We start from the raw sequence: 115,343 nt of genomic DNA on the forward strand, positions 1-115,343 counted from the left end.
GGTGCGTGAGGACGCCTGCCGCGCCGTGACCGCCCGCAGCGAGAAGGCGCGGGTCCAGTGGGGGCTGGAAGAGGCGCTGGCCCGCTTCGACCGCGAGATCGCCGAAGTGCGGTAATCGGCCCGACTGTTGCTTTCAAGGATGGAAAACAATATTGACACGGATGTCACGGATTTAGACACGGATTACACGAATTTTTTATATCAGTGCTCCAGTCCCGGCGCTTTGGCAAGGTAAAGCCATCCGTGAAATCCGTGTTTTAATCCGTGAAATCCGTGTCGATCTTGCTCGCGACCTACGAACGACTTCGAGAATATTGCACCCCCTACTCCTACCCCTACCCCTCGTCGGCGTTCTCCCAGCCCCAGCGGGCCCAGGCGCCGTCGAGGAAGGCGGTCAGGCGGGGGCCGGCGGGAAGGCCGGGACAGGACAGCAGCGACGGCGCGATCCGGCCGGCGCCGCGGGTCCACCACAGGCTGGCGTCGGCGCGCAACGGACCGGACAGGCGGTCGAGCAGGGCGCGGGTGGCGGGGCTGACCCGCTCCGGCTCCGGCCGGCCGAGGATGGCGAGGCGGGCCGGCAACCCCTCCACATCGGTGCCGGCGCGGCAGGCGTCCGCCGCAAGGGACTCGGCGCGGGACAGCCAGGCGCCGCAGGCGGCGGGCGCGTCGGCGATGTCGAAGCCGGCGGGAAGGCCGGCGGCGATGGTGAAGGGATAGAGGCGGCCGACCCGGTCGGCGCTGGGCATCCAGACCCCGACCAGCGGGGTGGCGCCGCACAGGCCGGCCGACAGGGCGAAGCGCCAGACCGGCGCCTGGACGAACAGGGGCTCCCACTCCGCACCCAGCCGGCGGCCGGCCTCGCCCAGCGCCGCCGACAGCCAGCGGTCCCAGGGGCCGAGGACCGCCGACGGCAGGCCATGGCCGATGAAATCGCCGCGGCCCGGCACCTTGCCGTGGAATCCCACCACCGGATCGGCGCCGATCCCGCCGACCCCGGCCGCCATGGCGCGCGGCGTGGCGAAATAGCCCATCATGGCTGGGCGGCCCGGCCGGATTGGGCGGAAGAGGCCTGGGGCGTCGATTGCGCCAGCACCTCCAGCACGCGGGCGACCAAAAGCTCATCGGGCGGGACGGGGGCGAAGCCGACGGCGAACAGGGCGGCCAGATGGTCGCCCAGGGCACGGCGCAGCACCTCGTTGGCCGGGCCGGGCAGCGTGCGCTGCCAGTCGAGCGCCAGCCATTCCGCCATGGCGCCGGCATCCATCGGCTCCGCTCCCCCGGCCGTTTGCCCGCCAATCATGCGCCCGGTGATCATCCGGTAGACGCGCAGGGTCTGGCGCAGCTGGTCGGGCAAGGCCCAGTCGGCGCGCAGCCGCTCCTCCAGCCGCAGGGCGATGCGGGCCAGGAACTGGCTGCGCAGGGCGCGGCGGTAGGCCTCCTGCGCCGGGGCGGCGATGCGGCCCCCCTGGTAGAGGCCGCCGGCCAGCGCCGGGCCTGCCCACAACTGCCCGGCCCACAACTGTCCCGGCCGATCCTGCGCATCGTCGAACGCCAGCGGCAGGGCGCGCAGGGCATCCAATGCCGGCAGGATCGCCGCGGGGTCGGCATCGTCCACCCGGACCAGGGAGCGCGGCGGGGTGTCGAGCGGGCGCAGCGCCGCCTCCACCGCCGCGGCGCCGGCATCGGCGCGCTCCAGCAGGGCGGCGTTGCCGCGGGCGCTGACCAGCCACCAGCCGACGACGGCCAGGGCGAGCGCCAGCGCGGCCGCGGCGGACAGCAGGGCCCGGCGGCGGCGGGCGCGCTCCACCTGCCGGTCGACCTGGGCGAGGTTGGCCTCCGGGAAGACCACGTCGGGCAGCAGCCGTTCGAGGAAATAGGTGGAGGCCGGGCCGCCGCCCCCGGGGCCGCCCTCGGGATCGAGCAGGGCGAGCGAGGCGTCGGTCTGGGTGGCGCTGGTCAGGTAGAGGCCGCGCAGGCGCGGCGTCTCCTCGCCATGTTCGGAGCCGAAGGCGGTGTCGACGATGTCGGCCAGCGCCGGCTCCAGCTCCGCCACGCGCAGCGGCAGGGCGAAGGCGTCGCTGCGGCGGCGGATGTCCGGCTCCTGGTGCAGCCGGTCGAGCAGCCGCTCGTCCAGCCGCCGCACCAGCCCGGCATAAAGCGCGCGGAAGACGGGAAGCGGTCCGCCGGAGCCGTCGGGCGCCGTCTCGTCCGCCGGCTCGTCCGCCGGCAGGGTCAGGCCCCAGACCTGCCCGCGCGCCTCGCGGTCGAGCGGGTCGAAGAAGGTGGCGAAGCCGTCGAGCAGGTCGGCCTTGGTCAGCAGCAGATAGACCGGCAGCCGCACGCCCAGCTGCACCCGCAGCTCGTTCAGGCGCTGGCGGATCAGGATGGCGTGGTTGCGCCGCTCGGCGTCGGTCCAGCCCGTCAGTTCGGGAATGCTGACGGTGAGGAGGACGCCGTTGGCGGGCTGGCGCGGGCGATGCTCCTTCAGGAGGTCGAGCAGGCCGGACCAGACCCGTCCGTCCACCGCGCGCCGGCTGTCCTGGGTGGTGTAGCGGCCGGCGGTGTCGATCAGCACGGCGCGGTCGGTGAACCACCAGTCGCAGTTGCGGGTGCCGCCCAAGCCTGCGAACGGACCCGCCAGCGATTGAGCGGCCGTCCCGTCGGGCGAGAGGGCGGCGAGGCCGGTGTTGGCCAGCGCCGTGGTCTTGCCCGAACCGGGGGCGCCGATCACCAGATACCAGGGAAGCTGGTAGAGATAGCGCCCGCCCCGGCGCTTGCGCAGCTGGGCCAGCACGCCGTCGAGCCGCTTGCGGACCGTGCCGATCTCCTCCAGCGAGGCCTTCAGCTCGGGATCGCGGGTGGCGGCCAGCGCCTCCAGCAGGCGGGCGTTGGCGGCGCGCTCGCGGGCGTCGATGCGGCGGTTGACGGCGATCCAGCCGGCCAGCGCCAGGACCAGCGGCAGCAGGCGGACGCTCCAGTCCGGCTGGATGGTCGGCAGCAGCTGCGGAGCGAAGGTCGCGGCCAGACGCGGCAGCAGCAGCCAGCCGGCCAGCCCCAGCGCCAGCACCCCCGACAGCGACGTCGCCCAGCGGGTGCGGGCGGAGCGGTGCGGCGAGGGGACGGCCCCGGCGGCAGCCCCAGCGGCAGACCTTGCGGCGGCACGCTTGCGGCCCTTGCCGGGCGTCGTCGCCGTCCGGGCGCCGGCCTTGGGGGAACGGGGTTCGGCCATGGCGGGCGCCCTAATGCGGATAGAGGCGGATGTCGATCCGCCGGTTGGCGTCGCGCCCGGCCTGCGTGTCGTTCAGCGCAATCGGCTCCTGGTCGCCATGGCCCTCGGCCGACAGGCGGGCGGGCGGCAGCGAGCGCTCCAGCAGTTTGCGCACAGCCTCGGCACGGGCATCTGTCAGAGCCTGCGCAGCCGGCAGGCGGCCGCCGGGCGGGGTCTGGTCGTCGGTGTGGGCGACCACCAGCACGCTGCCGGGTTCCGCCGCCAGGGTCTGGCCGACCCGCTCGACGATGGCGCGGTGGCGGGCCTTCACGGCGTCGCTGCCGGTGGCGAACATCGCCGCCGCCGGAACGCGGATGACCAGGGCGCCATCCTCTCCCGCCAGCACCTCCACCGCACCGGTGCGGATTTCCGGGGCGAGCTGGCCGGTGATGCGGGCGATCAGCGCCGGGCCGGCGGTGGGCGGCGGCGGCGGGACCAGCCGGGCGATCTCGATCGGGCGGTCGGGCAGCAAGGCGGCGATGCGGGCGACCACCGGCTCCGCCTGCCGGTCAAGGGTGCCGGCGAGATGGACGTAGAGGCCGGACAGGCCGAGCGCCACCACCGCCCAGACGATCCAGCCCGGCACAGCGCTCACCGGGTTGCCGAACAGGGTGTTGGGCGGCCGGAACGGCTCCGCCACCCCGGTCCAGGCCGGCGACAGCTCCGCCGCCACGTCGCCGCGGGCACGGCGCAGGATGCGGTACAGCTCGTCGCGCAGGCGGGCGAGGTCGTGGCCGCCGCCGGGCCGGTCGCGGAACCGGCCCTCGAAACCCAGCGACAGGCAGGCGTAGAACAGCTCCAGCGCGTGGCGGTGGCGGCGCGGGTCGCCCAGCATGCCGTCGAGCAGGTCGAAGAACCGCAAGCCCGCACCCGGTTCCGCTATGGCGGCCCCGCCATGGCCGGCGGCACGGGCGACGTCGTCCAGAGTGGCGGCCAGCGCAATGCGGGCGGCGCGGACCTCGTCCGGGTCGAGGCCGGAGGCGGAGGCGGCGCGGTCGAAACGCTCCAGCGCCGCGGCGGCGGCGGCGCGGGGCTGATCGGTCAGGCTGCGGTCGCGCAACGCGCCGACCAGCGCCAGCACCGGCGCGGCAATGCCGAGCAGGGGATTGAGGGGGGATGGACCCGGAGCGACCGGCAGGCGGGGGGGCGGATTTGCGGTGCCGGGAGAAGGATCGTCGGATGCCAGGGCGGCAAGAACGGCGGCGAGCGGCCGCTCGTCCGCCTCCGCCATGCCCGGTCCGTCCAATCGCTCTTCCGCCTGCATCTGTCGTCCGCTCTGGAGAAATCCGGGGGGAGGTATAGCAGGGTCGGGGCGGCGGGGGAAACCTGGGGCGCGGCGTCGGCCTCCTACCGCACGCCGCTGTTGCTGTAGTCGTACTGCACCCTGGGCGCGGCGCCGGAGCCGCCGGCGATCTTTTCGATCAGCGAGCCGATGCCGCCGACCGGGACACCGCCGGGCCGCGCGTCGGCCGACGCCACCGGCACCCCGCCCTGCGGCCCGGTGCCCGGCGGCAGGATTGCCGGCATCACGCTTCCGGGGGGCGGGCTCCAGGCCGGGGCGCCGTCCAGGCCGGGAAGCGGGCGGGCGGGCTTGCCGGCATGGGCGTCTGCCATGAACTCGCGCCACAGCTTGGCCGGCAGGGTGCCGCCGGTGACCTTCTTCATCGCCTCGTTGTTGTCGTTGCCCAGCCAGACGCCGGCGACCAGATCGGCGGTGAAGCCGACGAACCAGGCGTCGTGATAATCCTGGGTGGTGCCGGACTTGGCCGCCGCCGGGCGGTTCAGCTTCGCGCTGCGGCCGGTGCCGTAATCGAGCACGCCGGTCATCATGCGGGACAGCTGCACCGCATGGGCGGGATCGACCACCGGGCTGCCGCCGCCGCCCTGGCGCCGGTAGAGGACGACGCCGTCGCGGCTTTTGATCTCGGTGATGGCATAGGCCCAGACGGGGACGCCGCGGTTGGCGATGCCGGCATAGGCGCGCACCAGCTCCAGCGGCGTCACCTCGCTGGTGCCGAGGCCCAGCGACAGGTCGCGGGTGAGCGGCGAGGAGATGCCGAGGTTGGACGCGATGCGCCGCACCCGGTCGGTGCCGACCCGGTCGATCAGCCGCGCCGTCGCGGTGTTGGAGGAATGGGCCAGCGCCGAGGCCAGCGTGATGCTGCCGCGGTACTTGCCGTCATAATTGCCGGGGCTCCAGTTGGCGAGCTGCACGGGAGCGTCGTCGATCAGGCTGTCCGGGGTCCAGCCCGACTCCAAAGCCGCCAGATAGACGAAGGGCTTGAAGGCCGATCCCGGCTGGCGCAGCGCCTGGGTGGCGCGGTTGAACTCGCTGCCGTCGTAATCGCGGCCGCCGACCAGGGCGCGGACGGCGCCGTCGGGGCTCATGGCGACCAGCGCCCCCTGGCGGACGTTGGCGGTGGCGCCGGGACCGGCCAGCAGCGCCTCCAGCCGCTGTTCGGCGGCGCGCTGCATCTTCAAATCCAGCGTGGTGCGGACGATGACGTCGCCATGGTCGGGGCCGGCGAAGCCCGGCACCAGATCGGTCACCCAATCGGCGAAATAGCGGCCGTCGCCGCCGGGCTTGCGCTTGGGCGACGGCTTGGCGGCGCGGGCGGCCTCGTACTGCGGCTGGGTCAGGTAGCCGGCGTCCAGCATCGCCGCCATCACCACCCGCGCCCGCTCCGCCGACTCGTCGGGGTTGGAGCTGGGGGCGTAGCGCGACGGCGCCTTCAACAGGCCGGCCAGCACCGCCGATTCGCGCACGTCGACCTCGGTCGCCGGCTTGCCGAAATAGGTGCGGGCGGCGGCATCCACCCCGAAGGTGCCGGCGCCGAGATAGACGCGGTTCAGATAGGCGGTGAGGATCTGGTCCTTGGTGAAGCGGCTCTCCAGCCACAGCGCCAGCATGGCCTCCTGGATCTTGCGCTTCAGCGATTTCTCGGGCGTCAGGAACAGGTTCTTGGCGAGCTGCTGGGTAATGGTGGAGCCGCCCTGCACCGCCCGGCCGGAGCGCCAGTTGACGTAGACCGCGCGGGCGAGGCCGAGCGGGTCGATGCCGAAATGGCTGTAGAAGCGGCGGTCCTCGATGGCCAGCACGGCGCCAACCAGATGCGGCGGCAGGTCGCGCACGCTGAGCGTCGTGCCGTGCAGGTCGCCGAAGCGGGCGAACTCGCTGCCGTCGGCGGCCAGAACGGTGATCGAGGCGCGGCGTTCGAACTGCGCCACCTTGGAGATGTCCGGCAGGTCGAGCGCGAACCACGCCAGCACCGCACCCAGCCCGATGCCGCACCAGATGGCGGCGACGAGGCCCCACTGGACCAGACGCCTCATCCAGCCGCCGCCGTTCTTCCGGGGCGGCTGCGGCGCCCGGCCGGGGCGGCCGGCGGGCTGGGCCGAGAGCTGCGAGGACGAGAGCTGCGGCGGCTGGCTGCCGCCGGACCGGCGAGCGGATGGGGTCGGCTGCTGCTTCGGTTTCGGCAAGGAGATCCTTGGAAGGGAGAGGGACGGCAGGGTGAAGCCGGGCAGTTTGAAGTTCGGCAGCTTGAAGCCGGGCAGGCCGCGGGACCGGCGGCGGGGCTGCCTGAAGGGTGTCGGCGGCGGGGCGGCCGACGGCGGCGGGGACTTGCGGCGCGGCTTGCCCTTGCCGGCGGCCGCCAGCCGGTCGCGGGCAAGCTCGACCGCCTTGGCGGCGAACAGGCGCGCGAACTCGCCGGCCGTCAGCCGGTCGAGCGGCGACGGGTCTTCGCGGGTGCGGACCGGGCGGGGACCGGCGTAGAGCTGGCTGCTCCGGCGCTGGTCCGTCCCATGGTCCGTCTGGTGGTCCGGTCGGTCGGCGGTCACGGCGCGCTCGCTGGCCCTGTCAGGTCTGGGTGGTGAGTGCGGGAAACGTTCCCGCTTCGATCCTCATACGCTCACAGCCGCTTGGCCGGAAGACCGGTCAGGGACTGACGATTATTTGTCTCCCGACCGTGGCGAAAGGATGACTCTATCCGAAATTTCGGGGGCCTCCCTCTCCCCCCCGGGGAGAGGGCCGGGGTGAGGGGGATGCAAAGCGTGACGTCACTTGGCGCGCAGTAGCTTCCGATCCTTGCCAATCCTCGCCGCGCGTCCCCCTCACCCTAACCCTCTCCCCGGGGGGAGAGGGGATCCGAGGCGGGAGGGGCAGGTCACAGCGGCAGCGTCACCGTGGCGCGCAGGCCGCCCCCACTGCGGTTCGCCAGGGTCACGTCGCCGCCATGGCCGCGGATGACGCTGCGGGCGGTGGACAGGCCGAGACCGACGCCGCCGGTGTCGCGGGACCGCGAGCGCTCCAGCCGGTAGAAGGGGGCGAAGACCTTCTCGAACTCCGCTTCCGGGATGCCGGGACCGTCGTCGTCGATGTGGATCAGGGCATTGGCGTGGGCCTGGGAGTGGGCGCCGTCCGGGCCGGTCTCCAGCCGGACGGTGAAGCCGCCGCCATATTTGATCGCGTTGTCCATCAGGTTGGCCAGCGCCCGGCGCAGCGCCACGGTGCGGCCCTCCGCCACCGCATGGGCGGGGCCTTCATAGACGGCGCGATGGCCGGCGTCGACGCGGTCGTCGCACAGGCTCTGCAGCAGGTCGGCAAGGTCGAAGCGGCCGCGCGGCTCGCGCTGGGCGTCGTCGCGGGCGAAGGCCAGCGTGGCGGAGATCATCGCCTCCATCTCGTCGAGGTCGGCCAGCATCCGGCGCTGCATCTCCGGATCGTCGACCAGCTCGGCACGCAGGCGAAGCCGGGTGATCGGCGTGCGCAGGTCATGGCCGATCGCCGCCAGCATCTGGGTGCGGTCGGCGACGAAGCGGGCGAGGCGCGCCTGCATCCGGTTGAAGGCACGGGTGGCGGCGCGCAGCTCCAGCGGCCCTTCCTCCGGCAGCGGATCGGCCTGCCCGTCGACGCTGAGCCGTTCGGCGGCGGCGGCGAAGCCGGCCAGCGGCGCCGTCACCCGGCGGGCGGCGAGCAGCGACACCAGCAGGATCACCGCGACGATGGCGCCCATCCACAGCACGAAGCGGACGATGCCGAAGGGGCCGGGCAGCGGCTCGCCGCCGGTGAAGCTGAGCCAGGAGCCGTCGCCGAGCCGCACCGACAGCCGGACATGCGGCCCCCAGTGCCGGGGCTCGTCGCCCGCCATGAAGGGCGGCGGCGGCGGGGCGTCTTTACGGGGCGGCCGCTGGATTTCGATCAGGATGTTGCGGTCGGCGGTGTCGAGCTGCTCGCTCAGCCGGCGCTTCAGCCCCTCGAACCGGCCGCCGGCATAGGTGCCGGGCGACAGCGGCGGCGGCCGGTCGGGGCGCAGCTCGACCCGCAGGACGGGGTCGTCGATGGCGCGCACCACCCGCTCGCGCCCCTGCGGCGGCGTGCTCTCAACCAGCTGGACGATGGCGGTGACACGCTGGATCAGCACGTTGGGGCCGTGGATCGGCGGCCCCTCGCTGCGGTCGGTCAGATAGACCAGCGCGCTGATCGCCTGGGTCAGCAGCAGGGCCAGCACCACCGTCAGGGCGATGCGCGCGGCGAGGCTGTCGGGGAAGCGGACGGGCAGCCGGCGGAAGGCGCCGCGGCGGCGGGCGAGCCTGGATTTGGCCGTATCCGGCTGGGCGGTCATGGCGCCACACCGCCGTTACTGACGGTGGGCGTGAAGAGATAGCCACCGCCGCGCACCGTCTTGATCAGCGTCGGGTCGGCCGGATCGGGCTCGATCTTGCGGCGCAGGCGGCTGACCTGCACGTCGATGGAGCGGTCGAAGGGAACCGCCGAGCGGCCGCGCGCCAGATCGAGCAGCTGGTCGCGGGTCAGCACCCGCTGCGGATGCTCGACGAAGGCGACCAGCAGGTCGTATTCGCCGGCCGACAGCTGGACCAGCACGCCGTCGGGCGAGCGCAGCTCGCGCTTGGTGAGGTCGAGCGACCAGCCCTCGAAGCGCAGCACCGTGCCGGCAGCCGCCGGCGCGCCCGCCACCGGCGGGGCGGAGACGCGGCGCAGCACCGCCTTGATGCGGGCCAGCAGCTCGCGCGGGCTGAAGGGCTTCGCCAGGTAATCGTCGGCGCCCATCTCCAGCCCGACGATGCGGTCGGTCTCCTCCCCCATGGCGGTCAGCATGATGACGGGGGTCTGCGCCGTCTGCGGCGTCGCGCGCAGGCGGCGGCACAACGACAGCCCGTCTTCCCCCGGCAGCATCAGGTCGAGGACGATCAGGTCGACGCGGGCGCCGTCGAGCGTGCGCATCATCTCCGCCCCGTCCCGGACCCCGGTGACCCGGAAGCCGTGCTTGGTCAGGAACTGGGCGACGAGGGAGCGGATTTCGCGGTCGTCGTCGACGACGAGGAGGTGGGGCGTGCGGTCCATGGCCCCATGATCGGGCGCCGCGCCGCGGGCGTGAAGGGGAAATGTGTAACGCCCGGTTACGGAGGCGCCCGCGGTTACACTCTGTTACCAAATGACCGGTTTGCGGACATTCGACCGCAACGTTCGGCGCCCATTGTCTGGTCATCGGGACAACGGCGGCGACACAGCCGGCACCGTCCCAACGGAATAAGCCCCCTCCATCCGGGGTTTAGACAGCACCAACACACCGAGGAGTCGACACCATGAAACGCGCCCTTCTGACGTCCGCCCTGCTGGTCGCCGGTCTCGGCGTGGCCGTTCCGGTCTTCGCCCAGGGTGGTCCGGCCGGCGGCCCGCCTCCCGGCGGTCCCGACCGCCACTTCGCCCGCATGTGCGAGGACCAGGAGGCCCGTCTGGCCGGCAAGCTGGCCTATGCGGAGAAGAAGCTGAACATCACCGAGCAGCAGCGCGCCGCCTGGACCAAGTTCGCCGACGCCGCCCGCTCCAGCCTGAAGCCGACGCAGGATCTGTGCGTCAAGTTCAAGGACGCCCCGCCGCCGGCAGCCCTGCCGCAGCGCCTTGAACGCGCCGAGCAGATGATGCAGGCCCACCTGCAGCAGGTCCAGACCGTCCGCCCGGCCCTGACCGACCTCTACGCCCAGCTGACGCCCGACCAGCAGAAGCAGGCCGACCGCATGCTGAACCCGGGACCGGGCGGCATGGGCGGCCACCATATGGGCCCGCACCATGGCGGCCCGGGCGGTTGGGACCATGACGGTCCGCGGCATGGCATGGGTCCGGGCAAGGGCCCCGGGCCGGGCCCGGCGCCGGCACCGCAGGAGCCGCCCAAGGGATAACGTAACACAAAGACTCCCGGCGGCGATCCCAAGCCCCCCAACGCAGCCGCCGTGAGCCCGAGGGCCGCCGAACCCCCATTCGGCGGCCCTTTTCGTCTCCAGACTCTCGTTTCCAGCGTCTTTCGCTTCGCCCCGAAATCCGGGATCACTCCCATGAGCGCGTTCGATCTTTCCCCGCTGTTCTTCAGCCTGTCGGTCATCAAGCAGGATTACCTGCTGATCCTCGGCATTGCCCGGAGCGGGCTCCGTTCGCTCCGCGCCGGCCGAGCATTCTCCCTGCGGCATTAGCCGTCCGGCGGCGACCGGACGTCCAGACCAGCGCAATCGCCATACATCGCCAAGCCGCCGCTTGCATTGCGGCCTCGCGCACCCCAAAGCTTAACCCCATGACGTCGTCCATGGCTTCGGCCACTCACGCTTCGGCGGGCGGCGGTCTCGGGCGGGGGGGCCGTGTGGTCGCCGTGCTGGGGCCGACCAACACCGGCAAGACCTATCTGGCGATCGAGCGCATGCTCGGTCACCGGTCCGGAATGATCGGCTTTCCCCTGCGCCTGCTGGCGCGGGAGAACTATGACCGCATCGTCGGGATCAAGGGGAAGAACGCGGTCGCCCTGGTCACGGGGGAGGAGAAAATCCTGCCCCCCAACCCGTCCTACTGGGTCTGCACCGTCGAATCGATGCCGCTGGACCGTGCGGTCGATTTCCTGGCGGTGGACGAAATCCAGCTCTGCGCCGACCCGGAGCGCGGCCACATCTTCACCGACCGGCTGCTGAACGCCCGCGGCATGGTCGAGACCATGGTGCTGGGATCCGATTCGATGCAGCCGATGATCCGCCGGCTGGTGCCGAAGGCGGAATTCATCAGCCGGCCGCGCTTCTCGCAGCTGACCTATGCTGGCCACAAGAAGCTGACGCGCCTGCCGCCGCGCTCGGCCGTCGTCGCCTTTTCCGCCACCGACGTCTATGCCATCGCCGAGATGATCCGGCGCCAGCGCGGCGGCACCGCCGTGGTGCTGGGCGCGCTCAGCCCGCGCACCCGCAACGCGCAGGTCGGGCTCTATCAGGCGGGCGAGGTCGATTATCTGGTGGCGACCGACGCCATCGGCATGGGGCTGAACATGGACGTCGACCATGTCGCCTTCGCCCGCATCGTCAAGTTCGACGGCTTCGCCCCGCGCCGCCTGCGCCCCGCCGAGGTGGCGCAGATCGCCGGCCGCGCCGGCCGCCACATGCGCGACGGCACCTTCGGCACCACCGACGAGGTGGGGGAGCTGGACGCCGACCTCGTCACCCGCGTCGAGAACCACGAGTTCGAGACGGTCAAGGCCTTGTCCTGGCGCAACAGCGAGCTGCGCTTCGACACGCCGGGCTTCCTGCTGAAATCGCTGGAGGAACGGGCGCCGCTCGCGGAGCTGTCCCGTGTGCGCGAGGCCGACGACCATCTGGCGCTCCAGGCGCTGGTGCGCGATCCCGACATCATGGATCTGGCGCGCGGCCGCGACGCCGTGAAGCTGCTGTGGGAGGTCTGCCAAGTCCCCGACTTCCGCAAGGTGCTGTCGGATGCCCACACCAAGCTGCTCGGCCAGATCTTCCGCAGCCTGCGCACGCCGTTGCGCCGGCTGGACGACGACTGGGTGGCGAAGCAGATCGCCCGGCTCGACCGCACCGAGGGCGACATCGACGCGCTGGTCGCCCGCATCGCCCACATCCGCACCTGGACCTACATCTCCAACCGGCCGACCTGGCTGAAGGACCCGCTGCACTGGCAGGAGCGCACCCGCGCCATCGAGGACCGGCTGTCCGACGCCCTGCACGAGCGGCTGACCCAGCGCTTCATCGACCGCCGGTCCGCCACGCTGGCCCGCACGCTGAAGGACGGGCGCTCGCTGCTGGGCGGCGTGCGCGCCGACGGCGAGGTGGTGGTGGAAGGGCATGTCGTCGGCAAGCTGGAGGGCTTCCGCTTCGTTCCCGACGCGCCCGACCGCTCCGACGAGGCGAAGTCGCTGCTGACCGCCGCCCGGCGGGCCTTGCGCGACGAGCTGGCCAAGCGGCTGCGCGCCTTCGAGGCGGAGCCGGACGACGCCTTCGCGCTGGGGGCCGACGGGGTGCTGAGTGCGGATGGCCTGCCGGTGGCGCGGCTGGCCGCCGGCCAGTCGGTGCTGGCGCCGCTGGTGGTGCCGTTCGACGACGGCATGCTGGACCAGGCCCAGCGCGAGCGGGTGCGGGCACGGCTGGAGCGCTGGCTGAAGGACCACATCGCCGCCCGGCTGAAGCCGCTCTTCGCGCTGTCCGCGGCGAAAGGGCTGTCGGGGGCCGGGCGGGGGCTGGCCTTCCAGCTGGTGGAGGGACTTGGGGTTCTGCCCCGGCAGCCCGTCGCCGACATGGTCGAGCGGCTGGAGCGCGAGGACCGCAAGGCGCTGACCGGGCTGGGCGTCCGGCTCGGGGTGTCGCACCTCTATCTGACCGCGCTGGCCAAGCCGGCGGCGGTGACCTTGCGCGGGATGCTGTGGGCGGTGTCGAAGGGCCATCCGCTGCCGGTGCCGATCCCGCCGCCCGGCCGGGTGTCGGTGGAAGCGCCGCCGGTGAAGGAGGGCGGCGCGCCCGCTGGTTTCTGGGAGGCCATCGGCTATCCGCTGGCCGGCGGGCGGGCGCTGCGCGTCGACATGCTCGACCGGCTGGAGACGGAGCTGCTGACCGCGTCCAGAGCCAATGCACCGATCCGCGAGGTGGCGCTCGGCCAGCGCGTCGGCCTGTCGGCGGAGGAGCTGGGGGCGGTGCTGGCCGGGCTCGGCTATGTGCGGATGGTGGCCGAGGATGGCGCGGTGACCTGGAAGCGGAAGCGGCCCTCCCGCCAGCAGCAGGGGAACCGGCAGCGGCGCGAGAAGCCGACCAACGAGGACCATCCCTTCGCCAAGCTGCGGCAGCTGTCGGGGATGTGAGCCGGTTTTTTTGAGGGGTGGAATGAACGCACAATCGATCAGCGCTTTTTCCCCCTCTCCCCCCCGGGGAGAGGGTCGGGGTGAGGGGGATGCACTGCGTGCCTTCCCGAGAATCCTCGCCGTGCGTCCCCCTCACCCTAACCCTCTCCCCGGGGGGGAGAGGGGATCATCGGCGGAGGGTGCGCGATGAGCAACACCGACAGCGAAGACTCCACCCCCGGCCGGCTGCGGATCGACAAGTGGCTTTGGTATGCGCGCTTCTTCAAGACGCGCAGCCTCGCCGCCAAGCTGTGCAACGACGGGGGCGTGCGGCTGTCGGGGACGGTGGTGACCAAGGCGCATGCGGCGGTGAAGCCGGGCGACGTGCTGACCTTCGCCCAGGGGCGGCACATCCGCGTCATCAAGGTGGTGGCGCTGGGCAGCCGCCGCGGCCCGGCGCCGGAGGCCCAGGCGCTGTACGAGGATCTCGCCCCTCCCGTGCCGGAGGAGCGCCTGCAGGATCCCTACCGCGCGCCGTTCCAGCCGCCGGGCGCCGGGCGGCCGACCAAGCGCGACCGCCGGGCGATCGACGCCCTGCATGGTGACGGCCCGATGGGCGATGGGCCGATGAGCAATGTTTGGCAAAGTGAGACCGATTAGGCGGCGATGCTGATTGTTGCTCGAAAAAAGTGAGACCGCCTCTTAAACGGAGGCGGGACCACCCCCATCTGGGAAGGCTGGATAACCGACCAGATGCGACAAGCGAGCACGATCATGAGCGAGAAGACCCGACCTTCGAGCCTTTCCGCCCCCTCTTCAGCGAAGCGCAGCGCCCGCGCTGCGACCGCCGTGGCGGTTGCGCTGGTGATGGCGCTGGCCGCCGGAACCGCCGACGCCCGCGCCGGCAAGAGCAGCTCGTCCGGCAGCCGCGGCAGCCGCACGACCGAGGCGCCGGCCGCCACCTCCACTGCCCCCAATTCCGTGTCGCCGATGGAGCGTTCGACCGCCCCGGCGGCGTCGCCCGGCATGCAGCGCCCCGGCGCCGCGGCCACCGCCCCGGCGGCGGCCCCCTCGCGCGGCTTCTTCGGCGGCGGCTTCATGTCGGGCCTGATGGGCGGCCTGATCGGCGCCGGCATCGGCGCGATGCTGTTCGGCGGCGGCTTCTTCGAGGGGTTGGGCAGCTTCGCCGGCATCCTGGGCTTCCTGCTGCAGATCCTGCTGGTCGTCTTCCTGGTCCGGCTGGCCATGCGCTTCTTCCGCAACCGTTCGCAGACCGCCAACACCGCGGCGTCCGGCGGTCCGCTCGGTGGAAACCGGCCGGCCTATGCCGGCGGTCCGCAGGGCGACCAGATGAACCGCGAGGCGGCCGACGCCGGCTACAACCCGATGGGCAACCGCGGAATGGGCGGCGGCAATGCCGGCCCGGCCCAGCGCCGTCAGGCGGCCGACGAGATCGGCATCCAGCCGGCCGACTTCGAGTCGTTCGAGCGGCTGCTTGTCACCGTCCAGACCGCCTACGGGCGTGAGGATGCCGAGGCGCTCCGCGCCGCGACGACGCCGGAGATGTTCTCCTACTTCAACGACGATCTGGCGGAGAACCGCAGCCGCGGCGTGGTCAACAAGGTCAGCGACGTCCGCCTGCTCCAGGGCGATCTGGCCGAGGGCTGGCGCGAAGGGGCGCAGGAATACGCCACCGTCGCCATGCGCTTCGCGCTGACCGACGTCACGGTGGACCGCGCCAGCGGCAAGGTGATCGAGGGCAATGCCTCGCAGCCGACCGAGGCGACCGAGCTGTGGACCTTCGTCCGCCCGCGCGGCGGCCAGTGGCAGCTGTCGGCGATCCAGCAGGCCAGCTGAGGCCTCTGTTCCTCTGCAATGCGAAACGCCCCGGCCGATTGGCCGGGGCGTTTTCGTTTGGGGTTTGCCCTCTCCCGCCCCGGGATCCCCTCTCCCCCGCTCACGCGCAAACTTCGTTTGCGCTGCCGCGACAGGCGGACCTCCGGTCCGCCGAAAGCGGGGAGAGGGTTAGGGTGAGGGGGCGCGCAGCGAGGATCTTCGAGAATCGCTCGCGCCCTGCTCCTCCACAAAATCCACCCTGTGTCTCCCCCTCACCCCGACCCTCTCCCCGGGGGGGAGAGGGGGATTCAGGGAGAGGGAGGTTCAATTCGTCGGCAGCACCACCGCGTCCGTTGCGCGGAAGCCCAGCCGCACGGTCTCGCCGGGGACGAAGGCCGGCTCCTGGCCCAGATGCGGCATCTGCACGGTCAGGCCGCCGTCGAGGAAGGCGTTGACGAAGGCGCCCTCGAAGTCGCTGTGGCTGACGCGGGCGCTCAGGCTGTTGTCGCTCTCGCCCGCTCCCGGACGGGCCGGCGCCAGACGTTCCGGCCGGACATAGAGGGTGGCGCGGTCGCCCACCGCCAGCCCGCGCGGGTTGCGCCCGCGCAAGGCCCCGAAGGCGCTGTCGAGCACCGCCCAGCCGTCGGCCGCCTGCGTCACCCGCCCGGCGAAGCGGTTCGCCTCGCCGACGAAGGACGCGACGAAGGCGGTTTCCGGGTGGTCGTAGATGGTCTTGCCGTCGCCCACCTGTTCCAGCACGCCGCGCGACATCACGCCGATGCGGTCGGACATGGTGAGCGCCTCGCCCTGGTCGTGGGTGATGTAGATGAAGGTGACGCCGGTGCGCTTCTGCAACTCGCGCAGTTCGGCGCGCATGTGCTGACGCAGCTTGAGATCCAGCGCCGACAAGGGTTCGTCCAGCAGCAGCACCGCCGGTTCCACCGCGAGCGCGCGGGCGATGGCGATGCGCTGGCGCTGGCCGCCGGACAGGTCGGTCACCCGCTTGTCCGCCGTGTCGGGCAGCGCCACCAGCTCCAGCAGCTCGCGCACGCGGCGCTTGCGGTCGGCCGACGGGACGCCGCGCACCTCCAGCCCGAAGCCGATGTTGTCCGCCACCGTCATCAGCGGGAACAGGGCCAGGTTCTGGAAGATCAGCGCGGTCGGCCGCTTGTTCGGACCGATCCCCTTCATGTCCCGGCCGCCGATGCGGATGGCGCCGTCGGTCGGCTCCATGAAGCCGGAGATCATGCGCAGGATGGTGGTCTTGCCGCAGCCGGAGGGGCCGAGGAAGCTGAAGAACTCCCCGGCCCCGATGGTCAGCGAGACGTCGCGGACGGCGACGGTGTCGCCGAACCGCATGGTGACGTGGTCGAGTTGGACGTCTTGGCTCATGGCCCCTGCTGTGTGCGGATCACGCCGCCAGGAAGCGATCCTGGTACTCGTTGCGGATGGAGACGTACCACGCCTCCTGGATCGGCCACCACCACAGCTTCTGCAGCGCGTCGCCGGGATAGGCGTCGGCAAAGAACTGCTTGTTGAGGTCGGTCAGGTGGGCCTCGGCGCCGACCGCGGTGCTGGAGATGCCGGAATGGTTGGTGTAGAGCGCGCCGGCCTCCGGCGTGTAGAACCAGTTGATCCAGGCATAGGCGTTGTCCAGGTTCTCCGCCTTCTTCGGAATGGCGAAGCCTTCCATCCAGGCGAGCGCACCCTCCTTCGGCGCCACGAAGCGGACCGGCAGCCCTTCCTTGCGGAGCGCCACCGCACTGCTGTCCCAGGTCTGGCCGATGACGCAGCCGTTGGCGCGGAAGGCGCCCTGGGCCTCGTTCTCGTTGGTCCAGAACTGGGCGACCGACTTCTTGTTGGCGGCGGCCACCTTGAGGATGGCGTCGAAGTTGGCGCGCGCCTTCGCCTCGTCCTTGAACTGGTCGCGGACCGGGTGCGGCAGCTTGCCCTGGCTTTCCAGCCACAGCGCGATGCCGATCAGCGAGGAATGGCCGCGCACCGTCACCTTGCCGGCGTTGGCCGGCGCCCACAGGTCGCCGTAGCTGGCGGTGCCGTAGGCGAGCGGCGCCTTCTTCATGTCATAGGCCAGCGCCTCGGTGCCCCAGTCGGCCGGGGCGAAATAGCGCTTGGCCCCGACGACGCCGCCCATCCCGGCGGAGCCCTCGACCGACGATTTCAGGCAGCCGTCCCACTTCACCTTCGCCTCGTCGATCGGCTGCACCAGCTCGAACTCGACATAGTTCGGCACACGGTCGACGGTGGGGTGGATGATGTCGAAGCCGGCGCCGCCGGTCGCCTTCAGCTGGTTCAGCAGCTCGTCGTTGGTGCCGTATTCGGTCAGGGTCGCCTTGACGCCGGTCTTCTTCTCGAAGTCGGCCAGCATGTCCGGGCTGATGTAGCCGGCCCAGGAGAAGATCTTCACGCTACCCGACGCCGCCCGGCCCTCGCGCAGGACGAAGGGACCGACCGAGGCGACACCGGCGGCGGCCGCAGCGCTTTGCAGCAGCAGGCGGCGGGTGAAGCTCTTGGCGGCGCGCTGGGTCTCGGCGCTGGACCGCTGCGACTCGCTCTGGGCGTTCTCGATCTTGGACATGACGTCCGGTCTCCCTGGCTCTTGGATGGCGTTTTGTCAGGTTCCCCTGGCGGCGGCTTCGCGCAGCCCCGCTCAAGACGCGAAGTGTGCCTGAGATAAAAGCCGTCCGTCCATGGGGGAAGATGAAGCTCCGCCAAACTTCATAGAGCCGTCACATGGGAAAAAGGAGAACCCGGCAGGAGGATCGTCACATAACGTAGAAGCTCGCCTTCACCACCACGCCCTCGGCGCCGCGCAGCACGGTGCGGTTGCGGCCGCTGCGCTTGGCGAAATAGAGCGCCTCGTCGGCCTGGGTCATCAGGTCGTTGACCGAGACGGTGCCGCGGTCCAGGCACATGCCGATGCTGACGGTGAAGCCGAAGCCGGCGCCGCTGCCGGTCTCCACCGTCAGCTCGGCTGTGGAGCGGCGGATCGCCTCGACCCGCGCCAGCGCCCCCTCCAGGTCGCCGGAGGGCAGGCACAGGCAGAACTCCTCCCCACCCAGCCGGCCGAGGAAGCCGCCGCCGGGCACCTGGGCGGCGCAATGGTCGGCGAAGCGCTTCAGCGCGAGGTCGCCATTGCCGTGGCCGTGGGTGTCGTTGATCGCCTTGAAATGGTCGATGTCGAACATGGCGACCGCCAGCGGCGCCCCGCCTTCCCTCGCGACACGGTAGGCCTGCTCCAGCCGCTCCATGAAATAGCGGCGGTTCGCCACCCCGGTCAGGTAATCGGTGTTCAGCATCTCCACCATCACCCGGTGCATGCGGGTGATGCGCTCGCCGGCCCGCACGCGGGCGCGCAGCATCGGCAGGTCGATGGGCTTGGCCAGGAACTCGTCGGCGCCGGACTCGAAGGCCTCGACCCGCCGGGCCGTCTCGCTGTCGCCGGTCATCAGGATGGTGAAGGTGCGGTGCTGGTCGTCCGCCGCCCGGACATGCCAGCACAGCTCCAGCCCGGTCATCACCGGCATTTCCAGATCGGTGATGACGATGTGGATGTCGTGGCTGCGATAGAGGGCGAGCGCCTGTCCGCCATCCTTGGCGAGCAGAACGCGGTAGCCGCTGCTTTCCAGCTCTTCCCGGATCAGTTCACGAAAGAAATTGGAATCGTCGGCGACAAGAACAGTCGTTTCCACCAGCACACCCGTGTCGTCGGCGAAGAGTCCGTGCGCGCGGACCTTAACAGACTCCACGGTGCTATGGCATAGTGGCGTGGCAACACACCGTCACCGGTGGATTGAGCGCTCTTCAGCTTTCGAGCATGCGGCGCAGCAGCTCGACATCCTCGGCGAAGGACGGATCGGTGGCGCGCAGCTCGTCCACCTTCTTGACCGCATGCATGACCGTGGTGTGGTCACGGCCCCCGAACTTGCGGCCGATCTCCGGCAGGGAACGGGCGGTCAGCTGCTTGGCCAGATACATGGCGATCTGGCGCGGCCGGGCCACCGCGCGGGCGCGGCGGGCGGAATGCATGTCGGCGACGCGGATGTTGTAATGCTCCGCCACCCGCTTCTGGATCTCGTCGATGGTGACGCGGCGGTCGTTGGCGCGCAGCAGATCGTGCAGCACCTCCTGCGTCGTCTCCAGCGAGATGGACCGCCCGACCAGCTCCGCATGGGCGACGATGCGGTTCAGCGCCCCTTCCAGCTCGCGCACGTTGGACGTGATCTTGTGGGCCAGGAACTCCAGCACCTTCATCGGGATGCTGGCCTGGAGCGCGTCGGCTTTGGCCTGGAGGATGCCGAGGCGCAGCTCGTAGGTGGTCGGGTGGATGTCGGCGACCAGCCCCCAGCCGAGGCGGGAGCGCAGCCGCTCCTCCATGCCTTCCAGGTCGGACGGGCTCTTGTCGGCGGAGATGATGACCTGCCGGTTCTGGTCGACCAGCGCGTTGAAGGTGTGGAAGAACTCCTCCTGCGTCGAGTCCTTGCCGCTGATGAACTGCACGTCGTCGATCATCAGCACGTCGACCGAGCGGAACTGCTGCTTGAAGGCCATCGTGTCCTTGAAGCGCAGCGCCCGGATGAACTGGTACATGAACTTCTCGGCCGACAGGTACAGCACCTTGCGGTTCGGGTCGTTCTTGCGGATCTGCCAGGCCAGCGCGTGCATCAGGTGGGTCTTGCCCAGCCCCACCCCGCCATAGAGGAACAGCGGGTTGAAGGTCACGGTGGTGGCGTCGGCGACGCGCCTTGCGGCGGCGTGGGCCAGCTCGTTCGGCTTGCCGACGACGAAATTCTCGAAGGTGAATCGCGGGTCGAGTGCGGCCGACAGGTCGGACCGGTCCTCCAGAATCGCAGGCACCGCGGTCGGCGATTCGTCCGACGCCCCGCCATAGGAGGCGGATGTGTAGACGGTGGACGGGGCCGGCTCGCCGGAGAATCCGGACGGCGATCCCGAGAACGACCCCTGCGGCGGGGCCGGGCGGGGAGCCGGACGGGAGTCGGCGGCGCGCGAATCGAAGCCGCGCGAATCGAAGCCGCGCGAATCGAAGCCGCGGGGCGGGGATGGGCGGTCGTCGTCGATGTCGTCATTGTCGGCGACGAGCGCCGCCGGCGGATTCGTGGAGGCGACGATGACGTCGATCGACTGCACCTCCGGATTCTCGCCGGACCAGAGGGCGCGGATGCGGTCGGCATAGTGGGTCAGCACCCAGTCGCGCATGAATCGCGTGGGCACGACGATGCACACCTCGCCGCCGATCAGGCTGGCGACGGACAGCGGCTGAAGCCAGCTCCGGTAGGCGATCTCGCCGACCTCTTCCTTCAGGCGTCCGCGAATGCGCGCCCACTGCTGATCCAACGACACGCCGACCGACATGCTCCCTTACCCCCGCTCCTTCCGCCGGCCGGCCAAAACCGGAATGGCCGCCGTCTGGTCCAGCCCGAAGGACTCCGGGCAAGGAAAAACCGAACGGAACACTATATCCAAAAAGCACACGCCGGAGTCGACGGGATTGAAAATCCCGCCCCAGGCGCGACAGCTTGTAAGTAAAAGAAGATCGTGCGAACGACCGGGACTCAACAAGCCCTGATCCGGCGTAAGACCTTCAGTATTTCGCTGCTGTGTTCAGACGGACACAGAGTGTTGCATCACCCTATTTCGCCCGACCGAATGGACCAAAAGTCTAACCATGCCGCGGAAATCTGGCAATGGGACAGATGGCGAACGGCCCAAAAAGATAAAAACGTTCGCATTGACCGCATGACCGATCCCGAATCTCATACACGATCCCAAGAACAATCTAAGACAATTGTCGAGCATCCGCACATTTACTTTAAACGCAAAAAGCCGCGCCCCGAGTCACGGGCGCGGCTTTTTGAAAGCAGCGTATGAAAGCTCTATCAGAGAGCCTTGATCGCAGCCGACAGACGCGACAGCTTGCGCGACACAGTGTTCTTGTGCAGCACGCCCTTCGACACGCCGCGCATCAGCTCCGGCTGAGCGGACTTGAACGCCTCGGCGGCGGCGGACTTGTCGCCGCTCTGGATCGCGCCCTCGACCTTCTTGACGAAGGAACGGATGCGGCTGACGCGGGCACGGTTGACTTCCGTGCGACGCTCGGTCTGACGAATGCGCTTTTCAGCGGACTTATGATTGGCCATGGAAACCCTACTCCGAACGACACGGCTGTCGTGATGCGAGCGCGCCTTATACGCGGCAGCGCACCGCGAGTCAAGGCGTGGACGCCCGATGATTTTGACTAATCGTACTTCAACGACATCTTGATGGGATCTGGACCGTCCCCCGCAAGATGCAGGGGACGGCTCCAGCGGCAGAGTCGAAGCTGGCGCGACGACTCAGCGGTTCTTCCAGCCGGCTTGGCGCTTCTCGGCGAATGCGGCCATGCCTTCCTTCTGGTCTTCGGTGGCGAAGGTCGAATGGAACAGGCGGCGCTCGAAGCGGATGCCCTCGGCCAGCGTCGATTCATAGGCGACGTTGACCGCCTCCTTCGCCATGGCGATGACCGGCTGCGACAGCGAGGCGATCTTGGTGGCGACCTTCACCGCCTCCTCGACCAGCTCGGCGGCCGGGACGATGCGGGAGACGAGGCCGCAGCGCTCGGCCTCGGCGGCGTCGATCATGCGGCCGGTCAGCACCATCTCCATCGCCTTGGACTTGCCGACGAAGCGGGTCAGGCGCTGGGTGCCGCCGGCGCCGGGGATGGTGCCGATGGTGACCTCGGGCTGGCCGAACTTGGCGGTGTCGGCGGCCAGGATGAAGTCGGCCATCATCGCCAGCTCGCAGCCGCCGCCCAGCGCGAAGCCGGCGACCGCGGCGATGGTCGGCTTGCGGCACTTGGCCAGCCGCTCCCACTTCGCGGTGATGAAGTTGGAGTTGTAGACATCCATATAGGAGAAGCCGGCCATCTCCTTGATGTCGGCGCCGGCGGCGAACGCCCGCTCCGACCCGGTGACGACGATGGCGCCGATGGCTTGATCGGCCTCGAAGGCGTCCAGCGCCTGGCCCAGCTCGGTCACCAGCTGGTCGCACAGCGCGTTCAGCGCCTTCGGACGGTTCAGCGTGATCAGCCCGACGGGCCCGCGCGTCTCGACGAGGATGGTTTCATAGGACATGGCTGCAGCACTCTCCCGATGGGGCGAGCCCGGTTGCTTCCGGGACTCGTGGTTGTTGAGGGTGTTCGATGGCGACGAATGGCAAGGGCTGCCGCGAGTATGGCGGGTGTTCCCGCGATCAGCGCGGCGTCAAAGTGAAGCGGACGGCTGTCCCGGTGGCGGTCCCGGTGGCGGCTTTCGCCTTCTGGGCGGCCTGCGGGAACTCCAGCCGCAGCTCCTCGCCGTCGCGGACGAAGACGCGGTCGGCGGTCCGGCGCCAGCCCAGCTGCGGCAGGGTCTGGTCGTAGAAGGCCAGCACCGCCTGTCGCGGCACCTCGCCCGACAGCACGGCCTGGACGATCCGCCCACCCGGCTTGTCGAAGACCAGCGGCTCCGATTCGGCGGACGCCAGCCCGGGCATCACCGGCACATCGGTGGTGCCGGGGACGAAGGGCCCGGACTCGGCTGCGGCAAGCTGGGCCGCCAGTGCCGAAGGAATGGGAATGAGGAAGCTCCCCAGGCCCGCAACTGCGGGGCCGGCAAGGAGGAAAGCGGCGGACGCCGCCCGGAGCATGGCCGGTAGAGCCGTCATGCCCCAGCTATATCACCGTTGGCGCGCCGCACAAAAGAAAGTCGAGCGGCCCGACTGTACAATCCGCTGAACGCCCCCCGTCCGGGCACGGTCGCAGTCGCAGTCGGGGCAACCCTCCCCCTCCCGGTCGTAGACGGCGAACTGGTGCTGGAAATAGCCCAGCTCCCCCGACGCCTGCCGGTAGTCGCGCAGCGACGAGCCGCCGGCGGCAATCGCGCGCTCCAGCACCTCGCGCACCGCGACGGCGAGGCGGTCGACCTCTGCGGGCGTCAGGCTGGCGGCGGTCCGGGTCGGCAGGATGCCGGACTGGTAGAGCGCCTCCGACACATAGATGTTGCCCAAGCCGGCGACGATGCCCTGGTCGAGCAGGGCGGCCTTGATCGGGGTGATCTTGCCGGCCAGACGGCGGGCGAGGTCGGGACCGGAGAATTCGTTGCCGAGCGGCTCCGGCCCCAGGTTGCGCAGCATCGGGTGGTCGCCCAGCGCGTCGGCCACCGTCAGGTCCATCAGCCCGAAGCGGCGGGCGTCGTTGAAGGTGACGATGGTGCCGGCATCGGTCTCGAACACCACATGATCGTGCTTGTCGAAGGCGTCGGGGCGTTCCGGCGCGATGATCATGCGGCCGGACATGCCGAGATGGGCGATCAGCACGCCGCCGTCGTCCAGATGCATCAGGATGTATTTGGCGCGCCGCCGCACCGACGTGACCACACGCCCGGTCAGCCTTTCGCAGAAGCGCGGCGGAAAGGGGGTGCGCAGGTTCGGCCGCCGCTGCTCCACACGGACCAGCCGCCGGCCTTCGAGATGCGGGGCGAGGCCCCGGCACACCGTCTCGACTTCGGGAAGTTCAGGCATCGGCAGAGTGTGGGGTGGGAGGGGGATTGGTGCAAGGGCGGTTGCCTGAAGAGTGCGGGAGCGGCGGGCAAGATCTCCACGGATTTCACGGATTGAAACACGGATTTCACGGATGTGGCGTCCCGAAGCCGCTGCTGCCGGAACAGTCCCAAGCGGCGCCAAGCTCAAAAAAAATCCGTGAAATCCGTGTCTAAATCCGTGAAATCCGTGTCGATCTTGCCCCACCTCAGCGATTCCCCGAAGCTCCCGTCACCGATACTCTTTAAACCGCTCCGTCGCCTGGATCAGCGCGGCGCGGATGCCGGGCTCCATGGCGGAATGGCCGGCGTCGGGGACGATGCGGTAATCGGCTTCCGGCCAGGCGCGGTGCAGCGCGTCGGCGGAGATCACCGGGCAGACGATGTCGTAGCGGCCCTGGACGATCACCGCCGGCAGATGGCGGATGCGGTCGACGTCGCGCAGGAGCTTGTCCTCCGGCGTGAAGCGGTTGGAGCGGAAGTAATGCGCCTCGATCCGCGCCAGCCCCAGGGCGTGGCGGTCCTCGCCGCTGGCCGCGATCAGGTCGGGCGACGGCAGAAGCGAGGAACAGCTTCCCTCATAGATGCTCCACACCCGGGCCGCGGCCATGCGCACCGCCGGGTCGGACGAATCGAGCCGCTTCCAGAACGCCTCCAGCAGGTCGCCGCGCTCGTCCTCCGGGATATGGCCGGCGAAGGCGGCCCAGGCCTCGGGGAAGAGGATGCGCATGGAATAGAGGAACCAGTCGATCTCGCTCTTCCGCATCAGGAAGATGCCGCGCAGGATCAGGCCCAGGCAGCGGTCCGGGTGGGTCTGGGCATAGGAGAGCGCCAGGGTCGAGCCCCAGGAGCCGCCGAACAGGTGCCAGCGCTCGATTCCGAGATGGCGGCGCAGCGTCTCGATGTCCTCGACCAGCCGCTCGGTGGTGTTCTCGCGCGTTTCGCCCAAGGGAGTGGAGCGGCCGGCGCCGCGCTGGTCCATCACGATGATGCGGTAATGGGCGGGATCGAAGAAACGGCGGTGGGTGGGCGAGGCGCCGGCCCCCGGACCGCCATGCAGGAACATCACCGGCACGCCGCGCGGGTTGCCCGCCTGCTCCCAATAAACCGTGTGGATCCCGTCGACGGCAATCGTGCCGGTCTGGAACGGGTCGATGGGCGGATAGAAGTCGCTGCGGGGCATGGCCATGCATCCAGTGGTGCGGGCCCCGAGTGTAGTGGAGCCACCGGGGCTTGCGCCAGCGCGACGAGGCTCATCGGCGAACCCCAAACGACAAAGGCCGCCCGGAGGCGGCCTTGGGTGTCGATCACTGTGCTTTTTGGAGGATGGCGCGCCCGAAGAGATTCGAACTCCTGACCCTCAGATTCGTAGTCTGATGCTCTATCCAGCTGAGCTACGGGCGCCTTATCCAAAGAACTTGTCTGCCAAGCATCTCGCCGTCGAAGTATCCCCCGGCGTCGAGGCGCGCAACCTACTCAAATCCGTCATCGAAGGCAAGCGGTTTTCGCGAAGAAAAGCACCGGCGCCCAGCGGCGGATTTCGACGATGTCCCAGACGACAAAGGCCACCCAGGAGGTGGCCCGTGCGTCGAACGGGAAGGATGGCGCGCCCGAAGAGATTCGAACTCCTGACCCTCAGATTCGTAGTCTGATGCTCTATCCAGCTGAGCTACGGGCGCTTTATCCATCGTCTGTCCCGGCGTCGGCGGCAGGCCGTCGGCGTCGAGGCGCGCAACATACTCAGAAGCCCCCTGCCCCGCAAGCGCTTTTTTCACGAATTTTCGCCCCGCCAGCAAGCCCCCTGCGGCAGCCCCTGCGACCGCGGGTCCCGGACGGCCGAACCGCCCCGGATTGCCGGGCGGCGGCGGCTGGGTTATACAGTCCACTTGCTGTTTTTGGAGAGTCAGTACCGTGGCCGAAGCCCCCTTCAACAAGCATTTCCCGGTGTCCTGGGAAGAGCTCCACCGCAATGCCAAGGCGCTGGCCTGGCGCCTGATCGACCGCGGCCCGTGGAAGGGCATCATCGCGATCACGCGCGGCGGCATGGTTCCCGCGGCGATCATCGCGCGCGAGCTTGAGATCCGCATGATCGACACCGTCTGCGTCTCCAGCTACGACCACCAGCAACAGCGCAACGCGACGATCCTGAAGGGCGTCGAAGGCGCCAAGGCCGGCGACGGCGAGGGCTGGCTGATCATCGACGACCTAGTGGACACCGGCAAGACGGCGGAGATCGTGCGCAAGATGCTGCCGAAGGCGCATTTCGCCACCGTCTACGCCAAGCCGGCCGGCCGGCCGCTGGTCGACACCTTCATCACCGAAGTCAGCCAGGACACCTGGATCCACTTCCCCTGGGACATCGAGCTGCAATTCTCGCAGCCGATCGCCAAGCAGCGGAACGGCTGACCGGCCCCCTGGACCGGCCCCCCGACCGGGGCGCGCCCTTCCCGTCCGGTCCCATCCGGCCGGGGAAGGCGCGCCCGGTTCATTACATAAAAATTTACAGTTTGCGTCCTAAATGACGCGCGGCGGAGCGCCTGCGCCCGCCGACGCCTTCAACATCGCGTGGCGGCCCGCGCATGAGCGACGATTTGACCGGCGACCTCCGCCCGGACGAGCTGCACCCAGACGAACTGCGCCAGGACGAGTTGCGCCAGAAGATCGACGCCCTGGTGACGCGGCTGCCGGCCAGCCTCGTCTACAGCCTGCTGAGCGAGATCGAAGGCATGGACAGCGAGCCGACCGACCGGGTCCAGCTCGTCCGCCAATATGTCATCGAGTATCTGAACCGCCAGCGCACCAACCGCGCCCGCCGCCTGTTCACCAACCTGTTCGAAGCCTTCCTGATCGACGACGACGTGCTGTACCACTCCGGCGTCTCGGTTCCCGGCATGCTGCAACGGGTCGATGTCGGCGCCCTGTGGGAGGCGCTGAGCCGCGACGCCTTCCCCCTGCTGGCGGTCGAGGCACAGGAAACGCTGGACGAGATGGCGCGCGGCGACGTGATCGACCGCATCCTGCGCTCCCCCGTCGCCATGGTGATGAAGGAGCGGATGCGCGTCGCGTCGGTGAAGCATCTCGACGCCGTGCTGGCGAACAAGAAGGCGGTGGACGAGCTGCTGGCCGGCATGTCGCGCAACCGGCCGCGCCGCACCCGCCTGATGTCGGGCTTCCTGGAAAAGACGCCGCACATCGACCTCGCCACGCTGCGGCTGATGCATCTGATCCTGACCAACGCCGAGGGGCCGGTGAAGCCGGTTGCCGACCGGCTGGAGGATTTCCCCGCCAGTTGCAGCGGCGAGACGGAGGCGAACCGGCTGGCCGACCTGCTGCTGGACGCCACCGAATCGCTGCGCGACCGCTGCGGCGACGATCTGGCGGCCATGCTGCCGCTGTCGGTGCTGTCGGTGAAGCGCAACTATCCGGTGGCGGCGCTCTATATCCGGCAGAGCGGCGTCGATCCCGGCCGCGGCGACGCCATGACCGCGGCGCTGACCGGCCATTTCATCGGCGTCACCCGCGCGCTGACCGCGGCGCTGAGCGTCGTCCTGAAGCTGAACGAGCGGGTCCCCGGCTCCGCCATCCGGCCCAGCGCCAAGGAAAAGGCGCGGCTGGAGGCGCTGGTGCAGCGGCTGGACCAGCTGGTCCACGCCGCGACCTCGGCCGGGCTGATGGAGGACCGTCGCAGCGAGCCGGCCTTCCGCAACGCCTGGACCCAGGCGGCGAAGATCATCGGCAGCCGCGTCGCCGCGGTGGCGATGGAACGCTCCGCCCAGGCCGCCGCCGCCCGGCGCCAGCCGGTGATCGACCATGCCGACATCGTCTGGCTGGACCGGCTGCTGTGGCGCTGGCAGGCGATGTCGCGCGACTTCGGCTTCGAGACCTACGATCTGGTGAAGTGGCGCGAAACCCTGCTGGAGGAGCTGCGCGCCAATGTCGAGAAGGCGATGAAGTTCGAGGAAACCGACCCGCTCGACGAGCGGATGGAGCATCTCCTGCGCATCAACGCCATCGCCGGCGTGTTCGGCCAGCGGGTCAGCGCCTGGATCCCGACCTTCAGCCACAACATGACCCGCCTGCTGTCGCACCGTCTGGAGCGCGGCGGCGCGCTTGGCGACGACGAGCAGGCGATCATCGACGACCTCGTCGCCACGGCGCGCACCGAAGTGGGCAAGTCGCGCTATTGGAAGAGCAACGAGCTGATGGACCTGATCGAACTGTCGGAGCGGACGCGGCAGGCGGGGTGAGGGGTCATATCAGCCCGGCTCACATCACTCCCGAAGACCGGTGCCGCGGGTCGAGCCAGTCGCGCAAGCCGTCGCCCAGCATGGTCAGCCCCATGACACTCAGCGCAATCGCGACGCCGGGAAACACCGCCTGCAACGGGGCGGTGAACAGGTAGGTCTGGGCATCGCCCAGCATCTTGCCCCAGCTGGGACTGGGCGGCTGGATGCCAAGGCCGAGATAGCTCAGCGCCGCCTCGTTGACGATGGCGACGGCGAACAGGACGGTGGCCTGGACCACGACGATGCCGGCGATGTTGGGCAGCACATGCACCAGCGTCACCGACAGCGGTCCCCGCCCCAGCGCCAGCGCCGCCCCGACGAAGGGCCGCCGCCACACCGCCAGCGCGGCGCCGCGGGTGACGCGGGCCAGCACCGCGGCGTTGAACAGCGCCAGCGCCACGACGACGTTGACCGCGCCGGCGCCCAGGGCGGCGGTCAGCAGGATCGCCGTCAGCACGGCGGGAAAGGCGAAGACCAGGTCGCCCAGCCGCGCCACAACCTCGTCCCCCCAACGTCCCAGCGCGGCGGCCAACAGCCCCAGCGGCACCCCGGCCAGCAGCCCCAGCCCGACCGCGGCGGCACCGACGGCCAGCGAGTTGCGGGCGCCGACCATGATCATCGACAGCACGTCGCGCCCGAAATGGTCGGTGCCGAGCCAATGGGCGGCGGTGGGCGGCTTCAGCCGGGCGACCACCCGCACCTGCTCCGCCGGGTAGGGCGTCCACAGCAGCGACAGAAGCGCGATGGCGACCAGCAGCAGGGTCAGCCCGGCGCCGAGATGGAGGGAGAGGGGGAGCTTCCGCCTCACGACTCCCCTCCTTTGGGCCGGGGATCGGCCAGTGCGCAGGCGATGTCGACCAGGGCGTTCACCAGAACGACGAACAGCGCCAGCAGCACGACCACCCCCTGCACCACGATCAGGTCGCGCTGGCCGATGGCCTGATAGAGCAGCCGGCCCAGCCCCGGCAGGGTGAAGACATTCTCCACCACCACAGCACCCGCCACCAGGAAGGAGATCTGCAATCCCAGCACCGTCGCCACCGGGATCAGGGCGTTGGGCAGGGCGTGGCGCAGCAGGACGGCCATGCGGCCCACCCCCTTGGCGCGGGCGGTGCGGATATGGTCCTCTCCCAGCGTGTCGAGCACGGCGGTGCGGGTGACGCGGGCGAGGATGGCGGCCTCCGGCACCGCCAGCGCCAATGCCGGCAGCAGCAGGGCGTGCAGCGCCGGGCCGACGCCGCCGCTCCAGCCGGGAAAGCCGCCGGCCGGAAACCAGTGCAGGGTCAGCGAGAACAGCAGGATCAACAGGATGGCGATCCAGAAGCTGGGCATCGACACGCCGAGCTGCGCGAAGCCCAGCACCGCCCAGTCGCTCCCCCTGCCCCGCCGCGCCGCCGCCAGCAGCCCGAGCGGCAGGGCCAGCATTGTGCTGAGGACCAGCGACAGCAGCGACAGCGGCAGGGTGACCGCCAGCCGCTCCGCCACCAGATCGGCCACCGGGCGGGCATAGGTCAGGCTGACGCCGAGGTCGCCGCGCGCCAGCCCGCCGGCCCAGTGGAGGTAGCGGGTAAGGATGGGCTGGTCGAGCCCCATCTGGCTGCGCAGCGCGGCCAGCGTGTCGGGCTGGGCATTGACGCCCAGCATCAGCAGCGCCGGGTCGCCGGGAACCAGTTGCAGCACCGTGAAGACCACGATGCTGGCCAGCCAGACGGTGACGATCAGGCTGGCCAGCCGTCGCAGCAGGAACGCAAGCACGCGGGTCTATCCTTACCTTGGCCTTACTTGCCTTGCGTTATTTCCAGGACACGCCGGTGACGTCGTTGGCCTGGACCGGGCGGTTCACCCACATGCCGGTCAGGCCGGCCTTCTGCACCGTCACCGACGGCAGCATGAAGAGGAAGCCGTTGACCGCATCCTCCGCCAGGACCTTCTGCTGCTCGCCGTAGAGGGCGTTGCGCTTGGCCGGGTCCTGGGTACGGTTCAACTCGTCGTTCAGGGCGTTGAAACGCTCGCTCTTGTAATTGAAGTAGTAGTCGGGCCGGGCGTAGATGTCGATGTCCAGCGGCTCGGTGTGGGCGATCATGGTCAGGTCGTAATCCTTGCCCTTGAACGTCTTTTCCAGCCAGGCCGCCCACTCCACCGGCTCGATCTTCGCCCGGATGCCGACCTCGGCCAGCATGGCGGCGACCAGCTCGCCGCCGCGGCGCGCATAGGGCGGCGGCGGCAGGCGCAGCGTGGTGTCGAAGCCGTTCGGATAGCCGGCTTCGGCCAGCAGAGCCTTCGCCTTGGCCGGGTCGTAGGGATACATCCCGGTCAAATCGACATAGCCCTCGCGGTGCGGCGGGAAATGGCTGCCGATGGCGACGCCGTTGCCGTAGAGCACGCCCTCGATCAGCGTCTGGCGGTCGATGGCATGGGCCATGGCGCGGCGGACGCGGACATCGTCGAAGGGCTTGCGGGCGTTGTTGGTCGACAGCAGCGTCTCGCCCTCCGTCGAGCCGACCATGACCGTGAAGGCCGGGTCGTTGCGGAATTCCGGCAGGGCTTCATAGGTGCTGAACAGGGTGAAGGCGTCGATGTCGCCGGCCTTCAGCGCCGCCACCTGGGCGGCCGGGTCGCTGATGAAGCGGAAGGTGACGCGGTCGATCTTCGGCTTCGCCCCGTCATAGTCGGGGTTGCGCACCAGCACGACGCGGTCGCCGGCGACCCAGCGGTCGAACTTGAAGGGGCCGGTGCCGACGGGCTTCTGCTTGTTGGTCGCCGCCGATTCCGGGGCGACGATGGCGGCGTCGCCGCTCGCCATGTGGAACAGGAACAGGCCGTCGGGGCGCGACAGGGTGACGACCGCCGTCTGCGGATCCGGCGTTTCCACCTTGGCGATGGGGGCGAAATAGGCCTTCTGGGCGTTGACCGACTCGGCGGCGCGGGCGCGGTCGAGCGTGAATTTCACGTCGGCGGAATCGGCGGTGGTGCCGTCGTGGAACTTCGCGTTCGGGCGCAGGGTGAAGCGGTAGGTCAGCCCGTCTTCCGACACGTTCCAGCGCTCCGCCAGTCCGGGCACCAGCTTGCCGTCGGCATCGACGCGCAGCAGCGGCTCGAACAGGTTGGCGTAGGTGACCTCCTTGATCGCCCCGGCCGCACCGGCGGTCGGGTCCAGATGCGGCGGCTCCAGCGCCATGCCGACGACGAGGTCGGTGCGCGGCTGGGCCAGCGCCGCCTGCGATGCGGCGGCCAGCGCCATCATGGCGGCGAAAGCGGCAAGGGTGACGCGCTGCTTGGCGGTCGGCATGGTTGACAAACTCCCCCGTCTCGTCGTTACCGACGTTGTCTTTGCCGCGATGATGCGGTGCGGCGAGGGAGAGCGCAAGGGAAGCCGCCAGCCGTTTTCATTGTCTCTTCCGCTATTCCACCCACCAGCTTTCAATCATCGGGCCATAGAGCGGGGTGATGGCGGGGCGGTGCAGGGTCGCCCAGCGGGCGATGCGGTCGACCGGGCTGTGATAGAGCGGAACCATGTAATGCCCCCACAGCAGAACCCGGTCGAGCGCCCGCACCCGGCCGACCAGGGATTCCCTCGTGGTGGCGGCGGCGATGGAACGGGCCAGCGCATCGACCACCGGGTCGCGGATGCCGGCAAGGTTGCGGCTACCCTCCTGCCCGGCCGCATCGGATCCGTAATAATAGAGCTGCTCGTTGCCCGGCGACAGGCTGGACGCCCACCAGCGCATGGTCATATCGAACTCGAAACGTTCCAGCCGAGCCTGGAACTGGGCGCTGTCCACCGTACGGACGCGGGCCGCGATCCCCAGCGGCTCCAGCGAGCGGGCGAATTCCAGCGCCACCCGCTCCTCCGCTGGGTCCGACAGGAGGATTTCGAACGCGAAAGGATTTCCGGCATCGTCGGTCAGCCGGCCGTCGCGCACCCGCCAGCCGGCCTGCTCCAGCAGCCGCAGCGCCTCGCGCCGGTTGGCGCGCAGGCCGGCCGGCCCGTTGCCACTACCTTTGCCGCTGGCGTTGCCGCTACCGTTGCCGGCTTCCGGCAGGGTGACGGGCTTGGTGAAGAGATCGGGCGGCAGGCGGTCGCGGAAGGGCGCCAGCGCCTGCAACTCCTCGCCCTGAGGCAGTCCCTGGGCGGCAAGCTCGGAATTGGGATAGTAGCTGGCGGTGCGGGTCAGCAGGCCGTGGAACAGGCTGCGGCCGATCCAGTCGAAATCCGGCGCCATCCCCAGCGCCCGGCGGACCCGGACATCGGCGAACAGGGGACGGCGGGTGTTGAAGATCAGGCCGCGCGCCGGTTCGGGGCGGTGGTTGGGCAGTTCCTCCCGGACGATGCGGCCGTCACGCAGGGCGGGACCGTCGTAGCCGGTGGCCCATTTGGCCGGATCGCTTTCGTAACGAACGTCTCCCTGCCCGGCCTTGAAGGCTTCCAGCGCCACCGAATCGTCGCGGTAATAGTCGAACTCCAGCCGGTCGGCATTGAACTGTCCGACACGGACCGGCCGGTCGCGGCCCCAATAATCGCGCACCCGCTCATAGACGATGCGGCGGCCGGGATCGACCGACGCGACGCGGTAGGGGCCGCTGCCCAGGATCGGCTCCAAGGTCGTGCGGCTGAAATCGCGCCCCGCCCAGAAGGCCTTGGAGTGGATCGGCATCAGCCCCATCAGCAAGGGCATCTCGCGGTCGATGGTTCCGTCGGGGTTGGCGGCGAAGGCGAAGCGGACGGTCTGGGGGTCGGGCGCCTCGGCCGCCGTGACCTTGGCGTAGAACAGGCGGCGGTTGGGGGTGCCGTCCCGCCGCTGCGCCTCCAGCGAGAACAGCACGTCGGCGGCGGTCAGCGGCGTGCCGTCCTGCCAGCGCGCCTTCGGGTCGATGTGGAAGGTGACGGCGGAGCGGTCGTCCTCCACCTCGACCCGGTCGGCCAGCAGCCCGTAGAGCGAGAAGGGCTCGTCCCACGAGCGCGTCAGCAGCGTCTCGAAGACGTAGCCCATGCCCAGCGCCGGCACACCCTTGACGATGTGCGGGTGCAGGCTGTCGAAGCTGCCGGTCACCGCCTGCCGGATGGTCCCGCCCTTGGGTGCGGCCGGGTTGACGTAGGGAAGGGCGGTGAAGTCCGCCGGCAAGGCCAGATCGCCATGCATGGCGATGCCGTGATGCGGCGAGTCCGCGGACGCCGGATGAGGCGACAGCAAGGCCAGAAGGGTGAAAAAAAGAAGGATCGGACGGGGCATGACCGGCAGGGTTGCCGCTTTGCCGCACCTGCGCAAGAGCCCGCGCAAGTTCCTTGGACTCAGGGTGCGTTCCGCCTAAACTCCCGCCCCGCGTGGCGCCGGACCGGGCATCGGCGCCAAAACAAGAACGTGCCCTGAATACGCCAGTCGAAGGAACGCGATACATGGATCTGAGCAAGCTCGCCGCGGGCAAGAACGTGCCCTGGGACGTCAACGTCGTCATCGAGATTCCGATCGGCGGCCAGCCGGTGAAGTACGAGGTCGACAAGGACTCGGGCGCCGTGTTCGTCGACCGCTTCCTGCACACCGCGATGTTCTATCCCTGCAACTACGGCTTCATCCCGCACACCCTGTCGGGTGACGGCGACCCGGTCGACGTCTGCGTCGTCGGCCAGCACGGCGTCGTCCCGGGTGCCGTCCTGCGCTCGCGTCCCATCGGCGTCCTGTACATGGAGGACGAGGCCGGCGAGGACGAGAAGCTGCTGGCCGTTCCGGTCGACAAGCTGCACCCGTTCTACACCGACGTGAAGAACTACACCGACCTGCCGGCCATCGTGACCGAGCAGATCGCCCACTTCTTCGAGCACTACAAGGATCTCGAGAAGAACAAGTGGGTGAAGGTCCGCGGCTGGGGCAACGCCGAAGAGGCCGCCAAGAAGATCGAGGAAGGCCTCGCCCGCGCCCTGGAAGCCAACAAGGGCAACCCGGGCCCGGTGGTCTGAGGGTTGATGGTTTGAACCTTGCGGCCTCAGCCTTGTCGGCTTGAGGTCGCAAGGTCGGGTATGCGTCTCCCCGTCTCCGGCATAGCCGCCGGCTGAGCGGGGAGATGCCCCAGCCCTTCGAGGGTCCGGCGCACCGCGAGGTCCAGGGGCGTGTGCGGTTCCCCGCCCAGGAAGGCCAGCAGGCGCCGGTTGTCCAGCCGCACCGGACGTTGCCAGAGATAGCGCATCTCGCCGAGTTCGCGGAACAGCGGCACCGCCACGCCGGCCAGCCGCAGCAGCCACCAGGGCATGCGCCGCACCGGCAGATCCGGCTTGCCAAGGGCATGCGCGATGGCCGCGACCATCCGGCTTCCATCGGCATCCCAATGGCCGTCCATGTGAAACATCGCGTCGTCGCCCAGCTCCGCCTCGCGGTCGAGCAGGCGCATCGCCGTTTCCGCCACGTCGGGCAGATAGGCCCACTGATGGCCGACCCCCGGCCGGCCGGGCTGGTTGATGCGGGTCGGCGGCTTGCCGGGCGTCAGCAGGCCCTGGCTGAACCAGCTGTTGGCGGCCCTGGGCCCGAAGAAGTCGCCGCAGCGTAGGATCAACAGCCGCGCACCCTGTCCCACCGCAAGATGAAGACGGCGCTCCATCTCCACCCGGATGGCGCCCTTGCGGGTCAGCGGGGCCTGCGCCGCGGTTTCCGGGATCAGCGGGAAGACGTCGGGGCCGTAATTGTAGACGGTGCCGGGCAGCAGGATGCGGGCATTGTTGGCGACGGCGGCGGCGATGCTGTTGTCGACCATGGGTAGAACCAACCGATCCCAATCCTTGTAGCCGGGCGGGTTCACCGCATGGACGATCAGCGCCGCCCCCTCGGCCGCCGCCCTCACGTCGGCGGCGTTCATCGCATCGCCGACCACCCATTCGATGCCGTCCGGCTGTGGCTGCCCTTGTTTGGCCGGCTTGCGGCGCAACCCGCGCACGGTCCAGCCGCGCGCCACCAGCGCCCGCGCCAGTTCGCCGCCGATCCCGCCGGTCGCCCCCAAGACCAGAGCGGTCCTGCCTTTACCGGTCATCTGTCCTGCCATCGCTGCCTCCATCGCCTTCCGCTTGGTGATGGAGAAGGATGGACCTGGGGGCGGGCTGAACGGAATTGTCGAACTGCGGCTAACCGCTATACTGAAATCGATGAGCCATCCGCCGCCCAGTTGGGACCTTTACCGCAGTTTCCTGGCCGTGATCCGCGAGGGGTCGCTGTCGGCGGCGGCGCGTGCCCTGGGGTTGACACAACCGACGCTGGCCCGCCATGTCGCGGCGCTGGAGGAGGCGGTCGGCGGCCCGCTGTTCGTGCGCTCGCCACGCGGGCTGGACCCCACCGACGCGGCGCTGGCGCTGAAACCGCAGGCGGAGGCGCTGGACGCGGCGGCGGCCAGCCTGTGGCGCACCGCATCGGGCTATGGCGGGAAAGGCAGTGGGACGACGGGTGGCGGGGCGGAGGTGCGCGGCACGGTGCGGGTCACCGCCAGCGAGGTGGTGGGCGCCCGCATCCTGCCGGCGATCCTGGCAGACCTGCGCGACCGCCATCCAGCATTGGAGATCGAACTGGTGCTGTCGAACGCCGTCGACGACCTGTTGCAACGCAACGCCGATGTGGCTGTGCGGATGGTGGAGCCCGACCAGCAGGCATTGCTGGTGAAGCGGATCGGCGTCATCGCGCTCGGCATGTACGCCCACCGCGACTATCTCGACCGCCACGGCAGTCCGCAGTGTCTGGAGGATCTCGGCCGCCACAGCCTGATCGGCTTCGACCGCGAGACGCCGGACATCCGTTCCATGATGCGGCGGGCGCCGGGCCTCGCCCTGCCCCGCTTCGCCCTGCGGTCCGACAGCCATCTGGCCCAGCTGTCGGCCATCGAGGCCGGGTTCGGCATCGGCATCTGCCAGGTCCCGCTGGCGCGGCGCAATCCCGAACTGGTCAGGCTGCTGGCCGACGCTTTCGACATGCCGATGGGCATGTGGGTCGCCATGCACGAGGATCTGCGCTCCACCCCCCGCTGCCGCGCCGTCTTCGACGGGCTGGCGGCGGATCTACGGGATCATGTATCGACGGATCATGCCGGGTAGCGTCAACCGGCCCAGCCCATCCGGCGTTCGACGCCGTCGGCGGCCTCCTTCAGGATTTCGGCACTGCGGCGGAGCGCCGTCTCCTCCTCCGCCGACAGGTTGGGCAGAACGGTGTCCACCACGCCGCCGGCACCGATGACGCGCGGCAGCGACAGCACGATCTGCGGCACGCCGCAGACGTCGTCGGTCAGCATGGCGCAGGTCGCCACCATCCGTTCGTCGGCGCCGATGGCCGCGACCAGCCGGGCCAGCCCGCCGCCGATCCCGAAGGCGGTGTGGCCCTTGCCGTTGATGATCCGGTAGGCGGCGCGGCGCACGCCCTCGTCGATGGCGGCGCGGTCGTCCGCCGTCAGGCTGCGGCGGAGCTGGGCGGCCGCCTGCTCGACGGGCAGGCCGGCGACGGTGGCGCTCGACCACAGCAGCACCTCCGAGTCGCCATGCTCGCCCACCACATGGGCGTGGACGGAGCGCGGCGTCACCGCCAGCTGTTCGGCCAGCAGGGCGCGGAAGCGCGCGGTGTCCAGCACGGTGCCGGAGCCGATGACCCGGTTGCGCGGCAGGCCGCTGATGCGGGTGGCGATCTGCGTCATCACGTCCACCGGGTTGCTGGCGACCAGCAGCACGGCGTCGGGGGCCGCCTTCAGCACCTCCGGGATGATGGCGCCGAACACCTTGGCGTTGCGTTCCAGCAGCTCCAGCCGGGTTTCGCCCGGCTTCTGGGCGACGCCGGCCGACAGCACGACCACCCCCGCCCCCTCCAGCGCGGCGTAGGAGCCGGCGCGGACGGTGACGGCATGGGTGAAGGGCACGGCATGGGCGATGTCCTGCGCCTGGGCCTGGGCCAGCGCCTCGTTCATGTCGACCAGCACGACCTCGCTGGCCGCTCCGGTGGTCACCATGGCGAAGGCGGCGGTGCTGCCGACGAACCCCGCCCCGACGATTCCGACCTTCATGAACAGGCTCCCTTGCGCAAGTTGGCGTACGGACGATCGACAGCTTGGGGGGTGTCGGCGCCCCTCCGCAAGGCGCAACACGACAACTCCCCCTTGTTTTCACTCCTTTCCCGTTTTCAATAGGCGCGACGAAACGCCCCCTTGCCCAATGGTCATACCAGCCCGTAATGTTGCGCCGCAGCAAATGGCGGGGATGAAAGTCCGGGCCCACGCTGTTCGTCATCAAAACCGTCGGCATCCCGTGGCAGACTGGGGGCCGGCGCCTTATCCCAGCCCCGGATCCGGTCATGACCGTTCGCAACCTCGACAAGCTGTTCAAGCCCGCCTCCATCGCCCTGATCGGCGCCAGCCGCAAGCCCGGCACGGTGGGGGCGGTGGTGGCCCGCAACCTGTTCCAGGCCGGCTTCGACGGGCCGGTGATGCCGGTCAACCCGACAGAGCGCGCGGTGGAAGGGGTGCTGACCTACAAGACGGTGGACAGCCTGCCGATCACCCCGGACCTGGGCGTCATCTGCACCGCCCCGGACACGGTGGCGGCGACCATCGACGCGCTGGGCAAGCGCGGGACCAAGGCCGCCATCGTCATGACCAAGGGCATGTCGGCCGACCAGACCCAGGCGATGCTGGACACCGCCAAGCCCTATCTGATGCGGGTGCTGGGCCCGAACAGCCTGGGCGCCATGGTGCCCGGCCGCGGCATGAACGCCAGCTTCGCGCCGGTGGCGCCGCGCAAGGGCGACGTGGCGCTGGTGGCGCAGAGTTCCATGGTGCTGACCTCGGTCGCCGACTGGGCGACCTCGCGCGGGATCGGCTTTTCGCATCTGGTGTCGCTGGGCGACCGCGGCGACGTCGATTTCGGCGACCTGCTGGACTATCTGGCCTCCGACGTCACCGTGCGCGCCATCCTGCTCTATATCGAGAGCATCACCCAGGCCCGCAAATTCATGTCGGCCGCCCGCTCCGCCTCGCGCCAGAAGCCGGTGATCGTCATCAAGGCCGGCCGGTCGGACGAGGCGCAGGAGGCCGCGGCCAGCCACACAGGCGCCCTGGCGGTGTCGGACGCCGTCTATGACGCGGTGTTCCGCCGGGCCGGCGTGCTGCGGGTCAACGATCTGGCCGAGCTGTTCGACGCCGCCGGCACGCTGGGCACCGGGGTGCCGATCACCGGCGACCGGCTGGCGATCCTGACCAACGGCGGCGGCATGGGGGTGATGGCCACCGACAAGCTGATCCAGGCCGGCGGCCGGCTCGCCGCCATGGCGGATGAGACGCAGGAGGCGCTGGCCAAGGCGCTCGGCCCCCAGCCGGGTGGAGGGCAGCCGGGCGGCACCCCCTTCCGCAACCCGCTGCGCATCGGCGCCGACGCCACGCCCAAGCGCTATGCCGAGGCGCTGAACGCGCTGATGCAGGACACCGGCAACGACGCCGTGCTGGTCCTGCACTGCCCGTCCGCCCTGACCGACAGCGAGGCCATCGCCCAGGCGGTGGCGGAGACGGTGCAGGCCAACAAGGCGCGCCGCCATCCGGTGCTGACCAGCTGGATCGGCGACCAGTCGGCGGTGGAGGCGCGCAAGCTGTTTGCCGAGGCCCGCATCCCGACCTACAGCGGCCCGTCCGACGCGGTGCGCGCCTTCATGCATCTGGTGCGCTACCGCCGCAGCCAGCAGCTGCTGATGGAGACCCCGCCGTCGGTGGCGGAGGATTTCCAGCCCGACGAGATCACCGTGAAGAAGGTGATCTCCCGCGCCATGGCCGAGAAGCGCGAGTGGCTGAGCGAGTATGAGGCCAAGCGCGTGCTGGCCGCCTACGGCATCCCGGTGGTCGACACCCGCGTCGCCCAGACGCCGGAGGAGGCCGCCGCCGCCGCCCGCGTCATCGGCGGGCCGATCGCGCTGAAGATCCTGTCGCACGACATCACCCACAAGTCCGACGTCGGCGGCGTCGCTCTCGGCCTGACCAGCCCGGAGGACGTGAAGGCCGAGGCCGAGGCGATGCTGGCCCGCGTCGCCGAGCTGGCGCCGGAGGCGAAGATCGAGGGCTTCACCGTGCAGGAGATGGCGGTCCGCCCCGACGCCTACGAGCTGATCGTCGGCATGACCGAGAACGAGATGTTCGGCCCGGTCCTGCTGTTCGGCGAGGGCGGCATCGGCGTCGAGGTGGTGGAGGATTACGCGCTGGCCCTGCCGCCGTTGAACATGAAGCTGGCGGCCGAACAGATGAGCCGCACCCGCATCCACCGCCAGCTCCAGGGCTACCGCTCACGCGCGGCGGTCGATCTGGACGCGGTGGCGCTGACGCTGAACAAGGTCAGCCAGCTGGTCGTCGATTTCCCCGAGATCGCGGAGATGGACATCAACCCGCTGCTGGCCGACGCCGACGGCGTGACGGCGCTGGACGCCCGCATCAAGGTCGGCGTGCCGGCCCTGGCCGGGGCGGCGAGGCTGGCGATCCGCCCCTATCCCAAGTCGCTGGAAGACCGCATCACCATCAAGGACGGCCGCCAGTTCTTCGTCCGCCCGATCCTGCCGGAGGACGAGCCGCTGGTGCACCATCTGGTGGAGAACCAGACGGCGGAAGACCTGCGCCTGCGCTTCTTCGCCCCGCTGAAACGGCTGTCGCACCAGGCGGCGGCGCGGCTGACCCAGATCGACTACGACCGCGAGATGGGGCTGATCGCCGTCGGTCCCGACCCGCAGACCGGCGACACCATCATGTATGGCGTGGTGCGCATCACCGCCGACCCCGACAACCGCCGCGCCGAATATGCGGTGATGGTGCGGTCCGACATGAAGGGCCAGGGTCTGGGCTATATCATGATGAACAAGATCCTCGATTACGCCCGCTCGCGCGGCATCAAGGAGGTCTATGGCGAGGTTCTGCGCGAGAACACCAACATGCTGAACATGTGCCGCGCGCTGGGGTTCGTCCGCAAGGAGAACCTGGACGAGCCCGGCGTGGTGGAGGTCCGCATCGAACTGGGCGGCGGGCTGGCAGCGTAGAGGTTTCTATACCGTCGGTTGACTACAGGCACGGATGGGGCAATATCAGGCTTGGCGGGCAGGGGCTGCTATCCCCTGCCCGCCGGCCCGATCCTTACCGGTAGAGGTCAAGCAGCCGCTTGACGATCTCCAGCAGGAGGATCAGGAGCTTGAGGATATGCAACATCCTCTTCACTCCTCGCAAGCGGCGGGGATGGCGGCCGGTCCGCCATCCCGTCCGCGCCGCCACTGTGGCGCACGCATAGGTATTGCGGAAGCGCTTTCACTCGCAAAATCAGGAATTCCGGTGACTGCGACCTGCCGTCGCGGGCTTCGCTTTTACGCCGGCCCCAGCACGACCTTCACGTCGGCGGGCTGGCCGAAGAAGGGGGCCGAGGTGATCAGCAGGCGGCAGCCGGCCGCGGCATAGGCGGCGGCGTTCGCCTCGGTCACCCCGCCGGCCGGGGCCACCACCGGCGGCGGCGTCAGGTGCCTTGTCGCCTCGATCACCGCGCGGGCGGCGGCGGGCGGCAGCTTTTCCAGCTGGATCACGTCGGCGCCGGCCTCTGCGAAGGCCACGGCCTCCTCCATCGACCCGACCTCCACCACGATCTTCTTTTCCGGCGCCTTGCGGCGCAGCGCCGCGATCCAGGCCTCCGGAGCGTCGCTCAGGAAGGCGCGGTGTTCGGGGAAGACCAGCAGCGTTTCCGACAGGCCCAGACGGTGCATCACCGCCCCGCCCGCCTGCACCGCCTTGACGCTGAGATCCTTGGCACCGGGGAAGTTCTTGCGGGTGCAGGCGACGGTCACGCCGGGAGCCGCCTCGACGATGCGGCGGGCCCGGGTGGCGATGCCGGAGGCGTATTCGACCAGGGTCTGCGCCACCTTCCAGGCATGGTGCAGCGCCCCGGCCGGGCCGTCCGCCTCGAGGAAGAGCGCTCCGGCCTCGACGGCGGTGCCGCTGGGCTCGACGCGCAGGACCCGGCCGCCGGCCCTCTCCACCAGACGCGCCGCCTCCTCCGTCCCCGCCAGCACCATGGCGCCGCGGGCGGCGAAGCTCATGCGGGCATGACGGGCGGCGATGCCGAGCGAGCCGGTGGTCAGGTCGCCGTAGGGAACATCCTGCGCCAGAAGCGCGTCGAGGGCGGCGTCGGGCAGGATGGTCGTCATCGGCGGGATTTCCCTGTTGAAGGTGGGTTTACAGCCAGCCGCGCCGGCGGAAATACCAGAGCGGGACCACCGCCGACAGCACCATCAGCAGGATGGCCATCGGGTAGCCGAACTCCCAGTCCAGTTCCGGCATGTGCTTGAAGTTCATGCCATAGGCCGACGCGATCAGCGTCGGCGGCATCAGCGCCACCGAGACGACCGAGAAGATCTTGATGATGGCGTTCTGCTCGATGTTGATCAGGCCCAGCGTGGCGTCGAGCAGGAAGTTCGCCTCGTGCGCCAGGAAGCCGGCATGCTCGGTCAGGGACCGCAAGTCGCGCGTCATCGTCTTCAGCGCGGTCTTCTGGTCCTTGTTCAGCCGCCCGCCGCTGACCGAGGTCATGAACACCACCAGCCGGTCGAGGCCGGCCAAGCTGTCGCGCACCTTGTGGGTCAGGTCGCCGGCCCGGCCGATGCCGCGCAGCACGTCCTGCAGCTCGTCCGGCTTCTTGGCCGCCTTGCCGAAGCCGCCACCGTCCAGCGAATCGTCGAAGACGCGGGCCGACAGCTCGTCGATGCGGCCGCCGACCAGCTCCAGCACGTCGGCGACCCGGTCGATCACCGCGTCCAGCAGGCCGAACAGCGCGCTCTCTCCCGTCGCCAGCAGTTCCGGCTGGCGGACGCAGCGGGCGGCGAAGGTGATGACCGGCAGCGGTTCGGTGTAGCGCAGCGTGATCAGGTGGCGCGGGGTCAGCACGAAGGTCAGCTCGCCCTGCTCGGGATGCGGCGAGGTCGCGCGCGAGATGATGGGAGAGGTCATGTAGATCCCCTCCCCCTCGACATAGAGCTGGCTGGAGGCCTCGATCTCCTTCATCTCCTCGCGCGTCGGCAGGTCGCAGCCGGTCAGCGCGCCGACATGGGCGCGCTCCGCTTCGGTCGGACGCAGAAGGTCGATCCAGACGGCGCCGCCCGGCAAAGGCTCGCCGAGGTCCAGCGGCTGGCGCACCACCCGCCCGTCTTCGGCACGGGCATGGACGGTGATCAAAGGGCAGCCTCTTCCGGCACCGGCGCGCCGGCGGCGCGGCAGGCCGCGGCCAGCGTGTTCAGCATCAGGCAGGCGATGGTCATCGGGCCGACGCCGCCGGGAACCGGCGTGATGGCGCCGGCGACCTTGACCGCCTCGTCGAAGGCGACGTCGCCGACCAGGCGGGTCTTGCCCGGTTCCGCCGCCGGAACGCGGTTGATGCCGACGTCGATCACGGTGGCCCCCGGCTTGATCCAGTCGCCGCGCACCATCTCCGGCCGGCCGACCGCCGCCACCAGGATGTCGGCGCGGCGGCATTCGCCGGCCAGATCGGCCGTGCGGGAATGGGCCAGCGTCACCGTGCAGTCGGCCTGGAGCAGGAGCTGGGCCATCGGCTTGCCGACGATGTTGGAGCGGCCGAGCACCAGCGCCCGCTTGCCCTTCAGGTCGCGGCCCAGCGTGTCGCGGATCAGCAGCAGGCTGCCCAGCGGCGTGCAGGGCACGATGGCGCCCGGCTGGCCGGTGGCGAGCAGGCCGGCATTGACGACGTGGAAGCCGTCGGCGTCCTTTTCCGGGACGATGCGGGCCAGCACCTTCTGGGTGTCGATGTGTTTGGGCAGCGGCAGTTGGACCAGGATGCCGTGCACGGCGGGGTCGGCGTTCAGCCGGTCGATCAGCGCCAGCAGGTCGGCCTCGGCCATGTCGGCCGGCTCGTGATGGTCGAAGCTGTTCATGCCCAACTCGACCAGCGCCCGCTCCTTGGAACGGACATAGACCTGGCTGGCCGCATCCTCACCCACCAGCACGACGGCCAGACCGGGGGTGACGCCGTGGCTGGCCTTCAACGCCGCCACGCCATCCGCCACCCGCGCACGCAGGCCGGCCGCAAAGGCCTTGCCGTCGATGATCTTCGCGTCCGCCATGCTACTCTCCACCCTCGCTGCCCACATCGTCGATCAGGGGCGACAGCCGCGCCAGCAATTCCGCCGGGTCGCCCGCCACATGCAAAATCTTGTTCCGGTCGGTGGCGCCGGCCACCACGGTCAGGCTGGTCTTGGGCAGTTTCCACGCCTTCGACAACAGTTTTATGACGGCCTCGTTGGCCTTGCCGTTTTCCGGCACCGCCGTGACCGCCAGCTTGAGCACCCGTTTCCCCTCCCCCTTCGCATCGACCGCATCGGCCGTGCCGGTCACCGCGTTGCGCGACGCCTTGGGCGTCACCCGAAGCGCCACCCGCAGCCCGTCGGCCACCGCCTCGAAGGGGGAGGAGGATGCCACGATCAGAAGCGCGGCCAGTATTGGGCCATCAGGTTCTGGATGAAGGAGATCGCCAGCAGCACGACGATGGGCGACAGGTCCAGCCCGCCCAGGTTGGGCAGGACGCGGCGGATCGGGCGCAGCACCGGCTCGGTGATGCGGTACAGGAAATCGCCGATCAGGTAGACCGCGCGGTTGCGCGTGTTCACGATGTTGAACGCCACCAGCCAGCTGAGGATCGCCGACAGGATCAGGACCCAGAAGAACAGATCCAGGATGGTGTTGATGAGCAAATACAGCGCGATCATGCCGGGCCAGCTCCAGTGCGGTTTTTGCGACGGCCGCGCGCAGAGGGTTGCGCAGCGGGCGCCAGCCTTTTCCGGGCACCCTAAGCATAAGCGGAGAGGCCTGTCCAGTACGGCGGCCCGCCGATCGGCCGGGCGGCCTGCGGCGGATCGGCCGTCCTATGCCCCGCCCTGCGCTCCATCCCGAGCCCCCTCCGACGTCATCGCACGCACACGTCATTTTTTCTGAATCAAGCGCTTGACAGCACCCCCCGCGATGGACAATATCCGCGCCACGCCGGGGCGACGAAGACGCAACGGTGTGAGTGTGGGGCCGTAGCTCAGCTGGGAGAGCGACGCGTTCGCAATGCGTAGGTCGGGAGTTCGATCCTCCTCGGCTCCACCATTTTCCCCTTCCCTGGAAGGGTGAGACAAGTCGGTAGAAGGTCAGCGGGCGTTGCCGGGAACGGCATCTGGCCCGCTTTTTCGTTTTGGGCCTTGCGCGTTCAGCAGACGTTGCCGACGGACCCGATGGCCCGCCGGCGGTTCCGCCGCGACTGCCATTTGAATACCACTCTCTTGAAGTGCTAAGGATTCCTCGATCCTGTATCCGACCTCATGCCGGATTATGATCTTGGCCAATAGGATGCTGTCGATCAGCACGATGCGGATGCCCAATTGGTCGGCCATCACTCTGGCCGACGCGGTGAAAGCGGAGATGGTCGCGAACAGCCCCTTGGTCGCTTCGATCAGGTTCGGGGATCAGGCTCGGGCTGCCAAAGAAGTCGCGGATCGGCCCCACTCCCCAGCGCGAGACCGCTCCGTCCCCATGCGCAGCGTTAGATGTTACGATATATCTTGACGGACGCACCCGGATTTCACTATATATCTCGCAAATGGTTCGGGCTTTCTCGAACGGCGTTGAGGCTCTGGAGTGATCCAGAGCCTTTTCGCTTTTCAGGCTAGGGGAAGATTTTCAATCCGATCCCCTCATAACCTTTGACGCGGGATGTCGGGCGGTTCAGGCGAGCCATCCCGGTCAGGCCATCGGTCATCAACTTTTTTTCCACGATGCCGAAAGCGCGGTTGAATTGATCGGGCGCCAAGACATGACGGGCGACCGGATGCGCCGCCAGATCGGCCAGTTGCAGCCCCACCGAGTTGCAAGCTTTCGACGCGAAGCGCAACTCGAAATGATGATCCCAGTCTTCATACTCATCGAGAATACGGCGGAACTGTAATTCCAGATCCCTGTCTTCCGCCTTGCCCCGCGATTCGGCGATGATATGGGTGCGCTTTCCCTGCTGCCCCTGAGCGATCAGGAAGGGATAGGTTCGTTCAAGGCAGTATTCCAAAGACAGGTGATAGGGGTTGTATGGGTTCTTGTATTTTTGCTTATGCCTGATCTTGTCGATCGCTGTGACGCAAAGGGTGAAGGGCGCTTCCTCGATTACGGCGGACAGACCATCCAAGAACGCGGTGCGCCTTCCGGCATCGCGCAGCACGGCGAAATCCCCCTGCTGCTTGCGGATGTCGCGGCTGTGCAACACAGTCAGGTCGTGGCCGAACGTGTCGAACTTCAAGCTGTCGAGCGCTGGCGCGACCTTGGTCGCGTAATCCGTTTTTCGCAGGATGCAGAAGGCCAGGGCGAACAGGGGAAATTCTGGGTTGATCGAGGTCAGGTTGTGATCGCCGCTCTCGTCCACGAAGACGATAAAGTCGCTGAAATCGCTATCTGTTTGGCTCAAAATCTCATCCCCGAAGAATGCGATCCGGTTGGCCTTCACCTCGCGCCAGGATCGTTTTCCACTATGAAATCTCCCGCATAAAATGCGGAGAGAATTTCAAAATCATCTTAAAGGGGTTGGTGTGAAGGGGGCAACCACTGGGGTGAATCGAGGCGCCCCCTGTGCAACAGGCAACAGTCAGGGCCTCGGCGGACACCCCAACTTCGCAATTCCAAGAGCTACCGGACCTTTCCGGCCATCTCCAGATCCTCCTCCCCGGTCAGGTGAACAAGGAAACTGATGCGCCGGCAACAGCCATTGCCGGCGGTTCCGGTGGTCCATGGGTGGTTGCGGTCGGAAATCCCGAAATGTCACCCGTTCTCCGCCAGCACCGTGCCGGCAAGGTAGAGCGAGCCGCAGATCAGGACGCGCGCCGGGCTCTGCCGGTTGGCCACCAGATCGGCCAGGGCGGCGTCCACCCCGTCGGCGGCGGCGTGGTCGCGGATGCCGCAGAGATTGGCGGTCTCGCAGGATTCCTCGGCGGTGAAGCTGGCTTCCTCGCCGGGGATCGCCACCGCGCGCAGGGAATGGGTGAAGGGGGCCAGCGGCCCCAGGAACTCGAACGGATCCTTGCTGGACAGCATGCCGTAGATCAGCAGCAGCGGCAGAGGAGAGCCGCCATCCAATCCCTCATCCGCTTGCCCCGCATCCGCTTGCCCGCGCGACCAGTCGACCGCCTGGCGGGCCAGAACCTCGCCCGCCGAATCGTTGTGGCCGCCGTCCAGCCACAGCTCCCACCCCGCGGGCAGGCTCTCGGCCAGCGGGCCGCGGGTCAGCCGTTGCAGGCGGGCCGGCCATTCGACGGCGGCGAGGCCTCGGCGCACCGCCTCGTCGTCCACCGCCAGCGGCAGATGGTCGAGGCAGGCGATGGCGACGCCGGCATTGGTGATCTGGTGGGCGCCGGCCAGTCCGGGCATCGGCAGGTCGAGCCGCCGCTTGGCGCTCTCGAAGCGGAAACCGTCCGGACGCTCCTCGACCGACCAGCTCTGGATCGGCGCGGCGATGGCGTTGGCGCGCAGGTTCAAGGCCTTCAGCGCGTCGGCTTCCGGCTGCGGCGCCAGGACCACGGGGACTCCAGGCTTGAAGATGCCGGCCTTCTCGCTGGCGATCTCCAGCAGCGAGTCGCCCAGGAACTGGCGATGATCGTAGGAGATGCGGGTGATCGCCGTCACCGCCGGCCTGTCCACCACATTGGTGGCGTCGAGCCGCCCGCCCAGGCCGGTCTCCAGCAGCACCACTTCGGCCGGCACGCGGGAGAAGGCGAGGAAGGCGGCGACCGTCGTCACCTCGAAGAAGGTGATCGGGTTGCCGGCGTTGGCGACCTCGCATTCCTCCAGCAGGGCGGCCAGATGATCGTCGTCGATCAGGCGCCCCGCAAGGCGGATGCGCTCGTGGAAGCGGACGAGATGCGGCGAGGTGTAGACATGGACGCGATGGCCGGCCGCCTCCAGCATCGCGCGCAGGAAGGCGACCGTCGATCCCTTGCCGTTGGTGCCGGCGACATGGACCACCGGCGGCAGCTTCCGCTCCGGATGGTCCAGCGCCGCCAGCAGACGGTGCACCCGGTCCAGCGACAGGTCGATGACCTTGGGGTGAAGCCCCTTCAACCGATCCAGCACCGGATCGGAACGGGTCGCCGCCAGCCTTGCGGACGGGTTGGCCAGCGGGGTCGGGGCGTCGCTCATGATCGTCTCTGGTCGGATTGTCGCAGGGGTATGGACGGTCAGTCGCCGGCCTGGACCGGCTCCGCCGTAGAGGCCGGCTGGGCCGCGGTCGCCTGGGTGGCAGGCGGCAGCGGCGTGCCCGGCTGGGACACCGCCCCCTGAGGCAGCTGGACCGGCTCACCGCCGACGCCCTGGGCAACACCCTGGGCGGCGGTCAGGTCGATATCCTCGACCACCGCGTCGATCCGCGGCGTCATCAAGAGGCCGATGGTGCGGACAAGCGTCGGGCGCAGGTCGCGGCGGTGGACGACCATGTCGACCATGCCGTGCTCCAGCAGGTATTCGGACCGCTGGAACCCTTCGGGCAGGGTCTCGCGGATCGTGCTCTCGATCACGCGGGCGCCGGCGAAGCCGATCTGCGCGCCCTTCTCGGCGATGTGGATGTCGCCCAGCATGGCGAAGCTGGCGGTGACGCCGCCGGTGGTCGGGTCGGTCAGCACCACGATGTAGGGCAGGCCGGCTTCCTTGACCATCTCCACCGCGATGGTGGTGCGCGGCATCTGCATCAGCGACAGGATGCCTTCCTGCATGCGGGCGCCGCCCGAGGCCGGAACGACGATCAGCGGGGCGTTCTTCGCCACCGCCAGACGGGCGGCGGTCAGCAGCCCTTCACCGACGGCGATGCCCATCGACCCGCCCATGAAGCCGAAATCGAAGGCGGCGACCACGGCGGCATGGCCGCCGATGCGGCCCTCGCCGACGACGATGGCGTCGGTGCGGCCGGTCTTGGTCTGGGCTTCCTTCAGGCGGTCGGTGTAGCGCTTCTGATCGCGGAACTTCAGCGGGTCGGCGACCGACTTCGGCAGCTCGACGCCCTCATAGGCGCCGTCGTCGAACATCGTCTCCAGCCGCTTGACCGGGTCGAGCCGCATGTGGAAGCCGCAATGCTGGCAGACGTGCAGGTTCTCTTCCAGCTCGCGGTGGAACAGCATCGACTCGCAGCTCGGGCACTTGTGCCAGAGGTTGTCGGGCACTTCCTTGCGGGCATAGAGCGCGCGGATCTTGGGACGGACGTAGTTGGTAAGCCAGTTCATGGAACGCCTTTCAACGACATGGCGGTACGCCGAAGCCCGGCGGCGGCCGGACATCGGGTCCGTGCCGCACCGGGCTCTTCAGCCGGTCGTCGCCATGAGCGATCGTGTTGCAGGTGTCGTAAAGCGGTTTGCCGTCGTTGTAAACCGTCCGTCCCTCAGCCCCGCGCCGCGCGCACGCCCTTGGCAAGCTCGCCGACGAAGCCCAGAACGTCCTCGACCGTGCCCGGCCTGACGCTGCCGGCCCCGTCAACTCCATCGGCCAGCCCATCGGCCAGACGGGTGACGATGGCGGAGCCGACCACGGCGGCGTCGGCAACGCGGGCGACCTCGGCGGCCTGATCCGGCGTCTTGATGCCGAAGCCGACGGCGACCGGCAGGCCGGTGTGGCGCTTCAGCCGGGCGACCGCCGCGTCGATGGCGGTGTTGGACGCGCTGGCGGTGCCGGTGATGCCGGCGATCGACACGTAATAGACGAAGCCCGAAGTGTTGCGCATCACGGCGGGCATGCGCGCCTCGTCGGTGGTCGGCGTCGTCAGGCGGACGAAGCTGACGCCGGCCTTCAGCGCCGGGAGGCACAGCTCCTCGTCCTCTTCCGGCGGCAGGTCGACGACGATCAGGCCATCCACCCCGGCTTCGCGCGCGGCGGCCAGGAAGGGCTCCACCCCATAGGCGTGGATCGGGTTGAAATAGCCCATCAGGATGATCGGGGTGTCGGCATCCAGCTTGCGGAAGCCGCGGACCATCTCCAGCGTCCTGCGCACCGTCATCCCGGCCTTCAACGCGCGCAGCGAGGAGGCCTGGATCGCCGGGCCGTCGGCCATCGGGTCTGTGAAGGGCATGCCCAGCTCGATCAGGTCGGCGCCGGCGGCCGGCAGGCCGTTCAGCACCGCCTGCGACACGGCGGGATCGGGATCGCCGGCGGTGATGAAGGTGACCAGGCCGGCGCGGCCTTCCGCCTTCAGCGCGGCAAAACGGCGGGCGATGCGGCCGTCGGCCAGGACGTCCACGCTCTTCATGACGGCACTCTCCACGGCGCTCACAGTTCCACTCCCAGATGCTTGGCGACGGAGAAGATGTCCTTGTCGCCGCGGCCCGACAGGCACAGCACCATCAGGTGGTCCTTGGGCAGGGTCGGCGCGCGCTTGATCACCTCGGCAAGGCCGTGGGCGGATTCGAGCGCCGGGATGATGCCCTCGGTGCGGGCGCAGAGCTGGAAGGCGTCCAGCGCCTCCTGGTCGGTGGCATAGGCGTAGTCGACGCGGCCGACGTCATGCAGCCAGCTGTGCTCCGGCCCGATGCCGGGATAGTCGAGACCGGCGGAGATCGAGTGGCCTTCGAGGATCTGGCCGTCCTCGTCCTGCAGCAGATAGGTGCGGTTGCCGTGCAGCACGCCGGGACGGCCGCCGTTGATCGAGGCGGCATGGTCGAGCGGACCCTTCTCGATGCCGCGGCCGGCGGCCTCGACGCCGATCATCTGCACCGAGGGATCGTCGAGGAAGGGGTGGAACAGGCCGATGGCGTTGGAGCCGCCGCCGACGCAGGCGACCAGGCTGTCGGGCAGCCGGCCTTCCAGCTCCTGCATCTGGGTGCGCACCTCGTCGCCGATCACCGACTGGAAGTCGCGGACCATGGCGGGATAGGGGTGCGGGCCGGCGGCGGTGCCGATGATGTAGAAGGTGTCGGAAACGTTGGTGACCCAGTCGCGCAGCGCCTCGTTCATCGCGTCCTTCAGCGTGCCGCTGCCGGACGTCACCGGCCGGACCTCGGCGCCGAGCAGCTTCATGCGGAAGACGTTGGGCTGCTGGCGGGCGATGTCGGTCTCGCCCATGTAGATGACGCAGGGCATGTTGTAGAGCGCGCAGACCGTCGCGGTCGCCACGCCATGCTGGCCGGCGCCCGTCTCGGCGATGATGCGGGTCTTGCCCATGCGCCGGGCCAGCAGGATCTGGCCGATGCAGTTGTTGATCTTGTGCGCGCCGGTGTGGTTCAGCTCCTCGCGCTTGAAGTAGATCTTGGCGCCGCCCAGCTGTTCGGTCAGGCGTTCCGCGTAATAGAGCGGGTTGGGCCGGCCGACATACTGCTTCAGCTGCTGGCGCATCTCCCCTTCGAAGGCGGGATCGGCGCGTGCGTCGCGATAGGCCTTCTCGACCTCCAGGATCAGGGGCATCAGCGTCTCGGCGACGAAGCGGCCGCCAAAGATTCCGAAATGCCCGCGCTCGTCGGGACCGGAGCGGTAGGTGTTCAGTTTGGTCATCGTCTGCGGCACTGCCTGAAGTCGAAGGGAAGCTGTTTGTCAGGTGGGCGGCATCGGGTCCGGACACCGGCCAAGCGCGACACCATACCGGCGGGACGCGCCGATTTGAAGCGCCGGACGGCGGGACTCCGTGAATACCACCCGTCCGCATACATGGAGCGGGGCTTTGCAGCGGCAAGGCCGCGCCCTATACACTGGCGCCTTCCTCATTGCGGAGCATGCGTGCGATGACTGAGCGGACGCCGCCGTCGCTTCTCCCCACGGACGGTCAGCCGGCGCCCTGCCGGATTCTGGTGGTGGAGGACAGTCCGCTGAACCAGATGCTGGTCACCGCCATCCTGGCGCAGGCCGGGCACCGCGCCGACACCGCCAACAACGGGCTGGAGGCGGTGATGGCGGCGCAGGCCGGCGGCTACGACCTGATCCTGATGGACCTGTCGATGCCGGAGATGGACGGGCTGACCGCCACCCGCCTGCTGCGCGAGCTGCCGGGGCCGGCCGGCCGGGTGCCGGTGGTGGCCATGACCGCCGACACCGAAGAGGCCGACCGCATCCGCTGCCAGAATGCCGGCATGAACGACCATGTCGCCAAGCCGGTCGACCGGCTGCTGCTGCTGGAGACGGTGGAGAAATGGCTGCGCATCGCGACGGCGCAGGCATCGGCGGACCCGGACATGCCGGCCGGCTTCGGCCTCTGCGCATCGGTCGCGCCGGCGGAGGCGGGGGAGGTGCTGGACCGCGAGGTGCTGGCCCAGCTGGCGCAGGATCTGGATGCGGAACTGCTGACCGACGTGCTGCGGCAGTTCGTGGAGGAGACCCGCGAACGGGTGGCGCGCATCGCCGGGGAGACCGACCGCGCCATCCTGACGCGCGAGGCGCACACGCTGAAAAGCACCGCCGGGACCTTCGGCGCCACCACCCTGTGCAGCGCCGCCCGCGCGCTGGAGATGGCCTGCCGGGCATCGCCGGCGGAGCGGGAGGAGGCCGGAAAAACGGCTGGGGACGGGTCGGCGGACGCGGTGGAGAGGCTGCGCGGCGACATTCCCCGGCTGGCCGGGGACGCCATCGCGGCCTACCGCGCCGCCGGGTATCCGGTCTGATTCAGCGCGGGCCCGTCACTCGACGACGCTGATGTTCACGGCGGAGTCCTTGCCGTTGTCGCCGCGGGCGACCTCGAACTGGACACGCTGGCCCTCCGACAGGGCATGCAGGCCGGAGCGCTGAACCGCGGTGATGTGCACGAACACGTCCTTTGAACCGGCCTCCGGCGCGATGAAGCCGTAACCTTTGGTGGTGTTGAACCATTTTACGGTACCGTTGGTCATGGGCCTCCCCTTTGGTCACTGCAAGACAAGTCTTTGGCAAACGGCTGGGTCCAAGATCGCCGGCATCGGCCGCGCCGTGAGGCCTGCCGGGCAAGCGGAACCAAGACATTGTGCGGGGAGGCTAGCCGCATGCTGTGGTTGCGGGCAATTCCATCTCACGGCATAGGACGAACGACGGCCAAATCCGGAGTGGAATTACGACCAAGGCGACGGAGCTTTGTCGAAGGGTATTAGCCCGTTTCTTGGCGGATTCCAGGCGTGAGGCGGATTTTCTTGCCGAAATAAAGGGTTAGACCAAAGCCGGTCTGATGCGTCGGTCCGGTCGCCGGCCGAGGCTACAGCTTCCCCTCGGCCTGCCAGGCCAGACGCTTGCGGTAGATCGTGGAGGCGCTGATCTGCAGCAGGGCGGCGGCGCGCGGAATGTTGCCGTCACAGGCCGCGATGGCGTCCTCGATGGCGTCCTTCTCGACCTCCCACAGCGGCTTGATGGCGTCGGGGGAGAGCGGGACATGGGGCCGCGGGGCTGCGGCGCCGCCGGCCGGCGCGGCGGCGGCCAGCACCTGCAACGGCTGCGGCGTGCCGAGAGGCGACGGCAGCATCTCGGGCGTCACGGTGTCGCCGTCATGCAGGACCGCGACGATGCGCACGACATTCTGCAATTGGCGGACGTTGCCCGGCCAGTGGTAATGGCGCAGCGCATGTTCGGTCTGGGGCGAGAAGCGGGTGAAGCCCTTCTTCTCCTCCTTGGCGAACTCGGCCAGATAGTGGCGGGCGATCTCCAGCACGTCGTCCTCGCGCTCGCGCAGCGGCGGCAGATGGATGGGGATGACGTGCAGGCGGTAATAGAGATCCTCGCGGAACCGCCCCTCCTCCACCTCGCGCAGGGGATCGCGGTTGGTGGCGCAGACGATGCGCAGGTCGACCTTCTCCAGCTTCGACCCGCCGACGGGGGTGAAGGTGCCGGTCTGGATGAAGCGCAGCAGCTTGGTCTGGAGATCGGGCGCCAGCTCGCAGATCTCGTCCAGGAACAGGGTGCCGCCGTCGGCGCGGGCCGCCGCCCCCTCGCGGTCGGACACCGCCCCGGTGAAGCTGCCCTTCACATGGCCGAAGATCTCGCTTTCCATGAGATCCTTCGGGATGGCGCCGCAGTTGATGGCGATGAAGGGGCGGGCCGCCCGCTGGCTCTGGCGGTGGATCGCCTCGGCGCAGACCTCCTTGCCGGTGCCGGACTCGCCGGTGATGAAGACGGTGGCGCGCGAGGAGGCGGCGCTGTCGACGATGCGGTAGACCGCCTGCATCGCCAGCGACGAGCCGATGAAGCCGTGGTAGCGGGCGCGGTTCAGGTCCTTCTCGAAGGTGTCAACCAGCTGGGCCAGCCGCAGCCGCTCCATCGCGTTGCGGACCGTCACCACCAGCCGGTCGGCGGAGAAGGGCTTCACCAGGAAATCGTAGGCACCGTAGCGCATCGCCTCCACCGCCGCCTTCACCGAGCCGTGGGCGGTGATGACGATAACGGCGCAGGGCAGCGCCTGGGCGTCGATGCGTTTCAGCACCTCCATCCCGTTCATGTCCGGCAGCTGCAAATCCAGCAGAACCACCATCGGCGCGCCGTCGTTCAGCTGCGCCAGCGCGTCGGCCCCGGTTTCCACCGAGATGACGGCGTGGGATTCCTTTTTCAGGTATTCTGCATAGACACGGGCCAGCGAGGGCGTGTCTTCGATCAGCAGGACGGGGATGGAACCTGGCGGCATGCTGTGTGCGACACGCGAAGGTAGGGACGGGACAGCTCCTATTGTCTAACAGATAATTCTGAAAATCCCACCCCTCCGCGCATGCGCACGGTCACGAACGGATCGAAATCGTCGCCGGACCGGAAATGTCGCGGCCCGGCCGCTTGCCGGGGGCGGCGCGATGAACTATCAGCAGCGGGCATGAGGCGTCGGGAAGCGGGTCTTGGGAAACGGGCGCCGGAAAGAGGGGGTTCGCATGGCCGATCACGCCAGTCTGGCCGGCAAGCGCGTTCTGCTGGTCATCGCCGGCGGCATCGCCGCCTACAAGAGCCTGGAGCTGATCCGCCGCCTGCGCGAGCGCGGCGTGACGGTGCGGGCGGTGCTGACCGAGGCCGGCGCCCGCTTCGTCACCCCGTTGTCGGTACAGGCGCTGACCGAGGATACCGTCTACCGCGACCTGTGGTCGCTGACCGACGAGTCGGAGATGGGCCACATCCGGCTGTCGCGCGAGGCCGACCTGCTGGTCGTGGCGCCGGCCACCGCCAACCTGCTGGCGCGGATGGCCGCCGGCATGGCCGACGATCTGGCCGCCACCGTGCTGCTGGCCACCGACAAGCCGGTGCTGGTCGCCCCCGCCATGAATGTGCGCATGTGGCAGCATGCCGCGACCCAGGCCAACATGGCGCTGCTGGAAAGCCGCGGCGTGCTGCGCGTCGGCCCCAACGAGGGCGTGATGGCCTGCAACGAATACGGTCCCGGCCGCATGGCCGAGCCGATGGAGATCGTCGACGCCATCGCCGGTTTCTTCGCGCAAGCCTCCCACCGGCCGCTCGCCGGACGCCGCGCCATCGTCACCAGCGGCCCGACCCACGAGCCGATCGACCCGGTGCGCTACATCGCCAACCGCTCGTCGGGCAAGCAGGGCCATGCCATCGCCGCGGCTCTGGCGACGCTGGGAGCCGAGGTGACGCTGGTCAGCGGCCCGACCCGCCTGCCCGACCCGGCCGGATGCCGCGTCACCCATATCGAGACGGCGCGCGAGATGCTGGCGGCCTGCGAGGCGGCCTTGCCGGCCGACATCGCCGTCTGCGCCGCCGCGGTGGCGGACTGGCGCGTCGACGGTGCCAGCGACCGCAAGCTGAAGAAGGACGGCGGCGGCCCGCCCGCCCTGGCGCTGACCGAGAACCCCGACATCCTCGCCACCCTGTCCCGCCCCGGCGACCGCCGCCCGGCGCTGGTCGTCGGCTTCGCGGCGGAAACCGGCGACGTGCTGGCCTATGCCACCGCCAAGCGCGCCCGCAAGGGCTGCGACTGGATCGTCGCCAACGACGTCTCCCCCGGCACCGGCACCTTCGGCGGCAGCGACAACACCGTCCACCTGATCCGTGCCGACGGCGTCGAGTCCTGGCCCACCATGGCCAAGGACGCCGTCGCCTCCCGGCTGGCCCAGGCGGTGGCGGAGCATTTCACCGAGACCCTCAAGGCGAAGTAGCGTCTACCCGGCGACCGTCCGGCCATCCGACCACAGGAACCGCATCATGTCCCCCGCCCCGACTCCCACCGTCGCCTTCCTCCGCCTGCCCGGCAACGACGACCTGCCGCTGCCCTCCTACGCGACCGAAGGTGCGGCCGGGTTCGACCTGCGCGCCGCGGTGCCGGCGGACGCCCCCGTCACGCTGGAGCCCGGCAAGCGGGTGCTGGTGCCGACCGGCTTCGCCGTCGGGCTGCCGGCGGGGTGGGAGATGCAGATCAGGCCGCGCTCCGGGCTGGCGGTGAAGAACGGCGTCACCGTGCTGAACACGCCGGGCACCGTCGATTGCGACTACCGCGGGCCGGTCGGCGTCTGCCTGGTCAATCTGGGCGAGGAGCCCTTCGCCATCGCCCGCGGCGACCGCATCGCCCAGGCGGTGATCGCCGAGGCGCCCCAGGCGGTGCTGGTCGAGGTCGCCTCGCTGGACGAGACCGCGCGCGGCACCGGCGGCTTCGGGTCCACCGGCGTCGCCTGAAGGCCCGTCCCCCGACTGAAACCCCGCCCGCGACTTCGCCCCACCCCTCCCCCGCTTTCTATGGCATGATCGGCATGCTGATGGGGGTGGATCGGCAACGGGCGAGGGGGTGGGCATGCGAAGTCCCCGGCGGAACCTGGGGCTCAATCTGGGGCGGAGCGTGGCGTTCCGCATCCTGGCGGGGTTGACGGTCATCGGCGGGCTGGCCGCGGCGACCAGCGTCGTCGCCGTCTCGCTGTTCTCCCGCTTCCACCAGGGGTACGAGCAGATCGCCACCGCCAAGGTGCCGGGGCTGGTCGCCGCCGCCCAGCTGGTGCAGCAGAGCGGCGCCGTAGCCGCCATCGCCCCCGCCCTGGTCGCCGCCCAGGACCAGACCGCGCGCGAAGCGGTGATGGCGCGGATGGGCGACCAGATCGTCCGGCTGGAACAGCTGATGGCCCGGCTGATCGCCCATGGCGGCGCCGTGCGCTTCGCCGATCAGCCCGGCGCCAGGACGGACGGCAGGGCCGGCAACAGCCGGGCCGAAAGCAACAGGGCGGAAAACAGTCGGGCGGATCTGGGCGAGCTGGACCGCCGCAAGAACGAGCTGGTCGGCACGCTGCTGACCCTGAACGCCCAGGTCCGGCAGCAGCTGGCCCTGACCGCCGAGACCAGCGCCCGCGCCCAGGCGCTGGCCACCCTGACCGGCCGGCTGGGCGCCGCCGAGTCGCAGGAGGCCGAAGGCGCCTGGACCATGGAGCTGCGGGCCGGGGATCAAGCCTCCTTGCCCGATGCCGAGGCGGCGGAGCGCAGCCGCGCGGCGCTGGAGCGCTGGCGCCGCGAGCTGACCGGCGCGGCGACCACGCTGCTGGCGGCGCTGCGCGCCGACCGCGACAGCCAGCTGGACCGTCTCCAGGCCGACACCCGCACCGCGCTGGACAATGCCGCGGAGGCGCTGGCCCTGCTGCCGGCCGGACAGGCCGCCCGGCTGGAGCCGTTGCAGCGCGAGCTGGTGGACCAGGCGTCCGGCCGCTCGCCGCTGTTCGCCCTGCGCGAGGCGGAGCTGTCGCTGCAACGGGCGATCAAGCGGTCGGCCGCGCGCAACCAGGCGGTCTCCGACCAGCTGGTCGGCATCGTCTCCGACTATTTCCTGGCGGTGGAGCAGGATGTCGCCCACCGGTCCGGTGAGTTCGAGCGGGTGATCCGCGACGGCGAGCGGGCGGTGATCGCCATGGCCGTGCTGTCGATCCTGGGTGCCGCCGCCATCTTCGCCTACATCCACCGCAATGTGGTGGCGCGGCTGCGCCGCCTGCGCAGCGCCATGCAGGCGGTGGAGACGGCCGAGCCGGACAAGATGCCGGGCCTGATGCCCGGCACGATGCCCGATCCGCTGTCCCATCTGGACCTGCCGGCCGCCACCCCGTCCGGCAGCCGGGACGAGATCGGCGAGATGGCCCGCGCGCTGTCCTATTTCGTCACCACCATCCGCGCCCGGGAAAGCGCGCTGGCCGACGGCGAGCGCCGGCTGCGCACCATCCTGGAACAGAGCCCGGTCGGCGTCTCCATCGGCCGCGCCGACGGCAGCGTCGCCTTCGCCAACGCCCGTGCCGCCGAGCTGGCCGGCCGGCCGCCGGAGGATTTCATCGGCAGCCGCCACGCGCTGGCTCTGCCCGGCGCCAGCATCAGCCGGGGCGGAACCGGGCAGGACTGGGAGGCGGAGAGCGGCGGCGTGCTGGTGCGCGATGCCGAGGTTGCGGTCGACCGCCCCGACGGCAGCCGGGTCTGGGCCTTGCAGACGCTCCAGCGCACCAGCTTCGAGGGCGAGCCGGCGGTGCTGGCCTGGAGCACCGACATCACCGCGCGCAAGCAGGCGGAGGAAGCGCTGCGCAGCGCCAAGGAGCAGGCGGAGATCGCCGCCCGGTCCAAGGCCGAATTCCTGGCGACGATGAGCCACGAGATCCGCACGCCGATGAACGGCGTGCTGGGCATGCTGGAGCTGATGGCCCTGACCCCGCTGGACGAGGAGCAGCGCACGCTGGTCTCGACCATGCGCGACAGCGGGGCGGCCCTGCTGCGGATCATCGACGACATCCTGGATCTGTCGAAGATCGAGGCGGGCAAGCTGGAGCTGGAGGAGCTGGAGCTGCGCCCGGCCGATCTGGTCGAGGGGGTGTCGGACCTGCTGGCGCCCCAGGCCCACCAGAAGGGGCTGGCGCTGATCTGCGCCATCGACCGGTCGGTGCCGGACCGGCTGCGCGGCGATTCCGGCCGGCTGCGCCAGATCCTGTTCAACCTGACCGGCAACGCCATCAAGTTCACCGACCGCGGCCGGGTGGTGCTGCGCGTCGGCACCGCAGGCCCCGACGATGCCGACCCAGCAAAGCCGGGCCATGTCCGCCTGCATGTGGCGGTGGAGGACACCGGGATCGGCATCGGGCCGGAGGGGCAGGCCCGGCTGTTCCAGCCCTTCAGCCAGGCCGACAGCTCCACCACCCGCCGGTTCGGCGGCACCGGGCTGGGGCTGGCGATCTGCACCCGGCTGATCGAGCGGATGGGCGGGCGGATCGGCGTCACCTCGGTGCCCGGCGCCGGATCCACCTTCTGGTTCACGGTGGAGCTGCCGCGTGCGCCGGAAGCCCTGCCGGCGCCGTCCTCCACGCCGCTGGACGGCCTGCCGGTCCTCGTCGCCGACGAGGACGAGGTGCAGCGCGCGGTGCTGGCCTGCTATCTCGAGCAGGGCGGGGCGACGGTGACGGTCTCCTCCTCGGTGGCCGACGCGGCATCGAAGCTGGGGCGGGGCGGCTTCGGGCTGCTGGTGACGACGACGGCGCTGGCCGGACGGCTGGACCCGCTGGCCGGCGCCTGCGCTCCGGGATTGCCGCGGCTCCTGCTCGGCGACGGGCGGACGGCAGGCAGTGGGGCGGCAGGCGGCGGGGCGGCAGGCGGCGGGGCGGTCGCCTCTCCCCACACCGCGTCCGGGGTGGCGGCCGGGGCGGCGGCAGGACTGGTGCAGCCGGTCCACCGCGCCGCCCTGATCCGCGCCGCGGCCACGCTGACCGGCCGCACGGCCCCTGATGCCGCCGGCGCGGAGCCGGCCTATCCGCCGCCGGAGCGCAATGCCGGTGCCGCGGCGCCTGGACCGGCGGACTCGGCCGGCCACGGCCCCATCCTGGTGGCGGAGGACCATCCGACCAACCAGCAGGTCGTGCTGCGCCAGCTGCGCCGTCTCGGCTATGCGGCGGAGCTGGCGGCCGACGGCGAGCAGGCGCTGGCGGCCTGGCGCGCCGGCCGGCACCGGCTGATCGTCACCGACTGCCATATGCCGGTGATGGACGGCTACGAGCTTGCCCGCCGCATCCGGGCGGAGGAACGGGACGGGCGCCGGCGCACCCCCATCGTCGCCATGACCGCCAATGCCCTGTCCGGCGAGATGGAGCGCTGTCTGGCCGCCGGGATGGACGACTACCTCGCCAAGCCGGTGACGCTGGCGCAGCTGTCCCAGATGCTGGTCTTCTGGCTGGAGGCCCGCCCCCTGCCCCTCCCCCTGCCGGCGGAGGCGCCGGCACCGGCTCCGATACCCGCTCCGGCGGCCGCGGAGGAGGTGCTCCCGGTTCTCGACCTCGACCATGTGCGGGAAACTTTCGGCGGCATGGATAACGGCGGCCTGGATGACGGCACGCTCGACATGATGGACTTCTTCATCGAGACGACGCGTCCGACGCTGGAGCGGGTGCGCCACGCGCTCGACGCCGGCGACCGCGAGGAGGCGCGGGCCGCCGCCCATTCGGCCGCCGGGGCGGCGCGGACCGCCGGGGCGAAGGCGCTGGCCGCCGCCTGCACCGCGCTCGAACGCGCCGTCGTCGAGGGGCGCGAGACAGACGCGGCCCGCCATGCCCAGACCATGGCTGCGGCCTTTCCCGAGGTCGAAAAGGCGATTTGCGCCCTGCGCCACACGAAAGAGACGGTGCCCAGCCCGGAAGAGAGCATGGCGTGACCGGACGTGTTGGAGCGAAATCTACCTGGGCGGGAACGGCAATCCGAAAAGGCGCAAGGTCGGCGGGTGTCGCTTGTCGGTGGGAAAGGGCTGAACTACTCTGCGCATCTTGAATCATTCTGACAGATTCAGCCGGGCAGTCACCAAGCACCGGCAGTCCCGGGGGTGAAGAGCGTGGTCGGTCTCGCTGGCTTCTTTTGGAACAAGGAACCCCGGCGCCAAGCCGATCACGCCGCCACAGACCGCGACCGCTGGCGGGCGATGCTGGCCGCAGCGCCGCAGCCCTGGTGCGCCTGGACCGACCGGGGCGAAGGCCTTCTGTCCGACGAGGCGGCGGCCCTGCTGGGCATTTCCGATTGCGCTTCATTCGCCGACTCCCTGACGGCCCCCGACCTCGGCCCCGCCCTGGCCCGGCTGCGCCGCGACGGCGAGCCCTTCCGCTGCGAGGCGGCGGCCCCCGACGGCCGGCGGCTGGTGCTGACCGGCCGGCGCGGACGGGCCGGCGACACCCACTGCGACGTGGTGTGGATCGAGGATGTGACCGTCGCCCGCGACGCCGCCAAGGATGCCACCCAGCGCCAGGAGCAGGCGGCCGGGGCGGCGCGCATCCGCCTTGCCGAGTTGCAGGCGATGGCCGACGCGCTGCCGCTGCCGGTGTGGATGCGCGACCGCTCGTTACGGCTGTCCTGGTGCAACCGCGCCTATGCCCGCGCCGTCGACGGCGATCCCGGGACGGTGGTGGCGGAGGGGCGGGAACTGACCGCCACCGGCCGGGCGCTGGCCGAACGGGCGCGCAGCGGCGGCTTCGCCCAGTCGGACCGCGCGCCGGTGGTGATCGGCACCGAGCGCCGGCTGCTGGAGGTGACGGAGGCGCCGCTGCCGCTGACCGACGGCGGCGGCACGCTGGCGGTCGGCTACGCGCTGGACCTCACCCCGCTGGAGGAGCTGCGCGGCGAGTTGGACCGCCACCTGACCGCCCATGCGGAGGTGCTGGAGCGGCTGGGCACCGCCATCGCCATCTTCGGCCCCGACACCCGGCTGACCTTCTTCAACCAGGCCTATGCCCGGCTGTGGGATCTGGACGAGGCGTGGCTGCGCGGCGAGCCGACCAACGCCGAGCTGCTGGAGGAGCTGCGCGCCCGCCGCCGCCTGCCGGAATATGCCGACTACCAGACCTTCAAGCGCGAACGGCTGACCCGCTACACCCATCTGGTCGAGCCGGTGGAGGAGATGCTGCACCTGCCGGACGGCACCACGCTGCGCCATCTGGCGGCCCCGCATCCGCAGGGCGGGCTGATCACCATCCTGGAGGACGTGACCAACACGCTGGCGCTGGAATCCTCCTACAACACCCTGATGGCGGTGCAGCAGGAGACGCTGGACAATCTGGCGGAGGGCATCGCCGTGTTCGGCGGCGACGGCCGGCTGAAGCTGTCCAACCCGGCCTTCGCCCGCATCTGGGATCTGGAGGACGGCGACCTGCATGGCGAGCCGCACATCGCCGACGTCATCGAACGCATGCGCCCGCTGCTGGAAATCGCGGCGGCTGACAGGGGGGCGGACAAGAGCGCCGACCGGCCGGGCGAGGCCGCGACCTGGGAGGCGGTGAAGGAGGAGCTGGTCGGCGCCACGCTGGAGCGCAGCGTCCGCTCCGGCCGGGTGGAGCGCAGCGACGGGTCGGTGGTGGAGTTCTCCACCCTGCCGCTGCCCGACGGGGCGGTGCTGAACAGCTATCTCGACGTCACCGACGGCGCCCGGCTGGAGACGGCGCTGCGCGCCTCCAACGCCGCGCTGGAAGCCGCCGACCAGTTGAAGAGCGAGTTCATCGCCAACGTCTCCCACCATCTGCGCACGCCGCTGAACGGCATCATCGGCTTCGCCGAGGTGCTGGCGAACCAGTATTTCGGCGAGTTGAACGCCCGGCAGATGGAATATGTGCGCAGCATGCTGGCGGCCGGCCAGCGCCTGCTGGAGCTGATCGACGACGTGGTCGACCTGACCAGCCTGGGCGCCGGCGTCACCACGCTGGAACGCGGGTCGATCAGCCTGCCCGACCTGCTCGACTCGGTGGCCGGCCTGACCCGCGACTGGGCGCGGCGCGAAGGGCTGCGGCTGGAGGTGGTGGCGCCGGACGCGCTGGGCGAGATGGAGGGCGACGGCAAGCGGCTGAAGCAGGCACTGTTCACCCTGGTGGTCGGCGCCATCCGCAACCCGCCGCCGGACCGCCGCATCCGCCTTGCCGGCGAACGGCTGAACGGCAGCATCACCCTGTCGGTCAGCGGCGCCGCGGCGCCCGATGCCGACCCGCAGGGTGCGGCGGCGCTGGGCGTGTCGCTGGCCCGCAACGTGGTGGAGCTTCACGGCGGCCGGCTGGAGCTGGACGAGACCGGCAGCGCCGGCTACCGCAGCGCCCATGTCCGCTGCATCATGCCGGTGCGGGCGCCGGCAAACGGAGTAAGGGCGGGGTGAGGGCCGGGTAGGCCCCCGCCACGCCGGCTTTCTTACGCCGCGCCCGGCACGCCCTTCGAGGTGGAATATTCGAAATGCAGCGCCTCCCCCGGATAGACCAGCGGGCGGATGGCGTGGGCGGCCTGGGCCGCTTCGGCGAAGCCGCAGAGGATCAGCTTCAGCTTGCCGGGGTATGTGGCGATGTCGCCGATGGCGAAGACGCCCGGCACGTTGGTGGCGCAGCCGGGCTGGGCCACCGCGATGTGGCTGCGCTCCAGATCCAGCCCCCAGTCGGCGATGGGGCCGAGATTCATCGACAGGCCGAAGAAGGCCAGCAGGGCGTCGGCCGGCAGCGCCTTCTCCTCGCCGTCCAGCGTGGCGACGCGCACGGCGGTCAGCCGGCCGTCCGCGCCGTCCAGGCCGGACAGTTGATAGGGCACCACCATCTCGACCCGCCCCTCGCGCACCAGCGCTTCCATGCGGGCGACGCTTTCGGGGGCGGCGCGGAACTTCGGACGGCGGTGGACGACATAGACGTGCTCCGCCACGTCGGCCAGCGAGATGGCCCAGTCGACGGCGCTGTCGCCGCCGCCGGCGATCACGACCTTCTTGCCGGCGAAGTCCTGGCGGCGGCGCACCATGTAGAAGACCGACTTGCCCTCATAGGCCTCCAGCCCGTCGAGCGGCGGGCGGTTGGGACCGAAGGCGCCGCTGCCGGCGGCGATGACGACGGCCTGGGTGTCGATCCTCGTGCCGATGCTGGTCTCCACCAGCCAGCGCCCGTTGTCCTGGCGGGTCAGCTTTTCCACCTGCTGGCCCAGGTGATAGGTGGGCGAGAAGGGGGCGGCCTGTTCCGCCAGCCGGTCGATCAGGTCGGCCGCCTCGATCGAGGGATGGGCCGGGATGTCGTAGATCGGCTTTTCCGGGTAGAGCGCCGTGCACTGGCCGCCGACCATGTCCAGCGCGTCCACCACATGGCAGCGCATCTTCAGCATGCCGCATTCAAACACGGCGAACAGCCCGACGGGGCCGGCGCCGACGATGACGACATCGGTGGTGAGGACATCGTTGCTGGAAGCGGTCTGCGACATGAAAGCCAATTCCTTGAGACGGGGCGCCGGGGAAAGGAAGCCGGTTGACGGTTGCGGGAGACTGGTCGGCGAACGGTCCTTCCATTGTCCGCATTTGCCATCCGGGTCAACCCCCAGCAAGGGGAAGGCGGTGCTGTGCCGCGCGCGGGGGGCGCGCGACGGACGGTCCCGGCAGCAAATCCCGGCAGCCGATCCCGGCAGTAAAACAATTTCGCTTAAATTCGCTTAAATTTGTCGATTGCACGCGGCAGTGGCGAAGCCGAAAGTACAGCGATGCGGTGGATATCCGGGCCATCCGGTTCGGACATCGGCCCGCATGCCGGTTTGGGTGGAGGCCTGGGATGAAGGAACTTCGCTGTCTGGTCTTCACCGACCAGGAGGTCGTGCGGGCCGTGCTGGATCGCCGGCGCCGGGTGAAGGACACGCTGCCGGTCGGCACCGTCTCCAAGATCGCCTACCACCGTCCCGAAGGGTCGGAGCCGGATGGCATCGAAACCCGCCTGACCATCACCGACGACAACGGTGCGGTGACCGAGCTGGGGTTGCCCGACACCGAGGTGACGGCGGCGCTGGTCGGCTACTGCATGGGCCGGCGCATCCCCCTGCCGGTGGCGTCCGACAAGATGCTGCACCTGATCAACGGCGCGCTGACGCTGATGATCACCATGAACTTCAACAAGGCGCCGCGGCTGGTGGTCACCGCCGGAGCGGACGGCGCCGGATCGGGGCCGGCACCGGGGCCTGGATCGGGAGCGGCCGACCGGCTGTCGCCCAAGCGGCGGATCGGCCGCTGAGCCTGTTGCCAACCCACTCTTCTTTCCGGCTTGCGGGCGGGCGGCGGCTTCGCACAGTATCCGCGCCATGCCGGACACTCCCCTCCACACCGTCACCCTGCCCCTGCCCGACGAGGCCGCCACCGCGGCGCTGGGCCGCCGGCTCGGCGTCCTCCTGCGGCCGGGCGACCTCGTGGCCCTGCGCGGCGACCTCGGCGCCGGCAAGAGCGCGCTGTCGCGGGCACTGATCCGCAGCGTCACCCATGAGGACGCCGAGGTGCCGTCCCCCACCTTCACCCTGGTGCAGACCTACGACACCGCCATCGGCCCGGTCTGGCATTTCGACCTCTACCGTTTGTCGGGACCGGACGAAGTCTATGAGCTGGGCTGGGACGACGCGCGGGCCGAGGCGGTGGCGCTGGTCGAATGGCCGGACCGGCTGGGTCCGCTGCTGCCGCCCGACCGGGTGGAGGTGACGATGGAGCATGACGGCCCCGATGCCCGCCGCGCCACCCTGACCGGCCATGGCACGCTGGCGGCGCGGGTGGCCGCCGCCGACTGGACGCTGCGATGACGGCCGTGTCCCAGGCGCGGCAAGCCGGGATCGCCGCCTTCCTGGCTGCCAACGGCCTGTCCGATGCGGTGCGGGAGCCGCTGGCCGGCGATGCCTCTGCAAGACGGTACGAGCGGCTGCGCAAGGCCGATGGCGGCACGCTGATCCTGGTCGATACGCCGGCCCCGGCCGAGGACCTCGTCCCCTTCATCGCCATCGGCGCCGAACTGGCCGCAATCGGGCTGTCGGTTCCCACCGTGCTGGCGGCGGATGTGGAGCGCGGCCTGGCGATCCAGGATGATTTCGGAATCGAAACATTTACGCGCCTGCTGGCCGCCGGCGCCGATCCGCAGCCGCTCTACACAATGGCGACCGATGCGCTGATCGCCATCCATCGCGGCTGGCCGGAGGGGGCGGCGCAACGCCTCGCCCTGCCGGTCTACGATCCCGACCTGTTCATCGCCCAGACCCGGCTGTTCCTCGACGCCTATGTGCCGGTGGTGCTGGGTCGCCCCCTGAGCGAAGAGGATCGTTCCGATTTCGATACGGCCTGGCGCGCGGTGCTGGAGCCGGTCTGCGCCGGGGCGCCGTCGCTTCTGCTGCGCGACTACCATGTCGACAATTTGATGCGGCTGGACCGGCCGGGGGTGAAGGCGGCCGGGCTGATCGACTTCCAGAGCGCCGGCTGGGGGCCGCGGGCCTACGACCTCGTCTCGCTGCTGGAGGATGCGCGGCGCGACGTGACGCCCGCTCTGGCGGACGCGATGGTCGCCCGCTATCTCGCCGCCTTCCCCGACAGCGATGCCGCCGCCTTCCGCCGCGCCATGGCGGTGCTGGGGGCGGTGCGCCACACGCGGATCGTCGCCATCTTCGTCCGTCTGGCGCTGGGCCAGGGGCGGCGGTCCTACCTTGTCCATCTGCCGCGGGTCTGGCGCCTGCTGGAGGCCCAGCTGGCGAAGCCGGAGTTGGCCCCGGTCGCCGGCTGGTTCGACCGCCATCTGCCGCCCGCCGCCCGTTCCGCCTTCGTCGTTCCGGAGACGCTCTGAGATGACCATTCCCGATACCGCAATGGTCCTGGCCGCCGGCCAGGGCCTGCGCATGCGCCCGCTGACCAACCACCGGCCGAAGCCGCTGATCCCGGTGGTGGGCAAGCCGATGCTGGACCATGCGCTCGACCGGCTGGCCGAGGCCGGCGTCGGTCGGGCGGTGGTCAACAGCCACTATCTGGGCGCGATGATCGGCGAGCATCTGAAGGACCGGACGACGCCGGCCATCACCCTGTCGCCGGAAGAGACATTGCTGGAGACCGGCGGCGGGGTGAAGAAGGCCCTGCCCCATCTCGGCAGCGCGCCGGTCTATACGGTGAACGCCGACATATTCTGGCTCGACGGGCCGGTGCCGGCCCTGCGCCGGCTCGCCGCGCATTGGAACCCAGCGGAGATGGACGCGCTGCTGCTGCTGATGGCGACGACCAAGTCGGTCGGCTATGACGGGCTCGGCGACTATCACATGGACCCGCTGGGCGGGCTGACCCGCCGGGGCGAGCGCGAGCTGGCGCCCTTCGTCTATGCCGGGGTGCAGATCGTCAAGCCGGAGCTGTTCGCGGCGGACACCCCCGACGGCGCCTTTTCCACCAACCTGATCTGGGACCGCGCGCAGGCGGCGGGCCGGCTGTTCGGCCTTGCCCATGACGGGCTGTGGTTCCACATCGGCACGCCCGCCGGGCTGAAAGAGGCCGAGGAACTGCTGGCCATCGGCGGCATGCGGGCGGTGGCGCATTGAGGGCCGGCCCGCGCTATACTCAAGCCGCGCCACACTCAATCGAAAGTGGCTCATCCTTGGATTTGATCGCAGGCTCATGACCCTCCCCAAAGTCTACAGCATCCCCGCAGGCGCGCCCTTCGTCGACATGCTGGCGGCGGGGATCATGGAGCGGGTCGGCGGCGATCCGATGGCCCTTGCCGGCGTCACCGTGCTGCTGCCGACGCGGCGTGCCTGCCGGGCGTTGCAGGCGGCCTTCCTGCGGCGGTCGGGCGGGCAGCCGACGCTGCTGCCGCGGATGGCGCCGCTGGGCGAACTCGACGCCGGCGACCTCAGCCTGACCGAGGAGGAGCTGCCCGACGTCCCGCTCGACCTGCCGGAGGCGATCTCGCCCTTGAACCGGCAGATGACGCTGGCCCGGCTGATCCTGGGGGCCGAGGGGCTGTCGGCGACCACGGCGCAGGCGGTGCGGCTGGGCGCCGATCTCGGCCGGCTGATCGACGCGGTGTGGACCGAGCGCGCCGGCTTCGAGAAGCTGGAGTCGCTGGTGCCGGCGGATTATGCCGAGCACTGGCAGGTCACGCTGAAATTCCTGCGCATCATCACCGAGGTCTGGCCCGCCATCCTCGAGTCGGGCGGCCAGACCGACCCGGCCAAGCGCCGCAATCTGGCGCTGGAGACGCAGGCGGCCCTCTGGCAGGCGGCCCCGCCGCCGGGCATGGTGATCGCCGCCGGCTCCACCGGCTCCATCGTCGCGACGACGGAACTGCTGGCGGTCATCGCCCGGCTGCCGCAGGGGGCGGTGGTGCTGCCCGGCCTCGACACCGGGGCCGACGACACGATCTGGGACGCCATCGCCGAGGATGAATCCCACCCGCAGCACGGGCTGTCGCAGTTGATCCGCCTGCTGGAGGTGGAACGGCACGAGGTGCTGCCCTGGACCGACGCGCCGGAGCCGCGCGGCGCCCGCGCCCGCCTGATCGCCGAGGCGATGCGCCCGGCGGCGACCACCGAGGGCTGGCGCGAACTGTCCGGGGTGGACGCCGCGGCGCTGGACGGGCTGACCCGCATCGACGCAACCACCTCGGAGGAAGAGGCGCAGGTCATCGCGCTGCTGATGCGCCATGCGCTGGAAACCCCGACCAAGACCGCGGCGCTGATCACCCCCGACCGCAACCTGGGACGCCGGGTTGCCATGGCGCTGGCGCGTTGGGGCATCCTGGTCAACGATTCCGGCGGCCAGCCGCTCGCCCACACCGCGGTCGGCACCTATCTGCGGCTGACGGCGGAGCTGGCGGCGAGCCGCGTCCATCCGCTGGCGCTGCTTGCGCTCGCCAAGCACCCGATGGCGGCGGGCGGCCGCGACTCCGCGGATTTCCGCGCCGCCGCCCGCGCGCTGGAGCGCGTCGTGCTGCGCGGCCCCCGCCCGGCGGAGGGCTTCGACGGCGTGCTCGCCGCACTGGAGCAGGCCGAGCGCTTCGACCATGAGGAGCAGCAGGAGTTCCTGCGCACCTGGCTGGTCGACATCGGCCAGCGCGCCGCTCCCTTCCTTGAGGCGCTGGCCGGCGAGACGCCGCTGGCCGACCTCGTGCGCGCCCATGTCGCCTTCTGCGAGTCGCTGGCCGCCGACGATGCGCTGACCGGGGCGGAGCGGCTGTGGCGCCAGGACGACGGCGAGGAGGCGGCGCGCTTCGTCCACGACCTGCTGGATGCGGCGGACGGCTTCCCGGCGATCCCGGCCAAGGATTACCCGGCGCTGCTCGACGCGCTGATGAGTGCGCGGGCGGTGCGTCCGCGCTATGGCCTGCACCCGCGCCTGTTCATCCTGGGTCCGATGGAGGCGCGCCTCCAGCATCTCGACCTGACCATCCTGGGCGGGCTGAACGAGGGAACCTGGCCGCCAGCCGCCTCCGCCGACCCCTGGATGTCGCGGCCGATGCGGCGCGATTTCGGCCTGCCCAGCCCGGAACGGCTGGTCGGCATGTCGGCCCACGACTTCGCCCATGCCTGCGGCGCGCCCGAAGTGGTGCTGACCCGTGCGGCGCGGGTGGAGGGCACGCCGACCGTGCCGTCGCGCTGGCTGCTGCGGCTGGAAACCGTGCTGAAGGCGCTGGATCTGGACGGCGTGATCGAGGAGCGCGGGGCCTGCTGGCTCGGCTGGGCGCGCGGGCTGGACGAGCCGGACCGCGTGCAGCCGGTGGCCGCACCGGAACCGCGCCCGCCGCTGAGCGCCCGGCCGCGCAAGCTGTCGGTGACCGAGATCGAGACCTGGATGCGCGATCCCTACGCCATCTATGCCCGCCACGCCCTGCGGCTGCGGGCGCTCGACCCCATCGCCGCCGATCCGGGCGCGTCCGACCGCGGCCAGATCATCCACGACACGCTCGACGCCTTCGTCCGCGAGCATCCGGGGCCGCTGCCGCATGACGCGCTCGACCGGCTGATCGCGCTGGGGCGCGAACGGTTCGGCCCGCTGCTGCGCAGCCATCCCGACGTCTGGGCCTTCTGGTGGCCGCGCTTCGAGCGGGTGGCCGGCTGGTTCGTCGATCTGGAGCGCGAGCGCCGCCCCCGTCTCCGCCCGCTGGGAACGGAAGTGCCGGGCCGGCTGGAGCTGTCCGGCCCCGGCGGTCCCTTCGCCCTGACCGCCAAGGCCGACCGCATCGACCGCGGCCCCGACGGGCTGGTGGTGATCGATTACAAGACCGGCACTCCGCCGAGCGCGCGCGAGATCGAGCTTGGCTTCGCCCCGCAGCTGCCGCTGGAGGCCGCCATCGCCGCGGCCGGCGGCTTCAGCGGGGTGGACAAGGGCGACGTGGCCGAGCTGACCTTCTGGCGCCTGTCCGGCGGCGACCCGGCCGGCGAGGAGAAGCCGGTCAAGGGCGACCCGGCAGCGCTGGGCGAGCAGGCGCGTGCCGGGCTGGAGGCGCTGATCGCGCAGTTCGACGACCCGCAGACGCCTTACCGCTCCCGCCCACGCCCGGCGATGGCGCCGCGCTACACCGACTACGCGCATCTGGCCCGCGTCCAGGAATGGTCGGCGGGCGGCGGGGAGGGGGAATGATGGGGTTCGCTCGATTCGGGGACAATCCCCCTCTCCCCCCCGGGGAGAGGGTCGGGGTGAGGGGGACGCATTGCGTGCCTGCCCCAAAGGTCCTGCTACGCATCCCCCTCACCCTAACCCTCTCCCCGGGGGGGAGAGGGGATAAGCGCCTGCTCCGGCACCGGAAGCCCCGTTCATGACCATGACCGATCTGCCCACCCGCACCCTGCCGCTCGATCCCAACGTGGCGCAGCGGCGGGCGTCCGATCCGACGGCGTCGGTCTGGGTGGGGGCGTCCGCCGGTTCGGGCAAGACCAAGGTGCTGACCGACCGGGTGCTGCGGCTGATGCTGTCGGGCACGCCGCCGGCGCGCATCCTCTGCCTGACCTTCACCAAGGCCGCCGCGGCGGAGATGGCGATCCGCATCAACCGGACGCTCGGCCTGTGGGCCACCCTGCCCGACGACGCACTGGAGGACCGGCTGGCCGACCTCTGCGGCGAGCGGCCGTCCATCGAGGCGCGGCTGAACGCAAGGCGGCTGTTCGCCCAGGTGGTGGACTGCCCCGGCGGCATGAAGATCCAGACCATCCACGCCTTCTGCCAGTCGCTGCTGCGCCGCTTCCCGCTGGAAGCCGAGCTGGCGCCGCATTTCGACGTGATGGACGACCGCACCGCCGATGGGCTGCTGACCGAGGCGCGCGACGCCGTGCTGCATGCCGGCCGCACCGAGCCGGACAGCCCGCTCGGCCGCGCCATGGGCCGGCTGACCGGCGAGCTGAATGCCGAGGATTTCGCCGGGCTGCTGGCCGAACTGGCTGGCCAGCGCGGGCAGGTGGAGAAGCTGTTCGAGCGCTTCCACGGGCTGGACGGGCTGATCGACGCCATCCACGACACGCTGGAGGTGCCGCCCGGCGTGACCGAGGAAACGATCCTCACCCATGCCTGCCATGACGACCAGTGCGAGCCGCCGGCCCTGCGCGAGGCCTGCCGGGCGCTGTCGGGCGGCAGCGCCAGCGACCAGGAGCGCGGCATCGCCATCCAGCACTGGCTGGACGCCGCCGACCGCCGGGTGCGCGCCTTCGACGCCTACAGGCGCCTGTTCCTGACCGCGGACGGCAGCCCGCGCAAGACGCTGATGACCAAGAAGCCGGCCACCGCCTACCCGCAGGCGCTGCTCTCCCTGCAAAAGGAAGCGGAACGGCTGGTCGAGATTTCGGAGCGGGTGAAGGCCGCCGGGGTCGCCGCCTCGACCACCGCGCTGCTGACGCTGGCGCAGGCGATGCTGGAGGCCTACCGCGAGCGCAAGGCGGCGCGCGCCCTGCTGGATTACGACGATCTGATCCTGGCGGCCAACCGGCTCTTGAGCGGCAAGGACGGCACGCCGCGGGTGCCCTGGGTGCTCTACAAGCTGGACGGCGGCCTGGACCATATCCTGATCGACGAGGCGCAGGACACCAACCCCGACCAGTGGGCCATCGTCGCCTCGCTGGCCGGCGAGTTCTTCGTCGAGCTGGAGGCCGCCGCCCCCGACGGCAAGATCCGCACCGTCTTCGCGGTGGGTGACGAGAAGCAGTCGATCTTCAGCTTCCAGCGCGCCGATCCCGCCGAATTCGCCCGCATGCGCCGCCATTTCCAGGACAAGGCGGAGGTGGCGCAGCGGACATGGGCGGGGGTCGATCTCGACATCTCCTTCCGCTCGACGGCGGCGGTGCTGGAGACGGTGGACGCCGTCTTCGCGCTCGACCATGCCCGCGACGGCGTGGCCTCGGACGCCAACCCGACCATCCGCCACCGCGCCTTCCGCCGCGGGCAGGCCGGGCTGGTCGAGCTGTGGCCGCCGGTGAAGCCGGCCGAGACGGTCGAGACGCCGGCCTGGGCGCCGCCGGTGGCGCGCGAGACCGCAGATTCGCCATCCGCCCGCCTCGCCTCGGTCATCGCCGCGACGGTGCATCGCTGGATCGACGGCGGCGAGACGCTGGAGGCCAAGGGCCGGCCGGTGCAGCCCGGCGACGTGATGGTGCTGGTGCGCCGCCGCACCGCCTTCGTCACCGAACTGGTCCGCGCGCTGAAGGACCGCGGCGTGCCGGTGGCCGGCGTCGACCGCATGGTGCTGACCGAGCAGCTCGCCGTCATGGATCTGGTGGCGCTGTCCGACTTCCTGCTGCTGCCCGACGACGACCTGACGCTCGCCACCGTGCTGAAGGGGCCGCTGGTGGGCTTGAGCGAGGAGGCGCTGTTCCGCGTCGCCCATGGCCGGCGCGGCACGCTGTGGCGCTCGCTGGTGGCGCTGGCGGAGACCGAGCCGGAATTCCGCCCGGCCCGGCGCTATCTGGGCGACCTGCTGGCACGGACCGACTTCTCGGCTCCCTACGAGCTGTTCGCCGGCCTGCTGAACCGGCCCTGCCCAGCCGACGAACGGTCGGGACGGCGCGCGATCCTCAAGCGGCTCGGCCCCGACGCGCAGGATCCGCTGGAGGAGTTCCTGGCCGTCTGCCTCGCCTTCGAGAAGACCGAGCCGCCGTCCCTGCAGAACTTCCTGGCCTGGCTGGCGGCCAGCGACGCCGAGATCAAGCGCGAGCTGGAGCAGGGCGGCGGCACCGTGCGGATCATGACCGTCCACGGCTCCAAGGGCTTGCAGGCGCCCATCGTCTTCCTGCCCGACACGCTGGGCAGCCCGACCCAGAGCCCGCCGATCCTGTGGCCGGACGACGACTGCCCGGTGCCGCTGTTCGCCGCCCGGCGATCCCAGGAGGACGGGCTGTGCGCCGAGGCGCGGGCGCGGGCCAACCGGCGGCGCGACCAGGAATACCGCCGGCTGCTCTATGTCGCCCTGACGCGGGCGGAGGACCGGCTCTACATCTGCGGCCACCAGGGCAAGCGCGAGCCGTCCGACGATTGCTGGTACCGGCTGGTCGAGGAGGCGATGCGCGACAACGGCGTGCAGCATCCCTTCGACTTCACCGGCCTGTGCCCCGACGGCTGGGCGGGAGAGGGCTGGCGGCTGGTCGGCGCCCAGACCGCCGTGGTGCCGCGCCATGTCGAGACGGAGGAAAGTGCCGCCGCCGAGCCGCCGCCGCCCTGGATCGGCGAACCGCCGCCGGGCGAGCCGGAGCCGTCGCGGCCGCTGACCCCGTCGCGGCCGGACGGCGAGGAGCCGGCGGTGCGCTCGCCGCTAGGCAACGACGACGGCCAGCGCTTCCGCCGCGGCCTGCTGGTCCACCGGCTGTTGCAGACCCTGCCCAACCTGGCCGAGGCGGCACGGGACGCCGCCTGCCGCCGCTTCCTGGCCCGCCCGGCGCACAAGCTGACGCCGGAGCAGCAGGACGCCATCGCGCGGGAGACGCTGGCGGTGCTGAGCCATGCGGAGTTCGCGCATCTGTTCGGCCCCGGCTCGCGGGCGGAGGTGCCGCTGATCGGGGTGGTGGCGCTCGGCGACGGCAGCCGGGCGCTGGCCGGCCGCATCGATCGGCTGGCGCTGACCGGGGACACGGTGTGGATCGTCGACTACAAGACCAACCGGCCGCCGCCGCGGGATCTGGAAGACGTTCCAATGGTTTACCGGCGCCAGATGGCGGCCTACCGCGAGGCCCTGCGCGCCGTCTATCCGGGGCGGCGGGTGCGTTGCGTGCTGTTGTGGACCGACGGTCCCTACACCATGGAGCTGCCGCCCTCGGTGATGGACGCGGCGGCGGCCGGGCTGGGCCCCAGGGTGGGGTGAGGTGCTGCCGGCGGCTCACCCGAAAGATGGGGTGACTTGACCGGCCGGGCGCCTCCGCCCTACATTTTGCTCAATTCCACTGACGGGGCGATGGCCGCCGGCCTTCCACAACCGGTCCGCGGCGCTTCCGAATCCAGCACGAGGTCACATGAGCACCACCATCAAGGTTACCGACGACAGCTTCGAGCAGGACGTCCTGAAGGCCGACGGCCCGGTCCTGGTCGATTTCTGGGCGGAATGGTGCGGCCCCTGCAAGATGATCGCCCCGGCGCTCGACGAGCTGGCCGGCGAGTATGACGGCAAGGTCACCGTCGCCAAGCTGAACATCGACGAGAACCCCGACACCCCGACCAAGTACGGCGTGCGCGGCATCCCGACGCTGATGCTGTTCAAGGGCGGCAGCGTCGCCGCCACCAAGATCGGCGCCCTGCCCAAGGGTGCGCTGTTCCAGTGGGTCGACTCGGCGCTGTAAGCGTCCGTCCACAGCGGTTCAGACAGGAAAAAGCCCCGCCCGCGGTCACCGCGGCGGGGCTTTTTCTTTTGGAGGCCGTGGGGGGAAGCCCCCCTCACTGCACCTTCTTTTCCTTCGCCTTGTCCTTGCCGGCATCCCCCGCGACCTCCGCCGTGCGGGCGAGGTTGTCGGCGGCGGCGCGGCCCCAGTCGCTGTCGGGGGCGACGCGGCGGGCCAGCGACCAGTCGTCGCGCGCAGCCCCCAGATTGCCGCCCAGCGCCTTGACGTTGCCGCGCAGCAGGATCGCCTCCGGGTCGCCGGGCTTCAGCTCCAGCGCCCGGTCGATGTCGGCCAGCGCCTGCCGGTAGTTGGACAGCGCCTTCTGCGCGCTCGCCCGGTAGAGGTAGGCGTCGGCCCGCTTCGGGTCGCGGGTCAGCGCCGCGTCCAGATCGGCGACGGCATCCCAGAAACGCTCGCCCTCCGCACGGGCGAAGGCGCGGTCGATCAGCAGGTCGACGTCGCCCGGCGTCTTGTCGAGGGCGGCGCTGTAGAGCCGTTCCGCCCGCCCCTGGTCGCCCGCCCGCAGCCACGCCCAGCCGGCACGGCCGAGCAGCGAGGCGGCGGCCCTGGGGTCGTCCTTGCCCAGCGTCGGCACCAGCGCCTCCATCTGGGTGCCGGCCGCCTTGAAGTCGCCGGCATGGAACAGCGCCAGCGCCTCGCACAGCTTCGCGGAGTCGCCGCCGCCCTGCTCCTGCCAGCGCTTGGCATCGGCCCGCGCCCCGTCGGGGTTGGCCTCCGCCTTGGCCGCGCAGGCCTGAAGCTCGCGGTTGCGGTCGAGGGTGGAGGGCGGCCCGGAGGACGCGGCCTGGGCAGCCGACAGGGGGGCCGGCACGAATGCCGGAGCGGCGGCGAGAAGCCCCAGCGCGAGAGCGCCGGCAAGGTAAGGATTGCGTCGGGTCATGGTGTCTTTACACTCCGCCATCGCCGGGCGGGGCGCAAGTCCGCAGGCCCGGTCCCGGTGTTACACAGTTCGGTGCTACACAGTCCGCCGCCCCTCCGCCGCTCCAACCGGAACCGCCCGCGATGACCGATCCCCGCCTGTTCGTCTTCGGCCTCGGCTACAGCGCCCGCGTCTTCGCCGACCGGCTGCGCGCCGAAGGCTGGCGCATCGCCGCCACCTGCCGCAGCGAGGAAAAGCGGGCGGAGCTGGAGGCCCAGGGCATCGAGGCCTTCCTGTTCGACCGCGGCCGGCCGCTGGCCGATGCGAAGGCGGCGCTGGCCGGCACCACCCACCTGCTGGTCAGCATCCCGCCCGACGGCAAGGGCGACCCGGTGCTCGACCAGCATGGCCGCGATCTGGCCGACCTGCGCACGCTGGACTGGGCCGGCTATCTGTCCACCACCGGCGTCTATGGCGACACCGGCGGCGAGTGGGTCAGCGAGGCGTCCTGGCTGAAACCGACCGGCGAGCGCCAGAAGCGGCGGGTCGAGGCGGAGCGCGGCTGGCTGAACCTGTACCGCCAGTATGGCGTGCCGATGCACCTGTTCCGGCTGGCCGGAATCTACGGCCCCGGCCGCAGCGCCCTCGATTCGGTGCGCGACGGCATCGCCAAGCGGGTCGACAAGCCGGGTCAGGTGTTCTGCCGCATCCATGTCGACGACATCGCCGGCACGCTGCGGGCGTCGATGGCGCGGCCGACTCTGGGCGCCATCTACAACGTCGCCGACGACCTGCCCAGCCCGTCGCACGAGGTGGTGGAGTATGCCTGCCGCCTGCTGGGGGTGGAGCCGCCGCCGCTGGTGCCGTTCGACCGGGCGGAGATGTCGCCGATGGCCGCCAGCTTCTACGCCGATTGCCGCCGGGTGAAGAACGACCGCATCAAGCGCCAGCTCGGCGTCGCCCTGACCTATCCCGACTATCGCGCCGGGCTGGACGCCCAGTTGGCGGCGGGGCTGTAGCCAAGAAAAAGGGTGGACAGCAAAGCTAAGGTTACAAAGCAATTCTCTGACATATACCGGTAATCATAAGACTTTTCCGAAGACACGCGTGGAATTGGCAAAAGATATTTAATAATCTCGCGGGATCATAAGCGTCCAGGCGACGATTATCCCGCGAGGTGTTGTGCGCATGAACAGCACGCCGACGGCCACCCTCTCCATAGCCTCTCCCGCCGCATCCCCGGCCTCTTCGCCGGGCGGGAGCTGCACCGACGTCACCGCCTTCCGCCGCCAGATGGACGAGGTCGTCGCCCGCATCCCCATGCACGCCATCCGGTCGGTGCTGGATGCGGTCGAAGGGACGCCCAGCCCGAACGGCGAACGGGCGCGGCACCTGCGCGATGCGCTGGTCGACCATTTCAACCGCCTGCGGCCGATGAAGGCGCGCCGCCTGTTCACCAGCCTGTTCGAGCCCTTCCTAGTCGACGACCCCGTCCTCTACCGCTCGGCCGAGTCGGTGCCGGCGCTGGTCCAGCGGGTGGACATGGGCGGCATCTGGTCGGCGCTGACCCGCTATGCCTTCCCGGGGCTGGCGGCGGAGGTGCAGAGCCGGCTGGACGGCATGGCGCGCGAGGCGATGCTGGATGCCGTGCTGGCCAGCCCCGACGCGATGGCGATGCGCGAGCTGATGCGCAAGGAGGCACTCGACTTCCTCTATGCCATGGCCGGCGACCGCAAGCTGACCGACCGGTTCCTGGCCTTGGCGAACGACGAGGCGCTGCACGACGCCGCGCTCCGCACCCAGTATCTCGGCCGCAAGGCGCCGATCGACAGCGACCTGCTGGGCTTCGTCCGCGCCCTGCTGGAGCACAACGCGGTGCTGGTGCCGCTGACCGAGCGCATGCGCCGCGACATCGACGAGATGCGGATGGGGGACATGCAGGGCGCCGGCGACCCCCGTTCCGCCAATCCATCTTTCGCCGCCCCCTCTTCCGCAGAGGTGGACTGCCAGTCGGCGCTGATGGTCGGCTTCGTCCGCCGGGTGCGCGACCTCGGCCTGCCCTTCCGCGACCAGTCGCAGCTGCTGGCCTGGTTCGCCCCGCTCTATGGGCTGAACGTCAAGCGGCGCTACGACGTGTTCCTGCGCCATGTGCGCGAGCATGTCGGGTCGGGGGGACCGGCGGTGCGCGAGTCCCACCCGCTGCTGCGCGCCCTGCTCTGCCATTTCACCGCCGCCTGCACCACCATCCGCGAGGTGGTGGACGGCATGTTCGGCGACATGGACATCCAGGATGGCGGCGTGCTGTCCGCCCCAGCCCCGACCCGCGCCCTGCTGCACGAGGCGGTGGAGCGCTTCGACCGGGCGCTAACCGCGCTGTCCGGCACCGGCTTCCTCGCCAGCCGCTCGACCGGCCCGGCCCTGCGGGCGGAGCTGGCGGCGGTCAGCCGCGAGCTGACCGGCACGGTGATGCCGGCGCTGGCCGCCCGGATGCAGGCGGCGATGGGCGCCCGCCATGCCCCGGTGCCCGACCATGAGGACATCGTCTGGCTGCTGGAGCTGGTCTGGCGCTGGGGCCGCACCCTCGGCGCCGCCGGCTATGCCAACCCGGAGCTGAAGTCGCTGCGCCTCTATGCGGTGGAGACCGGCCGCCTCGCCTTCCTCCAGGCGATGAAGGCCGAGCCGCAGGAGAGGCCGGCCCATCGCATGGCCCACATGCTGCGCATCCGCCGGCTGATGGCGGCGATGGGCGAGACGGTGGATGGCTGGATCAGCCCGGTCAGCCAGGGCCTGCACCGGGTGGTCTACAGCTATCTGGAGGCCGATGGCGAGATCGCGGCCGACGAATGGGCGGTGATCGACGCCTTCGTCGCCAGCGTGCGCAGCGAGCTGAGCCGGTCCCGCAACTGGCAGAGCGCCGATTTCGTCGATATTCTGCGCCTGCATGAGGCAAAACGGCGGGGGGAGGCGTGAATCCCCTTCGGCCGAAGGCCTTAGCCGCAACAATTTGGTTCGACCCACCCGTCGATGTGGTATGATGCGCGCCCGCTCGGGGCGGGACGGCCGGACAACGGCCCGCAACCCCGGTGGCTCCGCAAGAACAGCTCCCCTCCGGCCGAGACGACGCCAGCATGAACATCACCATCGAACGCGCCGCCCTTCTCCGTTCCCTGGGTCACGTGCAGAGTGTGGTCGAGCGGCGGAACACCATTCCGATCCTGTCCAACGTCCTGCTGCGCGCGGGCGACGGCGAGCTGTCGCTGGCCGCCACCGACATGGATCTGGAGATCGTCGAGACGGTCCCGGCGACGGTCGGGCGCCCCGGCGGCACCACCGCCCCCGCCCACACCCTGTTCGACATCGTCCGCAAGCTGCCCGACGGCAGCCAGGTGGAGCTGGACATCGGCGGCGACGGCACCATCCTGACGCTGCGCGCCGGCCGGTCGCAGTTCAAGCTGTCCTGCCTGCCGGTGGAGGATTTCCCGCAGCTGTCCAGCGGCGAGCTGAAGCACAATTTCTCGGTCGCCGCCGCCGACCTGCGCGGGCTGATCGACCGCACCCGCTTCGCCATCTCCACCGAGGAGACGCGCTATTACCTGAACGGCATCTACCTGCACGCCGCCAAGAGCAAGATGGGCAGCCTGGAGACGCCGGTGCTGCGCGCCGTCGCCACCGACGGCCATCGGCTGGCGCGGGTCGAGATGCCGCTGCCGGACGGGGCCGAGGCCATCCCCGGCGTCATCATCCCGCGCAAGACCGTCACCGAAATCCGCAAGCTGGTCGACGAGGCCGCCGACCGCATCGAGCTGTCGATGTCCGACAACAAGATCCGCTTCGGCTTCGACAGTGTCGTCGTCACCTCCAAGCTGATCGACGGCACCTTCCCCGACTATGAGCGGGTGATCCCGGTCGGCAACGACAAGGTGATGGAGGTGGACGCCAAGCTGTTCGCCGCCGCCGTCGACCGCGTCGCCACCATCTCCACCGAGAAGAGCCGGGCGGTGAAGCTGTCGCTCGTCCGCGGCGCGCTCACCCTGTCCGCCACCAGCCCGGAATCGGGCAGCGCGACCGAGGAGCTGGAGGTCAGCTACCAGGAGTCCCCCCTGGAAATCGGCTTCAACTCTCGCTATCTGCTGGACATCACGCAGCAGATCGAGGGCGAGGGCGCCCAGTTCACGCTGGCCGACGCCGCGTCGCCAACCATCATCCGCGACGTCGCCGACTCGACCGCGCTCTACGTCCTGATGCCGATGCGCGTGTGATGGGGCTGCGGGGATCCTCCCCGCCCCAGGCGGAACGGACCAGTTGCACCACACGGCAGTTTCGATGAGCGGCGGCGTGTCCGCCGCGACCCCGGCTTTTGCTCCGGCCCTTGCGGTCAGGCGGATGACGCTGACGCGTTTCCGCGGCTACGACTCCGCGCGGCTGGAGCCCGACCGCCGGCCCGTCGCCTTGATCGGCCCGAACGGCGCCGGCAAGACCAACCTCTTGGAAGCCGTCAGCTTCCTTGCCCCCGGCCGCGGCATCCGCGGCGCCCGGCTGGCCGAGGTGGAACGGCTGGGCTCGCCGCCCGGCGCCGGCTGGGCGGTGGCGGCAACGCTCGACACCCCGCTGGGGCCGGTGGAGATCGGCACCGGCCGCGAGCCGCATGACGGAAGCCGCAGTTCCGAGCGCGACCGCCGGCTGGTCCGCATCGACGGCCACCCGGCCAAGGGCCAGACGGCACTCGCCGACCATGTCGCCATGGTCTGGCTGACCCCGCAGATGGACCGGCTGTTCCTCGAAGGGTCGAGCGGACGGCGGCGTTTCCTCGACCGGCTGGTCTTCGGCTTCGACCCCGCCCATGCCGGCCGGCTGTCGCGCTATGAGCATGCCTTGCGCGAACGCGCCCGGCTGCTGCGCGACGGCCGCTTCGACGAGGGTTGGCTCGGCGCGCTGGAAGACCAGATGGCGACCACCGGCATCGCCGTCGCCGCGGCAAGGCGCGAGGTGGTGCAGCGGCTGCGCGCCGCCTGCGCCCGCTCGGTCGGCCCCTTCCCCGGCGCCGACCTCGCCGTCGCCGGCACGGTGGAGCGCTGGCTGGACGAAGGCCCGGCGCTGGCGGCGGAGGATGCGCTGCGCGACAGCCTGCGCAGCGGTCGCCGGGCCGATGCCGACGGCGGCGGCGCCACCGTGGGTCCGCACAAGAGCGACCTCGCCGTCCGCCATGCGCCCAAGGACATGCCGGCGGCGCTGTGCTCCACCGGCGAGCAGAAGGCGCTGCTGATCGCCATCGTTCTGGCCAATGCCCGGCTGCTGGCGGCCGAACGCGGCGCCGCACCCATCCTTCTGCTGGACGAGGTGGCCGCCCATCTCGACCCCGAGCGGCGCGCCGCGCTGTTCGGCGAAATCCTGGCATTGGGCGCCCAGGCCTGGATGACGGGCACCGACGAGGGGGTTTTCGACCCGCTTGGGGACGACGCCCGCCGCTTCCACATCGAAGACGCGCACATCCGCCCCGGATAGGGGCGGAAATCGGGGAAAAATCCCGGAAAAAAAGCATGCCGACGCACGCTAAACCGCCGTATCCGCAACCGAATCTGTTATAGTCGACGCATGGCACAGGAAGCACTGAAGAACGACCTCCCGCAGTCGGAGCCCCAGCAGGCGGACTACGGGGCGGAATCGATCACCGTTCTGCGCGGGCTCGATGCCGTGCGCAAACGCCCCGGCATGTACATCGGCGACACCGATGACGGCTCCGGCCTGCACCACATGGTGTACGAGGTGGTCGACAACGCCATCGACGAGGCGCTGGCCGGCTATTGCGACAAGGTCGAGGTCGTGCTGAACGCCGACGGATCGGTCACGGTGCGCGACAACGGCCGCGGCATCCCGACCGACATCCATTCGGAGGAAGGCGTCTCGGCGGCCGAGGTCGTGATGACCCAGCTTCATGCCGGCGGCAAGTTCAACCAGAACAGCTACAAGGTCTCCGGCGGCCTGCACGGCGTCGGCGTCTCGGTGGTGAACGCCCTGTCCGAGACGCTGGATCTGCGCATCTGGCGCGGCGGCCGCACCTGGACCATGCGCTTCCGCCACGGCAACGCCGAGGCGCCGCTGGCCGACGTCGGCGAGGCGCCGATGGTGCCGGAGAAGGGCAGGCCGCTGTCGGGCACCGAAGTCACCTTCATGCCCTCGACCGAGACCTTCACCAACATCGAGTTCGATTTCGCCACGTTGGAACACCGGCTGCGCGAGCTGGCCTTCCTCAACTCCGGCGTCCGCCTGCTGCTGACCGACGCCCGCGGGGTGGAGCCGAAGGTGCAGGACCTGCACTACGAAGGCGGCCTCGAAGCCTTCGTCAGCTGGCTCGACCGCTCCAAGACGGCGCTGCACAAGCCGGCGATCACGCTGAAGAACGAGCGGCCAACCGAGCATGGCGGCGTGGTGACGGTGGAATGTGCGCTGCAGTGGAACGACAGCTACCACGAGACGACGCTCTGCTTCACCAACAACATCCCGCAGAAGGACGGCGGCACCCACCTCGCCGGCTTCCGCGCGGCGCTGACCCGTGCGATCAACAATTACGCGACCGAGTCCGGCATCGCCAAGAAGGAGAAGGTCAGCCTGTCGGGTGACGACGCCCGTGAAGGCCTGACCTGCGTCCTGTCGGTGAAGGTTCCCGATCCGAAATTCTCCAGCCAGACCAAGGACAAGCTGGTCTCGTCGGAAGTCCGCCCCGTCGTCGAGGCGGTGGTGGGCGAAGCGCTGGCCCAGTATTTCGAGGAGCATCCGGCCGACGCCCGCCGCGTCATCCAGAAGGTGGTGGAAGCCGCCGCCGCCCGCGAGGCCGCCCGTAAGGCGCGCGACATCACGCGTAAAAGCTCGCTCAGCATGTCGTCGCTGCCGGGCAAGCTGGCCGACTGCCAGGAGCGCGACCCGGCGCTGTCGGAACTGTTCATCGTCGAGGGCGATTCGGCCGGCGGTTCCGCCAAGCAGGGCCGCTCGCGCCAGTCCCAGGCCATCCTGCCGCTGCGTGGCAAGATCCTGAACGTGGAGCGGGCGCGGCTGGACAAGATGCTGTCGTCGGCGGAGATCGGCACGCTGATCGCGGCACTCGGCACCGGCATCAGCGACGAGTTCAACGCCGACAAGGCGCGCTACCACAAGATCATCATCATGACCGACGCGGACGTGGACGGCAGCCACATCCGCACCCTGCTGCTGACCTTCTTCTTCCGGCAGATGCCCGACCTGATCGAGCGCGGCTATCTCTACATCGCCCAGCCGCCGCTCTACCGCATCAAGCGCGGCAACGCCAAGGAGCGCTACCTGAAGGACGACCGGGCGCTCGAGGAGTATCTGGTCGAGGCGGCGCTGGGCGACCTGTCGGTCCGGCTGTCGGACGGCTCGCTGCTGATCGGCGAGCAGCTGGCCGCCCTGGTCGAGCAGGCCCGCACCGCGCGCCCGGCGATCGACACGCTGTCGCGCAAGGTCGGCAACGCCATGGTGGTGGAGCAGGCGTCGGTCGCCGGCACCCTGTCCGCCGTCCTGGCCGACGACAAGGCGGCGGCCGAGGCCGCGGCCAAGGCGGTGGCCGAGCGGATGAACGGGCTGGACGCCGACGGCGGCTGGCGCGGCGAGGCGCTGCCCCAGGGCGGCTATGCCGTGATCCGCGCCCGGCGCGGCGTCACCCACCGCCACCTGTTCGACACCGACCTGCTGAAGAGCGGCGAGGCCCGCCGCCTGGACGCGCTGGCCGCCGACCTGAAGCGGGTGTTCGGCACCGCCGGCAAGGCCTTCGAGAAGCAGAAGGAAAGCCGCGCCCTGACCGGCCCCGTTGCCCTGTTCGACACGGTGATGGAGCTTGGCCGCCGCGGCGTCACCATCCAGCGCTACAAGGGCCTGGGCGAGATGAACCCGGACCAGCTGTGGGAAACCACGCTGGACCCGACCAAGCGCTCGCTGCTGCAGGTCCGCGTCAGCCACGTCGATCAGGCGGAGGAGGTCTTCTCCACCCTGATGGGCGACGTGGTCGAGCCGCGCCGCGAGTTCATCCAGGACAACGCACTCAAGGTGTCGAACCTGGACGTGTGATCGGGGTGGTGTTGGTCATTCTCGCAAAATGTGAGAAACCGACTCCTATGTTTGAGAGGCTTTTAACCGTCCTCTCATCGGAGACGGCGGGGTCCATCTCCGGCCCCTGAGAGCCAGCAAAGAGGGCGGGGCCAAGATGGCTCCGCCCTTTCTGTTTGTGCTTCCGGTTAATCACCATCTCTATGCGGAAGAGTAGGGTACCTGCATGTTCAGCGGCCGGGCGGCAGAAAGCTGAGGTCGGATGCCCAAACCCGCTCACCGCCGCGGTCCGCGATATTGCGTATCACACCAACCTTGGCAAGTTGCTCTACCAACAAGTGAACCCCGCGCGGCGACAGACCGCAGCGACATTTCAACTCGCCCGTCACCCGACTGACAGTGAATGCCGGGCGGTCGTGCAGCCAGTCCAGCACGTCGGGTAGACGGGAGTTGTTGCGCCTCTGAGGGGCAGCCAGCCGTGCTTCCCAGTTTTCATGGATCACATCCAGATGGCGCAGCCGCTCCAACTCGTGCGCCACCAATTCCGGAATGGTGTCGAGGACCCAACGCGTCCAATCGTTTTCCGTCCCTGCCAAGGCAAGCCGATAGCCGGTGACGTCGCGGGCGAGTGCCACGGTCAGCGCCGGCCAAGCATGATGCAGTCGGCACGCATCGCGAATTAGATCGGGAGCGGCAAGCCACATTACCGCACTCCACCAGGAAGTCGGCGGCCGCTGCGTCATGACGGCAGCCCGTAGAGCAGCACTTTCCCAATCGTCGCTATGGCCGCATCGGGCTGGCGCTCCCGAGTCGGGCCACCGTGCGAGAGTGCGAATGGCGCCCGCGGCGCCGAGGATGCCGGGCCCTGCGGCCAAGGCCTCCGCTACTGCACTCAGCACTGACCCAACATCGGCGGCCCGTGCCCCGCTCAATCCAACTGAACGGCCACCTTGGGCCACGCTCCAGCGCCGGTGCAATTCGTCCAACCAGAGGGAGGTCCAGGGTGGCAGGAGTGGCTGCAGAACGGAGACCGAGTCAGTCTCCTCACCCTCGGCGTTGCTCGGCGCGTCAGCTACCATGACGTCGAATGCCTTCAGCGTGGCAACGGACGCACGCACCGCGGTCACAACGTCGGCGGAGATCTCCTTCTCTGGTGAGGCAATTGCGCAGTCCGCCGACACGGTGGCGGTCAGGCCGGCAGGCAGTTGAGCCAACATCGGCACGAGCAGGGCGGCACGGGCGGCTTCCCCTTGGGCATGCTCCGGTGCTGCCAGGGCGCGCTGAAAATCGTGAGCGTCGAGTCGGTGGCCATCAAGGCGGACCAGGGCGACAGCTGAGCGGCGGGCAACGTCCGCGGTCAGACGCCGACGCCGCGCCGGGTCGGCGAGCGCCTGATCAAGACGGCCAAGGGCACGTTCGGCGGTGAGCAGGGCAGGCAGGATGGTGACAAGCGCCATAGCAACTCCGGGAAACCCTACTAGATCAGCTAATTGCAGTGAATTCTATTAACTGCGCTTAGATCTATAAGTAACGACATTAAAATCTGATCGGCCGTCTTGATGACGACAATCTGTAAGGCGTCACCGCTGACGCAACCGCCGGGTAGGGCGTTTCAGGTGCCTAAATCCTAGGGTTCGCAGACCTTCCACGACCGGCGGCTAGCCGCTCGGATCATGCGAGTAGCCGATCCATGAGCACGAAAGGTCGATCTCAAGCCATTGAAAACATGCACTCTTTCCGAGAACCCGACACATGCCCAATCGGGGCACACATTCCTGGTCGCTTTGACTGGTGTATGCCAGCCGACTATTTGCTTCGGGGTTCTGTCTCACCCCAGGCAGCGGTAGCTGGGCCTAGGGCAAACCGACAAAATCATTCCGCTGGGTATCAACCGACCGGTTATGGATAAACGGTTATCCTGAAAATTAGGTATGCTGGCGCAGCCGGCCGGTTGGGGTTGCCATTCCCTGCTGGCTGGAAAGCCATCGCAGCACAGGAAACAGCCGTCATGGCCCTCATCGGCTACGCGCGAGTCTCCACCGAGGACCAGTCGACCGAGGCGCAGTTCCTCGATCTGAAAAAGTTTGGCTGCACCGAGATCTTTCGGGAGAACGCCTCCGGCGCCGATCGCGAGCGCCCCCAGCTCAAGGCGTTGCTGAACCGCGTCCGCAAGGGCGACACGCTGGTAGTGGTGCGCATCGACCGCTTGGCGCGCTCGCTCGCCCACCTTCTCGACGTGATCGACGACCTGGAGCGCAAGGGAGCGGCCTTCAAGTCGCTCGGCGATCCTATCGACACCGGCAGCCCGCAGGGGAAGTTCACCCTGCAGATCCTTGGTGCCGTAGCCGAGTTCGAGCGCTCGTTGATCCGCGAGCGGACGAAAGCCGGCGTACGGGCCGCCAAGGCGATCGGCAAGCAGCCGGGCAATCCGGGACTGATCGCCAAGGACCCACTCGCCCGGCGCCGGGTAGCCCGCGCCCGGGACGACCGGCTCAGTGAGCGTGTCGCTGAGGGGGCTGGGGAGTTTCTTCCCGTCGTCGAGCGGCTGCGGCCGGCGCACCCCTGGGACCGTGTCGTCGATGTGCTCAACACCGCGGTGAAGAAGCGCCCCGGCGACAACCCGGCGCCCTGGACGCGCGACGCCCTGATCCGGGCCGTGCGTCGCTTGGTCGGCGACGGTTTGGCTGATCCCAGTCTGCTGAAGGCGGCACCACGGCGCTCCAAGAAAGCAGTGGCGCAGGACAGGCGGCTGGTGGAACTGGTCGCGACCATCCACAACGCCGCCGATGGCGAGAAGCCGACGCTCGCCCGCATTGGCCGCCAGCTGGAGCGTCAGGGCATCCCGACCAAAACCGGTGCTAGGACCTGGGCGCCATCGAGCGTCAAGGCCTTGCTCGATCGCGCTCGCGAGCAAGGCTTGCTCGACCCGTTCGAGGATGGCACCTGAGATGACGGCCGATCACGCACGACGGCCTCAAATAACTCAGGATTGACTGGATTGCGACAGTAGCGCTCCGGTGCCGTTCTCGTTCTCCCGTCACCTGCCGTACACTGTAGCTGAACATCTTGGAGCCCATGATGTCCCTGGGACCGACGCTGATCTACGACAAGAGCCTTCTGCAGAGTCTGAACCAAGAGGAAGCGTTCTGGCTCGAACGTCACTTCCGAGGTGTCCTCACGCCGGTTTTCCTGATCGAAGTGCTAGGAGACCTCAAGAAGACACCACGGGGCGAACGCACACCGGAAGCGATCGTTGGCGGGCTTGCGGCGAAGGTCGGCCCTCTAGGGACTTTTTCCAACATCGACCATCACTCGCTCGTGATCCAGGATTTGCTGGGAAATCCAGTGGCCATGACCGGGCGCCCGGTGGTGCGTGGTGGCCGACGGGTCCGTGACCGGACGGGCAAAATCGGGGTTGTCTTCGATGAGGCGCCTGAGATGGAAGCGTTGCGTCGATGGCAGGAGGGCGATTTCGAAGGCATGGAGCACGCTCTGGCCGCCCAATGGCGTCAGGCTGTTGCCGAAATCGACCTGCAAACTACGGCCAAAAGCCTGAACTTCGTCCGCTCCCATTGGCGTGAGATCAAGACCCTTGACGATGTGGCACGCATTGCCAAAACGCTGGTCGACGACCGAGGGGAGAATTTCAAAACGCTCAAAGCTGCTCTGGATGCCCTTCAAATTCCGAAGGAGCTCTGGACAAAGATCCAGCAACGCTGGCGTGAAATGAAATGCCCCTGTCTGCGTCTTTTCGCCCCCTACGCCGCGCATGTGTTCGCCGTCGAGATGTTCTTCCTGATCGGGCTTGGAGCTGAACTGATTCAGACCTCGAAGAAGGCGAAAACCCGGGTGGATATTGCCTATCTTTATTATCTGCCGTTCTGCATGGCCTTCACGTCGTCCGATGATTTCCACCGGCAAACGGTTCCGTTGTTCATGAACGAACAGCAGAGATTCATCCACGGCCCGGAGTTGAAGGCTGATTTGGCCAAGCTACGCCGTCACTACGATGGCCTTCCAGACGAGGTTCAGCAACAAGGTTCCTTGACCTACGCTGCCTATCCACCCTTGGACGGCGACTTCTTGATCAGCCGCCTTCACGATGAGTTGCTGCCAGGGTGGCGGATGCATGCCAGGAATCCGATTCGCATTACGCCGGAGTTGAATGCCAAGCTCATGGACCATCTGCGGCCTATGCTCGACGCGATCAATACAACTGAGAACGCGCCGCGGTAAGCGCCCAACGGGCCAGGAAGACCCAACAGACGCATCCTCCAGGCCACCTCCACGTGGCGAAGGTCGAGGCCAGCCGCGGCGCGGGGACGGTTCCTGCCCACCTATGCCTTGGTCTCGCCGCTCATCGCCGCAGCGGCCAAGGCCTGCGCCTCGGTTTCGGCCTTCAACCCGGCTTCGCGGCGTTCGCTGTAGCGGTCGGTCAGGTAGTCGCTGCGGTCGCGCACCAGCAGGGTGAACTTGACCAGTTCCTCCATCACGTCCACCACACGGTCGTAGTAGGGCGACGGCTTCATCCGCCCGGCCTCGTCGAACTCCTGGAACGCCTTGGCCACCGACGACTGGTTCGGAATGGTCACCATCCGCATCCAGCGCCCCAGCACCCGCATCGCGTTGACCGCATTGAAGGATTGCGAGCCGCCGGAGACCTGCATCACCGCCAAGGTCCGGCCCTGGGTCGGCCGGACGCCGCCGCTTTCCAGCGGCAGCCAGTCGATCTGGCATTTCAGGATGCCGGTGATGGTGCCGTGCCGCTCCGGGCTGACCCAAACCTGTCCCTCCGACCATAGTGACAGGGCGCGCAGCTCCGCCACCTTGGGATGGTCGGCCGGCACGCTGTCCGGCAGTGGCAGGTCGCGCGGGTCGAAGATGCGCGTCTCCGCCCCCATGCGCTGGAGCAGCCGGGCGGCTTCCTCGGCCAGGAATCGGCTGTAGGACCGCTCCCGCAGCGAGCCGTAGAGCAGCAGGATGCGCGGCGGGTGGGTCGACGGCCGCTCCGGTGTCAGCCTGTCGAGGTCGGGCACATCGAAATAGGGCTCGTCCAGGCTCGGCAAGGAGTCGCGTCCGGTCGTCTCGATATCATGCATGGGTTCGTCCCTCGTACCAGGGCTTGGTCGCCTTGACGATCTTCACCACCGACAGCATCACCGGCACCTCGACCAGCACGCCGACCACGGTGGCGAGCGCAGCGCCGGAGCCCAGCCCGAACAGGCTGATGGCGGCGGCGACCGCCAGCTCGAAGAAGTTGGAGGCGCCGATCAGCGCCGCCGGCGCCGCCACGCACCACGCCACGCCGAAGCGGCGCGACAGCCAGTAGGCCAGCCCGGCGTTGAAATAGACCTGGATCAGGATCGGCACAGCCAGCAGCAGGATGACCAGCGGTTGGGCGAGGATCTGCTCGCCCTGGAAGCCGAACAGCAGCACCAGCGTGGTCAGCAGCGCCGCCAGCGACACCGGCTGGATGAAGTCCAGCCTGCGTTTCAGCACGGGCTCGCCGCCGCTGGCCAGCAGGCTGCGGCGCCAGAGTTGAGCGCCGACCACGGGAATGACGATGTAGAGCATTACCGACAGCAGCAGCGTGTCCCACGGCACGGTGATCGACGCGACGCCCAGCAGCAGCCCGACCAGCGGCGCGAAGGCGAAGACCATGATGATGTCGTTCAGCGCCACCTGGCTCAGCGTGTAGTGCGGCTCGCCCTCACACAGGTTCGACCAGACGAACACCATGGCGGTGCAGGGCGCCGCCGCCAGCAGGATCAGGCCGGCAACGTAGGAGGAAATCTGGTCCTGCGGCAGCAGCGGAGCGAAGAGGTTTCCGATGAACAGCGTGCCCAGCAGCGCCATCGAGAAGGGCTTGACCGCCCAGTTGATGAACAGCGTCACTCCGACGCCGCGCCAGTGCTCCTTGACCTGCCCCAGCGCGCCGAGATCGATCTTCAGCAGCATCGGCACGATCATCAGCCAGATCAGCACCGCCACCGGCAGGTTGACCTTGGCGACCTCGGCCGCGGCGATGGCCTGGAACAGGCCGGGCACCAGATGGCCGAGCGCAATGCCAGCGACGATGCACAGCGCCACCCAGACGCTGAGATAACGCTCGAACAGCCCCATGGCGGGGCGGGCCGCCGGGGCGTCCTGGATGTCAGCGGTCATGATGCGTGTCCGTCAGGAGGCTTTGCCGATGCGCTGTCCGGCGGCATCGACGACCTGCTTGCCATCTTCCTTGGCGAAGGCGCCGCGCTGGGCATCGGGGAGGATGTCGAGCACCGCCTCGGACGGGCGGCACAGCCGCGCGCCGAGCGGCGTCACCACGATCGGCCGGTTGATCAGGATCGGGTGCGCCATCATGGCGTCGAGCAGCCGGTCGTCGCTCAACGACGGGTCGCCGAGCCCGAGTTCGGCATAGGGCGTGCCCTTCTCGCGCAGCACGGCGCGCACCGGCACGCCGATGCGGCGGATCAGATCGGCCAGCTCGTCGCGCGCCGGCGGCGTCTTCAGATACTCGATCACCGTCGGCTCGACGCCGCTGTTGCGGATCAGCGCCAGCGTGTTGCGCGAGGTGCCGCAAGCCGGGTTGTGGTAGATGGTGACCGGCGTCATCGCGCCGCCTCCGGGGTGGCGGACGCCTGCCCCATGTCATCCAGCTTGCGCTTCAGCGCCAGCCGGTCGAGCGAAGCGATCGGCAGGCTGACGAAGGCCTGGATGCGGCGCTGGATTTGCCCGAACACCGTGGCGGTGAAGGCGGCCTTCTCCGCGTCGCTGCCCTGGGCGCTGGACGGGTCCGGGAAGCCCCAATGCGCCGTCATCGGCTGTCCCGGCCACACCGGGCAGACCTCGCCGGCAGCGTTGTCGCAGACGGTGAAGACGAAATCCATGTGCGGCGCGCCCGCTTCGGCGAACTCGTCCCAGGTCTTGGAGCGCAGCTCGGCGGTCGGGAAGCCGAGCCGTTCCAGCAGGTCATGGACGTAGGGGTTGATGCGCCCGGACGGCTGGCTGCCGGCGCTGAAGCCGCGGAAGCGGCCCTTGCCCTCGCGGTTCAGCAGGCACTCCGCCATGACGCTGCGGGCGCTGTTATGGGTGCACAGGAACAGGACGTTGTAGACGCGGTCGGTCATCGCAGAATCGCCTTTTCCAGATCGCGGCATGCGGTGGGTCGGGTTAGGTCTCGAGGCCGCAGCCTGCCGGGCTGCAGGCTCCCGCCTGGAGGAGGTCGGCGGAACACAGCTCGGGACGGCCCTGGCAGCAGTCCTCCATCAGGAAGGCGATCACCTGCCGGGTGCCTTCGTAGTCGCAGGCGTAGAAGATTTGCCGCTGGACCCGCCGGGAACGCAGCAGCCCGGCGCGCTCCAGCGTCGCCAGATGGTGCGACAGGGTCGAGCCGGGCACGCCAACCTGCTGTGCGACATCACCAGCGGTCAACCCGTTCGGCCCGGTCTGGATGAGCAGGCGGAACACGGCCAGACGGGTGTCGTGGGCCAGGGCCGCGAAGGCATCGATGGCGTTCTTCGTTTCCATATTTCGACATTAGTCGAATAATGGAGGTTCAGCAAGCGCCTTGCCACAGATGCGGCCCCGATCCGTGTCGCTTGGATGGGCACGCCGTAGCAAAAAGGAGGATCAAGGAGGCATGGATCCCAGCTTGCTGAAGCCCGCGCGACCGAGCTGTAAGAGGGGGGTGGCGCAGAACATGCGGCTGTTGAAATTGGTCGCGACCATCCACAACGCTGCCGGAGGTGAAAAGCCGCTGCTCGCCCACACAGGTCGCCAGTTGGAATGTCAGAGTAGCCCGACCAAGACCGACGCTTGGGCGTTGCGCCGTCAACGTCAAGGCGCTGCTCGACTAAGCACGCGACCAGGGCTTGCTCGACTCAATCATGAAGATGCCCTGTGCATCTCACACCCCGCAACGTGACCCTACTGCGTGCCGGCCATAGGAAATAGTCCAGCCCGACCAAAGGTATGGTTTGCTGTAAACCGCAGCGCTGACTCAAGCCTCTGAAAATCGGCTGGTGGATCAGTGTTCTCAATTACGATCACCTGCCGATCATCCCGGAGCGATGATAGATGTAAGTAGAAATGTTCATTAACATCCGTTCCCCTCAAATCATCCCCAGGCCCTTCTGGCTTCCGATAGGAAAGAAGCGGAGAGTCTAAAACCACAAATCCTGGGTGCGGAAGATCATTTGAGCGGCAATATTCCATCAGACCAATGGTAAAGGCGGATTGAGTGATAGCGCGCAGCCCCTTCCCAAAAGAGCTTCTCTTTTTCCCATTAACGATCAAGTCTTTGTCTTTTAAGTCAAAAGTAACTGACTCGATATCTGGAAATTTCCAAAGCTCCAATATATCTTTCACCATTTCTGAGAAAGGATTGACTGCTGATTGCGTAAGAACAGTCACCGGATAATTAGAAGGTGGCTTATCCGCCTCCCGCTCCAGAATTTCGCGCCGCCTATGAAGATCGGAAAGAGTGCGGTACATCGCCAATGCCTCTCTCACTTCTCCGCGCTTATTAGCCAGCTCTGCGTAGGCAGCTCGGCCTTGACGCAGGCTGGGTCCAATCATTCCCTCGATCTCTTTTGACAGCGCTTCGATTCTCTGACTTAGCCTCGGAAGGCGGGTGGCAAATGTCGTGCCCTCAGTGTGAAGCGTGGCCATGGTAACAGCGAGTTCTTGGCGGCGTGGCTCAAGTTTTTGAACTTCAGCACGCGCAGCCTCAATAACTACGCTTACGTCACCCTCACAGTCTTCCGTCAGTTGATGAAATTCAGGTGCAGCACCGCAGAGCGGGCAGGTCGCAGGACCAAGTGCGGTGAACAGGATGCCAGCCTCCTCAATTCCCCGCAGCCGCTCAATGTCGGTATCATAATGCCTAGATAGAAGATTGAAGCGCTCGATTAAACTGGATATTTCCGCCAGCCTATTGCTTCCCTCTTCGTACTGACGCATAAGTTCTCGACGCTTACTGGAAGCAACTCTATATTTTTCTTCAGTAATAGACAGCTGGTTTCCGCGCGACTCCATTGCCGTTTCCAATTTCAGCAATTGATCCTCAAGCTCGCTTGGCTTCCCTGCCATATCCTTAATCTCAGACGTATACTCCTTGATCATCTGCGCGAGGAGGCCCAATTGTGCCTCTCGCGACAAATCATCAGCCTTCTTTGTTGCTCCCGACATTAGTGCGGAGTCATCCATACCAGTGATCATGAGCTTGAACACAGCCGTATTCGCCGTGTCAGCTACGTAATTGCCATCAGATAGAGGGGAGCGTTGCTGGATGATTTCTTCTTCGTTGACCACCAGCAGACGAGCCAAGTTGCGGAAACTGAGACTCTGTATGCCACCGTTGGCGTTCTTGCGAAGCTTGCGATCAGAGAACCCAACCAAACTCAGCAGAAAGACCGATAGATTGTCGTCACGTCGGTCGTTGTGCTGATCTCCAAGGTTCTGCCCTTCCTCTTCAGGAAGCTCAGTGTCATAGAGGCCGATGAAAACCTTGAATGCACCTCCGTCAACACTGCGCAGGAGCGTGAACTCCCTTCCATCCAAGGTCTCAAGACCCAACAAGACCCGATCGTAACCGACACGCTCCGGTATATCCCGCAACGGTGGTCGACCGCCCAGCATGAAGTCGATCGCTTCCAGGATGAACGACTTGCCGGTGTTGGAGGCACCATAGATTACGTTGAGGCCTGGCTTGAACGGCACGATCGCCGCAGGCAGCTTAGGGCTCAAAAAGGAGAGGTGGTGAAGTCTGATCCCCTTGAGGGTCATGCATCACCGCCAAGGCTCTGCTCGATGGCCTGGAACTCGGCTACCCATCGGTCAAACGAAGTGCTGGCAAACGCATCGAGCTTGGCGTTGCTGAACTCGCCGAGATGCTCGGCCAGCCAAACCGCACGCTCTTTGATTGCTACCATGTAAGGGCTCCGCAACCCGTCGAGAAACGGTACAGCGCTGTCACCGGCAGCGTATCGGATGCCGTTCGCGCTGACCTCGCGTGTAACGAGATCGCGCGTCATCATGAGCATTAGGGCTTTCTGTACCAATTTGCGCCGCACCTCGGTCGCCGGGGCTTGAATGGGAGACGGGGGATGAATGTTCTCGGGTCCCCCCAGTTCTCCGGTATGTGTGAGCAGATAGTCGAGCATCGTCAGCCAATGCAAATCCAATGCTTGGGGGAAAATGGCCGTAAGGACGGCGACTGCGCGCACACCAGCCTCCAACGGACCATTGTAGGTCTGTGGACGTCCGGTCATTTCTGCACCCAGACGAGTTCGTGCTCGGGATCATTCTCGTTGGCCAACTGGTGGCAAATGCCGCGCTTATCCAGCGTGAGCACGCACGAAGCAAGCGGGTGCCCGTCCAGCGGCAAATCCTGCGCTGCCTTCGTAACAGCCTTTACGCGAGAAAACCCATCTGGATGGTTGTCGTCATGCGTATCAATGACAGCGTGGAAGATCTCCTTCTGTAGGCTAACGTATGTTCCCTCTTCGAATGACTCTCTGACAAACACACGCAAGGACTCGGCATGGTAGAAGGCTTCACGCTGCCGCTGATAATGCTGTGCGATCTCCCGCCATTTGGTTAGACAGGCCTCGGTCAGCACCTGAGATTTCTTATGATCCTCATATGCATCAAAAAGCTTACGCGTATAACGGGCCTCGCTGTCTGCTGTAGCGGCGGGCAACGGCCCCACCTTTGGGCGCGGCGGTGGTCCGCCTCCAAAGCGCGAAATGTGATTGGGGGAAGACGCTTTGTGTTCAGCCACAATTGCGCTCAATTCAACCGCGCCGAAAATTGAAAAATCAAAAGCATTAACGTATGCAGAAAAATCCTCTTCCAAGGGCACTACGGTGCTCCCTGCCAACGGCACTTTAGAACCAAGGCTCACCCAGTACTTTATCGCTTCACTTTTCAATTTCACCTTGTTTGAAAGCAATAGCGTTAACTTCGTGCCGATACCTTTAGGTGCGCAAAAATAATACTTCCTCGGTGGTACATAATCCCCTTGGAAGGAATACCAAAGGATCTTTCCGATCTCCGGCCATGCGTTGCCAGGGGTCAAAGGTGAGTCGTAGTGCTTACATTGATAATTATCCCACACCCCCAGAAGCTGGTTCTTATCCGTGTACCCTGCGATGTCGATGCCTTTATCACCACTTCCGGTTGGTCGCCCAAGCTGGAGATACTGAGCCTTTCTACCGTAGAGGAGCCAGTCTTCAACGAATGTCTCCCATTCGTCAGGGGAGTAACCGCTGATGATGACGAAGGGAGATACGCTCGGTCCGTTCGCGACTTGCCCCGCTGTCAGCATGGTGGTGGTCGGAGGAGCCGGCGTCAGGTCGATAAATTGGTCGTCGCCTGTCATTTGTACCTCGGCCCCACCACCATCATGATTCCGCCGTTCTAGCGTTCAGCTTGCGAGATTTCTCAACTCGGAGTGAATGCCTCAGCGTGTGATGCCCCAAAAGCATAGCGATGACAATTGTGTTTCTGCATTGTGAGCGCGGATCAGAACCGGTCTGGGGTAAGGCCAATTGCCAGTGATGGACCTGCGCCTACAGGCTCGTCATGCGCAAGCGCAGGGCATTGCCGATGACCGACACCGAACTCAGCGCCATGGCGGCGGCCGCGATGATCGGGCTCAACGTCCAGCCGAACAGGGGATAGAAGACTCCGGCCGCCACCGGCACCCCGAGCGCGTTGTAGACAAAGGCCAGGAAGAGGTTCTGGCGGATGTTGCCCATGGTGGCGCGGCTCAGCACCCGAGCCCGGGCGATGCCGGCGAGGTCGCCCTTCACCAGCGTCACGCCGGCGCTCTGGATCGCCACCTCGGTCCCGGTGCCCATGGCGACCCCGACGTCCGCTTTGGCGAGTGCGGGGGCATCGTTGACGCCGTCGCCGGCCATGGCGACCACGCGGCCCTCCGCCTTCAGCTTCCGCACGATCTGATGCTTCTGGTCGGGCAGGACCTCGGCCTCGACCTCGTCGATGCCCAGACGGCGAGCCACCGCCTCGGCAGTGGTCCGGTTGTCGCCGGTCAGCATGACGATCCGCACGCCATCGGCGCGCAGCGTCTCCAGTGCATGCGGCGTGCTCGCCTTGATCGGATCGGCCACGGCGATCACGCCGCCTGGGCGGCCGTCCACCGCGGCGAACAGCGCCGTCGCCCCCTCCCGCCGCAGCTCGTCGGCGCGTGCATCCAGGTCGCCAAGGACCACGCCCCGGTCTCGCATCATCGCCGCATTGCCGAGCAGGACCTCGCGGCCGCCAACCCTCCCAACCACACCTTTGCCGGTCACCGAGCCAAAGTCGGTCACCTCCTGCAACGGCAGTTCCCGCTCCCTGGCGGACGTGACGATGGCAGCCGCCAGGGGGTGTTCGCTTGACCGCTCCAGGCTGGCTGCCAGGGAGAGAAGCTCCGCCTCGTCGATACCAGCTGCCGGGACGACCGCGGTCACCCGCGGCTTTCCCTCGGTCAGCGTGCCGGTCTTGTCGACCACCAGCGTGTCGACCTTCTCGAGCCGCTCCAGACTCGCCGCGTCCTTGATCAGCACGCCGGCCGTCGCTCCCTTTCCCACCCCGACCATGATCGACATCGGCGTCGCCAGCCCCAGGGCACAGGGGCACGCGATGATGAGCACCGAGACCGCCGCGATCAGCGCATAGGCGAAGGCCGGGTCCGGCCCCCAGACCATCCAGCCGACGAAGGCGAGGAGGGCGGCCAGGATAACCGCCGGGACGAAATAGCCGGACACCACATCCGCCATCCGCTGGATGGGGGCGCGAGAGCGCTGGGCTTCGGCCACCATGGTAACGATGCGCGACAGCATGGTGTCGGAGCCGACCTTCTCGGCCCGCATCACCAAGGCGCCCGTCTGGTTCACGGTGCCGCCGATCACCTTGGCGCCGGGCTCCTTCTCCACCGGCATGCTCTCGCCGGTGACCATCGACTCGTCCACGGCGCTGCGACCCTCGAGCACCTCGCCGTCGACCGGCACCCCGTCGCCGGGGCGGACGCGCAGCCGGTCGCCGACTCGGACCTGGTCGAGGGAAACCTCCTCATCCTCACCGCTCTCCTTGATGCGGCGGGCCGTCTTGGGCGCCAGGTTCAGCAGGGCCCGGATGGCGCCACCGGTCTGTTCGCGGGCGCGCAGTTCCAGCACCTGGCCGAGCAGCACCAGCACGGTGATGACCGCGGCGGCCTCGTAGTAGACGGCCACCACCCCGTCCATGCCCCGGAAGCCCGCCGGGAAAAGACCGGGCAGGAAGGTCGCGGCCAAGCTGAAGAGGTAGGCAACGCCGACCCCGAGCGCGATCAGGCTGAACATGTTCAGGCTGCGCCGCCGGAACGATTGCCAGCCGCGCTCCAGCAACGGCCAACCTGCCCACAGCACGACCGGCGTCGCCAGGAGAAACTGAATCCAGATGGAGAGGCGCGGCGGCACCAGGTCATGCAGGCCAAGGGCCGGAATGTGGCTGCCCATCTCCAGGACCAGCAGCGGCACGCTGAGCACCAGGCCGATCCAGAAGCGCCGGGTCATGTCGACGAGTTCCGGGTTCGGCCCCTCTTCGAGGCTGGCACCCACCGGTTCCAGGGCCATGCCGCAGATCGGGCAGTTGCCCGGCCCCTCCTGACGGATTTCCGGGTGCATCGGGCAGGTGTAGAGGACGCCCTTCTGGGGGGAGGCCTGCCCGGCCCGCTCAGGCGCCGCGGGCTTGGCTTCCGGCTTCAGGTATTGCTCCGGGGCGGCGACGAACTTGTCGTGGCAGCGCGCCGAGCAGAAGTGGACGCTGTGCCCATCATGCTCCGCGTGGTGCGCGGTCCGCTCCGGGTCGACCATCATGCCGCAGACAGGGTCTTTGACCGTCCTATGGTCGTCGGGTGCTGCGTGATGATGGTGACCATGATGGTCATGTCCGTGCTGATGCCCATGGCCATGGTGCAGGTCGTTCATGTTCGCATCTCCCTTCGCAGGCCCGGCGTCGGTACCCCCGGTGTTGCGCGGCGCCACATGGGTTTGGGGTGTGGCGGCGACCTTGGAACCCATGCTCCAACTTCCAGTGACTGGAAGGTCAATCCCGATGTGCAGGCTGAGGTCTTCTTCTCCTCAGTTCTTCGACCGCTCGCTCATCGCGGTGTGGCGGCGACGGATCTCCTCCGGCCAGGAGCTTTTGATGAAGGCGATAACGGCCCAGATGTCGGCGTCGCTCAAGCTGCTGCCGAACGCCGGCATGTCGCTGCTGTAGTCCGGCGGAGCGAACGCGGCGATGCCCTGCTTGGTGATCTTGAAGAGGTCCGGGTCCGGGTGGTGCCAGGTATGGCCGGAGGCGTCATGAGGGGGCGCCGGCAGACGGCCGTCGGGCTTGCGGCTCTGCCAGTTCGGCTGACCCTCGAGCCGAACCCCGTGGCACGACGCGCACTGCTCGGCATACACCACCCGCCCTCGGGCGACCTGCGCGGCATCGGTCGGATCGGCGCCCGCCTTCGCACCGACGAGCATGACCGCGCCAGCCACCGCGACCACAGCGCCCAAGGTCAAGCCAATGCCGACTTTCAACGCCTTTTTCACGACCACCTCCTCCGGTGCGTCATGACTGGAACGGCTTCCAGGTCTTCCCGCCATCCTGGCTGGCCAGGATGGCCGACCTGTCGGTCACCGCATACAGGCGCTGCGGGTTGGTTGGATCCATCGCGAGATGCAGCAGGACCGCGTCGCCGAAGCCGTTGCTGACCGGCTGCCACGCCGGGCTGGGTTCGGTGGTCTTGAGCAGGCCGCTGCCGACCTGGAAGGCGTAGGCGGTGCCGTCCCTGGTCGTCGTGACCATGGTCGCAGGGCGCGCCACCATATAGGCCGCCTGCCAGGTTTTTCCGGCGTCGCGGCTGACCATCAGGCCGCTGCGCGTGGCGGCGTAGACGGTATTCGCGTCCTTGGCCGACGCTGCCAGGTCGAACATGTCGGCGGGCGGCTTGCCGGTGACCTCCCAGCTCTTCCCAGCATCCCGGCTAACCTGGACGCTGCCGTAGTGGCCGTAGAGCACGTTGGGATCGACCGGACTGGCGTCCATCGAGTGGAAGTCCACCGGACCGTTGACGCCCTTCGAGACCGCTTTCCAGGTCTTAGCGCCGTCCGTCGAAACGAGGACGCCTAGGTTCCCGCCCGTCTCGGGATGACCGCTGGCGAAGAAGGCGCCGGGCTGTGCCGGATTGGGCGTGAATCCCATGTAGTCGTGCCGATTGTCGGAAACCCGGGTCGCCGTGCCGTCGGGGTTGGTCAGCCACACCCCGTGATGTGAGGCGAGATACAGGCGGGACGGGTCGCCGGGGTCCACGGCGATGCCGTGCAGGTGAGAAACCTCGGAGAGCTTGACGATTTCGGCGGCGCGGGCCGGACCGGCGAGCGTCATGGCGATCAGCGAGACCGCCGCCGTGGCAAGTTTCTTTTTGGCGCTCATCGCGCATCTCCTTGTTCGGGGTGGCATGAGGAGGTGATCCTCATGCCACCCATACGGTCTCAGTGGCCGGCGTGGCCCACTTCAAAGCGGGCCTGAACCGGCTTCTGGCCGGGCATGGTCAGGGCGGTGACCACCTTCACGCTGTCGTGGGACTCGCCCAGGTTGGCCTTTCCCTTGAGCGCATTGGCGCCTGCCGGCTCCAGCGCGACCTTCTGGGTCTGCTTGTTGGCCAGGATGGTGGCCTCGGCCTTGGCGCCGGTCACGTCGACCGGCTTGTCCGCGCCGTCGGTCACGTACAGGACGACGTCGTTGCCCTGGAGCACCAGCTCGGCATGGTACGGGCCGGCGTCGGTGCGGGGACCGCCATGGGTTCCGGTCTTGGCGCCGTCAGCGAAGGCCGCGACCGGGGCGGCGAACAGCGCAGCGGCAACGAGGAGGGTCGAGAACTTCACGATAGGCTTTCCTTCTGAGTTGGACACGGGTGAACGGGTGGATCAGTAGGCCTCGGCTGGACGCAGCGAGCCGGCTTGGGCATCGACCAGATGCCTGAGCGGCTTTTCGCCGAGCCTGAGGAAGAGGACAGGGGTCAGGACCGTGTCGAGCAGGGTGGCGCTGACCAGGCCGCCGAAGATGGTGACGGCGACCGGGTGGAGGATTTCCTTGCCCGGAGCGTCGGCGCCGATCATCAGCGGCACCAGGGCAACGCCGGCCGACAGGGCGGTCATCAGCACCGGGGTCAGCCGCTCCTGGCTGCCGCGGATCACCATGGCCTTGCCGAAGCTCTCGCCCTCGTGCAGGACGAGGTTGATGTAATGGCTGACCTTCAGGATGCCGTTGCGTGTGCTGATGCCGGTCAGGGTGATGAAGCCGATCATCGAGGCGACCGACAGCGGCTGTCCGGCGATCCACAGGGCGGCAACGCTGCCGATCAGGGCCAGCGGCACGTTGCCCATGATGATCAGTGTCAGCACCGCGGAACGGTAGCGGCTGTAGAGCACCAGGAAGATCATCGCCAGCGACACCATCGACAGCGCGGCGATGGTCTTGGACGCTTCCTCCTGCGCCTGGAAGGTGCCCTCCAGGCTGGTGAAGTAGCCCGGCGGCAGCGACGAGCGGCCGACCACGTCACGGATGCCCGCGACGATCGCCGCCATGTCCGTCTTGCCGTCGCTGTTGCCGAGGATGACGATGCGGCGCTTGCCGTTCTCCCGCAGGATCTGGTTCGGGCCGTCGGTTTCCTCGACACTGGCGAACAGGCTGAGCGGTACCCGCCCAGCCGGGGTTTCGACCAGCAGGTTGGCCAAGCCGCTGGTGGTGCGGTCCTCGTCGGACAGCCGCAGCACGACGTCGAAGCGCCGGGTGCCGTCGACGATCTCCGACACCACCCGCCCGTTGGACAGGCTCTCCAGCGCGTCCGTCGCCATCGCCGGGGTGACGCCGTAGAGGGAAGCCCGCTCATAGTCGATCACGACCTGCACCTGCGGGATGCGGACCTGCTTCTCGATCTGCAGGTCGACCAGCCCGGGGATCGCCGTCAGCTTCTGCTGCAGCTGCCCGGCGAGGCTGCGCAGGGTGTCCAGGTCCTCGCCATAGACCTTCAGGGCGATCTGGGCGCGGACGCCGGACAGCATATGGTCGAGCCGGTGCGAGATCGGCTGGCCGATGTTCACCGACACCGGCAGCGCCGCCAGCCTTGCCCGCACGTCGGCCAGCACCGCGGAACGGCTGCGCGCGGACGGCACCAGATCGACGTCGATCTCGCTGGAATGCACGCCTTCCGCGTGCTCGTCGAGTTCGGCACGGCCGGTGCGGCGGCCGACCGACGCCACCTCCGGCACCTGCATGATCAGCCTCTCGGCCGCGAGACCGACGCGGTTGGACTCGGCGAGCGAGATGCCGGGGTTGAGCACCATGGAGATGGTCAGCGTGCCCTCGTTGAAGGCGGGCAGGAAGGCGCGCGGCAGGCTCGGCACCGTGGCCGCGGCGATCACCACGGCGGCTCCCACCAAGGTGAAGAGGGTACCGGGATTACCGAAGGCCCAGTTCAGCAGGCGGGCATTGCCGGCTTTCAGCCGCCGCACCAGCCAGCTGTCATGCTCGTCGAGCCGCTTCAGCTTGGGCAGCAGGTAGTAGGACAGCACCGGGGTGACGGTGATGGCGGTGACCAGGCTGGCGAGGATGGAGACGATGTAGGCCACGCCCAGCGGCGCGAACAGCCGCCCCTCGATGCCGGACAGGGCGAACAGCGGCACGAACACCAGGATGATGATGATCGTGGCGTAGACGATGCCGGAGCGCACCTCCTGCGAGGCCGCCGCCACCACCTCCAGGATTGGACGCGGGTTGCCGGCCCGCCGGTTCTCGCCGAGGCGGCGGTAGATGTTCTCCACATCGACGACGGCATCGTCGACCAGTTCGCCGATGGCGATGGCGAGGCCGCCCAGCGTCATGGTGTTGATCGACATGCCGAACGCCTTGAACACCAGCACGGTGATCAGGATCGAGATCGGAATGGCGGTCAGCGAGATCAGCGTCGTGCGGACGTTGAGCAGGAACAGGAACAGGATGACGGCGACCACCACCACCGCCTCCTGCAGCACCGTCATGACGTTGTGGATCGAGGTGTCGATGAAGTTGGCCTGCTTGAACAGGATCTCGTTCGCCTTCACCCCCTTCGGCAGGAACTGCGTCAGATCGGTCAGGGCCTTCTCGACGTCGGCCGTCAGCGCCGTCGTGTCGCTGCCCGGCTGTTTCTGCACGGACAGGATGACGGCCGGCTTGCCGTCGACGCCGGCGTCACCGCGCTTCACACGGGCGGCGAAATCCACATCGGCCACTTGGCGCAGATGGATGGGCTGCCCGGCCTTGTAGGCGACCACCAGGGTGCGCAGATCCTCCAGCCGGGTCGTCCGGCCGATGTTGCGGATCAGGTACTCCTCGCTGTGTTGGTCGATGAAGCCGCCGCCGGTGTTCGCCGAGAACTGCTGGAGCGCTTTCACCAGCTCGTCGGTGGTGATCTCCAGGTCGTGCAGGCGTGCCGGGTCGGGAGCGATGCGGTACTGACGGATCTCCCCGCCGATCGGGATGACTTGGCTGACGCCGGGGATGGCGAGCAGGCGGGGGCGGACCACCCAATCGGCGAGCTCGCGGACCTCCATCGCCCCGACGCCGGTTCCCGGCTCGGCAGACATGGCGAGCAGCATGATCTCGCCCATGATGGAGGAGATCGGCCCCATCTGCGGCCGGACGTTCGGCGGCAGTTGGCCCTGGACGATGGCCAGACGCTCGGCGACCTGCTGGCGGTTGCGGTAGATGTCGGTGCCCCAGTCGAACTCGACGAAAACGATGGACAGGCCGACACCGGAGACCGAGCGCACGCGGGTGATGCCCGGCATGCCGTTCATCGACGTCTCGAGCGGGAAGGTGACCAGCTGCTCGACCTCCTCGGGCGCCAAGCCCTCGGCCTCGGTCATCAGCGTGACCGTGGGCTTGTTGAGGTCGGGGAAGACGTCGACCGGCAGTCCCTTGAGGACGAAGGAGCCGTAGACGACCAGCAGCACGGCGGCGGCGAGCACGAACAGGCGGTTGCGCAGGCTGGTGTTGACGAGGATGTTGAACATGGCCGCCTCACCGGACCTGGTTCAGCAGGCCGGCGCCATCGGTGACGATGCGCGCCTCGGGCTCAATGCCGGCCAGGACCAGCACCGTGCCGCCATCAAGCGGCTGCGTGCGCACCGGCCGGGCAACGAAGCGCTGCGGCGACTCGTGCTGCCAGACGACCGGCTGCCCGCCGGCGCTGCGCACCACGCTGTGACGGGGCAGCACGATGCCCGATGCGGTGCCCTGCACCTGGGCGACGAGCCGGACCGGCTGGCCGACGCCGAGCCCCGCCGGCGGATTGCCGATCCGGAAGAGCAGCGGGATCGCCTGCTGGCGCAGCGCCAGACTGGAGCCAAGCAGTTCCAGGGACAGGCTGGTGCCGTCGGCGGTCGTCGCCGTGGCCGCCTTGATGGCGTTCGCCACCCGGGGATCGAAGGCAACCGCTTCGACCATCAGCCGCGACGGGTCGACGATCTCGAACAGGACCTGATCGCGGGCCTCGATGACCTGACCGGCCTTGACGTTGTTGGCGGTGACGACCCCGGCGATGGGAGCCCGCAAGGCTTCCTTGGTGGTCAGGGTCGGCGACAGGGCGGCGCGGCGCTTGCGCAGGCCGTTCAGGTTGGCTTCCGCCTCCTCGATGTCCCGTTGCGGCACGCTGCCTTCCAGCTTCCGCAGGCGTTGCACCCGCGACTCGGCGATGACGAGCTCCTGCTCGACCGTGGCGATCTGCTGCTGGATGCCGCTGCGGTCCACCACGTTCACGGCGGGGATGATGGTGGCCAGGATTTGCCCGGCCTCGACACGCTGGCCGACATAGGGCAACCCCTTCTCGCCCGGCTCGATGCGGCCGGTCTGGGTCGCCTGGACGTGACCACCGCCGTTCGGATCGGCGATGATCTGGCCGATCAGCTGTACCGTCTGCGCCGCCTGCCGCGTCTTCGCGACCGTGGTGCGCACCGACAGCAGGCGCTGTGACGTCTTGGGCACGTACAGGCTGCCGTCCGGCAGCCTGCGCGGGCTCTCCGCCGCGCCGGTCACCGCCATCGGCGCCGCCGCTGCTCCTGGAGTCTTGTCCTTCCCCTCATCGCCATGGCTGTGATCCTCGCCGCCATGGGCGAAAGCGGCGCCGCTGGCCAGCAGCAGGCCGAAGCCGATCAGGGCCGCTCCGGCGACCGTGCGCGCCCGGCCCCGCTGGGTCAGCGCCACCGTGGTCAGCACACCGAGCAGGAAGACCATGACGGCTCCCAACATCAGGCCCGGGTCATGCCGCACTTGGCCGAGGATGGCGGACACGCCGCCCCCGCCACTGGACTCGGCAGGCTGGGCGGTTGCCGGGATGTCCAGCGCGCCGATCAGCAGGTCGGCGGCATCGGCCGCCGTCACCGACACGGTCAACTCGTGCGGACCCGGCTTCGACAGCCAGGCGGCGTCGAGGCGGTAGATGCCCTCCTCCCCGGAAACGGGGGAGGCAGTCACGGCTTCCCCGTCGGCGGTGACCTCGACGGTCGCACCGGTCACCGGCTCGTTGGTGGCGAAGCGGTCCAGGTAGACGAGCAGCGTCTTGCCCTGGGCAACCGCCACCAGTTCGAAGTCCGACGAGGACGTCTCCATGGTCGGGATTGCGGTGGCGACGACCGGCTTGGGAGCGTCGCCGTGCTCGTGCCCCTCATGGGCCAGGGTCGGAAGGGCGACCGGCGCGGCAAGGCTCGCGGCGATCGAGGCCGCGGCGAGAAGGCGTCGGTGGATCATGGAAGAACTCCGAGGGACTGATTCAAACGGGCGCGCGCGGCGCCGACCTGGATTTCGGCAGTCACACGGGCAAGGTCGGCTTCGAAAGCCGACTCCTGAGCCCGTACGAACTCGACAAGGCTGATCTCGCCACCTTTTCTCGCCCGCTCGACGATGGACAGGCGCCCCCTGAGTGCGGCGGCGCGGTCGCGGGCGATGGAGAGGCGTTCGGTGGCGGCCTGATGGGCCAGGCGGGCCTGCCGGATTTCGGTCTCGATGGTGCGCTCCGCGTTCGCCTGCTCGGCTTCGGTGCGGACCACCTCGGTGGCTGCCTCAGCCCGCTTGGGGGCATTGACCGCGTCGACCGAGAACGGGATGCGCACCGACAGGCCGACGATGGTGTCGAAGCGCTCCCCACGAACATCCCGCTCCTTGCGGGCCAGAACGCCGAGCTCCGGGCTATCGCGGGTGGTGAGGTCGACCAGCTGCCTCTGCGCCTGGGCCGACCGGACGCCCAGGCGAGCCGCCTGGAGCACCGGGTGCTGGTCGAGCGGTTGCTCGCCGATCAGCGGCTCGGGCGTGGCCTTCGGGACCGTGGCACCGGTCAGCGTGCGGAACGCCTGCCGGGCCTCCTCCAGGGTCAACTCCTCGTCCCGGACCTCCGCAGCCACGGCGAGGGCCTCCCCACGTGCCAGCTGGTGGTCGGCCTCGGAGGTTTCCCCGGCTTTGGAACTGCGCCTGGTGTCGGCTTCGAGGCGGCGCGCCACCGCGAGGCGCTGACGGGCGAGTTCGACACGCCGCTCAAGGAGCGCGATCTGCCACAATGCCGTCCGGACCTCTCCGGCGACAGCCAACTGGCGCGCCGCGATCTCCGCGTCGGTGCGCGCCAGCAGCGCGTCGGCGGCGCGGACGGTCGCCGTGCCCTGGCCGGGCAGCCAGAGCGGAACGCCAACTTCGGCCTCATACTCGCGCCGCCCGACATTGCGGCCCACCACATCGGTGATGTGCCGCAGGGTGACGGCCGGAGCGGACGGAACCAGCAACTCTCCGGCGCCGCGTTGGGCCACCGCTTGGCCCCGCTTGGCCTCCAGAGACCGGATCTCAGGATTGAGCCGCCACGCCCCCTCCACAGCATCGCGCAGGGTCTGTGCCCCGGCTGGAAGTGCCAGCAGGCAGACGGCAACCGCGGCGGCCGCTGCCTGCTTCATGCGCTTGGACCCGAACTCACGCACCGGACGCCCCTCCCACTCTGGGGCGGTTCGGCCCATGTCCGGCAAGGTGCGGGACCCATCCCGGCGTGACGGCGGCATACCGCTCGTAGTCGGCGCCGAACACCCGGAGGGCTTCACGCTCTTCGGAGTGCGCCAGTCGGACATACATCCAGACGAGCAACGGGAACATCACCAGGGTCAGGATGGTCGGCCACTGGAGCAGGAAGCCGAACATGATTGTGATGAAGGCAACGTACTGCGGGTGCCGGATGTAGGCGTAGGCCCCTGTGGTGGCGAGCCGCTGCTCGCGTTGGGCGGCGTGAAGCACCTTCCAGGCCGCCGAGAGCAGGACGAAGCCGCCCAGGATCAGCAGGTTGCTGAGGATGTGCAGCACGCTGAAGTGCGGGTTCCCCGACAGACCGAGGACGGTCGACCACAGATGCCCGGCATCGTGCGACATCAGGTCGAGGCCGGGGTAGCGGGTCTGAAGCCAGCCGGAGAACAGGTAGATGGTCAGCGGAACACCGTACATCTCGGTGAACAAAGCCACGATGAAGGCGCTGAACGCCCCGAAGGAGCGCCAGTCCCGCGGCGACTGCGGCTTGCCGAAGCTGTAAGCGAAGATGATGAAGATTGCAGAGTTGAGGATGACCAGCATCCACAGTCCGTAGGCTGAGGCCTCGTGCGTCATGGCGAGCCTCCCTTGTTCGGGCGATCGGCGCTGTCGCTCCCGCCACCGTGGCCACCATGCCCGTGCCCGCCGTGCATGAAGACGTGCATCAGCGGGCAGAGGAGCAGCAGGACGAAGGGAAGCGCGTCGAGCACGTGGGTGACGTGATAGAGCGACAGGTACACCGCCGCGACAGCGGCGACGCCCAGTCCGGCCAGGCCGGTCCAGGTCCGGTACCAGGGCAGACGCGCCTGCGGTTCCGGCGTGTGGGAGTCGGGGGTGTGATGGGTGTGGTCGTGCGTCATGGCCGCCTCCTCACATCATGCCCATCGGGCTGGCGAACAGCTGGTCGGCAACCTTCTTCTGGTCGTCGGTCAGCACGGCGTAGAGCGGCTTGGCGGCGGCCTCGAGCGCCTTCATGGCGTCGAGCCGGGCGGCAAGGACCTTCTGCTGGACGGCCAACCGATCCGGCCACGCGGATGGCATGCCGCCCTTGGTCATCTGCTCGTGCATGGCTTGGTGGGCCTTGGCGTTCGATCGCAGAGTGTCGGCGAAGGCATTCCACTGCGGCGCCTGGGCGTCGGTGATCTTGAGCTCCGCCTTCAGGAAGGCGATGCGGCCCTCGACGTGCTCGAACGGCAGGCCCATAGCGCCCATACCGCCCTGCTGGCTCATCATCATCTGGCGCATCATGGGCATCATCTGCTCCATCATGCCCGGCCCCATCATGCTGGATTGGCCACTCTGCTGGCCCATCATGCCGCCCATCATCATGCCGGGCCGATTCGCGCTGGGCGGACCTCCCTGGGCTTGGGTCCCAGGCTGCACCATGATGCCGCTGCCGATGCCCTCGCCGATCATCGGGGCGTTTCCGGGCACGCTGGACCGAGCACCCTGGGACGGCTGAGTGGGCGTCGGAGCCACAGCGGGCTGGTCCTGGGTGGTGGTGGCACCACTCGGGTGGTGGGCCTGGTGGTCCTGACCTTGATCCGGAGTGGTGGCGGTCTGGGCCTGCGCAGCCGACATCATGGCGACGAGCGCAAAGGCCGGGAGCAGTGTGCGGGTGAAAGACGACATGGCGTCCTCCGTCTGATCATCTGGTTCGAGCCATCCCGGTCGGACTCCAGGCGGGAGCGCCGGGGACACAAAGGCCGAGCGCACGAAATCCGGCGACGTCCTTCGCTGAGCCGAAGCTCAAGCTGGGCGCGGACAGACTCGTGGCGTCAGAGGATCAGAGAGGGGGACGGAGCGCGGGGTCGCTGTCGATGCCTTCGGGCGTCGCCAGGGCAAGCAGAGGGTCTGCCCGGTCGATGGCCGGAATGAAGGCTACGACGGCACCGACGGGGAGGCCGCCGTGCATGGTCGCGCACTGGGCGACGCTACAGCAGGCATCGTCACCGAGCACGCCAAGATCCTTGCAGGGATCCTGCTCATGCTTGTGGTCGGCCACCCCAGCAACACCATCGTCGTGCGTGTCGACCAAGGCATGCTCATGGGGCGCCGGGGAATGCTGGTGAGGCAGCAGGCTGGCGTGGCTCGGCACGGCATAGACGAGCAGCGTGGCCAGCATCAGCAGGCTCACCACCACCCTCCTCACCGTCGACCACGTCCCACGCCACATGGCGATTGCCTTCCTTGCCTGAGGTCGGGCGGCACCTGTGTGCCCACTGGCCTCTCCTTGAAACGTAGGACCATTCCCTGGCCCCTGCAACTGCACGATCGTCTCGACGACCGACCTTGCCAGGGGTCTTCGGAAGGGTGTGGCGGAATGTCACTCCCCACCATCGTTCCAAGGCCCGGTGAACCGAGCATCGACCCTCCAGCAATGGGAAGGTCAACAGGAAAAACGCTCGTGCGGTATCGTCAGCGTCATTCGGCCCGTGGAGAATGAGGATTTCCGGAGATGCACTTGGAATCAACGGCTTGCTTCCCGGAGTCCGGGAGACTCATGGACTCTGAAGGGCAACGCTGGCCGACCGAAGGATGTCGGTTGACGGACATCAATGGGCGCACTCATATTGGGGTCTATGGTTGTGTTGACCTGGGCAGACCCGGGTCGTTCGAAGCGACGGCTGGCATGAAGCGGTTGGGCCACATCTGCGCCATTCTGGCGTTCGCCTTCGCGCTCCTGATGGGCGCGGCGGGCGGAGCCATGGCGCATGTGGACACGCCGGTCGGCTCGATGGACCATCACGGCTCTCATCACGCTCCGTCGCCTTCGACACCATCCCAGACCGACCACCACAAGGCTGCCATTGCCGTCGCGGCGACCTGCTGCCCGGCTGCGGAGGCTCCGGCGCGGCACACCATCACTCTCTCGTTGATGGTGGCCGAGGCGTCCTGGCATCCGCGGGCCGACTACATCCCGAGCGCCCGGGACATCGCCCCGGACACACCCCCTCCGAAGACCAGCCTCTGACCGGCCGAGTGCTCTGACGCGCGCGTCGGACGCCCGGCCATGCGCCGCCTGACCGGCGGCGTTCGCGAGCGACTCCGACCACGCGATCAGAGGACTCTCATCATGTCTGAGAGGCATTTCACGACCCGTCGCGGCTTCATCACCGCGTTGGGCTTCGGCGCCGTCTCCCTGTACGGCGCATGGGCAGCCTATGGCGCCGCCCCGCTCCCCTTCGGTGGCCACAAGGAGACCACAGACGCGCACGCCGGTGACGCGCATGGCGGTGACCACGGCGGTCACGGTGGACATGAGGTTGCCGAGGCGCCCGCCGAAAGCGGCGGCCATGGTGGACACGGCGCCTCCGCGGGCATGGCGCCCGAGGAGTTCCGCTTCGAGCACGATTACTTCATCCAGCGCTACGCCCAGCCGGACGGCAGCGTGAACCCGCACGTCAGCGAGGACACGCACAGCCACGCGGCCGAGGGGCACGACCACAGCCACGAGGTCGGTGGCGAGCCGGTGGACGTCTACCTGATGGCGCAGAAGTTCGCCTACAGCCCGGACGTCCTCCGGCTCAGGGTCGGCCAGGCCTACCGGTTCCGCATGATGGCGGACGACATCACGCATGGCGCCTCGATCCAGCTGGGGTCCGCCAGCCGCATCATCCGCCTGCGGCCGAACGTCGTGACCGAGCAGACGATCACCTTCACCAAGCCGGGCGAGTACCTCGTGTACTGCACCGTCTACTGCGGCCAGGCGCATGACGCCATGCAGGGCCGCATCGTCGTCGGCTGACCCGGGGAGGACTGAAATCATGGATACCATCTCGACCTCCTTCGCCCCGGTCGGCGCGCCCTCGCGCCTGACCGCGCGCGTCGCCTCCCTGCCGTCGGCCGACAAGGCCCTCCTCAAGCTGCTGTTCGGCGCCGCCCTGCTGGCGCTGGTGCTCGGCTTGGTTGGGGGCTTCGTGACCGCGCTCGCCCGCGCCAAGGCGCTCACCTTCTTCCCGGATAACGCCTACCGGATTCTGACGCTGCATGGCGTCTCAGTATTCTTCTACTGGCTTTACCTCATCCAGGCGGCCCTGCTGCTCGTGCTGGCCGCCACCGAGAACGGCCGTGGGCTGGCGCTGCGCCCCCTCGCCTGGCTCGGCGCCGCCCTGATGCTGGCGGGCTTCGGTGTCAGCGAGTGGATCTCCGCGACCGGCACGCCGCTGCTCTACGACGGCAGCCCCGAGCTCGCCGCGGACGACCCGCGCTCGGTCGGCTTCTTCGCACTGGGCTACCTGCTGCTCTCGGCTGGTCTGGTGGCTTCCGCCATCAGCGGCATTGCAACCGTGCTCCAGCCCCGGCTGCGCGGCGAGGCCAACGAGTTCACCTCCATCGGCTTCGCCCTGTTTGCCTGGGCCGGGTTCCTGGTGGTCAGCGCGATCGCCGCGACAAATGCCTTTCTCCCTGGCGTGTTGTGGGCGCTGGGCGCCGGGCCGTTTCCGTCCGACCACGGAACCGAGTGGCATATCCTGTTCCACAACCTGCATTACCTGCCGCTGATGGCCACCGTGCTGGTGTGGTACGTGCTGAGCGAGCACCTGACCGGGGTGAAGTCCATCCACGGCGCGCGCCTGTCGAAGATTGTCTTTGCCGCGTATCTCGTCTTCGTGCCGCCGACCTCGCTCTACCACATGTTCCTGGAGCCGAACCTGTCGGAGAGCGTCCGGGTCGTCGGTTCGCTGCTGTCGCTGTTCGTCTCGGTGCCGACCCTGGCAGCCTTCGCGATCATCGTCTCCTCGCTCGAGGCGAGCGCCCGGGCGCGCGGCGCCACCGGTTTCTTCGGCTGGATGCGCGGGCTGCCCTGGGACAACCCGGCGATGGTCAACATGGGCTGGGCGGTCGTGAACATGCTGATCGGCATCACCTTCGCCTTCGTCCTGATCCAGGGCGAACTGGCGCCGATGCTGAGCGACACGTTCTTCGTTCCCGCGTATTTCCACTTTTTTGCAGTCGGGGTGCTGACCCAGACCTTCCTGGCGGCGCTGATGGTAATCCTCCCGGCGCTCGGCGGCGGCAGGCTGTGGCGCCCGGACCTGCTGCGCCGCATTCCGGTCATCGTCACCATCGGCCTGCTGATCTTCGGCGCCGCGGGTATCACGGCCGGGTTCATGGGCGTGCCGCGGCGTGTCTTCGATGTCAGCTACGGCGGCATGGCTCCGGCTGCCTGGCCGGTGCTGATGGCCCTGGTCGGCGTCGGCGCGACCATCTTCGCCATCGCCATCTCAGTCACCGTCTACGGTGCGGTGCGGACCCTGCTGTCGCGGCGCCCGGCCATCGAGCAGGCGCCGGTGGTCGACTGGCAGGCCGGGTCGCGCGGCGTCGGCGCGGCCCCGGCGTGGACCGGGCCGGTGTCGGTCGCGGCGTTGGTCGCGGCCATGTACGTCTTCACCATCGTCGCGTTTCAGCTGATCCAGTCGCTGCCGATCATCGCCATCGGCGGCGGGCACGGCCACTGAGCGTAGGAGAACCGTCATGAAAATGAACGAAGAGCTCTGGCTCGTTGTCGTCATCGCCGCCGTGTGGGCGGTGCTGGCCGCGGTCTACGCCCTGGTCCCCAGCCTCGGGATGCCCGGCTACGTCCGGGTCTGGGGTGGCGGCGCCCTGCTGTTCCTGGTGCTCGCCGGAGTGCTAGTCGCCGTCAGTAGGAAGGTGCGCAGGGGCTGACCGGCCCGGGCGAGCGAGGGCTCGGGACGGCGCCCACGCCGCGGCACGGGCTACCCCCCCGTTCCGCGGTGTGGGAATCAGCTTCTCAAGTATTTGATGAGGGCGGCGATCCCCAGGATGATGAGAACGAGCAGCAGGATCCAGAGGATCGCCATCCCGCCCATGGCCCAACCAGAGCCATCCATGCCGCCCATCATCGCGGAAACTCCTACTGCTACTTGGCTGCCTGCTTAGCCGGGTGCTGCTTCATCCAGTCCTGAAGCTGCTGGACCTCTTTCGTCTGATCATCGATCATCTTCTGAGCCATGGCCTTGAGGTCGGGATCTTTGCCGTATTGGAGTTCAATATGGGCCATGTCGATGGCGCCCTGATGATGGGCGGCCATCATCCGCGCGAAATCCGCGTCGGCGTCGCCGATCATGCGCTTGCTGCGCATGTCCCGGTTCATCTTCTGCATGCTTTGCATGTACGCGCGCGATGCCGGGTCCTTCGGCATATTCTGTGCCCGCTGGCCCTGGTGCATGCCCTGGCCTTGCATCATGCCCTGGTTCGCACCCATTCCGGGGCCCCCCATCGGCGCCGTGGTCTGGCTTTGCGGCGCCGGTTGGGGCTGGGTCTGCTGGGCCGCCGCGCTTCCGGCGACCAGGGCCGTCGCGACGGCCAACGGAACGATGATGCTGCGAACTCGATAAGCCATCACAGTGCTTCTCCTCTAAGGTCGGGCCAGTTGGGGCCCTTTTGAGTTTTCGTGGCTATTCCCGGCTGCCCAAATCGTCGATGACCTGACGGAGCATGCCCTGAACCTGACGGGCGACGTCGGCGAGCTTAGGGTTGTCGATGGCCTGCATCGAGGCGACCGGGTCAACTGCGGACACCTCGACCTTACCGTCCTCGCGCTGCTGGACGATGACGTTGCACGGCAGCATGGTGCCGATCTTGTCCTCGGCTTGAAGCGCCTGATGGGCCATCTTCGGATTGCAGGCGCCGAGAATACGGTAGGGCCGATACTCAACGTCCAGCTTCTTCTTCAGCGTCGCCTTCACGTCGATCTCGGTCAACACACCGAATCCATGCTCCTTGAGGGCCTCGGTGGTCGCCGAGACGGCGTCCTCGAACGGCATGTCGACGACTTTGGAAAAATGGTACGTCACGACGGTCCTCCCTCCGGCTGGGGCGGTGACCGGGAGACACCCTAGCCACCCACGAGATGGTTTCGGCGCGCCTTCTAGCTCACGCAGAATATCAAGTTCCCCTAATGAACGAACAGCATGGCCAGAGGTTCCGCCGCTGCCAACGAGGTGCTTGCTCGTACGCATCCGGTGAGTGACGCGGGTGCGGATCGAATCGTTCAGCGTGCTGCTCGGTGGATTTGGATGAGTTCCTTGAGGCTTTCGACGCCATCTTCGGTCAGGGCATAGAACCACTGCTCGCCTGGGCCGAACACGGCCAGGCAACCGTCCTCCGGCTCCAGCTCGATGGCAATGTCGATCAGCCATTCGACGTCCTCGCCGAGGATCTCGGCGACGCGCTCCATGGTCACGAGGTTGCGGGTTCTGGCCATGGTTCCTCAGATCGCCGTGGTCGCCTCGTGCAGCCGCTTCCATTCCCAGGGCAGCAGTTCGTGCAGCTTGGTCTGAGGCAGATCGTTGATGCGGGCCAGAACGTCGGCCAGCCACGCCTGGGGATCGATGTCGTTCATCTTTGCCGTCACGATCAGGCTGTACATGGCGGCGGCGCGCTGCCCGCCTCGATCCGATCCGCAGAATAGCCATGCCCGTCTGCCCAGTGCGATGCCGCGCAACGCTCGTTCGGCAGCATTGTTGGTCAGGCAGACCCGTCCGTCACGCAGGAAGCGGGTGAAGCCTTCCCAGCGGGTCAGCATGTAGTCCATCGCCTTGGCCACCGGCGCGTGCTTCGACATCCCGGCCCGGGCCGTTCGCATCCAGTTTTCCAGTTCCTCGATCCGGGGCTTGGACAGCTCGGTGCGCACCGCCAGACGGTCGGCCGCCGAACGCCCCAGCGCCTCACGCTCGATGTCGAACAGCGGGTCGATGCGCCGCACCGCCTCCAGCGCCAAGGGCGAGATCGGCGGCGCTCCCTTGCCGCGCCGCTTGTTGGCGGCGATGTCGGCCAGTTCGAAGAATTTCCGACGCGCGTGTGCCCAACACAGGGCCTCGGCCACGGGCTCCGGCTGGCGGCTCGCATCGTAGAGGCGGTTGTAACCGGCATAGGCGTCGGCCTGAAGCACCCCGGTCCAGCCGGTCAAATGCGCCTCGGGATGCCCGCCGCCGCGGTCGCGGGAGTAATGGAACAGCGCTGCCGGCGCCGCCTCGCCGCCAAACGGCCGGTCATCGCGCACATAGACCCAGATGCGGCCGGTGTCGGTCTTGCCCTTGGCCAGAACCGGCACGGTCGTGTCGTCGCCGTGCAACCGCTCTGCCGCCAGCACATGCGCTTCGAGCCGGTCGAGCAGCGGCTTCAGCACCCCGCACGCCGCCCCTACCTGGTCGGCCGCGGTGGACAGGCTGATCTCCATGCCCTCCTTGGCGAAGCGCTCGCACTGGCGGTTCAGCGGCTGATGCTGGCCGAACTTCTCGAACAGCAGCGTGGCCAGCAGGTTCGGTCCCGCCCAGCCGCGCGGCGTGGTGTGGAACGGTGCCGGCGGCTGGCTGATCGTCTCGCAGTCCCGGCAGGAGAATTTCTCACGCACCGTTTGGATGATCTTCCACCGCGCGGGAATGCGTTCGGCCGTCTCGGTCACGCTTTCACCCAGCTTGCACAGCCGGGTCGAGCCGCAGCATGGGCACACCGCCGGCGCCGGGATCACGACGCGCTCGCGCGGCAGGTGCGCCGGGAACGGCTTGCGCGACGGCGCCTTGCGGGTGATGCGGGCCGCGCCGGTCGCCTCGGCCACCTGTTCCGCCGCCAGATCGTCCTCGCCGACGCTTGCCTCCGCCTCCTCCAACTGGAATTCGAGCTGGTCGAGCAGTCGGGAGGTCCGTTCGGAGCGCCGGCCGTAGAGGTCGCGCTGGAGCTTCTCGATCTGGAGCTTCAGGGTGGCGATCAGCGCCTGGTCGCCGGACCGTTCGGCCCGCGCCTGGGCGGCGTCCGCCTCGGCCAACGCAGCTCGGCCCCGCGCTTCGAGAAGCGCGGCGCGCAGGGCGTCGATGGTGTCGGGCAGGGCGTCCATGGGGCCGGATTGTACCCGGAAACCCGCACCAATCCTCGTTCTTCCCGCCGGAGAGCGGCGGGTTGATTCACTGTGCCGCAGCCTATCCGGCCGAGCGCGGTCTCCAAGTCTGCTGTGGATTGCGCCAGTCGATGGCGTCGAGCAGATACGCGAGCTGGGACGCGGAAATGGCCACGGCTCCGCTGGCCGGGCTGGGCCAGATGAAACGGCCCCGCTCAAGCCTCTTGGCATAAAGCGACATGCCGAGCCCGTCATGCCACAGGCACTTCACCAGGTCGCCACGACGCCCACGGAAGACGTACAGATCGCCGCCATGAGGATCACGGCCAAGACCCTCCTGGACCTTCAGCGCCAGCGAGTTCATCCCGCAGCGCATGTCGGTGACCCCGCCGGCCAGCCAGACCCGCACGCCTGAAGGCACCGGGATCATGCCGACCGTCCCGACAACGCGGCGATCACCGTGCCGACCAGGGCCGGATCGACCGCGCCGGTGATGCGCAAGCGCGCCGTCGCGAACTCGACCTCGATGAGACCGGCTGGTGAGGCCGCCGGCGCCGCTGTCGGCTCCGCCACCTCCTCCGGTGCCGGAGCGTCGGCGGCGACGGTGATCGGCATGAAGGCGGGCAGCCGGGGCTGCTGACCGAAGAACTGGCGGCGCCAGCGGTACAGCAGGCTGACGTCCACGCCCAGGCGCCGGGCGACTTCGGTCGCCTTGACGCCCGGCTGGAACGCCTCTTCGACCAGTCGCAGTTTCTTCTCGTCGCTGAACTGCCGCCGCCGCTCCTGGCCCGTGATCACCTCGACGCGTTGGATAGTCATAGGGACTGCCATAGGGATAACCATAGGGACAGGCCCCATGATTCAGCTTCCCCGCTCGGTCACAAGGCGGTGCTCGGCGGAGGGGTACGCTTGCTCATGGTGGCGGCCATGATGAAGCCGACCGACCGCGCACTCGACCCCAGGACGAGAACCTCGCTTTTTTCTGCCTAATGCGTGTGGCGGTGGTGGATGTCGGGGTCGTGCCGGTGGGTATGGACAAGCGGCCGGTGCCTGTGCGGATGGCTGTGCGGCTCCGGCCCTTCCCAGCCCTCATGTTCATGCTGGTGATGCTCGTCATGGACATGACGGTGCTCATGATCCATCGACTCGTGCCGGTGTTTATGCTCATGCCGCTCGACGAGGTGGAGGTACAGCCCGACGCCCATCAACGCCGCGGCGACGACAAAGCGCATGGTGACCGGCTCGCCAAACGCCAGGATCGCAACGGCGGCACCGGCGAAGGGTGCCAGCGAGAAGTAGGCTCCGGTCCGCGCCCATCCCAGATGGCGCAGCGCCAGGACGAACAAGGTGACCGAGACGCCGTAACCCAGGAAGCCAACCACCGCCGCCGCGAGGAACGGACCCGCTGAGGGCAATGTGCCGCCGATGGACCAGGCGAGGATCACGTTGACCGTCCCGGCGACAGCGCCCTTGAGCATGGCGATCTGAAGCGGGTCGGCGCTCGACAGCTTGCGGGTCAGGTTGTTGTCGATGCCCCAGGCCAGACACGCCCCGGCGATGGCCAGCGCCCCCCAGCCGATTTCCTCCGGGCCGCCGCTCCACGACAGCAGCAATGCCCCAGCGAGGATCGCCGCCGCCCCGAGGGCAATGCGCCGGTCGACGTTCTCGCCGAACACGACCCAGGCGATGCCGAGCGTGAAAAGTCCCTCGAGGTTCAGCAGGAGCGAGGCGGTCGAGGCGGGCGTCGTGCTCAAGCCTACCATGAGCAGAACGGGCCCAGTGATGCCTCCAGCCGCGATCACGACGGCCAGCCATGCCAGGTCCCGAAGCGCCAACGGCGCCTCCGACGACGGCCCGGCCCGCAGACGGCGCACAGCGTGGATCAC

General features: G+C 68.8%; 97 protein-coding genes and 3 tRNA genes (2 of these 100 running past the window's edge). 35 read left to right on the forward strand and 65 right to left on the reverse strand.

Going from position 1 to position 115,343, the window contains the following annotated elements:
- Positions 1-115, forward strand: partial view of an adenosine deaminase gene (locus tag TSH64_RS05295; protein ID WP_109095862.1) — the end only. Its footprint begins 1,454 nt before the window's first position; only the last 115 of its 1,569 coding nucleotides appear in the window; its start codon lies off the left edge, out of view; the stop codon is at positions 113-115.
- A 220-nt stretch (positions 116-335) separates the two neighbouring features.
- Here TSH64_RS05295 and tagF read toward each other — a convergent pair whose 3' ends face one another.
- From tagF to TSH64_RS05325, 6 genes are all read right to left on the reverse strand, one after another.
- Positions 336-1,034 carry a type VI secretion system-associated protein TagF gene (gene tagF / locus TSH64_RS05300; protein ID WP_247872767.1) on the reverse strand — a complete coding sequence of 233 codons (699 nt, stop codon included), beginning with the start codon at positions 1,032-1,034 and terminating at the stop codon, positions 336-338.
- On the reverse strand, positions 1,031-3,229 hold the full coding sequence (tssM, locus tag TSH64_RS05305) for a type VI secretion system membrane subunit TssM (RefSeq protein WP_109095863.1): 2,199 nt from the start codon (positions 3,227-3,229) through the stop codon (positions 1,031-1,033). Before tssM ends, tagF begins: the two co-directional genes overlap by 4 nt.
- 10 nt (positions 3,230-3,239) lie before the next feature.
- Entirely contained in the window at positions 3,240-4,514 is a 1,275-nt protein-coding gene (gene icmH / locus TSH64_RS05310) for a type IVB secretion system protein IcmH/DotU (RefSeq protein WP_247872768.1), read from the reverse strand.
- A gap of 101 nt (positions 4,515-4,615) precedes the next feature.
- Positions 4,616-7,111, reverse strand: coding sequence for a penicillin-binding protein 1A (locus tag TSH64_RS05315; RefSeq protein ID WP_109095865.1), 2,496 nt, complete (start codon positions 7,109-7,111; stop codon positions 4,616-4,618).
- Positions 7,112-7,437: 326 nt separating this feature from the next.
- Positions 7,438-8,895, reverse strand: a complete 1,458-nt coding sequence (locus TSH64_RS05320) for an ATP-binding protein (RefSeq protein WP_109095866.1) — start codon at positions 8,893-8,895, stop codon at positions 7,438-7,440.
- On the reverse strand, positions 8,892-9,635 hold the full coding sequence (locus TSH64_RS05325) for a response regulator (protein ID WP_098740737.1): 744 nt from the start codon (positions 9,633-9,635) through the stop codon (positions 8,892-8,894). The genes TSH64_RS05320 and TSH64_RS05325 overlap by 4 nt, the downstream gene beginning before the upstream one ends.
- A gap of 242 nt (positions 9,636-9,877) precedes the next feature.
- On the opposite strand from TSH64_RS05325, the gene TSH64_RS05330 reads away from it, so the two are divergent.
- The 5 genes from TSH64_RS05330 (at position 9,878) to TSH64_RS05345 (ending at position 15,246) form a co-directional block, all read left to right on the forward strand.
- Positions 9,878-10,471, forward strand: coding sequence for a Spy/CpxP family protein refolding chaperone (locus TSH64_RS05330; protein WP_109095867.1), 594 nt, complete (start codon positions 9,878-9,880; stop codon positions 10,469-10,471).
- Between the two features lie 153 nt (positions 10,472-10,624).
- Entirely contained in the window at positions 10,625-10,759 is a 135-nt protein-coding gene (locus TSH64_RS36560; protein ID WP_282188094.1) for a hypothetical protein, read from the forward strand.
- A 110-nt stretch (positions 10,760-10,869) separates the two neighbouring features.
- Positions 10,870-13,410 (forward strand): helicase-related protein, encoded by a 2,541-nt coding sequence (locus TSH64_RS05335; protein WP_247872769.1) that lies wholly within the window; start codon positions 10,870-10,872, stop codon positions 13,408-13,410.
- A 186-nt stretch (positions 13,411-13,596) separates the two neighbouring features.
- On the forward strand, positions 13,597-14,049 hold the full coding sequence (locus TSH64_RS05340) for an RNA-binding S4 domain-containing protein (protein WP_109095869.1): 453 nt from the start codon (positions 13,597-13,599) through the stop codon (positions 14,047-14,049).
- 114 nt (positions 14,050-14,163) lie between these two features.
- Positions 14,164-15,246, forward strand: a complete 1,083-nt coding sequence (locus TSH64_RS05345; RefSeq protein ID WP_199237474.1) for a Tim44 domain-containing protein — start codon at positions 14,164-14,166, stop codon at positions 15,244-15,246.
- 303 nt (positions 15,247-15,549) lie between these two features.
- Here the strand turns inward: TSH64_RS05345 and TSH64_RS05355 are convergent, their stop codons facing one another.
- The 11 genes from TSH64_RS05355 to TSH64_RS05405 all read right to left on the reverse strand — a co-directional run bounded on the left by TSH64_RS05355 (position 15,550) and on the right by TSH64_RS05405 (position 25,495).
- On the reverse strand, positions 15,550-16,617 hold the full coding sequence (locus TSH64_RS05355) for an ABC transporter ATP-binding protein (RefSeq protein WP_109095871.1): 1,068 nt from the start codon (positions 16,615-16,617) through the stop codon (positions 15,550-15,552).
- Positions 16,618-16,636: 19 nt separating this feature from the next.
- On the reverse strand, positions 16,637-17,821 hold the full coding sequence (locus TSH64_RS05360; protein ID WP_199237477.1) for an extracellular solute-binding protein: 1,185 nt from the start codon (positions 17,819-17,821) through the stop codon (positions 16,637-16,639).
- 187 nt (positions 17,822-18,008) lie between these two features.
- Positions 18,009-18,935, reverse strand: a complete 927-nt coding sequence (locus tag TSH64_RS05365) for a diguanylate cyclase (protein ID WP_158285345.1) — start codon at positions 18,933-18,935, stop codon at positions 18,009-18,011.
- Positions 18,936-19,047: 112 nt separating this feature from the next.
- Entirely contained in the window at positions 19,048-20,616 is a 1,569-nt protein-coding gene (gene dnaA / locus TSH64_RS05370; protein WP_109095873.1) for a chromosomal replication initiator protein DnaA, read from the reverse strand.
- 524 nt (positions 20,617-21,140) lie between these two features.
- Positions 21,141-21,401, reverse strand: a complete 261-nt coding sequence (gene rpsT / locus TSH64_RS05375; RefSeq protein WP_109095874.1) for a 30S ribosomal protein S20 — start codon at positions 21,399-21,401, stop codon at positions 21,141-21,143.
- Between the two features lie 195 nt (positions 21,402-21,596).
- Entirely contained in the window at positions 21,597-22,373 is a 777-nt protein-coding gene (locus TSH64_RS05380) for an enoyl-CoA hydratase (RefSeq protein ID WP_109095875.1), read from the reverse strand.
- Positions 22,374-22,491: 118 nt separating this feature from the next.
- Positions 22,492-22,944, reverse strand: coding sequence for a hypothetical protein (locus TSH64_RS05385; protein ID WP_109095876.1), 453 nt, complete (start codon positions 22,942-22,944; stop codon positions 22,492-22,494).
- Positions 22,945-22,956: 12 nt separating this feature from the next.
- Positions 22,957-23,799: a bifunctional DNA-formamidopyrimidine glycosylase/DNA-(apurinic or apyrimidinic site) lyase gene (gene mutM / locus TSH64_RS05390; RefSeq protein WP_109095877.1), complete on the reverse strand. Its 843-nt coding sequence runs from the start codon at positions 23,797-23,799 to the stop codon at positions 22,957-22,959.
- A 249-nt stretch (positions 23,800-24,048) separates the two neighbouring features.
- The gene (gene pip, locus TSH64_RS05395) at positions 24,049-24,999 is read right to left on the reverse strand and encodes a prolyl aminopeptidase (protein WP_109452319.1); all 951 of its coding nucleotides are present in this window, start codon (positions 24,997-24,999) and stop codon (positions 24,049-24,051) included.
- Positions 25,000-25,143: 144 nt separating this feature from the next.
- Positions 25,144-25,220 (reverse strand) — tRNA-Arg (locus tag TSH64_RS05400).
- A gap of 198 nt (positions 25,221-25,418) precedes the next feature.
- Positions 25,419-25,495: transfer RNA gene (locus TSH64_RS05405), tRNA-Arg, on the reverse strand.
- A gap of 232 nt (positions 25,496-25,727) precedes the next feature.
- On the opposite strand from TSH64_RS05405, the gene gpt reads away from it, so the two are divergent.
- Together gpt and TSH64_RS05415 are read left to right on the forward strand one after the other, a co-directional pair.
- Positions 25,728-26,222: a xanthine phosphoribosyltransferase gene (gene gpt, locus TSH64_RS05410; protein ID WP_012975236.1), complete on the forward strand. Its 495-nt coding sequence runs from the start codon at positions 25,728-25,730 to the stop codon at positions 26,220-26,222.
- Between the two features lie 173 nt (positions 26,223-26,395).
- The gene (locus TSH64_RS05415) at positions 26,396-28,063 is read left to right on the forward strand and encodes a hypothetical protein (protein WP_109095878.1); all 1,668 of its coding nucleotides are present in this window, start codon (positions 26,396-26,398) and stop codon (positions 28,061-28,063) included.
- A 19-nt stretch (positions 28,064-28,082) separates the two neighbouring features.
- Here the strand turns inward: TSH64_RS05415 and TSH64_RS05420 are convergent, their stop codons facing one another.
- The 4 genes from TSH64_RS05420 to TSH64_RS05435 all read right to left on the reverse strand — a co-directional run bounded on the left by TSH64_RS05420 (position 28,083) and on the right by TSH64_RS05435 (position 33,243).
- Complete coding sequence (locus tag TSH64_RS05420; protein ID WP_109095879.1) at positions 28,083-28,910, reverse strand: ABC transporter permease; 828 nt, start codon at positions 28,908-28,910, stop codon at positions 28,083-28,085.
- Positions 28,907-29,857, reverse strand: coding sequence for an ABC transporter permease (locus tag TSH64_RS05425; protein WP_109095880.1), 951 nt, complete (start codon positions 29,855-29,857; stop codon positions 28,907-28,909). Before TSH64_RS05425 ends, TSH64_RS05420 begins: the two co-directional genes overlap by 4 nt.
- A gap of 37 nt (positions 29,858-29,894) precedes the next feature.
- Entirely contained in the window at positions 29,895-31,391 is a 1,497-nt protein-coding gene (locus TSH64_RS05430) for an ABC transporter substrate-binding protein (RefSeq protein ID WP_109095881.1), read from the reverse strand.
- 112 nt (positions 31,392-31,503) lie between these two features.
- Positions 31,504-33,243, reverse strand: a complete 1,740-nt coding sequence (locus TSH64_RS05435) for an extracellular solute-binding protein (protein WP_247872770.1) — start codon at positions 33,241-33,243, stop codon at positions 31,504-31,506.
- A gap of 254 nt (positions 33,244-33,497) precedes the next feature.
- Between TSH64_RS05435 and ppa the strand changes: the two genes are divergently transcribed.
- The gene (ppa, locus tag TSH64_RS05440) at positions 33,498-34,055 is read left to right on the forward strand and encodes an inorganic diphosphatase (protein WP_012975242.1); all 558 of its coding nucleotides are present in this window, start codon (positions 33,498-33,500) and stop codon (positions 34,053-34,055) included.
- A 26-nt stretch (positions 34,056-34,081) separates the two neighbouring features.
- Here the strand turns inward: ppa and TSH64_RS36565 are convergent, their stop codons facing one another.
- The gene (locus TSH64_RS36565) at positions 34,082-35,116 is read right to left on the reverse strand and encodes an NAD(P)H-binding protein (RefSeq protein WP_282188095.1); all 1,035 of its coding nucleotides are present in this window, start codon (positions 35,114-35,116) and stop codon (positions 34,082-34,084) included.
- A 112-nt stretch (positions 35,117-35,228) separates the two neighbouring features.
- Between TSH64_RS36565 and TSH64_RS05450 the strand changes: the two genes are divergently transcribed.
- Positions 35,229-36,164, forward strand: a complete 936-nt coding sequence (locus TSH64_RS05450) for a LysR family transcriptional regulator (protein WP_109095883.1) — start codon at positions 35,229-35,231, stop codon at positions 36,162-36,164.
- Between the two features lie 2 nt (positions 36,165-36,166).
- On the opposite strand, the gene TSH64_RS05455 is transcribed toward TSH64_RS05450, so the two are convergent.
- Positions 36,167-37,117 carry an L-lactate dehydrogenase gene (locus TSH64_RS05455; RefSeq protein ID WP_109095884.1) on the reverse strand — a complete coding sequence of 317 codons (951 nt, stop codon included), beginning with the start codon at positions 37,115-37,117 and terminating at the stop codon, positions 36,167-36,169.
- A gap of 287 nt (positions 37,118-37,404) precedes the next feature.
- Here TSH64_RS05455 and TSH64_RS05460 point away from each other — a divergent pair, with 287 nt between their 5' ends.
- Positions 37,405-40,116, forward strand: a complete 2,712-nt coding sequence (locus TSH64_RS05460) for a bifunctional acetate--CoA ligase family protein/GNAT family N-acetyltransferase (protein WP_109095885.1) — start codon at positions 37,405-37,407, stop codon at positions 40,114-40,116.
- A gap of 318 nt (positions 40,117-40,434) precedes the next feature.
- On the opposite strand, the gene modD is transcribed toward TSH64_RS05460, so the two are convergent.
- From modD to TSH64_RS05485, 5 genes are read right to left on the reverse strand one after another with little or no spacing between them, the layout of a single operon-like run.
- On the reverse strand, positions 40,435-41,265 hold the full coding sequence (gene modD / locus TSH64_RS05465; RefSeq protein WP_109095886.1) for a ModD protein: 831 nt from the start codon (positions 41,263-41,265) through the stop codon (positions 40,435-40,437).
- A 28-nt stretch (positions 41,266-41,293) separates the two neighbouring features.
- Positions 41,294-42,289 (reverse strand): magnesium transporter CorA family protein, encoded by a 996-nt coding sequence (locus tag TSH64_RS05470; RefSeq protein ID WP_109095887.1) that lies wholly within the window; start codon positions 42,287-42,289, stop codon positions 41,294-41,296.
- Positions 42,286-43,191 (reverse strand): bifunctional methylenetetrahydrofolate dehydrogenase/methenyltetrahydrofolate cyclohydrolase FolD, encoded by a 906-nt coding sequence (gene folD / locus TSH64_RS05475; protein WP_109095888.1) that lies wholly within the window; start codon positions 43,189-43,191, stop codon positions 42,286-42,288. The genes TSH64_RS05470 and folD overlap by 4 nt, the downstream gene beginning before the upstream one ends.
- 1 nt (position 43,192) lies before the next feature.
- Entirely contained in the window at positions 43,193-43,546 is a 354-nt protein-coding gene (locus TSH64_RS05480; RefSeq protein ID WP_158285346.1) for a DUF167 family protein, read from the reverse strand.
- Positions 43,547-43,548: 2 nt separating this feature from the next.
- A complete protein-coding gene (locus TSH64_RS05485; protein ID WP_109095889.1) occupies positions 43,549-43,833 on the reverse strand; it encodes a YggT family protein in 285 nt (94 codons plus the stop codon).
- 306 nt (positions 43,834-44,139) lie between these two features.
- Here TSH64_RS05485 and TSH64_RS05490 point away from each other — a divergent pair.
- Positions 44,140-44,215 (forward strand) — tRNA-Ala (locus TSH64_RS05490).
- A gap of 41 nt (positions 44,216-44,256) precedes the next feature.
- Here TSH64_RS05490 and TSH64_RS35245 read toward each other — a convergent pair.
- The 6 genes from TSH64_RS35245 to trpB form a co-directional block, all read right to left on the reverse strand.
- Positions 44,257-44,499, reverse strand: coding sequence for a hypothetical protein (locus tag TSH64_RS35245; protein ID WP_146207988.1), 243 nt, complete (start codon positions 44,497-44,499; stop codon positions 44,257-44,259).
- A 272-nt stretch (positions 44,500-44,771) separates the two neighbouring features.
- Positions 44,772-45,596, reverse strand: a complete 825-nt coding sequence (locus TSH64_RS05500; protein WP_199237479.1) for a DUF3800 domain-containing protein — start codon at positions 45,594-45,596, stop codon at positions 44,772-44,774.
- A gap of 311 nt (positions 45,597-45,907) precedes the next feature.
- A complete protein-coding gene (locus TSH64_RS05505) occupies positions 45,908-47,281 on the reverse strand; it encodes a folylpolyglutamate synthase/dihydrofolate synthase family protein (RefSeq protein WP_109095891.1) in 1,374 nt (457 codons plus the stop codon).
- 38 nt (positions 47,282-47,319) lie between these two features.
- Entirely contained in the window at positions 47,320-48,354 is a 1,035-nt protein-coding gene (gene accD, locus TSH64_RS05510) for an acetyl-CoA carboxylase, carboxyltransferase subunit beta (protein WP_109095892.1), read from the reverse strand.
- A gap of 155 nt (positions 48,355-48,509) precedes the next feature.
- Entirely contained in the window at positions 48,510-49,370 is an 861-nt protein-coding gene (trpA, locus tag TSH64_RS05515) for a tryptophan synthase subunit alpha (protein ID WP_109095893.1), read from the reverse strand.
- A 20-nt stretch (positions 49,371-49,390) separates the two neighbouring features.
- Positions 49,391-50,608, reverse strand: coding sequence for a tryptophan synthase subunit beta (gene trpB, locus TSH64_RS05520; RefSeq protein ID WP_109095894.1), 1,218 nt, complete (start codon positions 50,606-50,608; stop codon positions 49,391-49,393).
- Between the two features lie 227 nt (positions 50,609-50,835).
- Between trpB and TSH64_RS05525 the strand changes: the two genes are divergently transcribed.
- Positions 50,836-51,708, forward strand: coding sequence for a response regulator (locus tag TSH64_RS05525; protein WP_109095895.1), 873 nt, complete (start codon positions 50,836-50,838; stop codon positions 51,706-51,708).
- Between the two features lie 15 nt (positions 51,709-51,723).
- Here TSH64_RS05525 and TSH64_RS05530 read toward each other — a convergent pair whose 3' ends face one another.
- Positions 51,724-51,933 (reverse strand): cold-shock protein, encoded by a 210-nt coding sequence (locus TSH64_RS05530; RefSeq protein WP_109095896.1) that lies wholly within the window; start codon positions 51,931-51,933, stop codon positions 51,724-51,726.
- Between the two features lie 335 nt (positions 51,934-52,268).
- A complete protein-coding gene (locus tag TSH64_RS05535) occupies positions 52,269-53,684 on the reverse strand; it encodes a sigma-54 dependent transcriptional regulator (RefSeq protein WP_109095897.1) in 1,416 nt (471 codons plus the stop codon).
- Between the two features lie 235 nt (positions 53,685-53,919).
- On the opposite strand from TSH64_RS05535, the gene coaBC reads away from it, so the two are divergent.
- From coaBC to TSH64_RS05555, 4 genes are all read left to right on the forward strand, one after another.
- Complete coding sequence (gene coaBC / locus TSH64_RS05540; protein WP_109095898.1) at positions 53,920-55,155, forward strand: bifunctional phosphopantothenoylcysteine decarboxylase/phosphopantothenate--cysteine ligase CoaBC; 1,236 nt, start codon at positions 53,920-53,922, stop codon at positions 55,153-55,155.
- Positions 55,156-55,201: 46 nt separating this feature from the next.
- Positions 55,202-55,669: a dUTP diphosphatase gene (gene dut / locus TSH64_RS05545; RefSeq protein WP_109095899.1), complete on the forward strand. Its 468-nt coding sequence runs from the start codon at positions 55,202-55,204 to the stop codon at positions 55,667-55,669.
- A 160-nt stretch (positions 55,670-55,829) separates the two neighbouring features.
- Positions 55,830-59,642 (forward strand): response regulator, encoded by a 3,813-nt coding sequence (locus TSH64_RS36570; RefSeq protein WP_282188096.1) that lies wholly within the window; start codon positions 55,830-55,832, stop codon positions 59,640-59,642.
- Between the two features lie 174 nt (positions 59,643-59,816).
- Positions 59,817-62,111, forward strand: a complete 2,295-nt coding sequence (locus TSH64_RS05555) for a PAS domain-containing sensor histidine kinase (protein ID WP_247872771.1) — start codon at positions 59,817-59,819, stop codon at positions 62,109-62,111.
- 32 nt (positions 62,112-62,143) lie between these two features.
- Here TSH64_RS05555 and TSH64_RS05560 read toward each other — a convergent pair whose 3' ends face one another.
- Positions 62,144-63,181, reverse strand: coding sequence for an NAD(P)/FAD-dependent oxidoreductase (locus tag TSH64_RS05560; RefSeq protein ID WP_109095902.1), 1,038 nt, complete (start codon positions 63,179-63,181; stop codon positions 62,144-62,146).
- A 341-nt stretch (positions 63,182-63,522) separates the two neighbouring features.
- On the opposite strand from TSH64_RS05560, the gene TSH64_RS05565 reads away from it, so the two are divergent.
- The 7 genes from TSH64_RS05565 (at position 63,523) to trxA (ending at position 73,498) form a co-directional block, all read left to right on the forward strand.
- Positions 63,523-63,975, forward strand: coding sequence for a hypothetical protein (locus tag TSH64_RS05565; RefSeq protein ID WP_109095903.1), 453 nt, complete (start codon positions 63,523-63,525; stop codon positions 63,973-63,975).
- Positions 63,976-64,042: 67 nt separating this feature from the next.
- A complete protein-coding gene (gene tsaE, locus TSH64_RS05570) occupies positions 64,043-64,528 on the forward strand; it encodes a tRNA (adenosine(37)-N6)-threonylcarbamoyltransferase complex ATPase subunit type 1 TsaE (protein WP_109095904.1) in 486 nt (161 codons plus the stop codon).
- Complete coding sequence (locus TSH64_RS05575; RefSeq protein WP_109095905.1) at positions 64,525-65,553, forward strand: phosphotransferase; 1,029 nt, start codon at positions 64,525-64,527, stop codon at positions 65,551-65,553. The genes tsaE and TSH64_RS05575 overlap by 4 nt, the downstream gene beginning before the upstream one ends.
- A gap of 1 nt (position 65,554) precedes the next feature.
- On the forward strand, positions 65,555-66,289 hold the full coding sequence (locus tag TSH64_RS05580) for a nucleotidyltransferase family protein (protein ID WP_109095906.1): 735 nt from the start codon (positions 65,555-65,557) through the stop codon (positions 66,287-66,289).
- A 76-nt stretch (positions 66,290-66,365) separates the two neighbouring features.
- Entirely contained in the window at positions 66,366-69,329 is a 2,964-nt protein-coding gene (addB, locus tag TSH64_RS05585; protein WP_109095907.1) for a double-strand break repair protein AddB, read from the forward strand.
- 175 nt (positions 69,330-69,504) lie between these two features.
- Positions 69,505-73,026: a double-strand break repair helicase AddA gene (gene addA, locus TSH64_RS05590; protein WP_109095908.1), complete on the forward strand. Its 3,522-nt coding sequence runs from the start codon at positions 69,505-69,507 to the stop codon at positions 73,024-73,026.
- 148 nt (positions 73,027-73,174) lie between these two features.
- Positions 73,175-73,498, forward strand: a complete 324-nt coding sequence (gene trxA / locus TSH64_RS05595) for a thioredoxin TrxA (RefSeq protein ID WP_098740783.1) — start codon at positions 73,175-73,177, stop codon at positions 73,496-73,498.
- Between the two features lie 94 nt (positions 73,499-73,592).
- On the opposite strand, the gene TSH64_RS05600 is transcribed toward trxA, so the two are convergent.
- Positions 73,593-74,438 (reverse strand): hypothetical protein, encoded by an 846-nt coding sequence (locus TSH64_RS05600; RefSeq protein WP_109095909.1) that lies wholly within the window; start codon positions 74,436-74,438, stop codon positions 73,593-73,595.
- A gap of 122 nt (positions 74,439-74,560) precedes the next feature.
- On the opposite strand from TSH64_RS05600, the gene TSH64_RS05605 reads away from it, so the two are divergent.
- The 5 genes from TSH64_RS05605 (at position 74,561) to gyrB (ending at position 82,493) form a co-directional block, all read left to right on the forward strand.
- Entirely contained in the window at positions 74,561-75,436 is an 876-nt protein-coding gene (locus TSH64_RS05605) for an SDR family oxidoreductase (protein ID WP_109095910.1), read from the forward strand.
- 169 nt (positions 75,437-75,605) lie between these two features.
- Positions 75,606-77,387, forward strand: a complete 1,782-nt coding sequence (locus TSH64_RS05610; protein ID WP_109095911.1) for a hypothetical protein — start codon at positions 75,606-75,608, stop codon at positions 77,385-77,387.
- A gap of 158 nt (positions 77,388-77,545) precedes the next feature.
- Positions 77,546-78,676: a DNA polymerase III subunit beta gene (gene dnaN / locus TSH64_RS05615; protein WP_109095912.1), complete on the forward strand. Its 1,131-nt coding sequence runs from the start codon at positions 77,546-77,548 to the stop codon at positions 78,674-78,676.
- A 64-nt stretch (positions 78,677-78,740) separates the two neighbouring features.
- Entirely contained in the window at positions 78,741-79,919 is a 1,179-nt protein-coding gene (recF, locus tag TSH64_RS05620) for a DNA replication/repair protein RecF (protein WP_109095913.1), read from the forward strand.
- A 90-nt stretch (positions 79,920-80,009) separates the two neighbouring features.
- Positions 80,010-82,493 (forward strand): DNA topoisomerase (ATP-hydrolyzing) subunit B, encoded by a 2,484-nt coding sequence (gene gyrB, locus TSH64_RS05625; protein WP_109095914.1) that lies wholly within the window; start codon positions 80,010-80,012, stop codon positions 82,491-82,493.
- 209 nt (positions 82,494-82,702) lie between these two features.
- Here the strand turns inward: gyrB and TSH64_RS05630 are convergent, their stop codons facing one another.
- Complete coding sequence (locus tag TSH64_RS05630) at positions 82,703-83,929, reverse strand: hypothetical protein (protein ID WP_109095915.1); 1,227 nt, start codon at positions 83,927-83,929, stop codon at positions 82,703-82,705.
- A 551-nt stretch (positions 83,930-84,480) separates the two neighbouring features.
- On the opposite strand from TSH64_RS05630, the gene TSH64_RS05635 reads away from it, so the two are divergent.
- On the forward strand, positions 84,481-85,419 hold the full coding sequence (locus TSH64_RS05635; protein WP_109095916.1) for a recombinase family protein: 939 nt from the start codon (positions 84,481-84,483) through the stop codon (positions 85,417-85,419).
- A 128-nt stretch (positions 85,420-85,547) separates the two neighbouring features.
- Entirely contained in the window at positions 85,548-86,708 is a 1,161-nt protein-coding gene (locus TSH64_RS05640) for a hypothetical protein (protein ID WP_109095917.1), read from the forward strand.
- Positions 86,709-86,809: 101 nt separating this feature from the next.
- Here TSH64_RS05640 and arsH read toward each other — a convergent pair whose 3' ends face one another.
- The 19 genes from arsH to TSH64_RS05735 form a co-directional block, all read right to left on the reverse strand.
- Entirely contained in the window at positions 86,810-87,571 is a 762-nt protein-coding gene (gene arsH / locus TSH64_RS05645) for an arsenical resistance protein ArsH (protein ID WP_109095918.1), read from the reverse strand.
- The gene (gene arsB / locus TSH64_RS05650) at positions 87,564-88,637 is read right to left on the reverse strand and encodes an ACR3 family arsenite efflux transporter (protein WP_247872772.1); all 1,074 of its coding nucleotides are present in this window, start codon (positions 88,635-88,637) and stop codon (positions 87,564-87,566) included. Before arsB ends, arsH begins: the two co-directional genes overlap by 8 nt.
- Before the next feature lie 12 nt (positions 88,638-88,649).
- A complete protein-coding gene (arsC, locus tag TSH64_RS05655) occupies positions 88,650-89,084 on the reverse strand; it encodes an arsenate reductase (glutaredoxin) (protein WP_109095919.1) in 435 nt (144 codons plus the stop codon).
- Entirely contained in the window at positions 89,081-89,599 is a 519-nt protein-coding gene (locus TSH64_RS05660) for an arsenate reductase ArsC (RefSeq protein WP_109095920.1), read from the reverse strand. Before TSH64_RS05660 ends, arsC begins: the two co-directional genes overlap by 4 nt.
- Before the next feature lie 43 nt (positions 89,600-89,642).
- On the reverse strand, positions 89,643-89,999 hold the full coding sequence (locus TSH64_RS05665; protein ID WP_109095921.1) for a metalloregulator ArsR/SmtB family transcription factor: 357 nt from the start codon (positions 89,997-89,999) through the stop codon (positions 89,643-89,645).
- Positions 90,000-90,398: 399 nt separating this feature from the next.
- On the reverse strand, positions 90,399-92,258 hold the full coding sequence (locus TSH64_RS05670) for an AAA family ATPase (protein ID WP_109095922.1): 1,860 nt from the start codon (positions 92,256-92,258) through the stop codon (positions 90,399-90,401).
- A complete protein-coding gene (locus tag TSH64_RS05675; protein ID WP_109095923.1) occupies positions 92,255-92,743 on the reverse strand; it encodes an ABC-three component system middle component 2 in 489 nt (162 codons plus the stop codon). The genes TSH64_RS05670 and TSH64_RS05675 overlap by 4 nt, the downstream gene beginning before the upstream one ends.
- The gene (locus tag TSH64_RS35250) at positions 92,740-93,855 is read right to left on the reverse strand and encodes an ABC-three component system protein (protein WP_146207989.1); all 1,116 of its coding nucleotides are present in this window, start codon (positions 93,853-93,855) and stop codon (positions 92,740-92,742) included. Before TSH64_RS35250 ends, TSH64_RS05675 begins: the two co-directional genes overlap by 4 nt.
- A gap of 190 nt (positions 93,856-94,045) precedes the next feature.
- The gene (locus tag TSH64_RS05685) at positions 94,046-96,445 is read right to left on the reverse strand and encodes a heavy metal translocating P-type ATPase (RefSeq protein ID WP_109452329.1); all 2,400 of its coding nucleotides are present in this window, start codon (positions 96,443-96,445) and stop codon (positions 94,046-94,048) included.
- A 153-nt stretch (positions 96,446-96,598) separates the two neighbouring features.
- The gene (locus tag TSH64_RS05690; protein WP_247872773.1) at positions 96,599-97,060 is read right to left on the reverse strand and encodes a cytochrome c; all 462 of its coding nucleotides are present in this window, start codon (positions 97,058-97,060) and stop codon (positions 96,599-96,601) included.
- Between the two features lie 19 nt (positions 97,061-97,079).
- A complete protein-coding gene (locus TSH64_RS05695) occupies positions 97,080-97,943 on the reverse strand; it encodes a hypothetical protein (RefSeq protein WP_109095926.1) in 864 nt (287 codons plus the stop codon).
- Between the two features lie 59 nt (positions 97,944-98,002).
- Positions 98,003-98,395: a hypothetical protein gene (locus tag TSH64_RS05700; RefSeq protein WP_109095927.1), complete on the reverse strand. Its 393-nt coding sequence runs from the start codon at positions 98,393-98,395 to the stop codon at positions 98,003-98,005.
- Positions 98,396-98,437: 42 nt separating this feature from the next.
- Entirely contained in the window at positions 98,438-101,563 is a 3,126-nt protein-coding gene (locus TSH64_RS05705; protein ID WP_109095928.1) for an efflux RND transporter permease subunit, read from the reverse strand.
- 7 nt (positions 101,564-101,570) lie between these two features.
- Positions 101,571-103,295, reverse strand: a complete 1,725-nt coding sequence (locus TSH64_RS05710) for an HlyD family efflux transporter periplasmic adaptor subunit (protein ID WP_109095929.1) — start codon at positions 103,293-103,295, stop codon at positions 101,571-101,573.
- On the reverse strand, positions 103,292-104,482 hold the full coding sequence (locus TSH64_RS36575) for a TolC family protein (RefSeq protein ID WP_199237483.1): 1,191 nt from the start codon (positions 104,480-104,482) through the stop codon (positions 103,292-103,294). The genes TSH64_RS05710 and TSH64_RS36575 overlap by 4 nt, the downstream gene beginning before the upstream one ends.
- 16 nt (positions 104,483-104,498) lie before the next feature.
- Positions 104,499-105,176: an isoprenylcysteine carboxylmethyltransferase family protein gene (locus TSH64_RS05720; protein ID WP_109095931.1), complete on the reverse strand. Its 678-nt coding sequence runs from the start codon at positions 105,174-105,176 to the stop codon at positions 104,499-104,501.
- Positions 105,173-105,460, reverse strand: coding sequence for a DUF2933 domain-containing protein (locus TSH64_RS05725; RefSeq protein WP_109095932.1), 288 nt, complete (start codon positions 105,458-105,460; stop codon positions 105,173-105,175). Before TSH64_RS05725 ends, TSH64_RS05720 begins: the two co-directional genes overlap by 4 nt.
- Positions 105,461-105,470: 10 nt before the next feature.
- The gene (locus tag TSH64_RS05730) at positions 105,471-106,232 is read right to left on the reverse strand and encodes a Spy/CpxP family protein refolding chaperone (protein ID WP_109095933.1); all 762 of its coding nucleotides are present in this window, start codon (positions 106,230-106,232) and stop codon (positions 105,471-105,473) included.
- A 154-nt stretch (positions 106,233-106,386) separates the two neighbouring features.
- On the reverse strand, positions 106,387-106,737 hold the full coding sequence (locus TSH64_RS05735) for a hypothetical protein (RefSeq protein ID WP_146207990.1): 351 nt from the start codon (positions 106,735-106,737) through the stop codon (positions 106,387-106,389).
- Between the two features lie 408 nt (positions 106,738-107,145).
- Here TSH64_RS05735 and TSH64_RS05740 point away from each other — a divergent pair, with 408 nt between their 5' ends.
- From TSH64_RS05740 to TSH64_RS05755, 4 genes are all read left to right on the forward strand, one after another.
- Entirely contained in the window at positions 107,146-107,574 is a 429-nt protein-coding gene (locus TSH64_RS05740) for a hypothetical protein (RefSeq protein ID WP_146207991.1), read from the forward strand.
- A 102-nt stretch (positions 107,575-107,676) separates the two neighbouring features.
- Positions 107,677-108,348 (forward strand): hypothetical protein, encoded by a 672-nt coding sequence (locus TSH64_RS05745; RefSeq protein WP_146207992.1) that lies wholly within the window; start codon positions 107,677-107,679, stop codon positions 108,346-108,348.
- A gap of 19 nt (positions 108,349-108,367) precedes the next feature.
- Positions 108,368-110,059: a cbb3-type cytochrome c oxidase subunit I gene (locus TSH64_RS05750; protein ID WP_158285348.1), complete on the forward strand. Its 1,692-nt coding sequence runs from the start codon at positions 108,368-108,370 to the stop codon at positions 110,057-110,059.
- 16 nt (positions 110,060-110,075) lie between these two features.
- The gene (locus TSH64_RS05755; RefSeq protein ID WP_109095938.1) at positions 110,076-110,267 is read left to right on the forward strand and encodes a hypothetical protein; all 192 of its coding nucleotides are present in this window, start codon (positions 110,076-110,078) and stop codon (positions 110,265-110,267) included.
- A 214-nt stretch (positions 110,268-110,481) separates the two neighbouring features.
- Here the strand turns inward: TSH64_RS05755 and TSH64_RS05760 are convergent, their stop codons facing one another.
- The 7 genes from TSH64_RS05760 to TSH64_RS05790 all read right to left on the reverse strand — a co-directional run.
- The gene (locus tag TSH64_RS05760) at positions 110,482-110,964 is read right to left on the reverse strand and encodes a DUF305 domain-containing protein (RefSeq protein ID WP_109095939.1); all 483 of its coding nucleotides are present in this window, start codon (positions 110,962-110,964) and stop codon (positions 110,482-110,484) included.
- Positions 110,965-111,019: 55 nt separating this feature from the next.
- Positions 111,020-111,418 (reverse strand): DUF302 domain-containing protein, encoded by a 399-nt coding sequence (locus tag TSH64_RS05765; RefSeq protein ID WP_109095940.1) that lies wholly within the window; start codon positions 111,416-111,418, stop codon positions 111,020-111,022.
- A gap of 197 nt (positions 111,419-111,615) precedes the next feature.
- On the reverse strand, positions 111,616-111,828 hold the full coding sequence (locus TSH64_RS05770; RefSeq protein ID WP_109095290.1) for a hypothetical protein: 213 nt from the start codon (positions 111,826-111,828) through the stop codon (positions 111,616-111,618).
- 6 nt (positions 111,829-111,834) lie between these two features.
- Entirely contained in the window at positions 111,835-113,457 is a 1,623-nt protein-coding gene (locus tag TSH64_RS05775) for an IS66 family transposase (RefSeq protein ID WP_109095289.1), read from the reverse strand.
- Between the two features lie 82 nt (positions 113,458-113,539).
- Positions 113,540-113,887, reverse strand: a complete 348-nt coding sequence (gene tnpB / locus TSH64_RS05780) for an IS66 family insertion sequence element accessory protein TnpB (protein WP_109095288.1) — start codon at positions 113,885-113,887, stop codon at positions 113,540-113,542.
- Complete coding sequence (locus TSH64_RS05785; protein WP_158285315.1) at positions 113,884-114,276, reverse strand: transposase; 393 nt, start codon at positions 114,274-114,276, stop codon at positions 113,884-113,886. Before TSH64_RS05785 ends, tnpB begins: the two co-directional genes overlap by 4 nt.
- A 167-nt stretch (positions 114,277-114,443) precedes the next feature.
- On the reverse strand, positions 114,444-115,343 hold the 3' portion of the coding sequence (locus tag TSH64_RS05790; RefSeq protein WP_109095941.1) for a DMT family transporter. Its footprint extends 150 nt past the window's final position; only the last 900 of its 1,050 coding nucleotides appear in the window; its start codon lies beyond the right edge, outside the window; the stop codon is at positions 114,444-114,446.

The organism is Azospirillum sp. TSH64, from assembly GCF_003116035.1.
Classification (GTDB): Bacteria; Pseudomonadota; Alphaproteobacteria; order Azospirillales; family Azospirillaceae; genus Azospirillum.

What these genes read in the sequence shown, in the direction of transcription:
- TSH64_RS05450 (WP_109095883.1), top strand. Translation starts at nt 35,229, where the DNA reads ATGAGCCATCCGCCGCCCAGTTGGGACCTTTACCGCAGTTTCCTGGCC.
- trpB (WP_109095894.1), bottom strand. Translation starts at nt 50,608, where the DNA reads ATGACCAAACTGAACACCTACCGCTCCGGTCCCGACGAGCGCGGGCAT.
- arsB (WP_247872772.1), bottom strand. Translation starts at nt 88,637, where the DNA reads ATGACCGCTGACATCCAGGACGCCCCGGCGGCCCGCCCCGCCATGGGG.
- TSH64_RS05505 (WP_109095891.1), bottom strand. Translation starts at nt 47,281, where the DNA reads ATGAGCGACGCCCCGACCCCGCTGGCCAACCCGTCCGCAAGGCTGGCG.
- TSH64_RS05660 (WP_109095920.1), bottom strand. Translation starts at nt 89,599, where the DNA reads ATGACCGACCGCGTCTACAACGTCCTGTTCCTGTGCACCCATAACAGC.
- TSH64_RS05670 (WP_109095922.1), bottom strand. Translation starts at nt 92,258, where the DNA reads ATGACCCTCAAGGGGATCAGACTTCACCACCTCTCCTTTTTGAGCCCT.
- TSH64_RS05355 (WP_109095871.1), bottom strand. Translation starts at nt 16,617, where the DNA reads ATGAGCCAAGACGTCCAACTCGACCACGTCACCATGCGGTTCGGCGAC.
- mutM (WP_109095877.1), bottom strand. Translation starts at nt 23,799, where the DNA reads ATGCCTGAACTTCCCGAAGTCGAGACGGTGTGCCGGGGCCTCGCCCCG.
- coaBC (WP_109095898.1), top strand. Translation starts at nt 53,920, where the DNA reads ATGGCCGATCACGCCAGTCTGGCCGGCAAGCGCGTTCTGCTGGTCATC.
- trpA (WP_109095893.1), bottom strand. Translation starts at nt 49,370, where the DNA reads ATGAAGAGCGTGGACGTCCTGGCCGACGGCCGCATCGCCCGCCGTTTT.
- TSH64_RS35245 (WP_146207988.1), bottom strand. Translation starts at nt 44,499, where the DNA reads ATGGCCGACCAATTGGGCATCCGCATCGTGCTGATCGACAGCATCCTA.
- TSH64_RS05525 (WP_109095895.1), top strand. Translation starts at nt 50,836, where the DNA reads ATGACTGAGCGGACGCCGCCGTCGCTTCTCCCCACGGACGGTCAGCCG.
- trxA (WP_098740783.1), top strand. Translation starts at nt 73,175, where the DNA reads ATGAGCACCACCATCAAGGTTACCGACGACAGCTTCGAGCAGGACGTC.
- ppa (WP_012975242.1), top strand. Translation starts at nt 33,498, where the DNA reads ATGGATCTGAGCAAGCTCGCCGCGGGCAAGAACGTGCCCTGGGACGTC.
- TSH64_RS05530 (WP_109095896.1), bottom strand. Translation starts at nt 51,933, where the DNA reads ATGACCAACGGTACCGTAAAATGGTTCAACACCACCAAAGGTTACGGC.
- tagF (WP_247872767.1), bottom strand. Translation starts at nt 1,034, where the DNA reads ATGATGGGCTATTTCGCCACGCCGCGCGCCATGGCGGCCGGGGTCGGC.
- tsaE (WP_109095904.1), top strand. Translation starts at nt 64,043, where the DNA reads ATGCCGGACACTCCCCTCCACACCGTCACCCTGCCCCTGCCCGACGAG.
- TSH64_RS05665 (WP_109095921.1), bottom strand. Translation starts at nt 89,999, where the DNA reads ATGGAAACGAAGAACGCCATCGATGCCTTCGCGGCCCTGGCCCACGAC.
- TSH64_RS05460 (WP_109095885.1), top strand. Translation starts at nt 37,405, where the DNA reads ATGACCGTTCGCAACCTCGACAAGCTGTTCAAGCCCGCCTCCATCGCC.
- TSH64_RS05675 (WP_109095923.1), bottom strand. Translation starts at nt 92,743, where the DNA reads ATGACCGGACGTCCACAGACCTACAATGGTCCGTTGGAGGCTGGTGTG.
- tssM (WP_109095863.1), bottom strand. Translation starts at nt 3,229, where the DNA reads ATGGCCGAACCCCGTTCCCCCAAGGCCGGCGCCCGGACGGCGACGACG.
- TSH64_RS05630 (WP_109095915.1), bottom strand. Translation starts at nt 83,929, where the DNA reads ATGGCGCTTGTCACCATCCTGCCTGCCCTGCTCACCGCCGAACGTGCC.
- TSH64_RS05725 (WP_109095932.1), bottom strand. Translation starts at nt 105,460, where the DNA reads ATGACGCACGACCACACCCATCACACCCCCGACTCCCACACGCCGGAA.
- TSH64_RS05785 (WP_158285315.1), bottom strand. Translation starts at nt 114,276, where the DNA reads ATGACTATCCAACGCGTCGAGGTGATCACGGGCCAGGAGCGGCGGCGG.
- TSH64_RS36575 (WP_199237483.1), bottom strand. Translation starts at nt 104,482, where the DNA reads ATGAAGCAGGCAGCGGCCGCCGCGGTTGCCGTCTGCCTGCTGGCACTT.
- TSH64_RS05325 (WP_098740737.1), bottom strand. Translation starts at nt 9,635, where the DNA reads ATGGACCGCACGCCCCACCTCCTCGTCGTCGACGACGACCGCGAAATC.
- TSH64_RS05755 (WP_109095938.1), top strand. Translation starts at nt 110,076, where the DNA reads ATGAAAATGAACGAAGAGCTCTGGCTCGTTGTCGTCATCGCCGCCGTG.
- TSH64_RS05605 (WP_109095910.1), top strand. Translation starts at nt 74,561, where the DNA reads ATGACCGATCCCCGCCTGTTCGTCTTCGGCCTCGGCTACAGCGCCCGC.
- TSH64_RS05580 (WP_109095906.1), top strand. Translation starts at nt 65,555, where the DNA reads ATGACCATTCCCGATACCGCAATGGTCCTGGCCGCCGGCCAGGGCCTG.
- addB (WP_109095907.1), top strand. Translation starts at nt 66,366, where the DNA reads ATGACCCTCCCCAAAGTCTACAGCATCCCCGCAGGCGCGCCCTTCGTC.
- TSH64_RS05455 (WP_109095884.1), bottom strand. Translation starts at nt 37,117, where the DNA reads ATGAAGGTCGGAATCGTCGGGGCGGGGTTCGTCGGCAGCACCGCCGCC.
- TSH64_RS36560 (WP_282188094.1), top strand. Translation starts at nt 10,625, where the DNA reads ATGAGCGCGTTCGATCTTTCCCCGCTGTTCTTCAGCCTGTCGGTCATC.
- TSH64_RS05430 (WP_109095881.1), bottom strand. Translation starts at nt 31,391, where the DNA reads ATGCCGACCGCCAAGCAGCGCGTCACCCTTGCCGCTTTCGCCGCCATG.
- TSH64_RS05770 (WP_109095290.1), bottom strand. Translation starts at nt 111,828, where the DNA reads ATGGCCAGAACCCGCAACCTCGTGACCATGGAGCGCGTCGCCGAGATC.
- pip (WP_109452319.1), bottom strand. Translation starts at nt 24,999, where the DNA reads ATGCCCCGCAGCGACTTCTATCCGCCCATCGACCCGTTCCAGACCGGC.
- TSH64_RS05320 (WP_109095866.1), bottom strand. Translation starts at nt 8,895, where the DNA reads ATGACCGCCCAGCCGGATACGGCCAAATCCAGGCTCGCCCGCCGCCGC.
- TSH64_RS05575 (WP_109095905.1), top strand. Translation starts at nt 64,525, where the DNA reads ATGACGGCCGTGTCCCAGGCGCGGCAAGCCGGGATCGCCGCCTTCCTG.
- rpsT (WP_109095874.1), bottom strand. Translation starts at nt 21,401, where the DNA reads ATGGCCAATCATAAGTCCGCTGAAAAGCGCATTCGTCAGACCGAGCGT.
- TSH64_RS05730 (WP_109095933.1), bottom strand. Translation starts at nt 106,232, where the DNA reads ATGTCGTCTTTCACCCGCACACTGCTCCCGGCCTTTGCGCTCGTCGCC.
- TSH64_RS05360 (WP_199237477.1), bottom strand. Translation starts at nt 17,821, where the DNA reads ATGTCCAAGATCGAGAACGCCCAGAGCGAGTCGCAGCGGTCCAGCGCC.
- TSH64_RS05345 (WP_199237474.1), top strand. Translation starts at nt 14,164, where the DNA reads ATGAGCGAGAAGACCCGACCTTCGAGCCTTTCCGCCCCCTCTTCAGCG.
- TSH64_RS05380 (WP_109095875.1), bottom strand. Translation starts at nt 22,373, where the DNA reads ATGTCCTATGAAACCATCCTCGTCGAGACGCGCGGGCCCGTCGGGCTG.
- TSH64_RS05695 (WP_109095926.1), bottom strand. Translation starts at nt 97,943, where the DNA reads ATGAGCGCCAAAAAGAAACTTGCCACGGCGGCGGTCTCGCTGATCGCC.
- TSH64_RS05720 (WP_109095931.1), bottom strand. Translation starts at nt 105,176, where the DNA reads ATGACGCACGAGGCCTCAGCCTACGGACTGTGGATGCTGGTCATCCTC.
- tnpB (WP_109095288.1), bottom strand. Translation starts at nt 113,887, where the DNA reads ATGATCCCGGTGCCTTCAGGCGTGCGGGTCTGGCTGGCCGGCGGGGTC.
- recF (WP_109095913.1), top strand. Translation starts at nt 78,741, where the DNA reads ATGAGCGGCGGCGTGTCCGCCGCGACCCCGGCTTTTGCTCCGGCCCTT.
- dnaN (WP_109095912.1), top strand. Translation starts at nt 77,546, where the DNA reads ATGAACATCACCATCGAACGCGCCGCCCTTCTCCGTTCCCTGGGTCAC.
- accD (WP_109095892.1), bottom strand. Translation starts at nt 48,354, where the DNA reads ATGAACTGGCTTACCAACTACGTCCGTCCCAAGATCCGCGCGCTCTAT.
- TSH64_RS05750 (WP_158285348.1), top strand. Translation starts at nt 108,368, where the DNA reads ATGGATACCATCTCGACCTCCTTCGCCCCGGTCGGCGCGCCCTCGCGC.
- modD (WP_109095886.1), bottom strand. Translation starts at nt 41,265, where the DNA reads ATGACGACCATCCTGCCCGACGCCGCCCTCGACGCGCTTCTGGCGCAG.
- TSH64_RS05435 (WP_247872770.1), bottom strand. Translation starts at nt 33,243, where the DNA reads ATGCATGGCGATCTGGCCTTGCCGGCGGACTTCACCGCCCTTCCCTAC.
- TSH64_RS05640 (WP_109095917.1), top strand. Translation starts at nt 85,548, where the DNA reads ATGATGTCCCTGGGACCGACGCTGATCTACGACAAGAGCCTTCTGCAG.
- TSH64_RS05485 (WP_109095889.1), bottom strand. Translation starts at nt 43,833, where the DNA reads ATGATCGCGCTGTATTTGCTCATCAACACCATCCTGGATCTGTTCTTC.
- dnaA (WP_109095873.1), bottom strand. Translation starts at nt 20,616, where the DNA reads ATGTCGGTCGGCGTGTCGTTGGATCAGCAGTGGGCGCGCATTCGCGGA.
- arsH (WP_109095918.1), bottom strand. Translation starts at nt 87,571, where the DNA reads ATGCATGATATCGAGACGACCGGACGCGACTCCTTGCCGAGCCTGGAC.
- TSH64_RS05775 (WP_109095289.1), bottom strand. Translation starts at nt 113,457, where the DNA reads ATGGACGCCCTGCCCGACACCATCGACGCCCTGCGCGCCGCGCTTCTC.
- TSH64_RS36565 (WP_282188095.1), bottom strand. Translation starts at nt 35,116, where the DNA reads ATGACCGGTAAAGGCAGGACCGCTCTGGTCTTGGGGGCGACCGGCGGG.
- folD (WP_109095888.1), bottom strand. Translation starts at nt 43,191, where the DNA reads ATGGCGGACGCGAAGATCATCGACGGCAAGGCCTTTGCGGCCGGCCTG.
- TSH64_RS05685 (WP_109452329.1), bottom strand. Translation starts at nt 96,445, where the DNA reads ATGAACGACCTGCACCATGGCCATGGGCATCAGCACGGACATGACCAT.
- TSH64_RS05415 (WP_109095878.1), top strand. Translation starts at nt 26,396, where the DNA reads ATGAGCGACGATTTGACCGGCGACCTCCGCCCGGACGAGCTGCACCCA.
- addA (WP_109095908.1), top strand. Translation starts at nt 69,505, where the DNA reads ATGACCATGACCGATCTGCCCACCCGCACCCTGCCGCTCGATCCCAAC.
- TSH64_RS35250 (WP_146207989.1), bottom strand. Translation starts at nt 93,855, where the DNA reads ATGACAGGCGACGACCAATTTATCGACCTGACGCCGGCTCCTCCGACC.
- TSH64_RS05710 (WP_109095929.1), bottom strand. Translation starts at nt 103,295, where the DNA reads ATGATCCACCGACGCCTTCTCGCCGCGGCCTCGATCGCCGCGAGCCTT.
- arsC (WP_109095919.1), bottom strand. Translation starts at nt 89,084, where the DNA reads ATGACGCCGGTCACCATCTACCACAACCCGGCTTGCGGCACCTCGCGC.
- TSH64_RS05565 (WP_109095903.1), top strand. Translation starts at nt 63,523, where the DNA reads ATGAAGGAACTTCGCTGTCTGGTCTTCACCGACCAGGAGGTCGTGCGG.
- TSH64_RS05560 (WP_109095902.1), bottom strand. Translation starts at nt 63,181, where the DNA reads ATGTCGCAGACCGCTTCCAGCAACGATGTCCTCACCACCGATGTCGTC.
- TSH64_RS05600 (WP_109095909.1), bottom strand. Translation starts at nt 74,438, where the DNA reads ATGACCCGACGCAATCCTTACCTTGCCGGCGCTCTCGCGCTGGGGCTT.
- TSH64_RS05335 (WP_247872769.1), top strand. Translation starts at nt 10,870, where the DNA reads ATGGCTTCGGCCACTCACGCTTCGGCGGGCGGCGGTCTCGGGCGGGGG.
- TSH64_RS05635 (WP_109095916.1), top strand. Translation starts at nt 84,481, where the DNA reads ATGGCCCTCATCGGCTACGCGCGAGTCTCCACCGAGGACCAGTCGACC.
- TSH64_RS05705 (WP_109095928.1), bottom strand. Translation starts at nt 101,563, where the DNA reads ATGTTCAACATCCTCGTCAACACCAGCCTGCGCAACCGCCTGTTCGTG.
- gyrB (WP_109095914.1), top strand. Translation starts at nt 80,010, where the DNA reads ATGGCACAGGAAGCACTGAAGAACGACCTCCCGCAGTCGGAGCCCCAG.
- TSH64_RS05610 (WP_109095911.1), top strand. Translation starts at nt 75,606, where the DNA reads ATGAACAGCACGCCGACGGCCACCCTCTCCATAGCCTCTCCCGCCGCA.
- TSH64_RS05760 (WP_109095939.1), bottom strand. Translation starts at nt 110,964, where the DNA reads ATGGCTTATCGAGTTCGCAGCATCATCGTTCCGTTGGCCGTCGCGACG.
- TSH64_RS05340 (WP_109095869.1), top strand. Translation starts at nt 13,597, where the DNA reads ATGAGCAACACCGACAGCGAAGACTCCACCCCCGGCCGGCTGCGGATC.
- TSH64_RS05745 (WP_146207992.1), top strand. Translation starts at nt 107,677, where the DNA reads ATGTCTGAGAGGCATTTCACGACCCGTCGCGGCTTCATCACCGCGTTG.
- TSH64_RS05330 (WP_109095867.1), top strand. Translation starts at nt 9,878, where the DNA reads ATGAAACGCGCCCTTCTGACGTCCGCCCTGCTGGTCGCCGGTCTCGGC.
- TSH64_RS05535 (WP_109095897.1), bottom strand. Translation starts at nt 53,684, where the DNA reads ATGCCGCCAGGTTCCATCCCCGTCCTGCTGATCGAAGACACGCCCTCG.
- dut (WP_109095899.1), top strand. Translation starts at nt 55,202, where the DNA reads ATGTCCCCCGCCCCGACTCCCACCGTCGCCTTCCTCCGCCTGCCCGGC.
- TSH64_RS05385 (WP_109095876.1), bottom strand. Translation starts at nt 22,944, where the DNA reads ATGACGGCTCTACCGGCCATGCTCCGGGCGGCGTCCGCCGCTTTCCTC.